This is a genomic window from Neobacillus sp. 114 (assembly GCF_030127045.1).
In the GTDB taxonomy this organism is placed as follows: Bacteria; Bacillota; Bacilli; order Bacillales; family Cytobacillaceae; genus Neobacillus; species Neobacillus rhizophilus.
The window spans coordinates 737,843-853,185 of record NZ_CP126144.1; the positions used below are offsets into that span (position 1 = coordinate 737,843).

Annotated in this window: 103 protein-coding genes and 7 pseudogenes (1 of these 110 cut by a window edge); 76 read left to right on the forward strand and 34 right to left on the reverse strand. The window is 38.8% G+C overall.

The features are described from left to right. Positions 1-36 precede the first annotated feature (36 nt). From QNN06_RS03570 to QNN06_RS03590, 5 genes and pseudogenes are all read left to right on the forward strand, one after another. A complete protein-coding gene (locus QNN06_RS03570) occupies positions 37-543 on the forward strand; it encodes a hypothetical protein (RefSeq protein WP_284036989.1) in 507 nt (168 codons plus the stop codon). Between the two features lie 134 nt (positions 544-677). Continuing rightward, a pseudogene (locus QNN06_RS03575) lies at positions 678-863 on the forward strand (IS3 family transposase); the annotation flags it as partial. A 289-nt stretch (positions 864-1,152) separates the two neighbouring features. After that, positions 1,153-1,890, forward strand: a complete 738-nt coding sequence (locus QNN06_RS03580) for a DUF4230 domain-containing protein (protein ID WP_284036990.1) — start codon at positions 1,153-1,155, stop codon at positions 1,888-1,890. Positions 1,891-2,406: 516 nt separating this feature from the next. Then, positions 2,407-3,072, forward strand: coding sequence for a DNA-binding response regulator (locus QNN06_RS03585; RefSeq protein ID WP_284036991.1), 666 nt, complete (start codon positions 2,407-2,409; stop codon positions 3,070-3,072). 588 nt (positions 3,073-3,660) lie between these two features. Beyond that, positions 3,661-4,077, forward strand: a complete 417-nt coding sequence (locus QNN06_RS03590) for a DUF1259 domain-containing protein (RefSeq protein ID WP_284036992.1) — start codon at positions 3,661-3,663, stop codon at positions 4,075-4,077. Positions 4,078-4,199: 122 nt separating this feature from the next. Here QNN06_RS03590 and QNN06_RS03595 read toward each other — a convergent pair whose 3' ends face one another. From QNN06_RS03595 to QNN06_RS03610, 4 genes are all read right to left on the reverse strand, one after another. Beyond that, positions 4,200-4,514, reverse strand: coding sequence for a heme oxygenase (locus QNN06_RS03595; protein ID WP_284036993.1), 315 nt, complete (start codon positions 4,512-4,514; stop codon positions 4,200-4,202). A gap of 27 nt (positions 4,515-4,541) precedes the next feature. Then, positions 4,542-5,252, reverse strand: a complete 711-nt coding sequence (locus QNN06_RS03600) for an ABC transporter ATP-binding protein (RefSeq protein WP_284036994.1) — start codon at positions 5,250-5,252, stop codon at positions 4,542-4,544. After that, complete coding sequence (locus QNN06_RS03605; RefSeq protein ID WP_284036995.1) at positions 5,252-6,373, reverse strand: ABC transporter permease; 1,122 nt, start codon at positions 6,371-6,373, stop codon at positions 5,252-5,254. Before QNN06_RS03605 ends, QNN06_RS03600 begins: the two co-directional genes overlap by 1 nt. A gap of 173 nt (positions 6,374-6,546) precedes the next feature. Beyond that, positions 6,547-7,065: a PadR family transcriptional regulator gene (locus QNN06_RS03610; RefSeq protein WP_217033263.1), complete on the reverse strand. Its 519-nt coding sequence runs from the start codon at positions 7,063-7,065 to the stop codon at positions 6,547-6,549. 386 nt (positions 7,066-7,451) lie between these two features. On the opposite strand from QNN06_RS03610, the gene QNN06_RS03615 reads away from it, so the two are divergent. Together QNN06_RS03615 and QNN06_RS03620 are read left to right on the forward strand one after the other, a co-directional pair. Further along, positions 7,452-7,808 (forward strand): nucleotide excision repair endonuclease, encoded by a 357-nt coding sequence (locus QNN06_RS03615; RefSeq protein ID WP_213118751.1) that lies wholly within the window; start codon positions 7,452-7,454, stop codon positions 7,806-7,808. 86 nt (positions 7,809-7,894) lie between these two features. After that, positions 7,895-8,851, forward strand: a complete 957-nt coding sequence (locus tag QNN06_RS03620; protein WP_254124447.1) for a TRM11 family SAM-dependent methyltransferase — start codon at positions 7,895-7,897, stop codon at positions 8,849-8,851. Between the two features lie 135 nt (positions 8,852-8,986). Here the strand turns inward: QNN06_RS03620 and QNN06_RS03625 are convergent, their stop codons facing one another. Next, on the reverse strand, positions 8,987-9,505 hold the full coding sequence (locus QNN06_RS03625) for a DeoR/GlpR family DNA-binding transcription regulator (RefSeq protein ID WP_349654939.1): 519 nt from the start codon (positions 9,503-9,505) through the stop codon (positions 8,987-8,989). 4 nt (positions 9,506-9,509) lie between these two features. After that, the gene (locus QNN06_RS03630; RefSeq protein ID WP_284036996.1) at positions 9,510-9,776 is read right to left on the reverse strand and encodes a DeoR family transcriptional regulator; all 267 of its coding nucleotides are present in this window, start codon (positions 9,774-9,776) and stop codon (positions 9,510-9,512) included. A 273-nt stretch (positions 9,777-10,049) separates the two neighbouring features. Between QNN06_RS03630 and QNN06_RS03635 the strand changes: the two genes are divergently transcribed. The 7 genes and pseudogenes from QNN06_RS03635 to phnX all read left to right on the forward strand — a co-directional run bounded on the left by QNN06_RS03635 (position 10,050) and on the right by phnX (position 16,777). After that, a complete protein-coding gene (locus QNN06_RS03635) occupies positions 10,050-11,183 on the forward strand; it encodes a phosphonoacetaldehyde reductase (protein ID WP_284036997.1) in 1,134 nt (377 codons plus the stop codon). A gap of 15 nt (positions 11,184-11,198) precedes the next feature. Then, positions 11,199-12,254, forward strand: a complete 1,056-nt coding sequence (locus QNN06_RS03640) for a PhnD/SsuA/transferrin family substrate-binding protein (protein ID WP_217033267.1) — start codon at positions 11,199-11,201, stop codon at positions 12,252-12,254. A gap of 88 nt (positions 12,255-12,342) precedes the next feature. Further along, complete coding sequence (gene phnC / locus QNN06_RS03645) at positions 12,343-13,107, forward strand: phosphonate ABC transporter ATP-binding protein (protein WP_213118747.1); 765 nt, start codon at positions 12,343-12,345, stop codon at positions 13,105-13,107. A gap of 12 nt (positions 13,108-13,119) precedes the next feature. Continuing rightward, positions 13,120-13,904 (forward strand): annotated as a pseudogene (phnE, locus tag QNN06_RS03650) (phosphonate ABC transporter, permease protein PhnE). Beyond that, positions 13,904-14,746, forward strand: coding sequence for an ABC transporter permease subunit (locus QNN06_RS03655; protein WP_213118745.1), 843 nt, complete (start codon positions 13,904-13,906; stop codon positions 14,744-14,746). Before phnE ends, QNN06_RS03655 begins: the two are co-directional and overlap by 1 nt. A gap of 124 nt (positions 14,747-14,870) precedes the next feature. After that, a complete protein-coding gene (gene phnW, locus QNN06_RS03660) occupies positions 14,871-15,965 on the forward strand; it encodes a 2-aminoethylphosphonate--pyruvate transaminase (RefSeq protein ID WP_213118744.1) in 1,095 nt (364 codons plus the stop codon). Further along, on the forward strand, positions 15,962-16,777 hold the full coding sequence (gene phnX / locus QNN06_RS03665; protein WP_217033273.1) for a phosphonoacetaldehyde hydrolase: 816 nt from the start codon (positions 15,962-15,964) through the stop codon (positions 16,775-16,777). Before phnW ends, phnX begins: the two co-directional genes overlap by 4 nt. Before the next feature lie 129 nt (positions 16,778-16,906). On the opposite strand, the gene QNN06_RS03670 is transcribed toward phnX, so the two are convergent. Genes QNN06_RS03670 through QNN06_RS03690 form a run of 5 tightly spaced genes read right to left on the reverse strand, consistent with a single transcriptional unit; the run spans position 16,907 to position 20,365 of the window. Further along, positions 16,907-17,686: an ABC transporter permease gene (locus QNN06_RS03670; protein WP_217033275.1), complete on the reverse strand. Its 780-nt coding sequence runs from the start codon at positions 17,684-17,686 to the stop codon at positions 16,907-16,909. Continuing rightward, on the reverse strand, positions 17,683-18,588 hold the full coding sequence (locus QNN06_RS03675) for an ABC transporter ATP-binding protein (protein WP_284036998.1): 906 nt from the start codon (positions 18,586-18,588) through the stop codon (positions 17,683-17,685). The genes QNN06_RS03670 and QNN06_RS03675 overlap by 4 nt, the downstream gene beginning before the upstream one ends. 28 nt (positions 18,589-18,616) lie before the next feature. After that, the gene (locus QNN06_RS03680; RefSeq protein ID WP_284037885.1) at positions 18,617-18,808 is read right to left on the reverse strand and encodes a PLD nuclease N-terminal domain-containing protein; all 192 of its coding nucleotides are present in this window, start codon (positions 18,806-18,808) and stop codon (positions 18,617-18,619) included. Between the two features lie 59 nt (positions 18,809-18,867). Next, positions 18,868-19,980 (reverse strand): DUF1648 domain-containing protein, encoded by a 1,113-nt coding sequence (locus tag QNN06_RS03685; RefSeq protein WP_284036999.1) that lies wholly within the window; start codon positions 19,978-19,980, stop codon positions 18,868-18,870. 4 nt (positions 19,981-19,984) lie between these two features. Then, positions 19,985-20,365, reverse strand: coding sequence for a GntR family transcriptional regulator (locus QNN06_RS03690; RefSeq protein WP_284037000.1), 381 nt, complete (start codon positions 20,363-20,365; stop codon positions 19,985-19,987). 385 nt (positions 20,366-20,750) lie between these two features. On the opposite strand from QNN06_RS03690, the gene QNN06_RS03695 reads away from it, so the two are divergent. Then, a complete protein-coding gene (locus tag QNN06_RS03695; RefSeq protein WP_213118737.1) occupies positions 20,751-21,956 on the forward strand; it encodes a quaternary amine ABC transporter ATP-binding protein in 1,206 nt (401 codons plus the stop codon). A gap of 1 nt (position 21,957) precedes the next feature. After that, entirely contained in the window at positions 21,958-23,685 is a 1,728-nt protein-coding gene (locus QNN06_RS03700; RefSeq protein ID WP_284037001.1) for a glycine betaine ABC transporter substrate-binding protein, read from the forward strand. A gap of 787 nt (positions 23,686-24,472) precedes the next feature. Here QNN06_RS03700 and QNN06_RS03710 read toward each other — a convergent pair. The 4 genes from QNN06_RS03710 to QNN06_RS03720 form a co-directional block, all read right to left on the reverse strand. Then, positions 24,473-24,898 (reverse strand): ASCH domain-containing protein, encoded by a 426-nt coding sequence (locus QNN06_RS03710; RefSeq protein ID WP_213118735.1) that lies wholly within the window; start codon positions 24,896-24,898, stop codon positions 24,473-24,475. A gap of 292 nt (positions 24,899-25,190) precedes the next feature. Then, on the reverse strand, positions 25,191-25,535 hold the full coding sequence (locus tag QNN06_RS03715) for an OsmC family protein (RefSeq protein WP_349654940.1): 345 nt from the start codon (positions 25,533-25,535) through the stop codon (positions 25,191-25,193). A 746-nt stretch (positions 25,536-26,281) separates the two neighbouring features. Then, positions 26,282-26,482, reverse strand: coding sequence for a DUF1835 domain-containing protein (locus QNN06_RS31325; RefSeq protein WP_481819255.1), 201 nt, complete (start codon positions 26,480-26,482; stop codon positions 26,282-26,284). A 302-nt stretch (positions 26,483-26,784) separates the two neighbouring features. Beyond that, the gene (locus QNN06_RS03720) at positions 26,785-27,765 is read right to left on the reverse strand and encodes an SDR family oxidoreductase (protein WP_284037002.1); all 981 of its coding nucleotides are present in this window, start codon (positions 27,763-27,765) and stop codon (positions 26,785-26,787) included. Positions 27,766-28,123: 358 nt separating this feature from the next. Here QNN06_RS03720 and QNN06_RS03725 point away from each other — a divergent pair, with 358 nt between their 5' ends. Together QNN06_RS03725 and QNN06_RS03730 are read left to right on the forward strand one after the other, a co-directional pair. Then, positions 28,124-28,903 carry an SDR family NAD(P)-dependent oxidoreductase gene (locus QNN06_RS03725; RefSeq protein ID WP_284037003.1) on the forward strand — a complete coding sequence of 260 codons (780 nt, stop codon included), beginning with the start codon at positions 28,124-28,126 and terminating at the stop codon, positions 28,901-28,903. Positions 28,904-29,439: 536 nt separating this feature from the next. Continuing rightward, a complete protein-coding gene (locus QNN06_RS03730; protein ID WP_213118731.1) occupies positions 29,440-30,177 on the forward strand; it encodes an HAD family hydrolase in 738 nt (245 codons plus the stop codon). Positions 30,178-30,378: 201 nt separating this feature from the next. Here QNN06_RS03730 and QNN06_RS03735 read toward each other — a convergent pair whose 3' ends face one another. Further along, positions 30,379-30,795 (reverse strand): flavoprotein, encoded by a 417-nt coding sequence (locus tag QNN06_RS03735; RefSeq protein ID WP_217033282.1) that lies wholly within the window; start codon positions 30,793-30,795, stop codon positions 30,379-30,381. A 322-nt stretch (positions 30,796-31,117) separates the two neighbouring features. Between QNN06_RS03735 and QNN06_RS03740 the strand changes: the two genes are divergently transcribed. After that, positions 31,118-31,345 carry a hypothetical protein gene (locus QNN06_RS03740; RefSeq protein WP_284037004.1) on the forward strand — a complete coding sequence of 76 codons (228 nt, stop codon included), beginning with the start codon at positions 31,118-31,120 and terminating at the stop codon, positions 31,343-31,345. A gap of 47 nt (positions 31,346-31,392) precedes the next feature. On the opposite strand, the gene QNN06_RS03745 is transcribed toward QNN06_RS03740, so the two are convergent. Further along, positions 31,393-31,911 (reverse strand): SDR family NAD(P)-dependent oxidoreductase, encoded by a 519-nt coding sequence (locus QNN06_RS03745; protein ID WP_284037005.1) that lies wholly within the window; start codon positions 31,909-31,911, stop codon positions 31,393-31,395. Between the two features lie 65 nt (positions 31,912-31,976). Here QNN06_RS03745 and QNN06_RS03750 point away from each other — a divergent pair, with 65 nt between their 5' ends. After that, on the forward strand, positions 31,977-32,357 hold the full coding sequence (locus QNN06_RS03750; RefSeq protein ID WP_481819239.1) for a type 2 periplasmic-binding domain-containing protein: 381 nt from the start codon (positions 31,977-31,979) through the stop codon (positions 32,355-32,357). Positions 32,358-32,882: 525 nt separating this feature from the next. Here the strand turns inward: QNN06_RS03750 and QNN06_RS03760 are convergent. From QNN06_RS03760 to QNN06_RS03775, 4 genes are all read right to left on the reverse strand, one after another. After that, on the reverse strand, positions 32,883-33,788 hold the full coding sequence (locus QNN06_RS03760; RefSeq protein ID WP_284037006.1) for a TIGR01777 family oxidoreductase: 906 nt from the start codon (positions 33,786-33,788) through the stop codon (positions 32,883-32,885). 120 nt (positions 33,789-33,908) lie between these two features. Beyond that, on the reverse strand, positions 33,909-34,454 hold the full coding sequence (locus QNN06_RS03765) for an HXXEE domain-containing protein (protein ID WP_284037007.1): 546 nt from the start codon (positions 34,452-34,454) through the stop codon (positions 33,909-33,911). 154 nt (positions 34,455-34,608) lie between these two features. Beyond that, entirely contained in the window at positions 34,609-36,480 is a 1,872-nt protein-coding gene (gene shc, locus QNN06_RS03770; RefSeq protein ID WP_213118726.1) for a squalene--hopene cyclase, read from the reverse strand. A 179-nt stretch (positions 36,481-36,659) separates the two neighbouring features. Beyond that, positions 36,660-37,235: an NAD(P)H-dependent oxidoreductase gene (locus QNN06_RS03775; protein ID WP_213118725.1), complete on the reverse strand. Its 576-nt coding sequence runs from the start codon at positions 37,233-37,235 to the stop codon at positions 36,660-36,662. A gap of 351 nt (positions 37,236-37,586) precedes the next feature. On the opposite strand from QNN06_RS03775, the gene QNN06_RS03780 reads away from it, so the two are divergent. Continuing rightward, on the forward strand, positions 37,587-37,892 hold the full coding sequence (locus tag QNN06_RS03780) for a hypothetical protein (protein WP_217033291.1): 306 nt from the start codon (positions 37,587-37,589) through the stop codon (positions 37,890-37,892). A gap of 42 nt (positions 37,893-37,934) precedes the next feature. Here the strand turns inward: QNN06_RS03780 and QNN06_RS03785 are convergent. Both QNN06_RS03785 and QNN06_RS03790 read right to left on the reverse strand, forming a co-directional pair. Continuing rightward, positions 37,935-38,246: pseudogene (locus QNN06_RS03785) on the reverse strand (tyrosine-type recombinase/integrase); the annotation flags it as partial. Positions 38,247-38,392: 146 nt separating this feature from the next. Next, a pseudogene (locus QNN06_RS03790) lies at positions 38,393-38,726 on the reverse strand (purine-cytosine permease family protein); the annotation flags it as partial. 852 nt (positions 38,727-39,578) lie between these two features. Here QNN06_RS03790 and QNN06_RS03795 point away from each other — a divergent pair. Genes QNN06_RS03795 through QNN06_RS03830 form a run of 8 tightly spaced genes read left to right on the forward strand, consistent with a single transcriptional unit; the run spans position 39,579 to position 47,500 of the window. After that, positions 39,579-40,367: an enoyl-CoA hydratase/isomerase family protein gene (locus tag QNN06_RS03795; RefSeq protein ID WP_284037008.1), complete on the forward strand. Its 789-nt coding sequence runs from the start codon at positions 39,579-39,581 to the stop codon at positions 40,365-40,367. 12 nt (positions 40,368-40,379) lie between these two features. Beyond that, a complete protein-coding gene (locus QNN06_RS03800) occupies positions 40,380-41,534 on the forward strand; it encodes an acyl-CoA dehydrogenase family protein (RefSeq protein WP_284037009.1) in 1,155 nt (384 codons plus the stop codon). Further along, a complete protein-coding gene (locus QNN06_RS03805) occupies positions 41,527-42,576 on the forward strand; it encodes an acyl-CoA dehydrogenase family protein (protein WP_284037010.1) in 1,050 nt (349 codons plus the stop codon). The genes QNN06_RS03800 and QNN06_RS03805 overlap by 8 nt, the downstream gene beginning before the upstream one ends. 13 nt (positions 42,577-42,589) lie before the next feature. Further along, positions 42,590-43,753: a CaiB/BaiF CoA transferase family protein gene (locus tag QNN06_RS03810; protein ID WP_284037011.1), complete on the forward strand. Its 1,164-nt coding sequence runs from the start codon at positions 42,590-42,592 to the stop codon at positions 43,751-43,753. Next, on the forward strand, positions 43,750-44,601 hold the full coding sequence (locus tag QNN06_RS03815) for an alpha/beta fold hydrolase (RefSeq protein WP_217033299.1): 852 nt from the start codon (positions 43,750-43,752) through the stop codon (positions 44,599-44,601). Before QNN06_RS03810 ends, QNN06_RS03815 begins: the two co-directional genes overlap by 4 nt. A 16-nt stretch (positions 44,602-44,617) precedes the next feature. After that, positions 44,618-45,655 carry a TRAP transporter substrate-binding protein gene (locus QNN06_RS03820; RefSeq protein WP_213118716.1) on the forward strand — a complete coding sequence of 346 codons (1,038 nt, stop codon included), beginning with the start codon at positions 44,618-44,620 and terminating at the stop codon, positions 45,653-45,655. A 12-nt stretch (positions 45,656-45,667) separates the two neighbouring features. Next, positions 45,668-46,192 (forward strand): TRAP transporter small permease, encoded by a 525-nt coding sequence (locus QNN06_RS03825; RefSeq protein ID WP_284037012.1) that lies wholly within the window; start codon positions 45,668-45,670, stop codon positions 46,190-46,192. Between the two features lie 12 nt (positions 46,193-46,204). Further along, the gene (locus tag QNN06_RS03830) at positions 46,205-47,500 is read left to right on the forward strand and encodes a TRAP transporter large permease (RefSeq protein WP_284037013.1); all 1,296 of its coding nucleotides are present in this window, start codon (positions 46,205-46,207) and stop codon (positions 47,498-47,500) included. 107 nt (positions 47,501-47,607) lie between these two features. On the opposite strand, the gene QNN06_RS03835 is transcribed toward QNN06_RS03830, so the two are convergent. Beyond that, entirely contained in the window at positions 47,608-49,431 is a 1,824-nt protein-coding gene (locus QNN06_RS03835) for a V4R domain-containing protein (protein ID WP_284037014.1), read from the reverse strand. A gap of 312 nt (positions 49,432-49,743) precedes the next feature. On the opposite strand from QNN06_RS03835, the gene QNN06_RS03840 reads away from it, so the two are divergent. The 5 genes from QNN06_RS03840 (at position 49,744) to QNN06_RS03860 (ending at position 55,946) form a co-directional block, all read left to right on the forward strand. Further along, positions 49,744-50,907, forward strand: a complete 1,164-nt coding sequence (locus QNN06_RS03840; protein WP_284037015.1) for an acyl-CoA dehydrogenase family protein — start codon at positions 49,744-49,746, stop codon at positions 50,905-50,907. A gap of 15 nt (positions 50,908-50,922) precedes the next feature. Continuing rightward, a complete protein-coding gene (locus QNN06_RS03845; RefSeq protein ID WP_284037888.1) occupies positions 50,923-51,879 on the forward strand; it encodes a VOC family protein in 957 nt (318 codons plus the stop codon). A 76-nt stretch (positions 51,880-51,955) separates the two neighbouring features. Beyond that, positions 51,956-52,369 (forward strand): acyl-CoA thioesterase, encoded by a 414-nt coding sequence (locus tag QNN06_RS03850; protein WP_481819256.1) that lies wholly within the window; start codon positions 51,956-51,958, stop codon positions 52,367-52,369. Between the two features lie 560 nt (positions 52,370-52,929). Then, positions 52,930-54,336 carry a C40 family peptidase gene (locus tag QNN06_RS03855; RefSeq protein ID WP_284037017.1) on the forward strand — a complete coding sequence of 469 codons (1,407 nt, stop codon included), beginning with the start codon at positions 52,930-52,932 and terminating at the stop codon, positions 54,334-54,336. Between the two features lie 461 nt (positions 54,337-54,797). Further along, positions 54,798-55,946 carry an ArgE/DapE family deacylase gene (locus QNN06_RS03860; protein ID WP_284037018.1) on the forward strand — a complete coding sequence of 383 codons (1,149 nt, stop codon included), beginning with the start codon at positions 54,798-54,800 and terminating at the stop codon, positions 55,944-55,946. Between the two features lie 95 nt (positions 55,947-56,041). Here QNN06_RS03860 and QNN06_RS03865 read toward each other — a convergent pair whose 3' ends face one another. Further along, positions 56,042-56,452, reverse strand: a complete 411-nt coding sequence (locus QNN06_RS03865) for a VOC family protein (RefSeq protein ID WP_213118708.1) — start codon at positions 56,450-56,452, stop codon at positions 56,042-56,044. 248 nt (positions 56,453-56,700) lie between these two features. Here QNN06_RS03865 and QNN06_RS03870 point away from each other — a divergent pair, with 248 nt between their 5' ends. After that, positions 56,701-57,291: a TetR/AcrR family transcriptional regulator gene (locus QNN06_RS03870; RefSeq protein WP_284037019.1), complete on the forward strand. Its 591-nt coding sequence runs from the start codon at positions 56,701-56,703 to the stop codon at positions 57,289-57,291. 141 nt (positions 57,292-57,432) lie between these two features. On the opposite strand, the gene QNN06_RS03875 is transcribed toward QNN06_RS03870, so the two are convergent. Both QNN06_RS03875 and QNN06_RS03880 read right to left on the reverse strand, forming a co-directional pair. Continuing rightward, the gene (locus QNN06_RS03875; RefSeq protein WP_213118706.1) at positions 57,433-57,588 is read right to left on the reverse strand and encodes a hypothetical protein; all 156 of its coding nucleotides are present in this window, start codon (positions 57,586-57,588) and stop codon (positions 57,433-57,435) included. A 316-nt stretch (positions 57,589-57,904) separates the two neighbouring features. Then, positions 57,905-58,948, reverse strand: a complete 1,044-nt coding sequence (locus QNN06_RS03880; protein ID WP_284037020.1) for a CdaR family transcriptional regulator — start codon at positions 58,946-58,948, stop codon at positions 57,905-57,907. Positions 58,949-59,221: 273 nt separating this feature from the next. Here QNN06_RS03880 and QNN06_RS03885 point away from each other — a divergent pair, with 273 nt between their 5' ends. The 6 genes from QNN06_RS03885 (at position 59,222) to QNN06_RS03910 (ending at position 66,058) form a co-directional block, all read left to right on the forward strand. Beyond that, positions 59,222-60,544, forward strand: a complete 1,323-nt coding sequence (locus QNN06_RS03885; RefSeq protein WP_284037021.1) for a gluconate:H+ symporter — start codon at positions 59,222-59,224, stop codon at positions 60,542-60,544. Between the two features lie 132 nt (positions 60,545-60,676). After that, positions 60,677-62,029: a glucarate dehydratase gene (gene gudD, locus QNN06_RS03890; protein ID WP_213118703.1), complete on the forward strand. Its 1,353-nt coding sequence runs from the start codon at positions 60,677-60,679 to the stop codon at positions 62,027-62,029. A gap of 70 nt (positions 62,030-62,099) precedes the next feature. Further along, positions 62,100-63,275: a glycerate kinase family protein gene (locus QNN06_RS03895; protein WP_284037889.1), complete on the forward strand. Its 1,176-nt coding sequence runs from the start codon at positions 62,100-62,102 to the stop codon at positions 63,273-63,275. 146 nt (positions 63,276-63,421) lie between these two features. After that, positions 63,422-64,327, forward strand: coding sequence for a dihydrodipicolinate synthase family protein (locus QNN06_RS03900; RefSeq protein WP_217033317.1), 906 nt, complete (start codon positions 63,422-63,424; stop codon positions 64,325-64,327). A gap of 23 nt (positions 64,328-64,350) precedes the next feature. Next, positions 64,351-65,238 (forward strand): 2-hydroxy-3-oxopropionate reductase, encoded by an 888-nt coding sequence (gene garR, locus QNN06_RS03905; RefSeq protein WP_284037022.1) that lies wholly within the window; start codon positions 64,351-64,353, stop codon positions 65,236-65,238. A 118-nt stretch (positions 65,239-65,356) separates the two neighbouring features. Then, complete coding sequence (locus QNN06_RS03910; RefSeq protein WP_217033320.1) at positions 65,357-66,058, forward strand: FadR/GntR family transcriptional regulator; 702 nt, start codon at positions 65,357-65,359, stop codon at positions 66,056-66,058. A gap of 348 nt (positions 66,059-66,406) precedes the next feature. On the opposite strand, the pseudogene QNN06_RS03915 reads toward QNN06_RS03910, so the two are convergent. Further along, positions 66,407-66,841, reverse strand: a pseudogene (locus QNN06_RS03915) (DUF4230 domain-containing protein). Between the two features lie 276 nt (positions 66,842-67,117). On the opposite strand from QNN06_RS03915, the gene QNN06_RS03920 reads away from it, so the two are divergent. Next, positions 67,118-72,763: a metallophosphoesterase gene (locus tag QNN06_RS03920; protein WP_284037023.1), complete on the forward strand. Its 5,646-nt coding sequence runs from the start codon at positions 67,118-67,120 to the stop codon at positions 72,761-72,763. Between the two features lie 272 nt (positions 72,764-73,035). On the opposite strand, the gene QNN06_RS03925 is transcribed toward QNN06_RS03920, so the two are convergent. Further along, positions 73,036-73,203 carry a hypothetical protein gene (locus QNN06_RS03925; RefSeq protein WP_284037024.1) on the reverse strand — a complete coding sequence of 56 codons (168 nt, stop codon included), beginning with the start codon at positions 73,201-73,203 and terminating at the stop codon, positions 73,036-73,038. Between the two features lie 113 nt (positions 73,204-73,316). On the opposite strand from QNN06_RS03925, the gene QNN06_RS03930 reads away from it, so the two are divergent. From QNN06_RS03930 to QNN06_RS03945, 4 genes and pseudogenes are all read left to right on the forward strand, one after another. Next, positions 73,317-73,508 carry a hypothetical protein gene (locus tag QNN06_RS03930; protein WP_481819240.1) on the forward strand — a complete coding sequence of 64 codons (192 nt, stop codon included), beginning with the start codon at positions 73,317-73,319 and terminating at the stop codon, positions 73,506-73,508. A gap of 177 nt (positions 73,509-73,685) precedes the next feature. Beyond that, positions 73,686-75,980, forward strand: coding sequence for an ATP-binding cassette domain-containing protein (locus tag QNN06_RS03935; protein WP_284037025.1), 2,295 nt, complete (start codon positions 73,686-73,688; stop codon positions 75,978-75,980). Positions 75,981-76,717: 737 nt separating this feature from the next. Beyond that, positions 76,718-77,086: an SET domain-containing protein gene (locus tag QNN06_RS03940; protein ID WP_213118694.1), complete on the forward strand. Its 369-nt coding sequence runs from the start codon at positions 76,718-76,720 to the stop codon at positions 77,084-77,086. Between the two features lie 243 nt (positions 77,087-77,329). After that, positions 77,330-77,440, forward strand: a pseudogene (locus QNN06_RS03945) (DNA replication protein DnaD); the annotation flags it as partial. Between the two features lie 387 nt (positions 77,441-77,827). Here QNN06_RS03945 and QNN06_RS03950 read toward each other — a convergent pair. After that, positions 77,828-78,745: a LysR family transcriptional regulator gene (locus tag QNN06_RS03950; protein WP_284037026.1), complete on the reverse strand. Its 918-nt coding sequence runs from the start codon at positions 78,743-78,745 to the stop codon at positions 77,828-77,830. 136 nt (positions 78,746-78,881) lie between these two features. On the opposite strand from QNN06_RS03950, the gene QNN06_RS03955 reads away from it, so the two are divergent. The 7 genes from QNN06_RS03955 to QNN06_RS03985 are packed head-to-tail and all read left to right on the forward strand — an operon-like array spanning position 78,882 to position 85,517. After that, positions 78,882-79,988, forward strand: coding sequence for an extracellular solute-binding protein (locus tag QNN06_RS03955; RefSeq protein WP_284037027.1), 1,107 nt, complete (start codon positions 78,882-78,884; stop codon positions 79,986-79,988). Between the two features lie 47 nt (positions 79,989-80,035). Then, on the forward strand, positions 80,036-81,298 hold the full coding sequence (locus QNN06_RS03960) for a 3-isopropylmalate dehydratase large subunit (RefSeq protein WP_284037028.1): 1,263 nt from the start codon (positions 80,036-80,038) through the stop codon (positions 81,296-81,298). A 15-nt stretch (positions 81,299-81,313) separates the two neighbouring features. Next, complete coding sequence (locus tag QNN06_RS03965; RefSeq protein ID WP_284037029.1) at positions 81,314-81,850, forward strand: LeuD/DmdB family oxidoreductase small subunit; 537 nt, start codon at positions 81,314-81,316, stop codon at positions 81,848-81,850. Positions 81,851-81,879: 29 nt separating this feature from the next. Further along, complete coding sequence (locus QNN06_RS03970; protein WP_284037030.1) at positions 81,880-82,671, forward strand: HpcH/HpaI aldolase family protein; 792 nt, start codon at positions 81,880-81,882, stop codon at positions 82,669-82,671. Positions 82,672-82,699: 28 nt separating this feature from the next. Beyond that, the gene (locus QNN06_RS03975; RefSeq protein WP_284037031.1) at positions 82,700-83,818 is read left to right on the forward strand and encodes an ABC transporter ATP-binding protein; all 1,119 of its coding nucleotides are present in this window, start codon (positions 82,700-82,702) and stop codon (positions 83,816-83,818) included. Then, positions 83,782-84,723, forward strand: coding sequence for an ABC transporter permease (locus tag QNN06_RS03980; RefSeq protein ID WP_284037032.1), 942 nt, complete (start codon positions 83,782-83,784; stop codon positions 84,721-84,723). The genes QNN06_RS03975 and QNN06_RS03980 overlap by 37 nt, the downstream gene beginning before the upstream one ends. Next, on the forward strand, positions 84,723-85,517 hold the full coding sequence (locus QNN06_RS03985; RefSeq protein WP_284037033.1) for an ABC transporter permease: 795 nt from the start codon (positions 84,723-84,725) through the stop codon (positions 85,515-85,517). Before QNN06_RS03980 ends, QNN06_RS03985 begins: the two co-directional genes overlap by 1 nt. Positions 85,518-85,896: 379 nt before the next feature. Here QNN06_RS03985 and QNN06_RS03990 read toward each other — a convergent pair whose 3' ends face one another. The 3 genes from QNN06_RS03990 to QNN06_RS04000 all read right to left on the reverse strand — a co-directional run bounded on the left by QNN06_RS03990 (position 85,897) and on the right by QNN06_RS04000 (position 89,308). Next, complete coding sequence (locus QNN06_RS03990) at positions 85,897-87,261, reverse strand: FAD-binding oxidoreductase (RefSeq protein WP_284037034.1); 1,365 nt, start codon at positions 87,259-87,261, stop codon at positions 85,897-85,899. Between the two features lie 55 nt (positions 87,262-87,316). Continuing rightward, positions 87,317-88,489: an aminotransferase class I/II-fold pyridoxal phosphate-dependent enzyme gene (locus QNN06_RS03995; RefSeq protein WP_284037035.1), complete on the reverse strand. Its 1,173-nt coding sequence runs from the start codon at positions 88,487-88,489 to the stop codon at positions 87,317-87,319. Between the two features lie 87 nt (positions 88,490-88,576). Continuing rightward, complete coding sequence (locus QNN06_RS04000; RefSeq protein ID WP_284037036.1) at positions 88,577-89,308, reverse strand: IclR family transcriptional regulator; 732 nt, start codon at positions 89,306-89,308, stop codon at positions 88,577-88,579. Between the two features lie 203 nt (positions 89,309-89,511). On the opposite strand from QNN06_RS04000, the gene QNN06_RS04005 reads away from it, so the two are divergent. From QNN06_RS04005 to QNN06_RS04065, 13 genes are all read left to right on the forward strand, one after another. Further along, positions 89,512-90,384: a dimethylarginine dimethylaminohydrolase family protein gene (locus QNN06_RS04005; RefSeq protein WP_284037891.1), complete on the forward strand. Its 873-nt coding sequence runs from the start codon at positions 89,512-89,514 to the stop codon at positions 90,382-90,384. 87 nt (positions 90,385-90,471) lie between these two features. Next, complete coding sequence (locus QNN06_RS04010) at positions 90,472-91,572, forward strand: ABC transporter ATP-binding protein (RefSeq protein ID WP_284037037.1); 1,101 nt, start codon at positions 90,472-90,474, stop codon at positions 91,570-91,572. Positions 91,573-91,603: 31 nt separating this feature from the next. Further along, positions 91,604-92,665 carry an ABC transporter substrate-binding protein gene (locus QNN06_RS04015; RefSeq protein WP_284037038.1) on the forward strand — a complete coding sequence of 354 codons (1,062 nt, stop codon included), beginning with the start codon at positions 91,604-91,606 and terminating at the stop codon, positions 92,663-92,665. 15 nt (positions 92,666-92,680) lie between these two features. Next, complete coding sequence (locus tag QNN06_RS04020; protein ID WP_284037039.1) at positions 92,681-93,583, forward strand: ABC transporter permease; 903 nt, start codon at positions 92,681-92,683, stop codon at positions 93,581-93,583. A 1-nt stretch (position 93,584) separates the two neighbouring features. Beyond that, the gene (locus QNN06_RS04025; protein ID WP_284037040.1) at positions 93,585-94,364 is read left to right on the forward strand and encodes an ABC transporter permease; all 780 of its coding nucleotides are present in this window, start codon (positions 93,585-93,587) and stop codon (positions 94,362-94,364) included. Between the two features lie 46 nt (positions 94,365-94,410). Further along, complete coding sequence (locus QNN06_RS04030) at positions 94,411-95,373, forward strand: L-lactate dehydrogenase (RefSeq protein WP_284037041.1); 963 nt, start codon at positions 94,411-94,413, stop codon at positions 95,371-95,373. 86 nt (positions 95,374-95,459) lie between these two features. Continuing rightward, positions 95,460-96,221, forward strand: coding sequence for a dimethylarginine dimethylaminohydrolase family protein (locus QNN06_RS04035; protein ID WP_284037042.1), 762 nt, complete (start codon positions 95,460-95,462; stop codon positions 96,219-96,221). A 54-nt stretch (positions 96,222-96,275) separates the two neighbouring features. Beyond that, positions 96,276-97,910 (forward strand): M20/M25/M40 family metallo-hydrolase, encoded by a 1,635-nt coding sequence (locus QNN06_RS04040; RefSeq protein ID WP_284037043.1) that lies wholly within the window; start codon positions 96,276-96,278, stop codon positions 97,908-97,910. Positions 97,911-98,140: 230 nt separating this feature from the next. Then, on the forward strand, positions 98,141-99,142 hold the full coding sequence (locus tag QNN06_RS04045; RefSeq protein WP_249366713.1) for a DnaD domain protein: 1,002 nt from the start codon (positions 98,141-98,143) through the stop codon (positions 99,140-99,142). Positions 99,143-99,144: 2 nt separating this feature from the next. Beyond that, positions 99,145-99,591 (forward strand): DnaB-like helicase N-terminal domain-containing protein, encoded by a 447-nt coding sequence (locus QNN06_RS04050; RefSeq protein ID WP_284037044.1) that lies wholly within the window; start codon positions 99,145-99,147, stop codon positions 99,589-99,591. 374 nt (positions 99,592-99,965) lie between these two features. Further along, entirely contained in the window at positions 99,966-100,658 is a 693-nt protein-coding gene (locus QNN06_RS04055) for a FadR/GntR family transcriptional regulator (protein ID WP_284037045.1), read from the forward strand. 49 nt (positions 100,659-100,707) lie between these two features. Further along, entirely contained in the window at positions 100,708-102,111 is a 1,404-nt protein-coding gene (locus QNN06_RS04060) for an FAD-binding oxidoreductase (RefSeq protein WP_284037892.1), read from the forward strand. Next, entirely contained in the window at positions 102,108-103,409 is a 1,302-nt protein-coding gene (locus tag QNN06_RS04065) for a (Fe-S)-binding protein (RefSeq protein ID WP_284037046.1), read from the forward strand. Before QNN06_RS04060 ends, QNN06_RS04065 begins: the two co-directional genes overlap by 4 nt. Positions 103,410-103,544: 135 nt before the next feature. Here the strand turns inward: QNN06_RS04065 and QNN06_RS31330 are convergent. Next, a pseudogene (locus tag QNN06_RS31330) lies at positions 103,545-103,799 on the reverse strand (recombinase family protein); the annotation flags it as partial. Positions 103,800-103,958: 159 nt separating this feature from the next. Here QNN06_RS31330 and QNN06_RS04075 point away from each other — a divergent pair. From QNN06_RS04075 to QNN06_RS04120, 10 genes are all read left to right on the forward strand, one after another. Further along, complete coding sequence (locus tag QNN06_RS04075) at positions 103,959-104,669, forward strand: FadR/GntR family transcriptional regulator (protein ID WP_213118681.1); 711 nt, start codon at positions 103,959-103,961, stop codon at positions 104,667-104,669. 440 nt (positions 104,670-105,109) lie between these two features. Further along, a complete protein-coding gene (locus tag QNN06_RS04080; protein ID WP_213118680.1) occupies positions 105,110-106,768 on the forward strand; it encodes a flavin-containing monooxygenase in 1,659 nt (552 codons plus the stop codon). Between the two features lie 23 nt (positions 106,769-106,791). Further along, positions 106,792-107,754 (forward strand): alpha/beta hydrolase, encoded by a 963-nt coding sequence (locus tag QNN06_RS04085; RefSeq protein WP_213118679.1) that lies wholly within the window; start codon positions 106,792-106,794, stop codon positions 107,752-107,754. Between the two features lie 87 nt (positions 107,755-107,841). Continuing rightward, positions 107,842-108,612 (forward strand): SDR family NAD(P)-dependent oxidoreductase, encoded by a 771-nt coding sequence (locus QNN06_RS04090; RefSeq protein ID WP_284037047.1) that lies wholly within the window; start codon positions 107,842-107,844, stop codon positions 108,610-108,612. A 237-nt stretch (positions 108,613-108,849) separates the two neighbouring features. Continuing rightward, a complete protein-coding gene (locus QNN06_RS04095; RefSeq protein ID WP_284037048.1) occupies positions 108,850-110,283 on the forward strand; it encodes an NAD-dependent succinate-semialdehyde dehydrogenase in 1,434 nt (477 codons plus the stop codon). A gap of 147 nt (positions 110,284-110,430) precedes the next feature. Next, positions 110,431-111,999, forward strand: a complete 1,569-nt coding sequence (locus QNN06_RS04100; RefSeq protein WP_284037893.1) for an ABC transporter substrate-binding protein — start codon at positions 110,431-110,433, stop codon at positions 111,997-111,999. A 162-nt stretch (positions 112,000-112,161) separates the two neighbouring features. Then, positions 112,162-113,106 (forward strand): ABC transporter permease, encoded by a 945-nt coding sequence (locus QNN06_RS04105; RefSeq protein WP_284037049.1) that lies wholly within the window; start codon positions 112,162-112,164, stop codon positions 113,104-113,106. 15 nt (positions 113,107-113,121) lie between these two features. Further along, positions 113,122-113,961 (forward strand): ABC transporter permease, encoded by an 840-nt coding sequence (locus QNN06_RS04110; RefSeq protein WP_284037050.1) that lies wholly within the window; start codon positions 113,122-113,124, stop codon positions 113,959-113,961. Positions 113,962-113,978: 17 nt separating this feature from the next. Next, entirely contained in the window at positions 113,979-115,010 is a 1,032-nt protein-coding gene (locus tag QNN06_RS04115) for an ABC transporter ATP-binding protein (RefSeq protein ID WP_284037051.1), read from the forward strand. Continuing rightward, positions 114,982-115,343: the 5' end (the start) of an ABC transporter ATP-binding protein gene (locus QNN06_RS04120; protein ID WP_284037052.1), read on the forward strand. It continues 622 nt past the right edge of the window; 362 of the gene's 984 nt are visible here — the first part of the coding sequence; its start codon is at positions 114,982-114,984; its stop codon lies beyond the right edge, outside the window. Before QNN06_RS04115 ends, QNN06_RS04120 begins: the two co-directional genes overlap by 29 nt.

The following is a 115,343-nucleotide window of genomic DNA, read 5'->3' on the forward strand; positions in this document are numbered from 1 at the left end:
GTATTATTTAATACACTAACTTGAAGGAGGGATAGTATGTTAAGGAATACTTGGTTAATATTTTGTTTGTTATATATTGTTCCTCTAAGCACCGCATGTTCAAAAACGGAATCACCTGTAACCAAGGAGCTAAATCTACAAAAGCCGCCACAAACGTTTGCCATTCCGAGCGAATACACCCACGCTAAAGATATGCTTGATTCACTGACTAAAGAAGGAATTGAGATCAAAGAAATAAGAAGTTCCAATCATTCGGCCCTTTTTCAAACAAAACTAAATTACTCCATGTTAATAAAGAGTGAATCGGGGGATTTTACACTGATTCATCTTGGTAATAAAAATGGTAAGGACTACACCATTGTAAAAATGGAAGAGAATGGCAGGAGATTCATTTATTCAATCCGCAAAAACGGCGAACCAGAACAAATTTATGATACGAACGCAGAAACATATTTTAATATAAATGAAGAATACATTACGATAACACAATCAAAAGATTTAAATAAGAAACTAAAGAAAGTTTTAAATACGGGTAAATCATGAGAACCGTCCCCATGTGTCTTTTGTTCTATTTTATTTGTGTAATGGCGAAAACATTGCGTATACCGTCATGAACCGTCCTGTTTATAAATTAGTGGGAGATATGTTAGACCAAGCGATAAAACGACTTCAGCCAGGATAACGCAGTCAAGGAAAATTTCTTTGGCCTATTAAAGTCTGAACTCCTTTATCTACAAGAATTTGACAGTATGGAGCATTTTGAACAAGAATTAGCTGACTATATTTACTATTACAATCACAAACGAATGAAGACAAAATTAAAAGACTTAAGTCCAGTGGAATACCGTGCCATAAGTAAATGATATTTTTTTAGGGAAACAGAACAACACCAATCCATAATAGGACTGGTGTTTTGTTTTTAATTTGTAAATTACATGTGGGGCTCAATTTCAATTACTAAATCATTTTCATCTTAAATTATGTTTATGGATGGAATTTTTTTAAAACCTTGTGAATAATTAGCAAAATTAAAAATAGACTCAACGAAAAATGTCGAATTAAAGTATAATAGATTTATGAAAAAATCGTTATTTCGTGTGGGTACAGAATCTCATTTTACTAAAATGAAGGTTGAGTATGGGGGAGAAACGTATGAGAGAAGAAAGCAAAATATCCAAAAGTGATCTAGATTATATTATGAATCAGCTGAAACAAGCTCAAAAGGAAACAGCTGCCACTTTAGCAGTACAACCAGCTCGACCTACTCATCTGCTTCAAAAATTACAATCGGTTAAATCTTGGCTTTTGGCAATTGTAATAGGGGTTATCGCTAGTCTAGTCATTTTATTTGCAGGGTATATTTATTTACAAAAAGGAGAAGAAACATTAAAAAGTGCATCAGTCATTGAGAGCATCCAAAAATTAGCTACATTGGCAACGGCACAAGCACATACCAAAACTATTTTATCTGAAGAAGATAATAAATTATTTGGCAAAAGCATCCCATGGGATATTCCTGGGTCAAAAAGGACGTTATTTATGGTCGTTCCTGGAGAAGTGACTGCAGGTGTTGACTTGAAAAATTTGACTAAAAAGGACATCAATTTGGATACCGACAAGAAGGCGATTCATGTCACTTTGCCGCATGCCACCATTGTCCAAGCACCATCTATCGACTCAAAGAACATTCAAACCTTTTCAAGTGAAGGCATATTTCGTAGTGAGGTCAATAGGGAAGAAGGGTTCCAACTAGAAGATCGTGCTAAACAAAAGATAAAAGATGAAGCCATACAGTCTGGTCTTTTAAAAACTGCCGAAGATAATGCCCGCCTTGCCCTACAAGATTTTTTTAAAAATCTAAATTATACCGTAACTGTTACTTTCAAATAATCGGTTGCAGCGGCACCTGTGTTAATAAGCGGTTCATAAGATATTCCCTCGAACAAATGGTTTGGGGGAATTTTTTTGGGTGAATCCAACATATGGGCAACAACAAAAAATTTTTGCGTTTTGGATTGTGCATACAGAATGCTGCTGCTTATAACCTTTCCAAAAATGTAATAGATACTAAAGAGTTACTGGTCTATACATCCATTTAAATTCAAGTGAAAATAACCTCAATTAGAAATAGAAATGATAAGAATGGTATTGTCGAAATATAAAAAAACAGATTGACAAATTTAGGAATTCTATTAAACTAAAAATAGTTCTATCCTCAAATTCTTCTCTAAATATTCTTTTTATATTAGCTACTCCGCAAGTCCTTATTTGCCTTATACTTTCTCTAATAATTGAAGTCACATTATACCTCTTTTTTTCACTCACATTAAAAATCATTAATTTTAAAAATCAGTCCGAAGTTCAAATAAATAAAAGATTTGACCATTGGATAAAAGGAGGATTGCTATGGGATTTGAAGAAGAATACCAGGCCTTTTTGAATGCTCACTTGCAGGCAAGAACCGGTGAACGGTTGCGGCGCTTACAAGAAGGTCACAACCAGGCTGAAATGCTGTTTTTGAAGCAAGTGTGGTGGCCATTATTTTACCATTTCCGGTATCTCCATCCAGAATATGAAGTCAATGATTTCAAGGATGGCAAAAGGTATTTGGATTTTGCTTATATTCGTCCCGCCATTCGTATTTGCCTTGAGGTCGACGGCTATGGCCCTCACCTAAAGAACATAAGCAGATGGCAATTTTCCGACAACCTTGAACGTCAAAACCAGTTAGTGATTGACGGTTGGACCGTGATCCGATTTTCTTATGATCAAGTTAAAGAAAAGCCTCGTCGATGTCAACAGATAATTCAGCAAGTGATTGGCCAATGGCTGGGTGATGAACTGGACCAGACATCTCTGTCCTTTGTCGAAAAGGAAGTGCTTCGGCTAGCGATTCGAAAAGGAGAAGCCGTATCCCCAAAAGAAGTCGAGGAGTATTTGAAGCTTTGTGATAAGACGGTAAAAAAAGTACTTACTCAACTAGTCGATAAAAAGATGTTGATTCCTGCATCTGGGATCAAGAGGATCCGCTCATATCGGTTGGGGAATCATGTTAAGTACCCGATCAGATAAATAGACGGAAAAATTTCGCTTAATTAGTAAATAAAATTAAAAATAGCTTAAATAGACGGAGAAATTTCGCTTATTGACTCGAAAATCCTGAAAATGGAGGATTTTGCTTTGCATAATCGGAAAAACTTCCCTTAATTACTCCGAAACGAGCTCCATTCTGCATCTAACCGAAAAATCTCCGCTTATTTTACTTTCGCTGGTTACTTAATTAAGGACAAAAATTCTTATTTAAAGAGAAGTGGATGGACGGGTTTTTGAAATCCAAGAGAACCTCATTTAGATGCGTTACGGTGAACCGTACCATAAATAGAAGTTTATTAATTATGTCTTTTATGATGAAGGTTCCTCTCTAGGTTTTCAAGAAAAGTAATGGGCTAAATGAGAGATACGTCCTGTGGAAGTGTCTTTTTAGCTAATAGGAAAACTTCGTGAGCATTAGCAGCGCAGCCTAAAACTGAGGCTTTAGGCAGGCTGCTCATCCGCCTTCCCCTAAGGGGCTCGCCAATCGAGTAGTCTTAATATATTTTTCACTCGTGAATATAATCTAAATAGGCTTATTTTCGGAGAATGCGAAAAGGGGGCTAGTAAATGAATAACTTGAAGCAGTTGGGAGACCAATTTGCCCAAATATTAAATGGAAAAGCTACAATGGAGAAAAATGGCTGTTCGGTTAGCTTAAAGCGCAGTTTTAATGTTCATGTCCAAGGGCGGCCAAGTCATTCTGTTTTACCAGTAGGAATTTCTTTTGAGTCATTGGATGTAAATGGTAATGCACTAAACCTTGGGGAGATAACATTACTTGAACAGGAAATCCCAAATTTCACAAGATCTGTTTTGGGTCAAGGCTTAATTGTAAGTGCCTTGCATAATCACTGGATATTTGTCCAACCAAATCTGATGTATATTCATATTCAATCGGTTGAACCGCCTCTCTCCTTTGCGAGAAAAGTGGCAAACGCATTTAAAACATTAACAAGCCTCCCCATACAGGAAAAAAATGAATAAATACAACTTAAAAAAATACACAAATCCACAGTTCTTCATTAATAGTGCCTGTCACTACCCGCAATTTGTCGTATTCTCATCGACAAGCTTCAGGTGGTGCCAGGCACTCTTTTTACTGCTTCCTACGATTCTAAAGTGGAAGCAACTTCAGAAATAATGATTTCACTTCCCAAGATAGGTGATTCCTGTTCCGAGTTTGTTGGGCCTGAATGGGCTTCTTTGAATGCATCGCTGTACTTCCAAGCTGTAAAGTCTTCCATTGTGTTCCAATACATATTGACATTCAGTTCATCATAGTCTGAAAGATTTTTTGTAATGAGTACTTCGACTTTTACGAAACCATTCATTGTTTGTAAGGCACCTGGTCGTGTGAACATTGGCGCCATTTTTGCCGCAAAACCTAATTTCGTTTTAATCCTATTGGTCACGATAATCATTGTTATTCCTCCTTGGTTATCCTATACTCATGCTCTAGAAGAAACAGTCTCCAATTTAAAAGATTGGTCTAGTTTAAGCCGGCCATCTTCCATTCGATAGACTTGATCACAATATTCCAGCAATCGTTCATCATGGGTTACCATAATTGCTGCTTTGTTTCTGGCTTTTGTTTCTCTGGCAATAAGTTGAACTACTTCATGTGCCCTTTTCGAATCCAGACTTGCTGTTGGTTCATCCGCTAGAATGATGGAGGGATTGTTTATAAAAGCGCGGGCAATGGCCGTACGCTGGCGTTCGCCTCCAGACAACTGATCAGGTAATTTTTTTAATTTTGCTGCTAAACCGAGATTTTCTAATAATTCTTTTGCATATTCCTTATCTTCTTTTGTCACTTTACCTGCCATTTTTTTCACTACTAGTAATTGTTCCAGTACATTTAAATAGGGTACTAGATTACTTGTTTGCAAAATAAATCCTATTTCCTCCAACCGCAATTGCGCTAGATCCTTAGGGTTTAACTGATTAAGGCTCTTTCCGTTAAGAATAACCTCGCCTTGTGATGATGGGAGTAAGGCGCCTGCAATTGCGAGAAAGGTACTCTTCCCCGAACCTGATGGGCCAATGACAGCAATAAACTCACCTTGTTCCACCGTTAGCGAAACATCATCAAGGGCTAGAACTTGATTTTCACCCTGTTGGTAAAGTTTAGAGACGTTTTTAAATTGTATTCCTGACATTACTCCAGCCTCCCAATCGCTTGAAGCGGGTCTATTTTTGTGATTTTTCGAACCGATACCACAGAACTTAAAATGGAAATGACAAGCAATATAAGAGAGTATATGATCACTAGTTTAAAATCCAGTGAAAATGGCATTCCATCCGGAAGAATAAGGGCTGTCCCATAGGTTAACAGGATTCCCGCTACAATACTAACAAATGATAAGAGAAATACCTGGGCTACAATGGCTTTTCCAAGGAACCGATTACTGGCGCCAATCGCTTTTAAGATCCCGAATTGATTTGATTTTTGCAGGGTAAGGACATAAAAGAAAACACCAAGTACAAATGTTGAGATGGCCAAAAGGAATGCGAGCATCATCATAATTGTGCCATTTTCTTCTTTATAACCAGGCATTCCCTGGACGGCAGAGCTTTTGGTTACGGTTTCTGTATTCTTGAATAGCTTATTTAGTTTTTCAGAATCGATATTTTCACCTTGCAGCATAATCGCATTTACAGGATTCTTAATTCCTTTATCAGAACCTGGCGCTGCAAATTGAATCGTGCGCCATTTATCCAAGGTAGTAAAAATGGCAGGTAAATGATTGTAGGTTTCGTTTTCAACAAACCCGACAATTTTCATTTTTTCTAAAGATCCTTCTATCTTAAGGGTATCACCGATTTTAAAGCCTTTTTTCTTTAACGTATCATTGGCGATAACCTCTAATGGATCATTTGCTTGAAGAGGCTTTCCCTCTATCACAGCTGGTTCTAGAAAATTACCAGGCGTTATTCCTAGAATGGCGACATCTACTTTTTCTTTATCAGCAGAAAAAGATTCATTTAGTACGGTTCCCATCGTTGCACCCATTCCGGTTGCCGCAGAAACATCATCTGCTTTTTCCAGTTCGGCTGCCAATGATTCATTTAATAGTGACCGGCTCATGGAGGCTCTCGAGCCTTCTTCAAATGTCACATAATGGGCATCCATATTTTTAAAGGTTGCTGCGCTTAGCGTTGATAGGCCATTGCCTAGCCCAGATAGGATAAAGACCAGCCAAGCAATCAGGACAGTTATAACCCCAATCATTAGAAACCGTAATTTACCATGCTTTAACTCTTTTAAAGCAAGAAACAATGTATGACACTCCTTTATTGTGATAGTATTAGTCACGCGTGACTAATAAAAGTATATTAGTTATATGCTGAATAGTCAATCGTGATTATATGGTTAAAATATGGTCATTTTTTTGAAATTTAAATAAAAAAGGAACCCTCGGTGGGTTCCTTTGAATCGTCTGATTAAAAAATTTAATCCGAATGAAGAAGATGATGAATGGTTTTTTCAAGAAAGGTAACTTCTGCTTCTAACATTGTAATTTTATGTTCGACTGCAAGATTAACACCGGTTCGTGTTCCATGTGTCGGGGTTTGGTTAAATAGGTCTATTAATTTCTTGTTTTTCATTAATCGTTCTTTCAAGGCCGGTATTGCTTTATCCATCGGGAGAAAATCAATAAACATTAACCCAATATCTCCTTGGTAATTAACACTTTCTGCGGAAGACAGATTATCCAATAATAATTTATAAAAATAGTTTCGGCCATTTTCATTTATAGAGTACACTTTTCGGGTGGGTCTATTTCCTTCTTGCTCTAACTGAATATCTATAAGCCCCTTTTGATTAAGTTTATCCAGAGTTGCATATGCAGTTGGCTTTTTCATATCCGTAACTGTACTTAAGTTTCTTTCGATAAATTCATTAATTTGATATCCGTGTTGACTTTGCCCCATGAGTAATCCAAGCAGAATTAGTGAGCGATGTTCCACTGAAATCCTCCTTTCTTTTTAGGCATTTTATATATATTTTCTCGTAAATTTTCTTTGTAGTCAATTAAGGCTTATCATCGACTATGGAGGAGGCAGTTAAACACCACGCACTTACATATACAATAGATGAAGCCGACTCCTTGAAACTTCTGAAATGGGTGCATGAGCTATTTTCGCAGCTTCAGACGTGCTACAACTATTAGTTAAGATGATTTGAGTAATAGGCAACGGTAATCTCTCAAAAATATCTTTTTAATTAACTCCTAAAGGATTTGTGAAAAACTGCAGGTTAAACCGGTGCGATGAACCGTACCATAAGTAAATGAAGTAATTTAATTCCGGTTATGATAACATCATAAGAGATATTAAAAGAGGAAGTGAACGTAGTGATAAATATAACAATTCCAAAACCCAGTGTTACCATTACCAAACAGAATAATCCTGAGTTAAGTAATATTTATGGGTTTACAGAATTTCATCTTATCCCTAGAGATAAGGGTGGTATTTTTATGTTCTATAACAATAAACAAGAACTATTATTCGTTGGTAAAGCAAGGAAGTTGAGACCAAGAATTAAAAAGCATTTTGAGGATACTGTATCTCCAATCAAAATGCATAGAGATGAAGTCACTAAAATTGAAGTTTGTGTGATTGAAGACCCTGTCCATAGAGAAATATACGAAACGTATATTACTAATGAACTCAAGTCGAAGTACAATATAGACAAGGTGTTTTTTAGGTAAAACTTTATCATGAGAGGCGATAGGTGCGGTTAAATAAGAGCATGCCTATTGCCTTTTATTATTTATAGAGAGAAGGATGTGGACTATTGGATTGTAAACACGAAAAACTAACGACCTATATATATACTTACGCCTGTTACGAGGATGAACGTTCATTGTGTGCTTTGGAAATGCGCTCATTATTTGGGAAGGAGTCACAAACAAACATCTTAGAAAGCCACGTGAAAATTGACCCAAGTCGGAGTCCGTTTATTAAGGAAAGACTTGCTGTCATTTATGAGGGGCAAAGTCTTCAAAATCTCATCGAACAAGTAGCGGCCCTACAAGTAACTGGGGAAACGTTTAAAGTGTATTATGTAAAAAATGGTGGACATGTAAAAAATGAAGAGAAGGGCATTGAATACCGACGGGCCATTGAGAAGGAAATCGGATTACATATTAATGGTGAGGCTGATATTCATAATCCAAAGCGAGTGTTTGGTGTCATGAATGTAAATGGAAGATGGGTATTCGGTGATTATCTAAAAAGTGAGTCTGTTTGGTTTCGGCATCAACAGAAACCGCATAGTTATTCCACCGCGCTTAATACACGAGTGGCAAGAGCGATAGTCAATATTGCCATTCCAGTTCCAAGTGGAATAAAGGCCATTGACCCTTGCTGTGGGATTGGGACCGTACTGGTAGAGGCATTATCTATGGGGATTGATATAGTTGGGAGCGATAGAAATCCTCTTATTCTTGGTGGAGCTAGAGAGAATATCGCACATTTTGGGCTTTCTGGAGAAGTGAAATTGGCAGACATCCGCAATATCACAAATCAATATGATGTAGCGATTATCGATTTACCCTACAATTTGTGTTCTGTCATATCGCCTGAAGAACAACTCGAGATACTCCAATGTGCACGCAGGATTGCAAAGAAAGTCGTAGTAGTTACGGTTGAATTAATCGATGAACTCCTCATAAATGCGGGATTTTACATGATTGACCGCGCTGTTGTTAAAAAAGGGTCATTTACCCGTGAAGTAATTGTCTGTAAATAAGTCTTTAATAATTTAAAAAATAAAACCTCATTTAGATACATCACAGTGAACCCTACCATAAGAAATGAAATGAGTGCCTGTCACCGCCCTCAATTTGTCGAAAACTTTGCGGGGAGTGACAGACACTGTTGAAAATTACTCATTAGATAAATCTGAGTGAGGTGTAAGAATTTGAATATGATGTTCACTATATTCCTTTTCTATAATTGAAGGAAGGGCACTGTCTGTTACGATTAAATCAATATTTTCTAATGGACAAATATTAATATAAGCATTAGTTTCGAATTTTGACGAATCAGCCACGACAACTTTATATTTTGAACGTGATAGAATGGACTGAATCACCCCAACTTCATGGATTCTAAAATCTGTTAAACCATGTTCAAATGATAAGGCATTAACCGTAATAAAGGCGATATCAATATTAAAATTAGAGAGAATATCCTCACACTGTTTTCCATATAACGTGGATTCTTCTGGATTATAAAAACCACCTGATAGAATAATGTTAAAATGTTTATTCTTTCCAAGAATACTTACAATTCTCAAATCATTGGTGATAATGGTTAATCTTTCGAATTTGTCTGCCAAGACTTTTGCGAGTTCAATGGTAGTGGTACCACCGTTTAAAGCGATAGCTTGCCCCTCTTCAATTAATTCAACTGCTACTAAGGCAAGTTGTTTTTTTCTCTAAATGTTTGACTTCTCTTTCGTTAAAAAGTTTATTAAGTGCAGTATCCTCTTTTTGTTTTAAGATCGCTCCTCCGTGAACCCGTTTTACAATACCCTTTTTCTCCAAGACCTCTAAATCTCTTCTAATTGTATCGATGGAGACATCTAATAATGAAGCTAGTTCTGCAGCCTTTACAGCTTTTTGCCGCTTTAAGAAGGTTTCAATTTCATGATGTCTTTGTTCTTGTAACAAAATACCGCCCTCCAATCACATGATAAAAGTCTATAAGTAAATAATATACTAATGATTATACCCTTAAAATAAAGAAAAATGTGGCAATATTACGCAAAAAATAGACATAATTCATATAAAATTATGTGAACAACACGTAAAATATGTTGAAATTGTGTAATAAAACTGTAAAACCTATTGTGAAACGGCATAAAACGGATTAATCTTGCGTTGTAAGGTACATGAAACAATCTGACTACAGAAGAAAAGAGCTCGATAGAAAGGACATGAACAATGGGTAGTTACTATAATCCGGTAAAAATCAAAATAGATTCTCTAGAGGTAATTGAGAATGTATTGAATAATTTAGGTTTTCAACCAAACAAGGTTTTACTTTTAACTCGAGGAGGTGATTTTTCAAAATCACAAGCTGGACAAAACTTGGAAAAATATCTTGCAAGATATGAATTCAAACAGCTTGATGTACAAATATCCAATCCTGATGTCGAGGACTTATTTCGATATACACAACTGATTAAAGAGTTTGATTACGAATGTATAGTAGGCATTGGGGGGGGGAGCGTTCTTGATCTTGCTAAATCCTTAGCTGCTTTAAAGAAGATGGAAGTAGATTCTATTTCTAGTTTACGAAGTGTGATTAAAGAAAAACTTTATGCAGAAAATCCAAACATAGTTCCGTGGGTTGCCGTACCTACTACATCTGGAACTGGTTCTGAGGTGACTTGTTGGGCAACGATTTGGGACAATGCGAACGGAGTAAAATTGTCCATTGACTCTGAAAACTTATATTCCCATACAGCAATCATTGATCCGGCACTAACGGCTTCATTACCAATGAGTCTTACCGCCTCAACCGCTTTGGATGCCTTGTGTCATGCCACGGAAGCTTACTGGTCAAAAAACTCAAATGAAATTTCAAGGGTTTATTCATTAGAAGCAATCAGTCGTATTGTTCATAACTTTGAAGCTGTATTAACACACCCACAAGAAGTGTCACTAAGAAAAGAATTGGCTTTGGGCAGCTTGTATGCAGGATTGGCATTCAGCAATACAAGAACGACCGCATGTCATTCCATTTCATATCCTCTCACGTTGGAACTTGGAATGGTGCACGGCATTGCAGCTAGTATCACTTTGGCTAAAGTAATGGAATTAAATTTTGCTTCAATTTTGGAGAGTGATAAATTACTAAAAGCATTTGGAGCGAGAAGCTGTCAGGAAATACAAGAGCAAATCGATTACTTCTTTAAATTAGCTGGTTTTTCAAGCAGATTAAGAGATTATCATGCGAATGAAGAGATAATTGAGAAAATCGCAGGAAATGCTTTTACTAAAGGACGAATGGACAACAACCCGGTTGAAATGACCAAAGATGATGTCAAACAAATTTTAATGTCAATTTATTAATAAGGGGATAAGAACATGAAAACAAAATTATTGCTACCTGTAATTTTACTATTTTCTATTTTCTTAACGGCATGCAGCGGAGGTAATACCAATAATGCCAGCGGTAATAATGGCAGTAAGGCCAAAACAGACGATGTGATTAAAATGGTTTGGTATCCGAACGAATCCGGGGAAAATTTAAAAGCATCTCGTGATGAAATTGGACGCTTGATTTCAGAAGCAACTGGTAAAAAAGTAGAGCATCAATTAACAACCGATTATGCAATTGCCATTGAAACTTTGGTAAATAATAAAGCTGATCTTGCCTTCACGGGTGCGCAAAGTTATGTGGAAGCGAATAAACGTAATAAAGCAGTTCAACCAATTGCGGTAAAAACAGGAGAATCAGGCACTTTAGATGATGCTAAATATCACAGCTGGTTAGCTGTTAATGTAGACAAGCAGGATAAGTTTAAAGAGAACGGAAAATTTTCACTGGATACATTAGCGAATACAAAATTCTCTTTTGTGTCAAACAGCTCAACTTCTGGATTTAAAGTACCATCCCAAAATATTATTGCCCATTTTTCAAAACAACAAAAGTATGCAAATTTAACACAAGAAGATTTAATGCAAGGCGGTCCACTTTTCTCACAAGTATTATTTGGAAACTCTCACCAAGGTTCTGCCGTTAATTTATTATCAGGTAAGGCAGATGTTGCAGCATTCTGTGATACATGTGTAAAAGATTATGTAGAGGTTTCAAAAGGTGAGGCAAATAAAGTAGGTTCTGTTTATCGTGTGAAAGATGGAGCGGCTGAACCATTTAACACGGTTGTAGGCAAAGAATTTACTTTGATGAGCGTAACACCGGTATTAAATGAACCATTTGTTGCGAACAAGGATTCACTTGGCCAGGAGGACTTTGATAAAATCCAAGCTCTCTTCACTTCTGATGATTTTGCAAACAATGAAAAAATCTTTGCCCCTGAAGGTTCAGGAAAGACTGCTCTTTACGCTAAAAAAGGTAAGGAAAGACTTGTTGCTGTTGAAGACAAATGGTACGATCCCATCCGCGAACTTTCAAAATAATTTTCTTTTTTAAAGAAGAAAGTAAACTGCAGGAGAGTGTTGAACAGCACTCTCTTACAATGAAGCTTATAAAAAGGAGTCAATTCAAATGGCATTATTAAAGGTTGAAGGACTTGGAAAATCATATACCTCTGACAAGAAAATTTTGAAGAATATCAATCTTGAAATAAATCCTGGTGAATTTGTATCCATTATTGGTCCGTCGGGGGCAGGTAAATCAACTTTTTTACGCTGTATCAATCGAATGGTTGAATTTAATGAAGGCAAGATTACGTTTAATCAACAAGATGTTGGCAGTTTAAATAAAAGAGAGCTGCGTAGAATGCGAACCAACATTGGAATGGTATTTCAACATTATAATTTGGTTCCCCGTTTGACAGTGATAGAAAATGTCCTGCATGGCAGGTTTGGCTATAAAACAACGATGCAGGGGATTTTAGGCAGATATACAGAGGAAGAAAAAGAACGCGCCTTTGAACTGCTTGAGAAATTGGGAATTCAAGAGCATGCCTATAAACGCTGTGACCAGTTAAGCGGCGGCCAACAGCAGCGTGTCGGAATCTGTCGAGCACTTATTCAAGAACCGAAATTAGTTCTTTGTGATGAGCCGATTGCTTCACTTGATCCAAATTCCTCCAAGATTATTATGGATCATTTAAAAGCCATTACAACTGAGCTCGGAATCACTTGTTTAGTTAATCTACATCAAGTTGATGTGGCGCAAAATTATTCGGATCGTATCATTGGTCTGAATCAAGGCGAAATTGTCTTTGAAGGTGCAAGCCATCAGCTTTCCGAAGAACAAATTCACAAGATTTATGGGACGAAAACGAAGGAACTAATTATAGCCTAAGGAGAAATGACACTGAACGAAAAAGCGATGCGTAAAAACAGATGGCAGTCAGTCATTTTTCTGCTCATCATCATCGTTCTTACCTACTGGTCCTCATTTATCACACAATTTAATTTTTGGGATGGACTAGTGACCATTCCTGAAGCAGCAGGCTGGATGTTATCAAACCTTTCGATTACTCAAGATTCATTGGAAAGATTGCCTAAGATTATGGAAACATTGGTAGAAACGATTTTTATGTCCATTGCTGCAACAACGTTAGCAGCAGCTGTTTCTCTCTTTTTAGGGTTATTTGGATCTAATACCACTAAGGTTAACAGCTTTTTAAGTGTGTTTGCCCGGTTTGTTGCTTCTGTTTCAAGAAATATTCCCGTGGTTGCCTGGTCATTGATCCTACTCATATCTTTTGGACAAAATTCAGTAACTGGTTTTTTAGCGCTGTTTGTAGGGACGGTAGGATTTTTAACGAGGGCATTCATGGAGAGCATGGATGAGGTTGGCCAAAGTTCTGTTGAAGCACTAACGGCAACAGGAGCGACTTATTTCCAAATTGTAAGCAAGCCGTTATTCCTCAATGTCTGCCGCAGATGCTGAGCTGGATCTTGTTTATGATCGAAACGAATATTCGAAGTGCTACTTTGGTTGGCATATTAACGGGGACAGGAATCGGTTATACCTTTGATATGTACTACAAAACCTTGAATTATAATGCTGTCGGACTCGTTACCTTATGTATTGTCATTGCCGTTATTCTGGTTGACCTGATTTCAAATTATATTCGGAAGGTGATTCTATAATGGAAGCGGTGCAGATCAGGAGAAAAAAAGACGGCAGAATTAATATTAAGGTGGGGAACAAAGTCGATCAGGTCGTAACCTGGACTTTGATCATCCTGAGTATTTTGACCATCGTTGCTTTTGCATTTTTTAACTATGCAGGGCTCGAAATCAAATCAGCCATGACGGAAACAGCCTATAACTTGAAAGTGATGTTTCTGCAGCCGGCAATCAGCCATTTCAGTATGGAAGAAGCCATCTATCAAATGGTTATAACTCTTGGTTTAGCCTTCCTTGCAACAGTGATTGGCGCTGTCATTGCCTTCTTCCTCTCATTGATGGCGGCCGCAAACTTATCAAATAAATGGACAGTAAGAATAGTCCGTGTATTTGTCGCCATTATCCGGGCTGTTCCAACGGTCTTATGGGTGTTAATTTTTGCGATTGCAGCCGGATTAGGAAGCGAAGCAGCTATTTTGGGAATGTTATTTCATTCCGTTGCCTATTTAGTCAAAGCCTTCTCTGAGGCATTTGAAGAAGTTGATAAAGGAATCATTGAAGCCTTGCAAGCAACAGGAGCTAATTGGTGGCATATTGTGACAAGAGGTGTAATGCCGTCGACTTTTACTTACTTATTGTCATGGGTTTTCTTGCGATTTGAAATCAACTTCGGCGTTGCTGTCGCAATGGGAGCTGCAGCAGGAGCAGGTGGTATCGGGTTTGAACTTTTTATGGCCTCCGGTTTCTATTTCGATCTGAAGGAAGTTGGATTTATTACCTATGGAATTTTAATTATTGCTATTGTATTAGAAGTGATTTCAACTCGTTTGAAAAAGCGTTATTTTCCTGCAAATTCTAATTAACATAGGAAACTCTGGATTGATGGATAGTTCCTCACTAAATATAGAAAAGGAGATTCTATGTTTAGCAGGAATTTCTCAGATTTTTTCCTCTAAAAAATTATGGTTCTTAAGGAGGCATGTGAACATGGTTCACTATAAATTGTTAACACCCGGACCTTTGACGACGTCAGCCACAGTAAAAGAAGAGATGCTTTTTGACCGCTGTACATGGGACAATGAATATAAAGAGATTACGCAAAAAATAAGAACAAAGCTGCTTGAATTAGCTGAGACCTCTAAAGATGACTATACAACTGTTCTGATGCAGGGAAGCGGCTCGTTTGCGGTTGAATCCGTGATGACGTCTGCCATTTCCAATCAAGATAAGCTACTCATTATTTCGAACGGCGCATATGGGGAGAGAATGGTTAAAACGGCTCGATATATCGGGCTAAACTATCGGGTATACGATGTTGCTTACAACGAACAGCCAAAAGTGGAAGAAATCACAGAAATTTTAAAGGTAGATCAGGATATTACCCATATCATGATGGTTCATTGTGAAACAACAACAGGAATTTTAAATCCTATTGAAATGATGGCAAAACTTTCGAGCGAATTTGGGAAAACGTTCATTGTTGATGCGATGAGCAGTTTTGGCGGATTGGAAATTAATATATCAGAACTTGGCATTGATTTTTTAATCAGCAGCGCCAATAAATGTATCCAAGGAGTTCCTGGATTTGCGTTTGTCATTGCCAAAAAAGAGAAACTAGTAACTTGTAAAGGAAATTCACGCAGTTTATCTTTAGATTTGTATGATCAATGGAAAGAAATGGACAAGGATGGAAAATGGCGTTTTACCTCGCCGACACATGTGGTAGCTGCATTTGCCCGAGCGATTGATGAACTCGAAGAAGAGGGAGGAGTACCCGCAAGATTTACCCGATATCAGCAGAATAATAGGATTTTAAGAGAGAGAATGGAACGATTGGGGTTTAAGACATATCTTTCGGAAGAAAAGCAATCTCCTATTATTACAGCTTTTCTATTTCCAAATGAACGCTTTAACTTTGCCGAATTTTATTCATTTGTGAAAGAAAGAGGGTATGTGCTCTACCCTGGTAAATTAACAGACGAGAACACTTTCCGAATTGGAAACATTGGTGAAATCTATCAAGAAGATATCGAAGAATTATGCGGAATTATTGAAGAATATATGGGGGTGGTGACAAAATGAATAGAGTAGAAGGAGTTATTCTTGATTGGGCTGGGACAGCAGTTGATTTTGGCTGCTTTGCACCAGTAAATGTATTTATTGATATTTTTAAAAATGCGGGCATTGAAGTGACGATGGAAGAAGCGCGAGAGCCAATGGGGATGTTGAAAATTGACCATATTCGCGCGATGCTGTCGATGCCTAGACTAGCTGCATTATGGGAAGGAAAATTTGGAAGAGTCTTTAATGAACAAGATGTCGAGACCTTGTATGCTGAATTTGAACCTGCACTGCTTGTCTCATTATCAGAGTATACAGATCCAATTCCTGGGGTGATTGAGACTGTCCAAGAAATAAGAAACCAAGGGTTGAAAATTGGTTCGACAACAGGATATACCCAAACGATGATGGATGTTGTTGTTCCTAATGCAATGAAAAAAGGCTATTGTCCGGATTTTTACATCACGCCTGATGGAACGAATTCGCTTGGAAGACCGTATCCTTATATGATTTATCGAAACATGGAAGTATTAAAATTATCAGCTTCATGGAAGGTAGTAAAAGTAGGTGATACGACCTCAGATATCAAAGAGGCGATTAATGCTGGTGTTTGGTCAGTAGGTGTCATCATTGGCAGTTCGGAAATGGGACTAAGCTTAGCAGAATTTAATGCCCTTTCTGAAGCGGATCAAGAGAAAGCCATTGCTAAAACGGAACAGTCCTTTTTACGAAATGGAGCAGATTTTACGATTCAAACGATGAGTGAACTGCCTCAAATAATTGAAAGAATCAATCATCTTATTTCAGAGGGTAAGAGACCTTCTGCAAGATAAGTTTTCGCTGGTATATCTGTTACGGTGAACCGTATCAAAGTAAATGAGAAGCGAAAGGTTGCCCATGTGAGGACAACCTATTTTTTTATCTTTCATTTCCTAGAGAAACCGTTTATTTTTTGAAAAAGGTTATCCGAGCCGTGATAGACTTGATTTACGGGTGGCCGCAAGATATAGGAAAAGGGCCGTAAGAATGACGGTCGTAATAAGCGGGATTAAGAATGGTCCCTCTATTTTCCCTGCTGTAAATAGGGAAGCAGCGGCATTTGTCAGCTGGGCTGGGCTCCATTCCATCCATTTCTTGAGAAGCGGTGTTAAAAGTGTTAAAAGAATACTCAATAACAGTGTAAATGCTGCTACAAGCCCGCTGCTTTTCAAAAAGCTGCTAAGAAAAACAGTGAATGTTATTAAAAACAAGATCCATATGAAATAGAGACTGATTCCCTTAACGATATCCATAAAAGGGAAGTCACCAATTAATAGTATTGTATAATACCATGAAGCTAGCATGCCAAGGAAGATGGCTCCGCCGCTAAGCAGTACCGCGCTCATCCATTTAGCGGTGATATAAGACGAATAGCCGACAGGTTTTACCAGGATCGCTTTCATCATCCCGCTTCTCTGTTCAGAGGAAACAATGCCCATAAAAGCAAGAACAAGAACGAGAATCCCCATCTGGTTAAACTGCCCTAAAGTTTGTGCAAGGACCTCTCCGCTAGAAGGTATGGGAATTTTGATGACGGCCCCTTTCGGCAGGTTACTTGCATTTTTCAAGATTTCCGGCATATAGTAGCTTGTTACCGGCTGCAGGAGTCCAAACAACACAAAAACGAGTGGAATCCAGATCACTTTATAATTGCGGCTCATCTCTAGCCATTCTTTTCGAAAAAGAACGAACCACTTCTTCATTTTCCCACCACCTTCATGAACAGATCCTCAAGGCTGGTTTGCCCCACTGTGAAGCTCGAGATTGGCAGCTGCCTTTCGGCTATTTCAACTAATAGCTGGTTTCTTGCCACTTCGGCATTTTTAACATAAATTTTAATAGTATCATTATTTGCGATCACTTTAGAGACCACATTCCATTTCTCGATGCTTCGGGCCCATTCATCCAGATTTCCATCCGCTGAAATGATAATGACATCCTCCTGATGCCTTCGGCGCAGTTCTGAAAGAGAACCCGTGATGGCTAGCTCACCTTTATGAATCATAATGACATCATCACAAACCTCCTCAGCATCATGAAGGATATGTGTCGAAAACAGAATCGTCGTTGTTTCTTTCAGCATTTTCATCAATTCAAGCATTTCCCTGCGTCCGACCGGGTCAAGTGCTGAAACCGGTTCATCCAGCATTAGCAATTTTGGCTCATGAATCAGTGCCTGTGCAATTCCAAGACGCTGCTTCATCCCCCCTGAATACCCCCCGATCTTGCGCTTTCTAGCATCGGCAATTCCTAATAGTTCAAGTAACTCATCAGCACGCATCGAGGCCTTGGCCTTAGACAGTCCGGAAAGTTCACCCATAAACACGAGGTACTCCATTGCATTCATCCAAGGGAAAAAAACAGGCTGCTGTGGCAGGTAGCCGATAGATTCCCGATAATCCCCATTTTCAACGCCTAAAAACGAGACCGATCCGTTTGTTGGTTTTTGCAGGCCTGCGAGCATTTCCAGTGTTGTCGTCTTTCCTGCGCCATTTGGGCCGAGCAGTGCTACACAGTGTCCTTCCTTGATTGAAAAAGACAAATCGTTAACCGCCACATGCTTTCCAAATGACTTAGTTAATGAACTTACTTCCATCAGCTTCATCTTTCTCACACCTTTTTAGGAGCATAGTTTATGCGTGCTTTTTTCCTATGACAAAATACAAAATTGGACCAAGAATATTGATAAAAAGAATGATAAGTACCCACATCCATTTTGGTCCATTCGTCTTCTCTGTTTTAAAGAGATCGACCAACGCAATAATCATTAAGATAACTTGAATGGCAATGATTGGAGCAACCAAGGCCCAGTTTATTTGTGAGATCAATTTCTTTGCCTCCTTACTAATTTCCTTTTTTACACTACAAAATGGGGGTGAGAGTTTCATTTATTGAAAAAGAACGGAAGAATGCAAATCAAAACAATTGGAAGAATGATAATTAAATATCCGATTGGATTAGCGAAATTTAATGTATAGCCAATGCCAAAACGTTTCTCTACAAATACAGAAGGGTCGTTGCGGTTATAATAGAATAACCCGCCTTTCCAATATTTATCTTCATCCATCGCTTCAACATTATTAGTGTTTTCCATTATTGGCTTTCCTTCAAAGTCTGAGTCCACGCTGCCCACTTTCACGGCTAACCAAATTGTCCCTGCCAGGGTGATGACCATGAAACCTAAAGGTAAAATCATCATAAAGGTTTCATTAATTACGTTTTCATAGATAAGATTTAGATGTAAAATGGCAAATAACAGAGAGAGTAATATATTAACAACAAATAAGAACCAGCTTGTGTATTTACGAAGACGAAGCTGACGCAATTTTGATGACGTTACATTACCGGGATTGATTTTAATGCCGGATTTCTTTGTAAAAAGGTTTATGGCAAAGAACATTAGTTGCATAATGATTAAAATGATTGGCAGGCCAAGCACAGTCATCCAGCTTTTATTACTAAACGCATCTGCTTGACCAGTAGGTCCCCAATGTGTTGGAATTTGGCTAGGCAAACGGTCATATACATTTACGGTTAAAATGACCAAACCAGCTGAAATGATGATGGGCATGAGATGAGCAAAGGGTGCCAGCATCTCATCCTTTGAACGAATTGCCAGGTCAGCATAATAAACCTGTTTCACTTCCCGGTACCAATTTTGGGACTTTTTTAATTTTGATATTGTAAAGTGAAAATATAAATATAATGCTAAACCAACAAGCAGCACAATAAATGGGAGCATCATACCTGCCAAAGCCAGCTGCGTCTCATTCACGTTCTGTCCCTGATTCCAAAAGAAAAATCCCCCCAAAACAATGAGTGCCATAATCGAAGTAATAATGGCATAGATCTTCTTGTACTTCATCACTTTAGGATTATTTATTTGTTCATAAGGGATTGAAACCCCAAAAACAACTGTCCGTTTTGCGAAAAATGGAATAAAAATTTGAAACACACTTACGAAAATTATGGTGATAAATAATATCGTAAATTCCATTTGATTACACCTCCTTCACTTTTAAAATAATATCTGAAATTAACTGATGGAGATCTTCTTCCTTCATGCCATGAACGAGCGCTTCAGCTACGGCGGGTCTTAACTCCTCAGTAATGTCCTCACGCTGTTTTTTTGAAGGTCCTTTTTCTGTATCTGCAATAATGACCGCTCCTTTTTTTGGAACGATTTCAATGATTCCCTTGGCCTCGAGTTCGTGATAGCTTTTATTGACTGTGTGCATGTTAATGCCTAAATCACCAGCTAACCCACGAACAGAAGGTAATGTATCACCCTTCGATAAATTTCCACGTACAATAGATTCAATTATTTGAGTTCGAAGCTGCATATATAACGGAATATTGGATTCGGGATCTAGGATCACCATTCAAACATCTCCATCCTTGTTTGTTCTATACTTAGTATAACAGACCTGTTCTATATTTACTATAACAATCGCATCCTGACAAAAGAATTGTTTCTCAGGAATAAACACGCTCGTATCATAAGTAAATGAGATTACCTGATAAAAAGAAGGGCCTATTCAAGATAACTAATTCTTGCATAGGCTCTTTTTTCAGGAAGTAAATTCTGAGCTGAACTATAGGATGAAATTATTTACCGCCATCGGAACTTTCCTTAAAAGTTGATTTGTAGTCACTCGAATAGGACCTTTTTTAGCTAAATCTAAAATTATGACGGAAGTAACATAGAATGGGGATATTCGGCAAAAATGTATATGATACGGTTAATTAATTAGATGAGGTGACTGCATGAATCCCTACGTCGAGGTCAGAAGGGTCTCTAAGATTTTTGGCAATAATCCAAAGGCTGCAATCGACTTATTGAAACAAGGAAAGACCAAGAAGGAAATTTTGAAAGCCACCGGACAGACCCTTGGGGTAAAAAATGTTTCCTTTGAAATTTACCCTGGTGAGATTTTTGTCATTATGGGTTTATCTGGAAGCGGAAAATCCACGTTAATCCGTATGTTTAACCGCCTGATAAAGCCAACAATCGGAGAAATCCTGATTGAAAATGAAGATATCGTGAAGATGAGTGATGCACGCTTAAGGGAGGTCAGGCAGAAAAAGATTAGTATGGTGTTTCAGAATTTTGCCTTATTTCCTCATAAAACGATAGTGGAAAATACGGAATATGGGCTGGAGATTCAGAAGGTCCCCGCTGAACAGCGAAGGAAAAGGGCACTTAGTGCATTGGAGATTGTCGGGTTAAAAGGTTACGAAAATCAGCTGCCAAAACAATTAAGCGGGGGAATGCAACAACGGGTGGGACTAGCTAGGGCACTTGCCAGTGACACAGATGTAATCTTGATGGACGAGGCATTCAGTGCGCTCGACCCGTTAATTCGGAAAGATATGCAGGATGAATTGTTGGAGATCCAAGAGAAATACAAGAAAACGATCATCTTTATTACCCATGATTTGGATGAAGCATTGCGAATCGGTGATCGGATTGCGTTGATGAAGGATGGCAGTATCATTCAGCTGGGAACACCCGAGCAAATTTTAATGAATCCTGCGAATGAATTTGTCGAGAAATTCGTGGAAGATGTAGATTTATCAAAAATATTAACGGCATCCCATGTAATGAAACCAGCAGAAAGAATTGGTATAGACCGGGGGCCGCGGGTGGCATTGGAAATCATGCGGAAGCAGGGATATTCCAGTATATTTGTTGTTGGACGCAATCGGAAATTATTGGGTGCCATCACCGCTGAAGAGGCACGACAGGCCATTGATCAGAATCAATCAATTGCAGATGTTATGACAACGGATATTCCAACCGTTTCCGGAGATACCATACTCGCTGAACTAATGGATGTGATCGCGACATCGAGTCTGCCAATCTCTGTTATCGATGAAGAGAACCGACTTAAAGGTGTGGTCGTTCGCGGTGCCGTCATCGGTGCGTTGGCAGGAATTAAAGATTCCTTGAACGATTTGGAGAGTGAATGAGATGAATGTGCCAAAAATCCCTTTAGGAGATTGGGTAGACGTTCTGGTCAAGTGGGTCACCGTTGCATTTGCCGGATTTTTCACCTTTTTAACTACCGTCATCGAGGGCCTGCTAAATATCGTAGTGGATGTATTAAGTGCTGGTCCGCCTATCGTTTTAATCATCGTCTTAACTCTGTTGGTTATTTATACAAGCAGATGGCCGTTAGGAATTTTTGCGCTTGTCAGCTTGCTCTTGATTGATAATCTCGGCTATTGGGATTCCAGCATTCAAACCATAGCTATTGTGTTATTATCAGGATTATTTACCATCATCATTGGGATCCCTGTTGGAATCTGGTGTGCCCAAAGAAAAACAGTGCATCGAATTGTAACGCCGACTTTAGATTTTATGCAAACCATGCCGGCATTTGTCTATTTAATTCCTTCGATATTGTTTTTTGGTATTGGAGTGGTGCCAGGAATTATTGCCTCGATTATTTTTGCCATTGCGCCAACAATCCGAATGACCAATCTGGGCATTAAGGAAGTTCCAAAGGATTTAATTGAAGCAGCGGATGCCTTTGGTTCCAGTAGCAGCCAAAAATTATTCAAGGTTCAATTACCGATTGCTACGCCAACAATTATGGCCGGGGTCAATCAAAGCATTATGCTAGCTTTATCAATGGTTGTGACAGCTTCCCTTGTAGGGGCGCCGGGGCTGGGCGCAGATGTTTACCGGGCTGTTAGCCAAATTGACGTGGGAAAGGGTTTTGAAGCAGGATTATCCATCGTGTTCATCGCCGTTATACTCGACCGGATTAGCCAAAACTTGCGGAAACCGGCCTATGAAAAGGTAATTAAGAAAAAAGTCGTCTTTTCCATTTTAGCTGTACTGGTCATTCTGACAGCGATCGTGACTGGAGTCACAAAAGAAACAGCTGTGAAAAAGGGTGGGAATCGTATTGGAACCCAAACTGGTTATAAAATAATTGGGATTGAACCTGGTGCAGGAATTATGGCCCAATCGAATAAAGCGATCAAAGATTATCAGCTGGATCAATGGCAGCTGCAAGAAGGGTCATCGGCTGCTATGGCTGCCGAATTAAAGAAGGCCTATAATCAGAAAAAACCAATTATTGTCACCGGATGGTCACCGCATTGGATGTTTTCCACTTATGACTTAAAATTTCTCGAGGATCCGAAGAAATCTTTTGGTGCAGTTGAGGATATTCATACGATTGTAAGAAAAGGCCTTGAACAGGATGCGCCGGGCGCGTATACCATCCTTGATCAATTTTCCTGGGAGCCTGCAGATATAGAAAAAGTGATGGTGGATATTAAAGACGGAACGGATCCAGAGAAAGCAGCCAAAAAATGGACGGATGCCAACAAGGATAAAGTGGGGCAATGGACAAATGGTGCCAAAGCAGGTAATGGGGAGACGATTAATCTTGTCTATGTGGCTTGGGATACAGAAATTGCCAGTACCAATGTCATCGCCAAGGTGCTAGAGCAGAATGGATTCCATGTGAAATTGAGTCAAGTGGAAGTCGGCCCGATGTTTGCTGGTGTGGCCAACAAAAGCGCCGACGGTATGGTTTCGGCCTGGCTGCCGAGCACCCACGCGGAATATTATAAGCAATATAAAAATGACTTCATTGACCTTGGAAGCAACCTTCATGGCACGAAGAATGGACTGGTTGTACCAAAGTATATGGATATTAATTCGATAGAAGATTTGAAGTAGAAACTGGGATTACAAACTGTATGACAATTTTTTAATAAGTGCCTGTCACCACCATAATTTGTCGAATTCTACTCGACAAGATTCGGGTGGTGACAGGCACACTCTTTCAGGAGAAATAGTAATGAAGAGAAATTTAGAAAAAGTTGCTATGGATTGTCTTTTAGATATCTAAAAACTTTTTTCTTCACTAATATTCAATTAACTACATGGCTGAGATAGGGCTGTATGCGGAGAACGGAGCTCAACTTTTAATAAAATATGGTTGGATGGAGCAACCACCTTTAGCTGAAGATCGTGAAAGTTTAAGAAATATAAAGTAAGTGTAGCTTATGAATAAAGAGAAGGTCATTGAAACTATTCTATGGAGCATAGCGTTACCAGGCTTTGCTCGCTTGTCTTTATTTCTTTCTATGTGGGACGCCTGTCATGATTCAGTTAGGAATGGTATTACTTATGCATATCTTCCATTTGTCTTCTCCGCGATTTTCGTTAAGGTGGTGCTAATATTATCTCCTGACTTTGTATTTCTGGGAAAGTTATGGGTCCAGTATGGCTACCAATGTTATTTGTGATACCGGGTGTAATAATTGGATTGAAAAAAATAATTAATCACTCCTAATAAAGAAAATACATTTTCTCATTCAGGAAAAATGGTATTTTTATGTTAACGAAATTTATGTAATCGTTCTATACGTGTTGTGGTGAAAAAAGGGTCTAAAAACTGAATGGCACCCAAACAATTAAGTCGGTGTCATAGATTCTGCGGATAAGTTTTATCTAAAAATTGTTATAAATTATATTCCCATAGTCCTAGTTTTCCTTTAGCTGGAATAAACTCATCCAGTAACTGCATGTCCTGAACTTCCCAAGCAAAACCTCCCACTTGAAAGTCACCTAAAAAATAGTCATTACCTGATACAATTCTTCCATCCTCCAGGATTGCACTCGTCTGGTTGTTTTCAGTCACCATCAAACAATTTTCCAGCCTGCATACCGCAATGATCATGCCAGTTGGAAGGTTCTCTTTTGTGTACCCATGCTTTCCAAGCAACGCCTGGATTGCTACATGGTTGCAGACAGCCTTATCTATTTTTTTACTTGTGTGAATCGCCAATGGCCCTCGATAATTCGTTCTCCATGTCCTTGTTTCATATTTGGCCTCACGAAGGACAAAAAGACTTGCCCAAGGCTGAATCATTGATAAAACCTTCATTCTAACGGCCTCCAACCGATAAAAGTTTACTTTGTTTATAGATAAACATTTTGTTTGAAGATCACCCAAACCACCTTACACTCACAACAATTTACAACTATTTAAATGTAATTTTTTGTAGAAGAACTTACTATTCAAGCGATATTTCTTACCCCTCTTATTCTTTCCATCGTTGTAATTTATATCCAACATTAGGTCTTCATTTAAATTATCATTAGCGTGCAAAAAGAAATAAAAAAGGATAGCAATTTGCTATCCTTTACGCTTACAAATCTACTTTTGGGTGAATACACTACTTAGTGGAAACTTTTCCTTGAACCTCGATTTTAACATCTGCTTTTTTTAATAAATTTCCCACTTCACATCCCTTATCTGCCGCTTCTGCAGCTCTATGTGCTGATTCTATCTGTTCTTGTGTTGCATCAGCAGATAAAACAATATGTGGATGATGGGTAATTTTAAACTCATTTTCAGAAATGTTTGCCCCAGAATCCACCGTAAGTTCCACTACAGGTAGCTTTCTACTTTCGAGCACAAACACAAGAGTCGCTGTATAACAAGTTGTCACAGACGAAACAAGTACCTCTTTTGGGTTTGCTCCATCCCCGCTTCCTCCTAAGGATGTAGGTATAGCGATTTTTGTTTCAAGGAAATCTGCTTTAAGCGTTCCTCAGCCATGTATAACACTCCTATGAAAAATTAAATAAATTCATATTTATTATTCTTCGGGTAATCGAAAATATTTAACGGAAAGTGATAGCACCTCCTTAAATATGACTTTGCAAACTTGCAGTAGGAAAATATTTTAGGTGGTGAAGATCTATGAAAGTTCAAGAGCTAGCGTCAAAAAGCCCGGTGTTTCAAACCGGTTTTTTTGCTAGGTGGCATGCGATTTTGTCATCGTTAGGAGATTGATCCATCTAGGACCGTAATAAATATATCATTGCTTGTTTTCAGTAAAGTTAATTGACAGGAACAATATGGTAACATTTTCATTAAAAAAGGAGATTGACCGTGAACAAAGAAAATTGGGAATTTTCTCATTAGTTTTCTAGGACCTCTACAACGTCCTTTTCTGGCATACCTAAAATATGATCCCATTGTTAAAATAAATTAATTCTTCTTTTACTAACGCACCCGTTAGTGTAAGTACATTTCTTCACAATAAATGTTTAAATGATTATGTGGTGGAATTTCTATGCTCCACAATTATTCCTAAAGCGATAGACCTGAATGGAAGACTGTTAATTACATTTGTTATCTTTCTTCATAAACAATACGGCTTTGTAGTTTTTTCTATTTTCTGTTTCTGCTTCTGTCGCTCTCGCCCATGTCTCTTACAGCAAAGCTTTAATGATATCCTTTATTTGTTCAATATGCCTTTTAAGCCCAAATTCCCTGTCGCCAAATTGATTTTGACTTAAATATTTCTTTATACAACTGTCCGGTATTTATGAAAAAGATGTTATTTTTTCGTTCCCTTAATAAGGACATCGAAAAGAGAAGCCCTGTTTGTTCATTCGTATTCTCTGATACCCATATAATAATTGGAATATTTTCTGGGATAGAAACTAATCGGGAAATTTAATAATCGTGAGGACGACTGCCTATTTTCTTATTAGTTAAAATTGATGAATTGAAAGTTAGTATAATTGCGAACCCTAAGCGAAATGTCGAATGGACTTCCACACTGTCTGTTGTTATTAGATTATTGGATAATTCAACTCGTAACTTGGGTAGCAATAGTATGGTGGTCTAAGTGCTATTATAGACATTGGCCAGGAATCCTCCATATAGACCATCTTTACTTTTTCATTTGAATGGTTTACTAGCAATAGCTTTACTTCTGGATTAAATTCATATCTCAAAATGGTAACCCCCTTCCATTAGGAATGTGTGGATTCTCCCCCATCAACATGAAGAACTTGACCAGTAACAAAACGAGAATCATCAGAAGCAAGATAGACAAAGGTTGGTGCGAGTTCAAATGGATGGGCAACTCGTTCCATTGGATTAAATGCTCCATATACAGCGACTTGGTCTGACGAGAAACTTGCTGAAATAAGTGGGGTCCAAATTCGGCCGGGGGCGACGGCATTGACTCGGATCCCTTGTTTCACGACATTTTTAGCCAAGGCACGTGTCCAACCAACTATTGCGCCTTTTGTGGCCGTATAATCAATCATTTGCTGCTCACCTACATACGTCACCACTGAAGAAGTGCCAATGATTGAGCTGCCTGGTTTTAAATGAGGAAGCGCTGCTCTTGTTGTGTAAAAATGAGAGTATATATTAACTTTGAAGGTGTCATCGAATTGCTCATCTGTAATGTCAAGCAGACTTAGTTGTTGGAATTGGATACCAACGTGGTTACAAAGAATATCGAGACGTCCAAACGTATTTACTGTTTGTTTTACAATGGAGATACAGTGTTGTTTGTCTCGCAAGTCACCAGGCATTAGAAAACAACGTTGTCCGAGTTGTTCAATCCTCGTTTTTGTTCTATTTGCATCCTCATGTTCATCTAAGTATGAAATAGCAACATCTGCGCCTTCTTTAGCAAACGCAATTGCTACTGCCGCACCAATACCACTGTCACCCCCTGTAATAAGTGCTACTTTTCCTGTTAACTTTCCACTCCCTTTATAGTTCGGGTTTTCGATAATTGGAAGGGGTACCATAAATTTTTCCACTCCGGGATGGCTCAGCTGGCGCTGTTCAGGTAAACTTATCGGAATTTCTTCGTAACGTGTGATTTTCCCATAGTTAGGGTACATGGGATAAGGTTGAGTTTTCATGTTCGCTTTAAACATTTGTTGCATTTGCTTTATTTGTTCTAATTGACGACTTTGATCCTTTTGATCCATGGATACCTCCTATAGAAATAATTTTCTTCTATAGAATGTTTATGTTGTTCAATACAAATATAGTAAAAAAAGTGTGAAAAAAGTTGTTTACTTTCAACACAGAAGCGTATTCTTCCTCAAAAGAGACACCTTTTTTCTTTATTGAACTGACCTTTAGGCGCCACCAGATAGTAAATTGTTCAGTGGTTGCTCAAAATCGTGATCCTCCTCGCTTAAAAATGGATTTTTCCCTATTCTGCCCCTTTTTTACTGCGTCCGAAAACCCTCTAGCTTACTTTTTTGGCAAAGTATAAAAGTGATGATTAGATAGAATACTGTATTAGTCAGTGGTCTAATAACATTTCGGAGGAAAATGCCAATGAATACAAAAGAGTTAAGAAATATCCATGCCCTCGTAACAGGTGCTTCAAGCGGCCTAGGATTTTCCATGGCTGAGGCTTTGCTTCACGCTGGAGCCACGGTGGCGTTAGCTTCTAGAGTTGGAACTAAATTGGATCAAGCAGTAGAGAAGTTAAAGCGCGAGGGTTATCCTGCTGTTGGAATTCCTTTGGATGTTCGATCAGAACAATCCGTCAATCAGGCGGTCGAATGGGTGAAAAGAGAGTGGGGGAAGCTGGATGTTCTCGTCAATAATGCGGGAATTGGGATGAGGACAGTAAACCCGCGTTTTTTAGTCGAGCCTCAGCCATTTTTCAAAGTAACACCAGAGGGTTTTCGAGATTTAATTGATACCAATCTCACAGGATATTTTTTAGTAGCTCGAGGGTTTGCTCCTTTAATGATGGAACAAGGTCATGGGCGAATCATTAATATTTCTATGAATCATGAGACTATGAAAAGAAAGGGCTTTGTACCTTATGGACCATCGAGGGCAGCCACTGAATCACTCTCATATATAATGGCAGAAGATTTAAAGGAATATGGAATTATGGTGAATATGCTTTTACCGGGTGGTGCGACTACTACCGGGATGATTCCGGACGAAGTTCGAAAAGAGATTGAATCAAAATTCCAGCTATTAGATCCACGGGTTATGGCCGAACCGATTGTTTTTTTAGCCTCAGCTGCTGCAGAGGGAATCACAGGTGAAAGAAAAGTTGCCACCGATTTTCAAGACTGGCTTCTCAAAAGAAAATAAGTTTTTAATCACAGGGAAGGATTCTTTTCTCTTTGAAGAAGTAGAGCTGTCCCTGTGCTTATTTTTTATATTTTATGAGATGTCCGGCTCCGGCGCGGTTATAAGCAAATCAGTCAAGAAGACTAAAGAGCAAACCTTCTCGCCAGCTTGTCTAGACTCACGCCTCTCATCTACGCGCTTCCGCGTCTATTTTTATTTGGTATGCACTTTCTTTTAATTTTTTCCTAATTTATTTTTTAATAAGGTACAATGCGATGAAAGCATTGAAGTATATATTAGCAGACTACGTTACCAGAGGTAACAATTCTAAAAAAATAGCCTTAATTACAGCAACGTCTTGTTTAGCATTTAGGTGTGATTAATCAATTACTTCTATAATTGTTTTGCCCTTACGTAATATGTAAGGGTTATTTTATTATTAAACTATCCTGCACATTAGTTGAATAACTCTGACATTCTGCTTACTTATCTTAGTAATATTAACTTAGTCAAAGTGGAACAATAGTCAAAGCTATATACTTGAAAAGGAGTTAAAAATGCAAAAACAAAACATCTTATTTAACCTTGATGATACATTATCATACTGTAATAGATATTTTAACCTAGTAATAGACGAGTTCGCTGACCAAATGATGGCGTGGTTTGAATCGATTACCGAGGAAGATATAAAACAGAAGCAGCTTCAACTTGATGTTGCAGCGATTAGTGAGCACGGACTAAAGTCAGATCGGTTTCCTGAGTCATTTGTTGGTACTTATAAATACTATTGTGACTTAACTGGGAGGGAAAAGAAAAAAGATGAAATCCAATATTTAAGAGAGTTGGGTTTTAAGGTATTCGAGATTCCTGTTGAACCTATTCCGTATATGAATGAAACTCTACAACGTTTAAAAGAAGAGGGACATGAATTATATTTGCATACAGGAGGAGATGAGGCTAATCAACACAGAAAAATTACCCAGTTAGAATTGACTACATATTTTGAACATCGCATTTTTATTTCGGAACATAAGGATACAACAGCTCTATCCGATATTTTAAAAACCATTAAGGCTGACCCTTATGTAACATGGATGGTTGGAAATTCATTAAGAACGGATATTGTCCCAGCTCTGGAAACGGGTATCCATGCAATATACATTCCAGCAGAAAGTGAATGGAAATATAACCTGGTTGAAGTTAACGTTGAGCATAGCAGTCTTTTTATAACAGTAGATTCACTTCAAGAAGTTCCTGATGTAATTTATAAACGTATCCAAGATCCAATAATGTAAGTGGATAGAAATAACCTTATTTTAAGAGCAAGGTTTAGTATACCCCACCTTTCTTGAAAGTGGAAAGGCTTCTTAACCCGCCGAGTTCCGTAGTTGGAAAATCGGCTTTTTCATTTAAATTTGTGAAGAAATATACTTAAACTAAACTGCCACGTTAGCGGAACAAGAAAAGCGACTGCTCTTATTGAACAATCGCACTCGTTAGTTGAATTGCATTCTCTTTATATTCTCTATTGGAATTCCTGCTTCTATATAACTTCTTATTAATTTCCAATCTTTAGAACTATCTTTTTTAAAGGTCTGGAAAAATAAATTTGCGGTATTTAAACCCTCACCTTGCATGAGAATAGTTGCAGATATTATAACCAACATCTCATCAGCTCTTAATGGAATAATAGAAATTTCATTCAATTCCCATTGGGCGTTATTTTCTTTAACAAACTTAAACCCTTGTTCCCAACCAAGTATTGATTCATCAAACTCAAAATCAACAATCTCTCCTCCGGTAATTTCTCTTCCCTTGTAATTATTTGATATTAAATCACTAATTTCTGTTAATGAGGAAGAACGCCAAGCATCTAAAAAAGTGTCAAGAAATTTTCTAAATTGATTATCCATAATATCCCCCTAAATCTTCTTTTATCATTAATTCTATATTACAAAGTAGTATTCCTTTATTGAACGATCCTGCCCGTTAGTTGGAATCGAGTAGAGGGAGCCTTCCTCCAGTTAAAGAGTTGGTTTGGTCGCTTACTCATTTCGATATTTTGGGGAGGTACTCCTTTCTTTAGTTTAGTCTTGAACCTGTAGGGCTCAGATTTATGAAATTAATTCGAATACTAAAAAATTTTGTATAAAATTTTTCAAACTAGCAAAATTTAATTATTGTTGAAGTTTTATTTCAATTCCAAACAAATTTCATCACCTAGGAGGTATTTTTATGACGCAACAAAACCAACAACAACAAATGCAACAAGCTGTTCAATCTGCTCAACAAGCGCAACAAGCTGCTCAGTCTGCACAACAAGCTGCTCAATCTGCTCAAGCAAGTGCTAACACACAACAACTTCAACAAGCTCAACAAGCTCAACAACAAGTCCAGCAAGCTCAACAAGAAGTCCAACAAGCCCAAGCTACAGCTAAATCGCAACAAAACAATTTGCAATAAACGGAAAAAGGATCTTCTACTCGAAGATCCTTTAATACTGCTCATAATCAAGAAAAACAATTCGTTTTTTTTGTGATTATTAGCGAGAAGTATATCCTGCGTCTACATATTGTAGTGCCTGTTATATAAGAGGATGCATCAGAGGCTAACCAAAGACTGGCTTGGGCGATTTCTCTTGGTTGTCCAAAACGATTGAGTAAACTTAATTGAGGGGCATATTCTTCTTCTGTGAAACCAAATTGTTCTAATGCACCACGAAGCATTGGCGTATCTATTGCACCTGGGGTCACCGAGTTAACACGAATGTTAAGTGGACCATTTTCCATTGCTGCCACTTTTGTCATCCCAACTACACCATGTTTTGCTGCAACATAGGCAATATTATTTGGCTGTGGACGGAATCCACTAACAGATGAAATGTTAATAATAGAGCCACCATGTCGTTGTTTTTGCATTTGTAGTAATTCATATTTCACACAAAGTGCAGTTCCTGTTAAATCAACTGATCTATTATACTCTATATGTCTAGCTATTTTATTTTTCAATATAAGTCTACTTGTAATCATTCATTGGTCCTTTATCCATTATCACTTCTACCATATTCGAAGACCTAGCTGGAAAGAAGGTTGTGGTGGTTAATGGATCACTAGGGGATTTATATTTAACAAAAAACATCCCAAGCGCTCAGTTAACTAAATTTGAGATGAACACGGAGGCTCTTCAAGCGTTAAAAGATGGGCGTGCAGACGCATACTTGCAAGATAACGTGGTGCTTTACTACTGGGCACGTCAAAATCCAGAGTTCCAAGTACTTCCTGAAAAAATTGAACCTACTCCGTGGGCACCTGCAGTGAAAGAAGGCAATAAGGAATTGAAGGACTGGGTTAACAGTGAATTATCAAAACTAGGTAAAGAACAATATCTACATCATAAATTGTATGAAGAATATCTAAGAAATGAGTTAGGACCTGAATTAGATCCAGACGACTTCGTTATAGAGAGCAGCAAATAAAGATAAATGAAAATTAAAGAAAGTGCCTGTCACTACCCATAATTTGTTGATATATGTCGACATTATCCGGGTGGTGCTAGGCACTTTTTTTGGAGCCCACTTTGTACTCTGTAAAGGAATTAATACAGAAACTACTAATCTTATGACTATTATTGAGCTATTATTTAAATAACATTTTCCAAATAATCTTTTAATTTTACTGACAATCCGCCATTGCCAAATTTTAATTTTTTCCCTTCTGAAAAATACGAACGAGTTTAATAAATCATTAGAGGGTTTTTTCTTAAAGAAACGAATTCTTTAAACAGTTTTTTTAAATTGAGAGTGGGAAATTATTATGTTGTTTCATAATCATAATGGGGAATTTAAAAGTTCGAATGTTAGAAGAAGATAATGTCCTGTTAGCAAAATGGCTCTCAGACCTATCGGTTCTTGAGTTCTATGAAGGTAGGGATAATCCATTTGATTTAGACAAAGTGAATGAAGTTTTTTATCCTCCTGAAGATGAAGAAGTTAGAAGCAACGTTAACCTAGAATATCAGAAAGTGCACTTTTTACATCTGTAAAATGAAAGGAGTAATTGTGGTAAAGTGCTTTTTGAGGAAGTACTCGCTGCCCTTTTAATACAACCTGACTCATTTCACCAAGTGCCACTTTTAATAAAAACTCAGGCACACGGACCCAATGTGGGCGGTGAAGGACGTCTGAAATTGCCCTTCCGAATGATGACATGCGAATTGGATTAGGAGAGGTCACATTCAACGGTCCATCTATTTCGGGTTTAATTATGGCAAAGTAAAGCATCTCAACTGCATCCTGAATGTGAACCCAGGAAATCCATTGCATTCCATTGCCGATTGTCCCCCCAATACCAAATTTATACGGCAGCACCATTAGCGGTAAGGCACCCTTTTGACCAAGAATTATACCGAACCGTGCGAAAACCGTTCGAATGCCAAATTCTTTGGCCGCAGCCCCTTCATTCTCCCAAAGCCTTACAACTTTTGCTAAAAAATCATTTGCATCAATTTTTGAAGTCTCATTAAACGTCTTGAAGTCTGACATCCCGTAGTAACTTAAACCTGAGGCGTTAACAAGAACTTTGGGCTTGGGATTAAGATGTCCTAGAATTCGAATTACCTCTTTTGTGGCTGTGAGACGGCTATTCAAAATAGCATCCTTTTTACTTTTGGTCCATCGCCCGCCATTGATTGATTCCCCGGCTAAATTGACCATTGCATCCACATCCTCAAGTTCGTTTTCAGGCTGATTATCTTCAGAAAGCCATTCAACATAATGAACGAACTCATCTGTTCTATTAGTATCAGGAAGACGTCGTGTTAATATGGTTACCCGATGGCCTTTTTGAGTCAACAGGTGTGTTAAGGCTTGACCCAGAAACCCGGTTCCTCCTGTTAAGACAACATGCAAATTACTCGCCTCCAGCAACTATCTTTTTATGATGGATTAACTTATCGGTTAAATGAGGAAAAGCAGCCATGTTATTCGAGAATGAAATGCTGACCAAGTAAATAAAAGAGTGAGGTCCAGTTAGTGAATAAAACAACGGCCTAAGAGATTGCCAACAAGAAAAATCGGGATCATTAATAGGCTGACGGGAATACTTGCGAAAATTAAATGCCCGTCAATCAGGCCGCGTTCGAAAAAACTGTAATAGGCAATAAGACAGTAAGGGATGAGGAGGAACAGCGCCGTTATGATACCAGGTGTATAGCCTTTAAAAAAGATGGACTGAACAATATGCATGGTCGCCTGCAGAATAAACAAATTGAGAATTGCTGTATATAGGAGAAAGCCCCCTCCGTTCAAGGAGAAATGGGCAGTCATCAATGTGGTGAATGAGATAATCAGCAAAATCCATGTAGCCGAAACAGAAAGTTGGGCAGCGGTCGAACCTAATTTTCGCCTCATTTTTAATGTTAGTTCGATGAAGGGAGATTTTTGAGAACTATATTTGTATTTACTCATGGAAGATTCAATGGTTATGATCTCTTCTAGGTCATGGAAAATAAAGATGATAGGGAACAACCAAATGACTGTATGAAGGTCGAAAAATTGGAGAAATGTTTCAAGCATCTTTTACCTCCTGCTTGTTGGAAAGAATTTGTATTTCACCAAGACTTTGTATGGTTGTAGTTTTGTTCAGTGTATGGGACAGGATGTAAAAATATGCCAGCCTATATGTTTTATTACTCTATCTAGCATCCCTAGCTGCCAACTCGCCCTGTTTTTAACTCCCTTCCGCTAAAGTTTTATAATGCGCCAGGGCCAGTAATGGAAAAACGTATTCATAACAATGATAATTGAGATAAAAGGATCCCGCCATTCCCCTTCCTTTTGGATAGGTCTTTGTCCAATCTTTTTCTTTTCTGTCCACTAAAAAAGCTGCACCGTGTTCAATTTCAGGTGTGACATCAGTCGCGGCCGAGATAAGTGTGTCAAGGGCCCATGCGGTATGAGTACGGGTACTTTCGCGGAGCGGCACATAACAATTATCGATATCACTCTTACAGGATTCTCCCCAACCTCCGTCTTGATTTTGAATGGCTTTTAACCAGTTTACAGCCTTCTGAATGGATGGATGATTAGGGGAAACCCCAACCGCAACCAATCCAGTCACAGCCGCCCATGTGCCATAAATATAGACGCCCCAGCGCCCCACCCAAGAACCATCCGAATTTTGATTCTTTAACAGCCAACGAATCCCACGTTTCACCCTAGGATGGTGAAAATCCAAATGGGTATAGTTCCCAAAAAACTCTAATGTCCTTCCTGTTAAATCAACCGTTGACGGATCAATCAACAAATCTTTTCCGCCCTCAATCGGTAACAGGTTTAATATTTTCTTGTTCACGTTCTTTTCGAATGCTGCCCAGCCACCGTCATTGTTTTGTATGGAAATGAGCCAGTTGATTCCGCGATCCCAAGCCTGCCGACGCTCTGCCTGTTCGATAGCCAAAGTTCGAATCGCTCTTAGTGCTGCCGTTGTGTCGTCAATATCAGGATGGATTGTATTCATGTCAGCAAAGCCCCAGCCTCCAGGCAACAGGTTCGGTTCATGAATGACCCAATCCCCGTATTTGATATGTTGACGGGAGAGGATATATTGGTTTGCCTTCTGGACGGTATCCGCTGAATAGAGGACACCGGATTCTTGCAGAGCATAACTAATTAACGTCGTGTTCCATACCGTAGCCGTCGTATATTGGCAGTGAAGTTCTCCGTCAATATGGCAGGTCATCGCTTTTAATCCTTGCACGGCACGAGTAATCACCGGATGTGTAGTTGGATACCCCCTCGCCAGTAAGGCATAAATCATGAGAGAAGTCGTGCTGAAATAATTTAAATAGGTGCCGTCCGGTTCTATTCGGTCTAGCATATATTTTTCTGCACGAGATAATGTCAATTCGCGAAGGTTTCCATGGAATTTCAGACTCTGTATCCCTTGTTTAATCAGATTGATCACTGAGCGGGCCTCTTCTGCCTGATCCTCTGAAAAAAAACGAATATTTTTTTTTTGAAATAAATCGGAGAGATTGGGCGATCGAGGCGTTCTCTTACGAAAATTCGTATTGGCGAGAATCAAAAAAGGGATAATGTTCGCTCTTCCGTACACGGAGAGGTCAAAAAGATTGATGGGAAAGGAGTCTGGTAAAAGCATCACTTCAATATTAATAGGGAAGTGCGGCCACTCACATTGTCCTGTTATGGCCAACATGATTTTCAAAAACATATGGACTTCCGTAGCCCCTCCATTGGCCATAATAAACCGTCTGGCTGCCTGGATTTCCTGGTCTTTTCGATCGCGGTAACCAGAATAAAGAAGGGCATAATAAGCTTCCACTGTGGCTGTCAGATTTCCTTTTTCTTCGTCATGAAACAGCTTCCATGACCCATCTTCCTGCTGTTTTCCTGCAATTCGTTTCACCAATTCTTTTATGAATTCCTCATCATCTATCTCCAATGTCCTTAATAGGATAATCATACTGCAGTCTGTTGCGATTCCGGTCTCGAAGGGATATTGCCAGGACCCGTCAGCTGATTGGTCCTTTATGAGCTGATCGGTGATTCGGTTGATTTCCGCATTTACCCGATCCATCATGATACCCACCCACTTTCAAAAACTCACTATGTATTCATATTCATCTAGCAATATGAATATTCATTTATTTAATGAGTAAAAAAATCAAAACAATTAGTCACAATTTTAATAAGAAAAGGAGCACAAATTTCGCGCTCCTTTTAAACTTTCTTTTTTTTTTGACGTGCAATCCCATATGTTCAAATTACTTTTGCGTGCTGGTAGATTTTTTGAAGCCATTTCTGCCGAGTTTTATAGGTAGAATGTTTAACAGACGTTAATCGAGTTCTTTTGATATTTTTAATGCCGCAGAACTTTAAAATGTAATCTCTTACTACAATCCATTCGACATTTTTTCTAAACAATCGAATAAATAAAGAGGGAGCATCGATGGTGTAAATAACCCATGCCGATTTATTCTTCAATAACCCTTTCGGAAATGCTCCTTTGTGTTGATACGCAAATCCGGAAACAAACACGCGATCAAAAAAGCCTTTTAAAATGGCTGGTACACCATACCACCAAATCGGGTAAATGAAAATTAACTGGTCAGCCTGCTCAATTTTTTTTCGATACTTTTCAGTATATGGATCATGGATTAAATCCCTTGGTTTATGCTGATTATCGATGACTAAAACAGGATCAAATTTCTCCGCGTATAAATCAATTAATTCAAATTTCCGTTTGGCTTCCTTTAACCCTTTCATAACGTTCTCTAATATTGCATGATTAAGGCTATCCTTATTTGAGTGGGCATAAATAATTAAGGTAGTCATATGGTCCCTCCATTAATAGATAATGAATTTCCCCTGGGCCAATACTGGCGGTTTTAGACATATCATATTCTAAGTAAATCGCTAAGTTTACATCCTTTGGCATTTTATGTTCAACTTGTTGACGACTGCATCTTACTTCTGACTCTCTTTCCGCGACTTTTAGAGCATGATTCTTATGATCTTGTTGAATCCGTTGAAATTCCCTTTTTAACTCTGTGTTGGTTAATTTTTGTACACATTTTCAGGGCTATTTATAGACTCTTTTTTTATTTTTGGGACAAACATCCACACTCGGAGACAAAACCATTCATAGTTTATCTAAATGAGTAGAAAAGAGAGGAGAAGAATTCATTGGTGGGGAATGATAATAAACAAAAACAAAAGCCAAATGAAGAAAAAATGGTGGAAGAACAAATCATCCCTTTAGAAAAATACAATTTAGTTCACAATTGGCAACTCATAATGCAATTCAATTTTGCTTTATTTAAAAACAATGATGAATTTGTAATTATTAATAATAATGATGAATATATAGCTCGTTTTAGTATTACCGATGTAGGGGTAATCGAACTAAAAAAAACCTCATCTGAATTACCTCCGAAGATTGATTTTAAGAATAAAATGATTAGGATACCTAATTATTACAGAGCACGGTGAGTAATAAGTATTTATAATATAAAGGTTATTTCGGGGGAATAAGCTGTTGCGTAGTTGGTGTGGATGAATTTCTTTGTTGATCACTGCCCGACTGGATATTCGTTTTATGATGTACCTCATCTGTCCAATACTCATTTTATTTGGATGCCGTTCAGTTACAAAAATAGCTATGTCCGTATCCTGGCGAAGGTCCAAGTAACGTATTAGCCAGATTTCACACCGTATATTAAAGTACACCTCCCTTTCCTTATCTCCCTTTCCAAGTACAATAGCTGAACGTTTAGACCAGTTGATACAATTTTTTTTATTAAGAGAAACAATTTCTCCTATTCAACAACCAGTTGAAAACATAAAAGGAACTTTGCTCAAACCTGTATCAATGACCTATTTGCATTAATCAACTGGTACTTCTTTTGTAAATGTTGACTGTTTTCACTGTTTTTCTTTTTTACGTTTTACCCTTACTGCCTCAGACTCTTTACTGTAATATCTCCCCTATAGACAGCTATTGCAATAGTGGGGAGTGAGGCTAGGATGGCTGCCAAGAAAGTGGCTGTATTTTGCAGGAACGTTCCCATGTACCCTAATGCAGCAATCGTTCCAAAAACACTTGAGATAATTAATGGTGCAACCCCAACTGGATTCCATTTATATAATTTTTCCTGTCTCGCTTCATATTCTTTCGGTCCCATTTTGAGCAGCTTCTTCACGACTAATGCATCTGTAACTAAAATAGCCGCCCATGCCATTAAGAGAACCCCTTGGAATGCCTAAATAATCCAGTATGCCTCGCGCAATCGACAAGACGCCAGAGATAACAACCCAGAAGCGCCGCACTTATCGGTTGGGGGATCATGTTAAGCACCCGATCAGATAAATAGACGGAAAAATTTCGCTTAATTAGTAAGTAAAATCAAAAATAGCTTAAATAGACGGAGAAATTCCGCCTATTGACTCGTAAAACGTGAAAATGGAGGATTTTGCTTTGAATAATCGGAAAACCTTCCCTTAATTACCCCGAAAAGAGCTCCATTCTGCATTTAACGGAAAAATCTCCGCTTATTTTACTTTCGATAGTTACTAGGTAAAACGGAGGGAAAAAATGTGTAAACATCCATTGATCGTGAATACAGAATGGTTAGCGGAGCGGTTGGAAGATCCAAATTTACCTGGAATGCGCTTTTTCTCAATATGCTTGGTCAAAAAAACGTAGCCGTATTGACGGATCGATGAATGAGTGGACAAGTAATCCTGACTGTCCGTTGATTACTGTCAGCTAAATCTGAAATGTTAGGATGAGAAAATATATAAAGTGCCAGTCACTACCCGTAATTTGTTGACTTTTGGTCGACATTATTCGGGTGGTGCCAGGCACTTTTTTAATGACCTTTTTTTGTTCCAATCAAGTCTTTATAGAAATTACGTTTTTGCTATATTTCAATAAATTTTATTGAGTACTACTCGTGAACTATAAAAAAATATTTTTCGAAAATTCTACCGATTTTAAAAAAAAGCTTATAACAACTGAAAATAAAGAGGATTTTCTTCTAATTATGGGAAAAAACACATTAAATTGGTGAGGGTAAAATTTTTCATAATAGTTTGACAATAATTCTTATTCTAATTTATGTTAAAAGTATCATAAAAAATATGAAAATAGTGAAAACAAAGTGAGGGATCAAAGCAATGGAGGAAAATAGCCCGATTTTGACGGAAATGCATGATGGAGTATATGTGATTATTCTGAATAGACCCAAACAAAAAAATGCATTTAATAAATTAATGATAGATCAATGGGTTGAAGCCTTAGAGAACGCTAAAAGGAATGAAGACATTAAAGTCATTTTAATTACCGGAAATGAAAGCGCCTTCTGTTCGGGCGGAGACCTAAATGACATGAAAGCCGACTTATCGCCTGCGGAAACGAAGGACTATTTATGGCGAAACGTTCATCGAGTGGCGCTAACGATACATGATATTGATAAGCCGATCATTTGTGCCATTAATGGGATAGCTGTTGGTGCTGGGCTTGATATGGCCCTTATGGCAGATATAAGAATCATGGCGGAGACGGCTAAAGTATCTGAGGGGTATATAAATGTCGGTTTAATACCAGGAGATGGCGGAGCCTATTATTTGCCAAGAATTGTAGGATACTCCAAAGCCCTGGAACTCTTATGGTCAGGTGACTTTATCTCTGCAAGTGAAGCAAAAGAGATAGGATTAGTGAACATGGTGTATCCATCTGAAGCATTTTTCGAAAAATCACTAGAATATGCTAAAAGAATAGCTGCTAAACCTCAAATTGCTGTACGGCTGATAAAAAGAACGGTGAAGCAATCCATTAAATCAGACTTATCCAGTTCCCTAGATTTAGTATCTTCCCATTTTGCTATTGTTAAGTCTTCGGAAGATCACAAAGAAGCCGTAAATGCATTTCTACAAAAAAGAAAACCTATTTTTACCGGAAAATAAAGGAGGATTCACTTGGTTAGCATCGCTGAATTTAATACCCAATCTGACATTAGAGAACTAAGATCAGCAGTGAGAGAATTTATAAAAGAAGAAAAATTGAATGGAACGTTTACTGTTAGGTGTGATGCAAGTATTTCTGGTTTTTCACCAGAGTTTAGCAAAAAGTTGGCTAAAAAAGGTTGGATTGGGATGACGATTCCCAAAAAATATGCTGGTCAGGAGAAAAGCAATTTAGAGAGATATGTTGTTTTAGAAGAAATTTTATCAAATGGTGCACCGGTTTCTGCCCACTGGGTAGCAGACAGACAAACAGCTCCCTTGTTGCTAAAGTTTGGAACGGAAGAACAAAAAATGAAATATTTACCATCTATTTGCAAGGGAGAATTATATTTTGCTATCGGTTTAAGTGAACCAAACTCAGGAAGTGATTTGGCATCAATATCCACAAGAGCCGAAGACAAAGGAGATTATTGGCTTTTAAATGGAAGTAAGATTTGGACAACAGGTGCACACCATGCACACTTTATTCTTGTACTCTGTAGGACTTCCCCCAAGAATGAAAAGAACAAATATGAAGGTATGAGTCAAATTATAGTGGATTTGAAGTCACCAGGCGTAACCATCAGACCTGTCCATCTAATGACGGGGGAGCATGAATTTAATGAAGTATTTTTTGAAGATGTAAAAGTGCCAAAAGAGAATTTAGTTGGGGTTGCGGGAAATGGCTGGCAACAAGGATTAACAGAATTAGCATTTGAAAGAAGTGGTCCCGAGAGATTCCTCAGTACGTATCCATTACTAGAAGAATTAATCGAGATCGTAAAATCTGAAGGGAATGTGCAGTCTGATTTACAAGACTTAGGCTCTTGTATTGCCAGTTTAGTAACTTTGCGAAAAATGTCCTTAGAGGTCGCGTCTTTATTGGAACAAAAAAAGACACCAAACACAGAAGCCGCAATGGTAAAAGATCTCGGAACCCAGCTAGAAAACCGAATTATTCACACAGCTAGAAATACTGCATCCATCTACCCTTCTTTAGATTCAGATAAAAGAATCGAGGTTTATGCAGCACAATCTATTTTACATTCGCCAGGATTTACCCTAAGAGGTGGAACGACAGAAATTTTAAGAACGATTATTTCTAAAGGGGTGATGAATAATGGATGAAATGGAATTAATATTGAAAGAGTCTTTTGAAAAAATCCTTGATGACTTTTGTGATAAAGATTTACTTGAGGAATCTGAATCCAAAGGAGTCCCGACTCAATTATTAGAGACGTTAGAGGAATTTGGAGTTTATTTGATTGGGATAGATGAAGCTGATGGGGGAAGTGGATTTGAGAAAAAGCATGCGCTGGAATTAGCTGTTATTGCTGGTAACTATGCGCTCCCCATCCCATTTACCGCTATCTTATTTCGTAATTGGATAGCTTATCAAGAAAAATTAGATTCAAAGAGCCACCTTTCATGTGGACCGTTTGACCAAAGAATAAAAATCAACTCGGAAGAGGAGTATTTGGCTAACGGTAAGATTGAAAATATATATGGATATACAAAAGGGAACGATGTTTTAGTAATAGGAACCAATGAACGCGGGGAAGAAAATCTAGTTTTGCTGGATGCTAGTCAATTAGATTTTAAAATAAAACACAATTTAGCTAATGAACCAGTCTATTCGTTTGAGCTAATCAATCATTCACCCAAACTAGTTAAATCAATTGATCCATCAGTGGTTAACTATTATTTTTCATTGCAACTGTTACTTAACTTAGCTGTAGCTACTGGTGCATTAAAGAAAATAGTTGAATTAACAATTGAACATGCAAATACAAGAATTCAATTTGGAAAGCCGATTAGCAGCTTTCAAATGAATAAAAATAATCTTTCTATTATGGCAGAATCGGTAAAACAGGCTGAAATCATGACACGTACTTGTATTGAATCTCTCAAGGATGAAATGGATCAACAATTTTATTTAGAGTTGATGGTTGCAAAATTAAAAGTTTGCGAGGCAATAAGCACAGCTACAGCAATCGCTCACCAGATTCATGCAGCTATGGGGTTTACACAGGAACACATACTCCACTACTACACAAGAAAATTATGGTCCCTAAGAGACGAGTATCAATCTGAATCGTACTGGTCGCAAGAAATCAGTCGTTTTGTCTTAGCTGAAGAAAAAGGCTTATGGGAGATTATAACTCAATAAAGGTGGTAAAAGCATGAAGGCATTAGAAGGGCTGGTTGTCTTAGACTTAAGCCAAGTATATCAGGGACCGTACTGTACACTACAACTAGCTTACCACGGGGCAAAAGTAATAAAAGTTGAGAGTCCAAAGGGGGATATTTTACGAGAAAGACATGAAAGCAAAGTTCCCCATGAATTTTTAATGTTCAACACAAATAAATACGGTGTCACCTTAGATTTGAAAAGTAAAGACGGAAAAAAGGCATTTTTGAAACTAGTGGAACAAGCAGATATTTTAGTAGAAAATTTTACCCCAGGAGTCATGAAGCGATTAGAGTTGGATTATGACGAAGTCTTAAAAAAGACAAACCCAAGGCTCATCTATGCGACAGCAACGGCTTATGGCCTAACAGGCCCTTATCAAAATTTCCCAGGAATGGATCTAACGGTGCAAGCCATTGGAGGAGTGATGAGCTCTACAGGTTATCCGGAAATGCCTCCGGTTAAAGCAGGACCTGCTATTGCTGATTTGTTAGGCGGAACGCATTTATTAGCAGGCATTGGTTTAGCTCTTTATCATAGAGAAAGGACTGGAGAAGGGCAAAAAGTAGAAGTATCAATGCATGACGCTCTTTATCCGACATTAGCTTCTCCTTTAGCTGCATTGTACGATGGCGATCCTGACAATTATTGCGAAAGAACAGGGAATAAGCATAGTGGGTTAAGGTCAGCACCATACAATGTCTATCCTTCCAAAGATGGATTTGTTGCTATTATATGTGCAACCGAGCGACATTGGCAGTTACTCGTTGACATATTAGAACAACAACATCTACTTGAAAAAGAAGAGTTTAAAAATACAATCAGCCGGGCAGCACATATGGATGAGGTTGACCAATTTGTCACTGAATGGACAAAGAATATCAATAAATGGGAAATTGTTGAAATATTAACTGAAAAAGGGGTACCGGCAGCACCGGTACTGACGATTAAAGAAGTTGCAAATGATCGCCACTTAATAGAGAGAAACATGATTGTAGAAATCAATCATCCTACAAAAGGTAAAGTGAAAGTTCCGGGTTCAACAATAAAACTTTCAAGATCTATCGTTGATAACTATCAACCAGCTCCATTCCTAGGGCAACACAACGAAGAAATCTTTGAAAATATGATAAAGAAAGAGGAGGAAAGAATATGAGTACAACCACTTCAACCATTTCAACTCGCCATGTTAATACAGAAAATTTTAAAACCTATGTGAATGAATCAGGGGCTGAAAATAAGAATAAAGTAATTTTTATTCACGGTTCTGGTCCAGGAGTCACAGCTCTTGCGAATTGGAGTTATGTTTTAGACAGTTGTCAAGAACAGTTCCATTGCATTGCTCCAGATCTATTTGGCTTTGCCAACAGCAGTCATCCGGTTGAGCCTCCGAAGACTAGGCAAGAATGGCTCGATTTATGGGTGAAGCAAATAATTGAATTAATGGATGAAATGAAAATTGAAAAAGCAAACATTGTCGGAAATTCTTTAGGTTGTTCGATTGCATTGGAATTATTAATGGAGCATCCTTATCGATTTGATCGAGTAATTTTGATGGGCCCCGGTGGAACTCCAGTAACAAAGATGAGCATTGAATTGGCAAGGGCTCGAAATTTCTATCAAGCTCCAACTCCCAAAAAATTAAGACAAATTATGGAATGGTTTGTCTTTGATGTAGAGAAAATGGCTCCAATTATTGATTCGTTTATTGATGAACGTTTTGAAATCGCTTTAAAAGAGGAAGTGAAAAGGTCAAATAATGCCTTTTTCAGTACAGCGCCCTTGCCTGTGCCACCTACGGCTTTAAAAAGAATCAATCATGAAATTCTCTTAATTCATGGCAAGGAGGACCATGTTTGTTCCATTGATTCAAGCTACTATCTGTTAGATCATTTACCTAATGCCCATTTATTTGTCTTAGGACAATGCGGTCACTGGGCACAGTTGGAACATAAAGAAACATTTAATAAGCTTGTGAAGGAGTACTTTAATAAAACAATTTAATAGGGGTGGAGTTTAAATGAAAAATAAATTGTTGATATTCATGATTGTGCTAGCACTAGTCACGATGGTTGGTTGTAGTTCATCCTCTTCAAATGGCACTACGAAGAAAGAAAGTGAAACGAACAAAAGCACAAAAGGTAACGTGGAAGAAGTATCCTTTAAATTTGCCCATGGATATCCAGTAGAACAGCATACCCATAAGGGTTTTGAGAAATTAAAAGAATTAGTGAGCAAAAAGAGCGGTGGGAAAATTAAGATCAGTATTTATCCCTCTGGACAACTTTACAATGATATAGGGATAGTAGATGCGATCTCTTCAGGACAAATCGAAGCTGGCGCAACAACGTTTGAAATGTTAACATCTTTAGTTCCAAGTGCCGAGCTTATTGTATTGCCTGTATTTGATGATTACGAACACCTTCACAGATCATTGGATAACGGTGTACGTAAAATTTTTGAAGATGAATTTGCTAAAGCCAACCTTTACCCCATTATTTGGGGAGACTTTGGAATGGCGTATTATGCATCGAAAGATACTCCACTGAAAACTCCTAATGATTTTAAGGGTAAAAAGGTGAGAACAACAAGTCCGCTTATGTCCAAATTTGTAGAAGCAGCTGGTGGTACCCCAATCACGATGCCAGGGGCAGAGGTCGTTCAGGCATTACAAAGAGGAACGATTGATGCAGGTTTGTCAGCGCCAGTTGCCTTCATTGCCCAACAATATTATGAAGTGACTAAATATTATACAGGACCGCAAAACGCCGGGATTTCCATTTCACTAGTGAATTTAGATTGGTGGAATTCTCTTCCTGAAGAAACACGAAACATCATATTAGAATCTTCTAAAGAGGTAGAAGGATGGATGTCCAAGGAAGTCCAAAAACAACAGGAGGCAAATGCAAAGACTCTAAGTGAAAAAGGAATGAAGTTTGTAGAAGTAGATAAGAAATCATTCAAACCAGTAGAGGACAAGGTTCTCGAAGATTTCTATCAAACTACGGGAGATGTAGGAAAGAAAATAATGGACATTATCAATTCTTCAAGAAATTAAAAGGGTGATGATATGAAAATAGTAAAAATGATTACCTATATAATAGGTAAAATATTGGAAGTTGCCGGTATTATTGCCGGCCTCCTTATTTTTTTAATCGCTGCTATGGTTTTAATAAGTGTAGCAGGTAGAAATATCATGATCCCCATTCATTGGGTTGAACCAATTTCTGTATACTTTTTTATTGCTGCTTCCTACATGGCAGCTGCCTTCGCGATGTATAATGTAGAACATATTAAAATCGATATTCTCACAAATTTGTTTTCTAGGAAAACCAATAAGGTATTAGAAACTTTCATGATGATCGTTTCATTAGTTTTCTTTATTTTTTTAACGAAGCACAGTTGGGTCATGATGCATAGTTCGTATGTGAAACATGCAAAGGACTTATCAATCATTCAAGTTCCGATTTGGATCCCTCAGAGTTCTTTAGTAATAGGCAGTGTCCTCCTATGTTTAGCTATTATTAGGCATTTGCTGCTTTTATTTCTTAAAGACCAACATGAGGCGGCAAATGAAACTCAAGTACTGGGTTAGGGGGGGTTGTGTTTGGATTACGTAATCATTTTAGGGATATTAATGATAATTATCCTTTTAGGAATGCCTGTTGCATTCGCATTAATCATGGTAAGTGCTGGAGTATTAATGGTTTACTTAGACCCTCTTGTAGCAAATTTACAAGTACCACAACTACTCTTTAATTCTCTTAATAATAGTATTTTAATAGCAATTCCATTATTTGTTCTAACTGGACAAATATTGTTAAAAAGTGGAATCGGAACAAGGGCCTTTGATGCGGCAAATAAATGGTTTGGACATTTGCCAGGAGGTTTGGCTATTGCAAGTGTATTGACGTGTGCATTTTTTGCCTCATTAACGGGGTCCAGTATTGCAACGGTAGTGACCATTGGATATATCGCATCTAGTGAAATGATAAAAAATGGGTATCCTAAAAGACTGGCATACGGGATTATTGCCGCAGCTGGTACATTGGGGATTTTAATCCCTCCAAGCGGCCCGATGATTTTATATGGGGCAATGACGAATGTATCCATAACAGATTTATTTATGGCTGGAATCATCCCAGGTATCATCTTGGTGATTATCTTTATCGTATATGTGATCGTTGTATATGGGAAAAAGCTGAATAGAGGAGAAAAAGCGAGCAAAAAGGAAAGGATGGCAGCTTTAAAAGAAGTCAGCTGGCTATTCCTATTACCGGTGATTATTATTTTGGGGATATATTCGGGGATCTTTACAGTTACAGAATCGGCAGCAGTTGCCTGTATTGTCTCCTTGCTGTTAGCCTTGTTTGTTTACAAAGGAATAAATCTAAAAGGATTATTTGAATCTCTTAAAGAGACAGCTTCAAATGTCGGGATGATTGCGTTAATATTAGCCGCAGCTTTACTATTTGGATTTGCCATTACGGCGATTGAATTACCGCAAGCGATTCAGCTAGGGCTAGAGTCACTAAATATGAATAAGTGGACATTATTATTATTGATTTTTGTCATCTTTGTTATTTTAGGAATGTTTATGGATGTAATATCGATCCTATTAATCATGGTTCCAATCCTACATCCAATTTTAGTCAGCTATGGCGTTGACTTACTGTGGTTCGGTATTTTTACGATTATCGCTTTAGAAATGTCGGCCATAACACCGCCAATAGGGCTGAACCTGTTTGTCATGATGCAAATTTCAGAGAAACAAGGAACTCCTTTGAACCTTATAAAGATGTCCTATGCAGCTGCTCCGTATTTGTGTTTAATGATATTATTGATTGCCATCATTACCCTTGTGCCACAATTTGTTTCTTATCTTCCTCATGCGATGAAATAGCTTTGTCAATCTAAAAAAGTGCCATCGAGATTTGGTATGGAATCCAGTCTTGATAGCACTTTTTTCAATATTGAAATCCTTTGGCACTAGCTTAATAAGGTTCTCACTTAAGGTTCTATTTTTATTTTATCAATAAGTATCATACTTTCAATTAATAATAGTAAGTAAGCCGAATTGCGAAAATCTTTTAAACTTTTACCTATTATTTCTTCAATTTTTCTGATCCGATACTGAATCCCTCCAATTGATAACGATAAATCATGCATGGTCTTTTCTAATTTCCCATTGTTTTTTAAATAGATATATAACGTATTTAATAATTCTTTATTTTTGTCATCATTGGAGGTATAAAGAATTTTTAGTTCTTTTTTGGCTAATTCGATTAGCTGTTCATAGTTATAAGTATTCACGATGGAACCAATAAAGCCTAAATCATCGTGAAGTATAATATTTTCATGAAATGGAGAACGAACAGAGTTTGTAGCTTGTAACAAGTACGTATCAATGTCGAGTAAATCTTCAAATTTATTGCTGACACCAATCTTAAAGGTGTAATCTGGAAGTGATTTTTGCACCTTTGTGATCATTCTTTTCATGATTTGTTTTAAATTAGAAGTTTTAATTGGAGATCCGATTAAAATCACACAATGATCGTTATACCTGGATACAACGACAATGAGGTCCTCACTTTCACACTGCTTAGCTAATTCAAGACAAATAGGATATAAATCGGTCGTATTCTCCTTGTATCCCTTCTGATTAACATTCACCAGAGCCACATAGAATGGACCTACTAGCGGTTGTTTCAGATACTTGAATTTCTGCTTTATATCGTCTATGGAGTCATATTGTTTTGTAATGAGGTCATCTAACACAGAAATCTTCATTCTTTCTTGTGCCTCAAACTGAATTTTCTCATTAATAAAGCATAAAGTAGAGATGGTAGAGATGCGTTCTAGAAAAGTATGGTCATTAGGCTCTTTCCGTATATGTTCATAGTATATAAAAGAACAATAGGCAAACACTTTATTTTCCAAATAAATAGGAGTTTTGAGTTCATTAAATTTTTCTGATTCAAAATACTGCGTTTGATTATACGATTCAACATAAAACATTTTTGCTTTTCTAACTGATTTTAATTCCTTAAGTTGGGCTTCCGTTAAGCCATACTGAACAATCATGTTTCCGTGTCGATCTTCGATTAAGATGGGTATTTTGATATTGTGGTAGGCCGTTTCAATTACAACGGGAATGCTTTGGTTTTTGGAAACGCTTTCGGTTAACTGGTTATGAAATACAGATATTTTATCTAGAAGGTTTTTTTGTTTCAGAAGTTTATCATACGTAAGTTCTAACTCATCATAAATGGTTTGCTCATTATATAGCAAAATTTCTTCGGGGTATTCCTCCTGCCAATCTTCTTCTAATTTTATGACGAATTCACAATTTTCATCTCCTCTTGCCTTGCATTTTGTCTCTCTTACCATAACAGCTGCATTAAATGCTTTAGAAAGATATCCAGTTGCAAAACCACTTAACGTATAACAAGAGCATTCGGTTGAAACTTCATGATGTTTCAAATGGAGTATGGCTTCATAGGAATCAAACCAGATTCCTTTCGTGTTTATATAAAGTAAATTTCCATTCTTATCATATTTTTGGTCTCTTTTTGTAATTACGTCTGATACATGGCCCATCTTTTTATGGATCATGATGGCTTGGTTGACTACATATTCTGGAGAATGAGTTTCTAATAATTCAGATGCCGTTTGAGCGCCTAATTCCTTGCCTAATCTTAATAAAAACCCTTTCGTCTTATGGGAACCTATATTATGAAATAATGCTTTTCGTAGTATTCCAAATGATTGACTAGAGAATAAGATATCAAAACTATTAATTTTTAGCTCACCGATATTACTGATCTTGGACATAGATTTTCTCCTTTAACCAAAAAATATAGTAAGTATTTACTATCATGATAGAACTTTCCAATATAAAAAACAATATATTTTGTCAATTTATTCAGATTTTTCAGTAAAAAAGAGTATTTTTTTTCACTTTAACATTTGATTGAATGGATATATAAGGATTAAAGCGTTTTCAACGTAAATAACTTATAAACCGTTTCGTAAATATTGCTAAAAAAAGGAGTGAAGTTGTACTTTCTTTTAACTATTTTATGGTTAGAAAGAGTTCCAACTAAAATATAGTTTGTAAGTTTTTATCAAAAAGGAGTGAAGGAATTGGCTGTTTCATCAGTACAAAATTACGTTTATGAAAGTTTAATGGAAAGTGCGAAAAAAATTGGGATGTTGGCAGAATTAGAAAAAATAACAGCAGATAAAGAGAATTCCATTTCCGAAAATGTTATTCGTTTAATTAAAAAAGAAGGGATCAATAAATTAATTATTCCAAAGGAATATGGCGGTGAACAAATTGATTTTACCACCTTTAGCGATATGGTAAAAACGGTTGGTTTCTATAATCTGTCAGCGGCATGGCTGACCTATTTTTATTCGCTTCATAATTGCTGGGTCGCCTATCTGCCGAAACACCGCAGGGATGAAATTTATCAGGATAGTGGTTTATTAGCCGATATTCTGGCTCCCATTGGATCGGCAAAAAGAGTTGATGGTGGATTTATCTTAAATGGAACTTACAATTATGTCAGTGGGATTAAACATAGTAAGTGGTGTGCTGTTGGTGCAGTGGTGAAAGACCAAGAAATGACAGAACAAATTGTTTTAGTGATTGATACGTCCGACGTAAAAATAGTTGAAAATTGGGAATCCCTTGGGTTAAGAGGGTCTGGAAGCCATACATTAGTAATTGAGGACTTATTTATACCTGAGGATTTAACATTCAAGATTCAAGATATACAAAAGAAAAGCCAACCATTAGAAGGTCCTTTTGATAACGACTATTTATATTATAATGTACATTTTTTGCCTGCCTTTTATATTGGATTCCCAGCAATGGCGATAGGTGGGGCCGAAAGAGCAATAGATGAATTTAAGAAAGGAACGGAAAAAAGAGTTCGAATCTCCGGGGAGTCAGAAAAAGCATCTCCAAGAAGCCAAAGAGTAATTGCGGAAATGATGATGAAACTTCAAGCAGCCAAAGGGTTAATGAGAACCTATATAGAGATGTTGGAAGAGGATACCGGCTATAAATATGACCCAAGTGAGTATAAAGCCATCCGAGCTAGTATCATTCAATCTTGTATCGATATCGCTCAAAAAGGGTTATTAACGCTTGGAGCTAGTGCGTTGATCAAAGGGCATCCTTTGGAAATGATTGTTAGAGACTTATTGGCCATTGGTACTCATGTAACTTCATTATATGAAGATGCGGTGGATGCTTTAGGGAAAAAATTATTTGGATACAATAGCGGTGTTCGAGGGTAAGGGAGGAGAAGTATGATGACTAACTTTATATATGCACCAGAAATTGCAAAACTGGGCCATGTTGCATTAGTTTCTGCGAATATAGAAAAATCATTGTGGTTTTTTAAAGAGATTCTTGGTTTGGAAGAAACTGCAGTAGAGGATGGGACCCATTATCTACGAGGCTGGGGAGATTTCGAACATCATAGTTTATCCATTCGCTCGGGTGACACTTCTTACATCGATCATATCGGTTGGAAAGCGAAAAGAAGAGATGATTTAGAACAATTTGCATCACTTTTAGAAGAAAAAGGGACGAATGTAGATTGGATTGAAAGTGGTGTCGAAAAAGGGCAAGGCAGAGCGATTCGTTTTCAGTTGCCATCGGGCCATAAATTTGAAATCTATTATGATATGGAGAAACCTAAAGGGGAAGGAAAAAACAAAACGATCTTAAAAAACCAGAGTCATAAAGCTTGGGCAAAAGGGATATCAGCGCGAAGAATTGACCATGTCAATATTGCTACCAATGCTGAGTTGGAGCCGGTATCAAATTTTATTACTAATACCCTAGGTTTTAAAATTCGGGAATATTTGGTTGATTCAGATGACAAGCAGATCGGTGCTTGGATGAGTGTGACGAATTTAGTCCATGACCTTGCCATTATGAAGGATCCAAATGCACCAACTACTCATCAGATGCATCATTTGGCCTTTTGGTTAGATAATGCTCAAGATATGCTGCGAGCGGCAGATATTTTATCAGAGCATGAAGTAGAATTTGTTGGTCCTGGTAAACACGGAATTTCTCAAGCCATTTACCTATATGTCATTGATCCTGGAAGCGGATTAAGAATAGAGTTATTTTCAAATGGTTATTTGATTTTCGAGCCAGATTGGGAACCAATTAAATGGACTTTAGAAGATAAAATCGCTCTTACTTATTGGGGAGAAAATACCTCACAGGCTAATAGATCAACCATAAAAGGGTAATGAGTAAAAAAGAAGTGAGCCAAGATGATGTAGAAAGTAGGAGTTAGTTTTTATGAATACAGCAGGTAAAGGTACGATATCAAGATATAAGTTAAAGGTAAGACTGGGTGACACCGATATGGGAGGAATTGTTTATTATCCCAATTATCATAAATGGATGGATGAAGCAACACATGAATATTTAGGAGCCATCGGGGTGCCTTCATCGAAACTTTTTTCGCAACAGAATATTGGTGTACCATTGCTTGAATCGAAATGTAACATACATTCTCCGCTCTTTTTTGAAGATTGTGTTGAGGTCGTTAGTTCAGTCCTAGAATTGTTTAATAAAGTCTTTAAAATTAGCCACCTTTTTTATAAAAATGATCATATAGTTGCGGAAGGTTATGAAATTAGAGCTTGGGCAACCTTTGAGGGGAAATTAAAGACCCATCCCATTCCTCAAGAAATACGGGAGAAGATGGTTGGGATTGAGAGCATACAAAAATAATAATAACCTTTGGTGAGAGTCATTTAATGGCTCTTCTTTTTGTTAATATTCACCATGTAAAACTGACAGAAAATGGTACTAAAAGATACGATGTAGTTCCTTTTGGTAGTGAATACGTCCAATCAAAGGAGGACCATTAGGCATCCAATCATAAATATAATAACGATGATTATTGCACGATGTCATGTTTATCAGAGGAATACAAAGGGTAAATTTGGTAAAAATCAGTGCATTCCAGACCGGTCATCCCTTCCTAGGAATAACAAGCTGACTTTGATGAAAACGGTTGTTGTCACACTTTGTCATAGAATTAAATATTACAAAGTGATTACAATTATATTACGTAAAGCAAGTAGTGAACATATAATTTCCTTGATTTCATTATTCTTCCTGCATAGTTATTAATATACTATTTGTAATAAAAAGTATAGATTCTACCAATTCTGTATTCATATTAGTAGATTAACAACGAACTACCACTTTTGGTGGATGTTTTTTTGTTGGTTATTTCATTATTATGTCTTATTGGAGCCAAATAATGAAAGGTAGGAAGTAAAAAAGTGAAGAAAAATCTAGTAACAGCAGCTGCAACAGCTGGGCTCGTCCTTACTGCTTTTGGAGCCACAGCAAGTGCACAAGAACCCGCATATACGGTTCGTCCTGGTGACAGCCTTTGGAAAATTGCCAATTCCAATCATGTATCTATTAACCAATTAAAAGAATGGAATTCTCTTTCAAGTGATACCATCTATGTCAATCAGAAACTATCACTTACATACACTGTCAAACGAGGAGATAGTCTTTGGAAAATTGCTAAGGACAATGGTACAACCGTGGATGAACTAAGACGGTTGAATGGCATGACATCAAGTTTTATTCGAATTGGACAGTCATTAAAAATTGTAGCAACAAATTCAAATGATTCTTCTTATAAAGTTCAAAAAGGTGACTCTCTTTCAGTCATCGGAGCCCGTTTTAATCTATCAGTGTCCCAGCTTAAAGCAATAAACCAGTTATCCTCTGACACGATTTATGCTGGACAGACGTTAAAGGTTAGCGGTGTGGAAAATCCCGCCATTGTGACGAAATCAGAATCAGTTACAACTGGAAATATAGCAGCAGCTTCAAGTGCTGTATCAACACCGAGCACTCAAGCCACTTCAAATGCAGAATCATCACAAAGCGTAGTGACAACATCAAGGGTACCGGCAACTGGTACTACAGAGGGTGCTTCTAATACAAAAGCTGATGATAATTCGGCAGTAACTTCTGGTGCAACAACTGGACAAGCACCGGTAGCATCCAGTATACCAACAACGCAGGAAAAAGCACCGGTAACACCAAGTGCACCAGCAACTACAGAAAAAGCACCAGTAACACCGAGTGCACCAGCAGCGACAGAAAAAGCACCAGTAACACCAAGTGCACCAGCAACGACAGAAAAAGCACCGGTAACACCAAGTGCACCAGCAACAACAGAAAAAGCGCCGGTAACATCCAGTTCAACAGCAACAACTGGAAACTCAACAACGAATTCAAATCCAGCAGCACCGGTTCAACAGCCAGCACCTTCTACTGAAGTAGCTCAAAAACCTGCAGCATCATCAGCTTCTCTCGTTCAGGGAGTGATAGAAGAGGCTAAGAAATATCTTGGTTCGCCGTATAAATGGGGAGGAAACACTCCAGCAGGTTTCGATTGCAGTGGCTATACTGTATATGTGTTTAATAAAGTCGGCATCTCCTTACCACGGACTGCTGCAACACAATGGGATGCAACAACACCAGTGGCTTCGCCAAGCGTAGGAGATCTTGTTTTCTTTCAAACCTATAAACTCGGACCATCCCATGTTGGCATCTATTTAGGAAACAACAAATTTATCAGCGCAGCCTCAACAGGTGTAACGATCTCAGATATGACATCTACCTATTGGAAGACTAGATATCTTGGTGCAAAAACTCCTTACTAAACTTTAAGAGTAATATGATTTTAATAATGTAGACAGTATGAAAAAATGGTAACTTAGCTGTTTTTCATACTGTCTTTTTTTCTTAATCAGTGGCAGTCGTACATTATGAGAGACTCATAACCGCTGAATCATAGGTGAAAGATAGCTTATAAAATATGGTATTCAAACTTTGTTTATTGATTTAGAGAAATTAGAAAAACTTCAAAGAAGGGCAAATAAAATTTTACAAAAACCCGTAATCACCCCATGTGTTGTCACCTACACACTGGACATGTGGAGTGAGCGAACTTTATAAATAATCAGAAACTGTAGATAAAAAATATCTACAGTATTTTTTTAGATTCTTGGGGTGTCAGTAGTTCCAGAAAGTCCTAAGAGGATAACTGAATAATGGACTTTTGGGTAAAATACAGTTGTATTCTTATTGACGATAGACGGATAAAATTTTGGAGGAATTTAGTATGAAACATTTTACAGAAGAAGAAAAGATAAAGATTTTATCTGACATTATAGCGATTAAATCTATTAATGAAAACGAAATTGAAGTGGCAAGTTACTTGAAAGATTTATTTGCTGAATATGGCATTGAATCTAAAATTGTTCCAGTTACAGACACTCGAGTTAACTTAGTGGCTGAAATTGGAAGCGGGAGTCCAGTCATTGGTGTTTCTGGTCATATGGATGTCGTTTCTCCTGGTGATGAAAGCGAGTGGACTTCAGATCCGTTCAGATTGACAGAAAGGGACGGAAAATTATACGGACGTGGAACAAATGACATGAAAGCAGGTTTAGTAAATCTTGCTTTAGTGATGGTTGAACTCAAAGAAAATAATGAATTAAAGAATGGTACTGTCCGTTTTATGGCAACGACTGGTGAAGAGGTCGGCGGCGCAGGATCTAAAAAATTATACGAAGAAGGGTATATGGATGATGTCGATTATCTATGGGTAGCTGAACCTTCTCATGACACAATTATTTACTCTCACAAAGGATCACTTAACTTGCGTGTAACGTCTATTGGTGAAGCAGCACACAGTTCTATGCCTGACCAAGGTTATAACGCGATTAATCCATTGATGGAATATCTATTAGAACTAGACGAAAAATTGAATGGCGATGATCGTAAAAATGAAGTTCTGGATAAATTGGTGATGAGTACAACGATTTTTAACGCAGGGAACCAAGTAAACTCAGTTCCAGAAAAAGCAGTAGCTGAAATAAACGTGCGGACGATTCCGGAATTTGATAACGATGAAGTGATTGACTTATTCAACACAACAGCGAGCATTTACAATAAAGAAGGCTCTAATATTGATGTTGAAGTGACAATGTCATTACCAAGTGTTTTCACTTCAGGACAGTCTAAAATGGTTGACCTGGCTATAGAACTCGGTAAAAAACATTTAAATTTGGAAATTGCTGTTAAAGGTTCGCCAGGGGTAACGGATGCATCAAACTTATTACGAGGTAAAGATGACAACTTCCCATTCATGATGTTTGGTCCAGGCGAAACAAAAATGGCACACAAAACAGATGAATATGTCTACAAGGATTACTACTTTGCATTCTTCGATATCTATAAAGAGTTAATTTTAGGATTATCGAAATAAAAATAGATATATAAATAAACAGCACAATTCTTGTTACGGAATTGTGCCTTTTGGTTTATAAGTATTGATATTTTTTGAGAGGTTAATTCAGAAAATCAACTATTTTCTACATGTGATGCTTCCATGAAAAATACTTCCCATAGATGGCCATCAAGGTCGGCGAAGCTTCGTGAGTACATAAAGCCGTGGTCCTGCGGATCGTTTGTAGGCGTTGCGCCGGCTGCCAATGCCTTTTCTGCTAACTCATCAACTTCCTGCCTGCTTTCAACAGACAAAGCGATAATAGCCTGTGAGCTTTTTTCTGTATTGGGAATTTCTTTTTTTGTAAAAGACTTAAAATACTCCTCTACTAAAAGCATGGCATATATATTTTGATTAATTACCATACAGGCAGCTGATTCATTGGTGAACTGGGGATTAAACTCAAAACCTACCTTTGAAAAAAACTCCATTGTTTTTTCCAGGTTTTTAACTGGCAAATTCACAAAAATGTTTTGAACTCCCATACAATCCAACTTCCTTCCTTTTTTTTTAATGGTTTTACTTTTTGTTGTAAATTGCCATGGATGTTGTCTAGTGTTCACAAATTCTCACCTGTAGCATTACCTGATTTTCCCAAAAACATTACAATTCCTATAATAAATTATAATTTTATATTTATCAAGTTAAACTTTAAATAAGGTAAATTAAGTTTGACTTCCAGTAAACGAATGAATACGATTAAAACGAATAGATAGGCAGAAAGGTGATAACAGTGGGAGAAATACGGAATGCGGAACGGACACGCAGAAAAATACTCGACGCTGCGAAAGAGGAATTTTTTGAAAAAGGTTATAACGGGGCGAGAATTGAGTCAATAGCGAAGCGTGCCAAGGTAAATAAACAATTAATTTATCATTATTTTAAAGGAAAAGAAGAGCTTATTAACGAAACAATCGCTGACTTTGCAGCATCTGTACCAACAGGCAACCTTATCCTGCCCGCAAATCCAGTGAACGTGGCAGAATTTCGATACAAGGTGAACATCGAGCATTTAATGGAATTCCTGAAATTCACAGCTTGGGAGGCAGTTGAGAGTATCCCGGAAAACAGCAACGGAACGGAAAGTAGAAGAAAAGTTCTGCAGTCATATGTAGAGGATATGAGGGCGAAGCAAGAGATGGGGCTGGTTCCGAAAGAGTTGGACCCCGCCTTCCTCACCTTGATGATTTCCAGTCTAACGATCTATCCTGTTCTCTACAGTAACGTTACGGAAATGATTACCGGACTGACGCCAGAAAGTCCCGAATTTCAGGAAAAGTGGGCTAGCTTCCTCCAAATGATCAGCGAGAGGATATTTAAGTAAAGCAGAGGGATGGTTCTTGCGCTTTTATTATTTCTCAACTATTCGGGTGGGGACAGGGCACACTTGTTAATAATCTCCATTACCATTCCCCCCTTTAAAGTACACGTATAACAATACTGAACAAACTATATGAAAAAGCCCTTATTCAGGGCTTTTATTGCTCTTTTTAAGTACGCTTTCTGCTGTATCTATTTCTCCCCAATCCATAATGTTTTTTCTTTTTGCTTCCTCATAAAGATCATTCACTGAAACTGTATTTTGGGTTTTCGAAGAAAAGCTTTTCTCATCCTGTTTCATTAGAAAGCACCTCCTATTAATTGTTAGTTATTCTGTTTCAAACAGAACAATTAATACTAGGATTAATGAATATTTCCTAATTTTGCTGACCTCGTGATATTATTTTCTTCCGCAATTTTAAGGATATATTTTATTTGTTTTAAGTCCATGTCTAAAAATGCTCCTCTTAACTCTTAATTATTTTAAGAGAAATCTAAATTTTATCACTTTTACTTTTTACTGATTTCAGATTGCGATTTTTTATAATAAAGAACAAGTATAAAGGCGGGAGAGGAAAAGAAATACAGCCTTCACGTTCGTACGTGAAGGCTGTATATCATGATGAGGAATGCTTCATTTTATATAGCACATATCCGGTAAAGAGCTGAAATAAATCAATGAATTTTTTTGGGTTTTTGTTAGTAAGGATTTCAATTCTTTGAAGCCGGTAGGCTAAGCTGTTCCGGTGAATATGGAGCTTACACGATATGGCATTCATATCGCCGCTGTTTTCGATAAAGCAAAGAAGGGTTTCTAATAACTCCTGTCCTTTTTGATTTTCGTCCAGCTGCACGTAAAAAGGGATGATTTCATCAAAAGCTACATTTTTATTTGTTAAATAATCAATAAATTTTAATTGTGGATAATCACAAATAATCTGTGCAAACCCCAAACTTTCAGATATCTCAATCGCTCTTTTGGCTTCCTGAACGGACTTCGCCAGAATTTCATGACGATCCCCGATTCCTACTTTTGAGTCTTGGGAAATAAGGGGCTCTAACCGATAGACAATATCACTGGTATCTGGAACGATAAAAAGTTGGCTTTCTTGATTAAGTTTGAAAGTAAATTCCTGAGCAAATAAAGATGGCTGTTTACGTAATTTCCCTTTTAAGATGACAGCTTTTCTAATCAATTTCAGGTTAACCCCAATCGCCTCTGCACTATTGAAAAAGGCTGTATCATATTCATTATTCCGAAACACCCAATGATACAGAAATTCCTCCATCATTTGTTCCTTTATTCTTTTTTCTTTGAATAAAAATTCCTGGTCGATTAATAGCTCTGCTGTTACACGGACCAGTTCTGCAAAAGGTGCGACAATCCGCGGATCACCGCTTATGCCAATGACCCCAATCGTTTTATTTTGAAAATGGATGGGGATGTTTACGCCCGGTTTTGAAGATCCTTCCGGTTTGTAGATGGTTACCATGGTTCCTTGTTCAATTGCAGAAACGGCTCCTTCATGAATGGTGTCCACCCGCTTTTTATCACCGCTTCCAATAATTAATCCATTTTCATCCATGATATTTACTTTATAGGGAATAACGCTCATTACCTTATCAGCAATCTCTTGGGCTAAAACTTTATTTATTTTCATATGTCCTCCCTGATAAAATGAAAGTATTACACTTTATTTGCACAAAAAAATAAATATATTTTTTATCCATTTGACTAATGATTTATTTGTAAGACAATTATACAATAGAAATGTAAACGTTTACTAGAGGAATTTTAAGAAGGTTTATAGGTTGTGATGATTGTAGAGTAGTCCCTTGGCCCATTTATTTTGTAAAAAAAAGAAGACTTACGCTTTGTTCAAATGCCCGAAAGGCGCCAAACAGTTTAATTTCTTACGGGAAGGAAGAGATACATGCCCTTATTGTATGTTGCTTTAGCAGTTGTCCTTTTGCTTATTTTGATGATTCCCTTAAAAATGAATGGATTTGTCTCTTTGTTATTGACTTCTTTATTTGTTGGTTTTTTAGTAGGCATCCCGCTCGACAAAATTTGGGGTTCGATCTCTAGTGGTCTCGGAGGCCAGCTCGGAGGAACGGCGATTATTGTCGGACTTGGAGCCATGATCGGCACGTTGATGGCAGATGCCGGTGCCGCTCAGAGGATTGCTACTAGACTAATGGAAAAAATGGGAATAAAACGTGTTCAAGTTGCTATCTTAATCGCATCTTTAATCCTTGGCGTTACGATGTTCTATGAAGTAGCATTCGTATTAATCATTCCACTTGTGTTTGTTATTGTTCGCCAAACAAAATTAAATCTACTTTATGTAGCTTTACCGATGTCAATCGCATTATCAACTGCCCATAGTTTCCTTCCGCCGCATCCGGGACCGGCTGCAGTTGCTGGAGTTTTTCACGCGAACATGTCATTAACACTTCTTTACGGTTTGATTATTGCCATACCTGCTGCAGCTTTTATTGGATTAACATGGACTCGAGTGCCTTTCTTCAAAAAAATTAGTCCGGAAATACCTGAAGGAATTGTTACAAACAAAACATTCAAAGAAGACGAAATGCCAAGCTTTGGAGTAAGTATGTTTGTTGCACTTGTCCCAGTCATATTAATGGCAATTGATGCAGTTTGTACATTATTTTTGCCGAAGGAAAATAGTTTCAGACATATAATGGACTTCATTGGATCTTCCAATATGGCCCTATTGATTGCCCTAATACTAGCAATGTGGCTTCTTGGACCAAGAGTGGGCCGTCCTCTCAAAGATGTGATGCAATCATGTTCTAATGCAGTTAAACCAATGGCCATGATTATCTTGGTTATTGGAGCGGGCGGTGCCTTTAAACAAGTATTGGTTGATGGAGGTATTGCCGACTACATTAAAGATTTGACAGGCGGTTGGAATATTTCTCCGATTATCCTTGCATGGTTAATCGCTGCTCTTTTACGTATTGCTCTTGGATCAGCAACCGTAGCTGTTATGACAGCTGCCGGTGTGGTTCTGCCCATCGCTCAGGCATCTGGTGTCAGCATGGAATTGATGACATTAGCCGTCACTTGCGGAAGTATCTCTTTCTCACACGTTACAGATCCAGGATTCTGGATGTTTAAAGAATACTTAAATTTATCTGTAGGCGAAGCTATAAAGATCAGAACAACTTACACCACGGCTCTCGGTTTGATAGGCTTAGCCGGTGTATTAATACTAAATCTATTTTTCTAAAAAGATTTATAGCGGGCAGTAACGGATAAGAGGATTACTGCCCGATAGATTTTGGATATAAGAGATTCAATTACTCTTTAAATAAATAGGAAAACTTGAAAGTAAAAAAAGATTTAGATTGGAGATAATATCATGTCAACAGTGCAAAACACAGTAAAAACCACTCCCGTCGTAACCGAAATGAACGTTTATCCTGTCGCTGGTCGTGACAGCATGCTTCTTAATCTAAGTGGTGCCCATGGTGCTTATTTTACAAGGAATATTGTTGTCCTTAAGGATGATAGCGGAAATATTGGTGTCGGGGAAGTTCCCGGCGGTGAGGGAATTCGTAAAACACTTGAAGATGCAAAGGAATTGGTAGTTGGTTCATCAATCGGCTATTATCATAACATCTTGAATAAAGTACGAGAAACATTTGCTTCTCGTGATGTAGCAGGACGCGGTCTGCAGACCTTTGATCTCCGAATCACCATCCATGCTGTAACGGCGATTGAAGCAGCATTACTAGATTTGCTGGGAAAATATTTAAATGTACCGGTTGCAGCGCTATTAGGGGAAGGGCAGCAGCGAGAAAAAGTAAAGACATTGGGTTATTTGTTCTACATTGGAGATCGAAATAAGACGGATATACCGTATTACAGCAATCCGGATGCAGAAGAAGAATGGTATCGGATCCGCCATGAAGAAGCTTTAACACCAGAAGCGGTGGTCAGGCTTGCCGAGGCATCTCACAAGCTTTATGGATTTACAGACTTTAAATTAAAAGGCGGCGTTTTAGAAGGCAAGGAAGAAATTAAAGCGATTAAGGCTCTTAAAGAAAGATTCCCGGATGCTAGAATCACATTGGATCCAAACGGAGCTTGGTCATTAAATGAAGCGGTGGAGTTATGTAAAGAAATGCATGGAATCTTGACCTATGCAGAAGATCCATGCGGAGCAGAAAACGGGTATTCAGGTCGTGAAATCATGGCGGAGTTTAGAAAACAAACTGGGCTTCCGACCGCAACCAATATGATTGCAACAGACTGGAGACAAATGTCGCATGCCATCGCACTAAATTCTGTGAGCATCCCACTTGCTGATCCGCATTTCTGGACGATGCAGGGGTCTGTGCGAGTAGCCCAAATGTGTAATGAATTTGGTTTAACGTGGGGTTCACACTCTAATAACCACTTTGATATTTCACTTGCCATGTTCACACATGTAGCAGCGGCTGCTCCCGGTAATATTACTGCTATTGATACACACTGGATTTGGCAGGAAGGTATAGAGCATTTAACCAAAGACCCGTATAAGATTGTGGATGGTTATCTCACGATTCCTAATAAGCCAGGATTGGGGATTGAAGTGGATATGGATCAAATTTTAATAGCGAACGAGCGATATAACAACATGGGATTAGGTTCCCGTGATGATGCCGCCGGAATGCAATATTTAATTCCAGGCTGGAAATTTGATAACAAGCGTCCATGTCTTGTTCGATAAAAAAATTGGGATGACTAAAACGTCATCCTCCTTTGTTTAATCAAGAAATCGAGGAAAAGGACAGATTATGATGAAATTTGTGCTAGCGCCAGATTCATTTAAAGAAAGTATGACGGCGAAGAATGCTGCCCTAGAAATGGAAAAAGGTATCAAAAAGGTTTTTCCCCATGCAGAATGCGTGATTGTTCCCATGGCAGATGGAGGGGAAGGTACGGTTGAATCGCTCGTGAGTTTCTCAAACGGAGAAATCCACAATACAAAAGTTATCGGACCATTAGGAAAAGAAGTCATAGCCGAATACGGGCTTTTGGATGAAGGAAAAACCGCTGTGATTGAAATGGCAAGCGCAAGCGGGTTAGGTCTTATTAAACTCGAAGATCGCAATCCACTGCTAACGACCACCTATGGAACGGGTCAATTAATTAAGCATGCCCTCGATAAGGGTGTGAGTCGTTTTTTAATTGGTATTGGGGGAAGTGCTACCAATGATGGCGGGATGGGAATGCTGCAGGCACTTGGGGTTTCATTTAAAAATCAAAATGGAGATGAACTCCCATTTGGCGGCGGCGCCTTGGATCAATTGCATTCCATTGACATAAGCGGATTAGATGAGCGGATTAAAACGGTAAAGATCGATGTAGCGTGTGATGTCACCAATCCTTTAATTGGTGAAAATGGGTGCTCAGCCATTTTTGGCCCGCAAAAAGGGGCAACCCCAGAAATGGTGAAACTCCTTGACCAAAATTTAGCTCATTTTGGAGAAGTGATTAAGATGCAGCTGCAGCTAGATATTACCCAAATTGAAGGTTCAGGAGCGGCTGGCGGACTCGGTGCAGGATTAATGGCGTTCTTAAATGCCCGGCTAAAAAAGGGAATTGAACTTGTCATCGAGTATACTGGACTTGAGGAGAAAATCATCGGAGCGGACTTTTGTTTTACAGGGGAAGGCAGCATTGATGGTCAGACCTTGTTCGGTAAAACACCCTACGGAGTGGCTGCGATTGCCAAGAAACATTCAGTCCCTGTAATTGCTTTTGCCGGAAGAATTGGCAAGGGTGTTGACGTTTTACATCATCATGGATTTAATGCAATTATTGGCATTTTAAAAGGGGTTACCTCACTCGAGGAAGCTCTTGAATCCGGTCATGATAATTTAGCTTTCGCGTCAGAAAATATTTGCAGGGTATTGAAGATACAAAGGCAACACACTGCTCTTAAACCAGCGGCGGTTTGTGCCCGAAGTTAGTGCAATTTGTTTGATATGTACAAAAACAGACTTTGATTTGTGAAAAATGACAGGATTTATTGTGAATTTGCCTAATGAATTATTTGTAAGACAAATATACAATTAAATTATACATTACTAGCAAAATTTATGGGAGAGATCCGATTATGATGAATATCGACCTAATTAAAGGGATTATTGTTCCCATCATCACTCCAATCGACAAAGATGAAAATATCGATGAAGCAAAGCTGCGTTTTATGGTGGATCATGTGATTGAAGATGGAGTCCACGGGATCTTAGCTTTCGGAAGTAACGGCGAATTTTATGCGTTTGATGAGCAAGAAATGCTTACTGCTTTTGAAGCCATCATCGACCAGGCAAAAGGCCGGGTTCCCGTTTATTTCGGGATTGGGGCGATTCGAACGAAACAGGCCGTTCGTTTGGCTAAAAAGGCGGAGGCGATGGGAGCAGATGGGATTTCGATTCTCCAGCCGATGTTTTTGAAGCCGACCTTTGATGAATTGTATAATCATTTTAAGGCAGTAGCAGACAGCATTCCAAACACAGCAGTATTGCTTTACAATAACCCAGGCCGGGTGGGCTACAACATTTCTGTGAACTTGGCTGAGAAATTGGCCAGGGATGTTGACAATATTGTGGGTATCAAGGATTCCAGCGGAGATTTTACGATGCTTAGTGAATTGGTCCGCTGTACAAGGGATCTGAATTTTAAAGTAATGGCCGGTAAAGATACCCTTGTTTTTCCGGGATTGTGCATTGGGACAGTCGGCAGTGTTTGTTCAACGGCCAATATGTTTGGCCCGCTGGTTACGTCGATTTACAACAAATATATGGAAGGCGATTTGAAGGGAGCATTAGAGGCACAATTCGCGTTAAATCCCGTTCGTCTTGCCCAGGATAAAGCGACCTTCCCTGTCGCCACAAAGGATATGGCGAATTTACTCGGATTAGAGGTTGGCGACTGTGTCAAACCTGTCCAGAGCAGTAAAGGGGAAGTATTAGAGACACTAAGAAGCTCAATGGCAGAAGCTGGATTACTAGAAAAATAGAAATATAAAGGAGTAGAAATAATATGAAGAAAATCGGATTTATCGGACTTGGAATTATGGGTAAGCCTATGAGCAAAAACCTAATCAAAGCCGGCTATCAACTGATTGTCAGCGATTTTAATCAAGATGCAGCGAACGAACTTCGGGAATTGGGTGCAGAAGTAGAATATACTCCTAAGGCCATTGCAGAAAAGTCAGATATTGTCATTACGATGCTGCCTAATTCTCCGAACGTGAAGGAAGTCGCTTTAGGTGAAAATGGACTGATTGAAGGTGCACATGAAGGATTAATTTATGTGGACATGAGTTCGATTGCACCAGGTGCTTCTCAGGAAGTGTATAAGGCATTGGTGGAAAAAGGAGTCGAAATGCTTGACGCTCCTGTCAGCGGCGGGGAGCCTAAGGCCATTGATGGAACCATCTCCGTAATGGTCGGCGGCAAGAAAGAAGTTTTTGACGAAGTGAAAGATGTACTGGATGCTATGGCCGGATCGGTTGTCCACGTTGGGGAAATCGGCGCAGGTAACGTTACCAAGCTTGCCAATCAAGTGATTGTTGCCTTAAATATCGCAGCGGTCTCTGAAGCATTTGTGTTAGCGCAAAAAGCGGGCGTGAACCCTGAAGCAGTTTACCAGGCAATCCGCGGCGGTTTGGCAGGAAGCACCGTATTAGACGCAAAAGCACCGATGATGCTCGATCGTAATTTTAAACCGGGCTTCCGTATAAATTTGCACATGAAGGATTTAACGAATGCACTAGAGACTAGCCATGAAGTTGGGGCTCCAACACCATTAACAGCGGCGGTTCTTGAAATGATGTATGCATTAAAAACCGATGGCCACGAGTTTGAAGATCATAGCAGTCTTTTAAAATACTATGAAAAATTAGCGAATGCTGAGGTTAGCCGTTAACTTAAAATGCATAGAAACGAAACGTTGCAGTCGCTCTGCAGCGTTTTTTTTATAATGATACAATAGTCACAGGATATATTATAATAAAGCTGTCAAATTAAATCCAAGGAGGTCAATAATGGATCATTCTCCTAAAAAAATTACATTTGGGACCGTGACTCGAAATACATTGTCCAAGCAGGTAGAGGAAAATATTACCCAACTATTGATCAGCGGCCAAATGAAACCGGGAGATAAGCTTCCTACGGAAATGGAATTGATGGAAATACTAAATGTCAGCCGTCCTGTCTTACGTGAAGCACTTAGCTCTCTTGAATCATTGGGCATTATTACACGGAAAACCCGTGAAGGAACTTTTTTTAACAATAAAGTCAGCAGTCATCCTTTTTCAGTCATGTTAGCACTGGCTTCCGATAACTTACAAGCCATGATTGAAGCACGGATGGCTTTAGAATTAGGGTTAATTACCATTGCTGCTGAAAAAATATGTGATGAAGACCTAGAGAGGTTAAAACAAACCATCGATGTCATTGAGAGCAGCAAGGACAATAATTACTGGGAAGCAGATCTTGAATTTCACCGCATTATTGCGTTAAGTGCGAATAATCCAGTGGTGGAAGGATTGATTGATTCTTTAATTGTCACTTTAATCAAAACAAACAGTATAGTAAAAGTCCGTGAACGAGAGCGAACCCTTAACCACCATATTGCTATTTACAATGCTTTGGCGAAAAGGGATCCCTTTGAGGCATTTCATCAAATGTTTTTACATCTTGATTATGTCCGGCAAAAAGTATTGAAAACCGACAGATCTGAGTGAAATAGCAAAAATATAAGGATGTTTACTATGAACGATATGCAAAGAATTATTATATAGGTTCAAATCTTACTTTTCTTTTTGGGCCAACAACAAGCAATGACTACTAGTATTTAATAATACATAATTTCAGCAATATTAGTCTTTAAAATAGTAGATCATGCACAAAGCCATGCTCACGACTTAGGAGTGGCTGCGATACAAATGCTTTAATGGTTTACATGTGGGTATAATTCAATTTTGGTTAATGATTGTCGATTTCTACAATAAGTAGAATTCGAGAAACCTCTATGGTTCCCCCAGTAAATTACAGAACAGGCCTGTCCCAAGTAGCATGGGCAGGCCGTCCTATTAGTTAAACGTGACATTTACCTTATAACTAATATTCTTAATAAATTCCTTTAACACTTTTTCAGCATTTTTCTCTGCAGTATCTAGTAAACCAGCAGAGATGGCTTCTTGACGAATTTGCTCTTTTGCCTCAGAGGCATTCTTCAACCCCTCATCCATTTTAATATCAGCACGGAAAAGCCCACCATTTTCAAAGGTTTGCATTTTATCCATCAGTAATGATGGTTCCTAAATGAGCTTTGCATGAGGAAGGGTAATATCTATATCTTTTGTTTCTTCATTAATAACTATGTCCTCAGAAGTAATCCCTTTCAAATCAAAACCAGCAATAACCGTCCCAGGTACAATTAATAGTAGTTCTCGCTTTGGTTCTGGCAGATTCTTAGAGATGTCTTTCCCTAGGTTTATTGAGTAATTTTTCATTTTTGTCAACATAATTCCAAGTTTACATCATATTAACAATTTTTGAATAAACGTTTTACATTAATATTATAAGATTAATAGGATATTCAGATTTTGTTTAGCGAGGTGATTACCTTTTTTGTCGAAAAAAGATGAACGATCTGCTTGCTTTATTCATTCTTGGTAGAGCAACTCAGGAGATGGGAAACCGGTTTTAAAGGAATAAAATCATGTTTGGTATGCGAAAACGATTCAATTTCAACCATTTATTGCTACAGAAAATACCTATGTGAAGGGGCAAACTTTTTTATGAAAGCAAGAGGAAAAAGACTATTATCCATCCTGTTGGTAATAGTTGTGATCATGAGTAGTTGGGGTGGGGGGGTCTCTGTATATGCAGACAATTCTGCTAATCTAGAAACTGTTGCAGCATGGAATATGACTACTGCAACAGAAATGTCCGCATCCATTCCTGCGACAAGCGGTAAAAATAAAGACAACGCTCTATTTTCTAACTCTCAGGGAGCCGTTCCTACCATTGGCAGCTACGCTGATACAGATTCTGTATACCTTGGTAAGTGGGCTGGGGGTATGGATGGTAAATATTGGCAAGTTGAACTTTCTACCAAAGGTTACGAACAATTGACAGTAACGGGGAAGGTTTCGTCATCTCCACAAGGGCCAAGAGATTTTAAGGTCATTTACAGCACTGATGGAGACAACTGGAAAGACATAGAGAACAGCAGTTACAGTACAACAACAAGTTATTCTCCTTTAAATACATTAGCTTTACCAGAAGAAATACAAGATAAGGATAAAGTATTCCTTCGCTGGATTATGACTTCTAACTATAAAGTAAATGGCGATGATGGTACAACTGCTATGGCAGGTAATACACGTATCAATGATATCGTTATTCAAGGTGTTAAAATTTCTCCAGAGGGTGTTATTCCTCCGGTGGATGATACTCCGCCAGTGGATGAAAACCCTCCGGCGGATGATACTCCGCCAGTGGATGAAATTCCCGAAGTGGATGACAGTAGCTATTCATGGAACATTAACAATGGAGATCTATTTAACGGCCAATTGTATGTAACAGGTGCATCAAAAAAAGGTAACGACAACCTGTCTTTAACGTTAGATGGAAATCCTATTGCCGGGATGACTACAGACGGCAATGCTTACCTGGATTTTCGTTCCTCTGGAATACAATCTGAAAGTAACAAATTTAAAAATTCTACATACATTAACGATCAATTCAATTCTTATATTCCTAAGGATGATGTGCAGCAAAGATTGCCGCTTAACCTAAGCCTCCTGACTCCAGGACAGGTTAATAGCATCAGTATTGTCATAGGGAATTCAGCTGGGGACTATAATGTTAATGCTGCACCGAATACGACAAATTATGATGACTTTAGTGTGTTTGATTTTTCTATTTCTTTACCAAACGGCGGAAAAATTGTACCTACAGGTGTAAAGTTGTATTATGCAGTGGATCCTGCCATACCTGCATCTCAAAGTAATCAGATGTCGGAAGAAGTTTATTTGGACACAAATAGGTATAGCATGGGTGACGGATTCCCCGGCGGCAGTAATTTATCCCTAGCATACAAGATTGATATTCTGTTCGATCTGACAGCATGGGATAACAAGGTGAAATTATTCTCAGTGGATACAACGTCGCTAGCGGATGGGAATCATACCATTGTGCTATTGGATAACGGTACTCCAGTCAAAACAGCGACCATTACTACGGACAATACAGCTCCGGTGGTCGAGCCTTCTGTCACGGACGGTGCCATGATCCGGTCAACAGATGGTTTAAAAGCATCCATTACAGATGAAACCTCTGGTATTGCATCTACACTAGTTAAACTGGATGGGACAACCATCTCTTTGCCATATGACTCTGTTTTAACGTCAGGCACTCACACTCTCCTTATTACAGTTACGGATAAGGCAGGCAATACGACAACTAAAACGGTAAGTTTTGAAGTGGACAGTGCCGAATTAAGTGTGACAAATCCCCAGACTATAAGGGGTGAAAATCATGCAGATCTATTGATTACTCCTAATGTACCTGGTGGTGGAAAGGCGGATGTAACTTTTTATAAGGCTGTAAATATTAGCGACATCCACGGTTATTCCAATGTGATGGACAGTACAAATTTTCAAAATAAGAGCTATCCTGGGGAAACTGTTCTCGAAGAAAAAGTTGGCGGTTATGTTACGACTACTTCGGAATCAGGCATGCCATATCAGGCCTATGATGTGAATGTAGGGGAATCTACCGGGAAAGTTGTTCTGTCGTTTACAGGACATACGCAAGGCAGTGAAAAGTTAGCATTGGCAGTTTGGAATCATAAATTTGAAAAATGGGTAAAGGTAACTTCTGGACACGGTTCGAAGGGTTCTGATTTTACATTGACTGCAAAAGTAGATACTGCAGATTTTGTATCGGAAGGTAAGCTTCGGGCAATGATTGTTCCTGATCTTGTATCGAATGGCAGCGACACCATAGGATGGTTCACAGATACACAATATTATACAGATACAAATTTTTATGCTGCTGATGATACGTACAAAAAAATGACACAATGGTTGGCGAATCAATATAACCAAAATAAAATCGGTTATGTAGCCCATACTGGTGATCTCATTCAATCCGTTGGCAATATGGCACAATGGAAGATTTCAGATGCTGCACATAAAATATTAGATGATGCAAAAGTTCCTAATGGTGTTGTTACTGGAAATCATGACGTGGGGGACTTTACTAATCTAAGGTATGAATCTAGCGGGTATTTCTCCTATTTCGGCGAGGGCCGCTATGCAGGGCAACCATGGTATGGCGGAAGCTACAACAATAATACCCATCATTATGACCTCGTGACCATCGGAGGAAAAGACTTAATCATGCTTTACCTAGGGATGGGAGTTGAGGTAACGCCTGATACGGTTACATGGGCAAATTCAGTTCTTAAAGAATACAGCAATCGCAGTGCGATTCTATTAGTGCACGAGTACCTTGCAACAAATGGCGACTTTGACAAAGCTCAACGTGGTCAGCAGATATTTGAAAAAATTATTGTGCCAAATAATAATGTAGCTCTAGTATTAAGCGGACATAATCCTGGAGTGTCCAGAAATACAAGAACAGTCCCGGGCGCATCACGTTTCGTACAGGAAATTATGAGTGATTACCAGGATTATAACCGTGGTGGAGATGGCTTTCTTCGCACACTTCAATTGAAAGACGGAAAGTTGATTAATAAAACTTACTCGCCTGTAATGGATAAATATAATGCATTTTCGCCAGAAGTCGATGATTTTACTGTCGATCTTCCATTACAAAATCCAAACAGAATAATATCTACCGCTTCCTTTACTGCTGGTGTCACAGAAGATGTGAAAATCGGAAATACAGTTTCAGTTGAAAGCGGAAATATAGCCGCTACTGTATGGGAGCCATTGGCAAGCAGTGATACGGGTTGGTTTGCAGAAGTTACTGCAAATGGAAAAACCCTGATAACACAAGTGCATCCTGTATCGGACAGCCCTATTCGGGTAGATGCTAATAAGGTGCCGCAACAACTGACGATGCATGTAGGGACAGATGCATCAACAAGTGTCAATTTCGCTTGGACAACCAATGAGAAAGTTCAAACGTTATTGAAAGTGAATAAAAAAGGCGGAAGTCCATCAACTATATTTAGTGGAACGAATGCGGTAGGTGCAGGAAACAGATTCTTCCACAAGGTGGAAGTGACGGGATTAACACCTGGTACAGAGTATGAATATACAGCGGGAGCAGGCGCAAACACGCTCACAGGAACATTTAAAACAGCACCTGAAGCAGGGAACAAAGATAGCTTTACTTTCAACTATATAGTGGACCCGCAAATCAGCAACGCTGTAAATTCAATCGCGGCAGGAGCCACTTTTAATGAATTGAGCAAGTTAACAGATTCTGCCTTTACTTATATTGGCGGGGACTTGACTGATTCATCTTCAAATGAGACACAATGGAACTTGTTCTTTAATAACGGCGGGGCCTATCCAACTGCAGGGGCAGATTTCTTGAAAAACAACCTCATTTCTGTCGTTCAAGGGAACCATGACAACGCTACCTTTAACGGTCATATTAACGTACCAAATCAATCAGGCGGAGCTTATGCCTTTGATTATGGTCCAGTAAAATACGTGATGCTTAACACCCAAAATGATACACAACCAGAATTAGAAGCACAGGAGGTTTTATTGCGATCAGAGGCAGGGAAAGCAAAAGAAAATGGACAGTGGATTTTTGTTGGTATGCACAAGGCTATCTACACCGGGGCCAGCCACATAACAGATAACGATATTATCGAATTAAGAAAGTATTGGTCACCAATATTTGCAGAATTGGATATTGATGTAGTCATGCAAGGGCATGATCATGTGTTTTCAAGAGGTTTTATTAACGAACAGGGTGTCAATGCAAAACCAGAAATGCTTGATGAAACAACGGCACTACAGCCAGACAATGTACCATTCTATATGGTGGCTCTTACAGCTGGCGGGTTGAAATGGTATGGTGAAAAGAATTATACGGTTACGGCTAATGATCCGCTAGCAACGAATTATCAATTCCTTGATAAAAACTCTGCTAAACCAGTCGGCGATCCGTTAAACCCTCAAGGGCCGCAGAGTGATATCGAAAAAGAGACGGCTTATGTGACAGTAACGGTAGCACAAGATTCTGTAACCTTTAACACGTATGCGTTTAAGTATGACCAAACGAAAAATGAAATCACAAAATTGCCATACTTGTACGATACTTACACGATAAAGAAAAAAGCAACAGCAGAGAATCCAGTGAATAACGCACCAACTGCGGATGATGCTTCGTTTACCATTGATGAGAAGACTGCAAATGGAACAGTAGTCGGCGCTGTTAAGGCAAGTGATGCCGATGGTGATGCATTGACATACAAAATCTCTTCCGGAAACAATGAAGGAACGTTTGCCATTAATGAAAAGACCGGAGAAATAACAGTTGCCGATGCAACGAAGTTACATGCAGCAGCCATAGCGGTTTACACACTTTCCATTCTGGTAAGTGATGGACAGCATGAGAAAATGATCACGATCACCATAAATGTTCTCTTTAGTGACGTGCCTCATCTTCAAAAGGAAGTACTGGTCACTCCTGTAAAGGCTGGAGACAGAGCAACCGTTTCTGATGACCAAATCAATCAACTGGCTGAAGATGGAACTCTTGTGGTTGAATTAAAAAAGAGTCTGGACGAAGTCACTACGATTCAATTTACACCTGGCCAGCTGGAAACGCTCATCAATCGCCAGGCGAAAATTAAAATAGTTAAAGATGATGTGGAGCTTCTAGTAGATGCCGCAAACTTCGCAAAAGGGGAAAACCTTGTGATTAGCATCGAAAGAGTGGGCAAAAACCCTGAAAAGCTTCCTTCATCCAATTTGGCAGCAGGGGCTGTGTATGACTTCACAATCAAACAGGGTGATAAAATTATTAGTAATTTTGCCCATGAGATACAGCTTGCTTTCCCTGTAAGTGGAGTCGACCATCCTGAAGAATTAAAGGTATTTTATTGGAATCCAGATAAAAAAGTCTGGGAATTAGTTGGGGGCACATTCGAAAATGGCCAAATTAAAGCCATGACGAAGCACTTAAGTACGTATGGCGTCTTCCGTCCAAATGATCTGGTAAAAGCAAATCCATCAACAGATGGACAAGTACAAGGTACAGAAACAGAAAATTCATCAACAGAAAAACAACTGCCAAACACAGCAATAAACAAAAAAGTTCATCCATCAACAGAAGTGCAACTGCCAGAAACAGCAACAAACATGTATAACTGGCTGTTTGCAGGAATCATTCTCCTGCTCATGGGGGGAACGATCTTGTTTAAACAAAGATTAAAACAGAAACAATAGGTGTCAAATAAATGCCTGTCACCACCCGTATTTTGTTGAATTCTTCGGCATTATTCGGGTGGTGCTAGGCACTTTTTTTGGAGCCCACTTTGTACTCTGTAAAGGAATTAATACAGAAACTACTAATCTTCTGACTATTATCGATAAATTATTTAAATAACATTTTCCAAATAATCTTTTAATTTTACTGACAATCCGCCATTGCCAAATTTTAATTTTTTCCCTTCTGAATACATACTGTCATGTAGATTACATAGAAAATTTATGATTGTTTATCTTCTGATCAATAAGTTATGGAGCCCATTCTTGTAAAAACACAAATCGATCGTGTTATAGACACCTTTATTGACCTCATACTCCTCCTCAACAAATGTCGAAAACAAACGATCAGGCAGGTTGATATATTGTTCTAATGATTTTCGCCCATTTTCATTATCCATCTTAAAATAGGCCCCCGCAAAATCTGCATGTTACGCAATCAGGGATAAGCAGGGCCATTGCTTCGCTGGAAGATGAGCTTGGAATCTATCTTTTTAACCGGACACGATTAGGAGTGGAACCAACGGTTGATGGAAAAGAATTAATTCAAGATGCTGAAGAGATTGTTTTAAAGGTTCAAGAATTTGAGGAGAAAGCTCGAAAGAAACTTTTATGTAGGAAAAAGCCAAGTGGTAAGTTCGGTCATTCCTATGTTTGGCAGCGCCCCTTCGTAGAAATAAAAATAAATAAAGAATTTTACTATTAAAAATTTCTGTATACAAACGCTTATAAAAAAGTGCTGCGGCCTTAAGGGGAAGGATTTATTTTTTAGCTAGGGTTTAAAATTGGAGAATTAAAAGATTATTAAATTATCTATCTGATTATAATTATAGTAAAGGGACTCAGGAACTTTCTAAGTAGAAAAATCTGAAAGGATGACAAAATGTCGGAAATGAAAGATGAAATCATTTTAAGAGGGCTTAAAGAACATAATTTAAAAAATGTTGATTTAAACATACCAAAAGAAAAAATAATCGTATTTACTGGTCTTTCAGGCTCAGGAAAGAGCTCAGTCGTCTTTGATACATTAGCAACAGAAAGTAGAAGACAAATGACTTTGAACTATCCTCTCTATGTCAGGAATCAAATGCCAAGGTACGAGCGACCCCACGCAGATCTTATGCAAAACTTAAGCCCGGTTATAGTAGTAGAACAAAGACAAATAGGAGGCAATTCTCGCTCAACAGTAGGCACCTATATGGATATAAATCCATTAATTAGACTGTTGTTCTCGAGAATAGGAAATCCGCCAATAGGTTCTGCCAACGATTTTTCGAGCCAAAGTTCCTTTGGCAGATGTCCTGAATGTGGCGGATTTGGGGAGGTAATTGCGCCCGACCTAATTAAGATCATTGATTTCGATAAGTCACTTCGAGAGTATGCAGTGAAATTTAAGCCATTATCGCCTTCAGGCTGGCAAGGTCATTGGATGATGACCTGCGGATTATTCGATCCGGATAAACCATTAAAGGACTACTCAGAAGAAGATCTCCATCTATTTTTATATGGTCCCCGAGAAGGTGAAAGAGCCTATGCGCCGTTTCATACAAAAAATGGACCTCATAACGCAGAATGGGATGGGTTATTGCCTAGATTTACGCGGGTCTATATCAATAGAGACATCTCAAAACTAAAACAAGTATCCCAAGATGATGTTTTAGCCGTATCAACACATTCATTATGCCCAACCTGCCAAGGTTCAGGTTTAAACCCAAAGGTATTAGAGTGTAGAATAAATGGCCTAAATATCGCAGAATACGATCAATTAGAGCTTCCGGAAATACTGGAAGAACTAAAGAACATAAAAGATCCTATGGGAGAATCAATAGCCCGACAAGCAATCCCGCATGTAAAACAACTAGTCGACATGGGACTAGGATATTTGAGTCTTTCAAGAAAAATGGGCACCCTGTCCGCTGGCGAAGCTCAAAGGGTAAAAATCGCCCGTCATTTGGGGAGCAGTCTCAACAATATTACCTACATTTTCGACGAACCAAGTGCAGGACTCCATCCAGAAGAAGTGGATATGTTAATTATGATGCTAAAAAGGCTAAAAGACCAACATAATACTGTCATCGTGATCGAACACAATCTATCAGTCATAAAAGTAGCGGATGAAATAATAGAGATGGGACCGGGGGCAGGTGTAAATGGAGGAAAAGTGGTCTATCAAGGAAAAGTAGAAGGACTAAAAAACTCTCCAACCGCTGCAGCCCTTAACCACCAGCTAAAAATAAATAAAAATCCAAGGGATATAAAAAGTTATTTTACAATAAAAAGGGCAAGTAACAATAACTTAAAAAATATAAGCGTAGATATACCTAAAAATGTCTTAGTCTGTATAAGTGGTGTATCTGGTTCAGGTAAAAGCTCTTTAATGTTGGAAGCCTTCACGCAAAAGTATCCGGGGACCATAATGGTAGAACAAGGCGGCATAGGAATCTCCAACCGTTCGACCCTAGCTACATATATGGGAATAATGGACGATATTCGCACCATATTTTCAAAAGAAACCGGACAAGCAGCAGGTTTGTTCAGCTTTAACTCGCGAGGAGCATGTCCGATTTGCAAAGGAAAAGGAGTCCTAACGCCAGAAGTAGCATTTGCAGACCCTGTGACAATTCCTTGTGAAGCATGCGGCGGTACGAGATATTCAGACGAAGCATTGTCATATCGATATCGAGATAAAAATATAGTGGAGATTTTAGATTTAACAATAGACGAGGCTATTCAATATGTTGAAATACCAAAGATCATAAAAAGAGTGCAAACGCTAAAAGACGTAGGATTAGGTTATCTGACCTTAGGACAGACTACAAGTTCCCTAAGCGGAGGAGAAATCCAACGTCTAAAACTCGCAAGCCACTTGCAAAAAGAAGGACAAATCTACTTATTAGATGAGCCATCCTTAGGACTACACACTGAAGATAATGAAAAACTCCTAGACGTATTTCAAAAACTCGTAAACAGAGGAAATTCTGTCATCATCATCGAACACAATCAAAACTTTATAGCGGCGAGCGACTGGGTAATCGAATTGGGTCCAGGTGGAGGAAAACAAGGCGGACAAATTATATTCGAAGGCACACCGGAAGAGATGTTACATGCAGAAACATTGACAGCGAAATGGTTAAAGGATGGAGTTAGAAAACATTCAGGACAGGCGGTATGTAATTAATTTACTCACAAACACCCCAGTGTTACCGGTTACACCCGGCATATGTGGAGTTTATCTCCCAACAAAATTTAAAGAAAGGCAACTAACCCAAATGGGCGTTGCCTTCTGAAAATTGTGTACCTCAGTCACAATATCTGGAAGGATCTCAGCATAAAATAGACCCTTACCCCACTTAGTTGGTATTAACTCCATTACCTATTGTTTACGATTCTTAGAAACTGGGAAAATGAATCTTTACTGACCGTAGCAGATGTTGATGCCCAACAGGCAGTACCAATGTCTAGGCAATCAACCGAAATCTTTCGTACCGGAAGAGATATGCCAAATGGATTCCAACTCGATCTGCCGGCCAGGGGAAAAAGGGGGAATTCTGAGTGGCCAACTACCGGAGGATTTGGGGGCATTAGGCATTGGCATCGCCGCAAGCTGCGTCCCCTTTTTTGATTTTCCTTTTACTAAGTTGGTGTCGCCTATCGGCTCTTTGGAGGAGAAGAAGTGTGTTCCCCCTCACCCTTAATGAAATTTTTCTAGGCTGTCCAAATGGGCAGCTTTTTTTTTATTTTCAGGGTGTCAATGCAGTCGATTTATTTCGCTCAGCAGTTTATAAGTAACCTAGAAGGAAGAAGTCGTATCGTTTCTAGGCAGCACTGTCCAGAAGGAATATTTATCACATAGGAAAGTGGTGGCATAAATTAATAAAATAATATTCATTTATTAAAAAATGGCGGTGAGAGAAAATGATTGAAGTAAAGAAATCAAAATATGGCAGAGGGGTATTTGCAACCCGCGACATTCAGAGTGGTGAACTGATACATGAAGCTCCAGTTATTGTATCTCCGAAGAGGGATTACAAATATTTGAAAAAGACGATTATGATGGAATACGTGTTCTGGTGGGATCAAGCTAATGATGAGTGTGCACTTGCGTTAGGGTACGGTTCTTTATTTAACCACTCCTATACGCCCAATGCCTTGCATGAACACAATTTTGCTAATAGAACCATTGACTTTTATGCACATACCGATATAAAAGCTGGAGAGGAAATTCTAATCAACTATAATGGAGAACCTGACGACGATGAGCCCTTATGGTTTGACGTCATCTGATCTAAATAGTCCCCCAAGGAGATTAAAACAGTTATATAATCGAAAAAACACTCACTGTTGTTGTTAAATCAACATTTATGAGTGTTTTTTTTTTTGTTTAGGGAAACTGTTTCCTTATATCGATAACAGTGGAATATCATAAAATATTCACTTTTTTATCAAAACCACCCTATCCGTTTTCCTCATCAAACCATAAATAGAGAATGGATAGAGTTTTTCAATAAACAAGGATGGTGGTTAAGGATGGCAAAGTATCGAATGGTGCGAACTGAATTTTGGGAAAATCCCGTTGTGGAAGAGATGACCCCGGAGGAGAAGTATTTTTACCTCTATCTGCTGACAAATTCGAAAACAATAAAAAGTGCCAAGCACCACCCAATTTTCTGGATGGTGCCTGGCACTTTTTACTGTAGTTAGCATGTTTAAGAAGCGGGCGCATGAACGGAATAAGAAAAGCGCCTGTCTTGCTTATAATGGCCAAATTGTTTAAGAATTCAAAGGGTCAGGATTTTGCAAAAAACAGGAACCCTCCCACGAATGACATGCTTAATCATAATGTCATCGATTTTAGACACCAATTTTGTACTCCTACTCACTGTCACTCAATTTTAAATTTGTTTCACAGAAGCCATTGATTAATTCCAATTTCACAGAGTTTAATTCCTTGTAAAGAAAGTGCTGCCACTACCGGTAATTTGTCGATTCTCTCGAAATTATTCGAGTGGTGCATTTTTTTTAAAATCACTCCGTAAGGTTATAAATCATTTTAAAGTTAATCGCCTGTGTTCTTAATTCCTTAATAAATTCCTCAGCAGCGGCATTTATTTGCTTTTTATGCAAAACGCCAAAAAAAGTTTTCATATTATGTTCTGTAATATGTAGCGGAATAATGTCCCCATTATGTACATAAGGGTCAATTTTTAGAGCGAAATCCGCATAAAAACCAGCTGCAAGCCCTTCAGCAATAACCTTTTTTAATGATTCTGGATTACTTGCAGTAAACAATATATTTGGATCTCCGTATTGTGCTAATAGACCAAGGATGTAGGGGTTCATCCAATATTCCTGGTTAAAAATAACAATAGGATATTTAATCATCTCCTGTAGAGTAATCTTCCTTTTTTCGGGCAAGGGAAATTGCTTGCCTACACAGACCATGGTTTCGCCGGTAATTAACCGCTCAAAAGTTAATTTTTCGTCATAATCCATTGATTGAGTACAAATCAAGCCAAGATCCACATGACCGTTTAAAACATCATCATGAGCTTTTCGAGAACCGCTCTCAATAATCTCGACATGAACATTCTGAAACTTACTCTTAAATACCGCTAAAGTTTTAGGTAGGAGTGTCACGCACATGCTGGGAATGGTTGTTATGTAAATAGTACCTGTTAATTGGGAATTTTGGTTTTCAGCTATCTTTCTGATATCTCCGACCTGATTTAAGATATTTCTAGCCTTTTCAATAATTAATTTGCCTGTTTCAGTAGGCCGTGTTCCTAATCTTGAACGGACAAAAATGGTGGTTTGCAATTCCTCTTCCAAACTTGTAATGGATTGACTTACGCTTGGCTGCGATATATGCAGCCTTTCCGCTGCAATAGTTATTGAGCCACAGTCAGCAGTTTCTACGAGATATTGCAATTGCTCAATTCGCACGAAATCACCTTCTTTCTTACATAGGGAATGGTTATGTTACCATAGGAAATCCATATTTTACATTATAAATGGCTATATGCTTAAATAATACTACAGAAGGAAAGCGCTATCAATAATTCTTGAGAGGAAGTGGAACATGAGAAAGTGGTTGAGTATGATTCTTGTTTCGAGCCTAGTGACATTAGCGGGGTGTGGGGTACCAAATCCTAAGGCACCAGCAGAAAGTAAATCTTCAAGCGCAACGCCATCCTCTGAGGTAAAAGAAATTAACATTGCCGGGGGAACGGGAGTAATCGAAAACTTCATACGGGAAGAGATTATTCCCAAGTATCAGCAAAAAACGGGAATAAAGGTCAATTACACATCAGGTCAATCCAATGAAACAATTTCCAAGGTTGAAATTCAAAAAAATGCGCCGGAACTGGACCTAGTATTTGTGACGCCGACTGAAGCGCAAAATGCTGTAAATAAAGGCCTGATTGAACAGGTGGATGAAAAACAGATTCCCAATTTATCTAAGCTTGACGACCAATACGTATTGCTAGGGAAGAATGGCACCCCATTTATGGGATTTGTAGTAACACCGGTATATAACAAGAAGTCATTTGAGGAAAATCATTGGAAGCCAATCGAATCATGGAATGACCTGATTCGAGCCGAATATAAAGGAAAAACGGGCTTTGCAGATGTGACGAACGACTATGGATTTACTATTCTATATAATCTTGCCCGAGCAAACGGCGGTTCTGAGGACAATTTAGAACCTGGGTTAAATAAAGCCAAAGACTTAGCAGGTTATTCAGACACATTCTATAAAGGATCAACGCAAATTATGGCAGCTCTTCAACAAGGGGCAGCAGATCTAGCGGTCTTGCCGAGTTACTCGATTTACGAATTAGTTTCCTCCGGCTTACCGCTAAAGATGGCCATTCCAAAGGAAGGGGCTCCATTGCAAGGGTTTCATGCCTTACTTGTAAAAAATTCTAAACACCAAAATGCAGCCCAGGAATTTATCAATCTATGTATTAGTGAGGATATACAAAAGGTTCTTGCTGATTCTTCTTTCTATCCAGTGATAAAAGGAACAAAAGTATCGGACAAGGTTGAACAAATTATAGGGTTAAAGGAAAGCGATAAAATTTATAAACCAGATGTAGAGATTCTAGCAAAAGCTCGCCCTGAGATGGTTGATAGATTTTCGAAAGAAGTTTCACCGTTACTTGGGAAAAAGGTTAATAAGTAAATAGATTATGTAAGAAACACATTTGGAAAAAGGGAGAGAAGCGAAAAATGGGTATGACTGTTACCGAAAAGATTCTTGCTAGAGCTTCGGGTCGCGATAAGGTATCCCCGGGAGAGTTTCTAGATTGTAAAGTAGATCTGATATCCACAATGGACCTTCAGGGGAACCTAGTCCTTAATACATTAAAAAAATTAGGTGTATCAAAGGTGAGAAGCCCTGAAAAGGTCGCTATCATTTTAGATCATCAAAGTCCGTCACATTCCGTTGCAATGGCAGATATTCATAAAAACATTCGCACTACGGCCCACGAATTAGGTATTACCAATCTGTATGATGTGGGTACAGGTATCATGCACGTGATTCTTCCAGAAAAAGGACATATTCTACCTGGCGAACTAGTGGTAATGAATGAATCTCATACTCCAACGGCCGGAGCAATGGGGGCGGCCGTTATGGGGGTAGGTCAGACTGATGCTGCTGCAGTCATGGCACTGGGAGAAATATGGATGATGGTACCCGAAACAATCCGCATTAATCTAGTAGGAGAATTGCAAAAAGGGGTTACGACCAAAGACGTTGCATTAAAATTGATGTCCATTTTCCGCTATGAAGAAAAAGCAGTTTATAAAACAATCGAAATTGGGGGACCTGGATTGAGAACCATTTCAATGGACGGAAGGTTTACATTGACGAACTTCTGTTCAGATATGGGGGCGAAATCAGCTATAATCGAACCGGATGAAATTACTTTGGAATATCTTCAAGGCCGTGCCTTAAGGGATTATACTCCTTATTACAGCGATCCGGATTGCACTTACTCCGAAACCTATGAAATCAATTTAAACGAACTCGAGCCATTGGTTGCATGTCCACACGCTTTAGATAACGTACATCCAGTAACAAGCGTAGCGGGAACAAAAATTAACCAAGCCCATCTGGGAACGTGTACGAATGGTCGGCTGGAAGACATTAAGGCGGCAGCAGAGATTATGAAAAATCAACGTGTAGCTCTGGGAGTCCGGTTCCTCGTTGTACCTGGCTCCAAGGAAGTGTACAAAAAAGCGATGAAGCTTGGATATCTGGAAATCCTATCCGATGCTGGAGCAGTGATTATGTCACCCGGATGCGGCCCTTGCGCAGGTGATCATAGTGGGGTGTTGGCAGCTGACGAGATATGTATAAGTTCGGGCAATCGAAATTGGAAGGGAAGAATGGGAAGCAAAGATTCCTTTGTTTACCTAGGTTCTCCCGAAACAGTAGCTGCTTCAGCCATTCATGGTGTCATTACAGACCCGCGGGATTTTTACTAGAAGGGGTGGATATAGTTGGAAAAAGTAATCACAAGCAAGGTTTATTGCGTTGGAGATAACGTCACTGCTTTTGATATTATGCCTGCACGATTTAAAAGATCGGATAGGTTAGACTCAAATTCACTTGCAATGGCTGCTTTTGCGGATCTTGATCCGAACTTTGCAACTAAAGCTTTAGAAGGAGTTTACAAAATTGTTGTTGCTGGCAAAAATTTCGGGGGTGGAGGAAAAACAATAGAGGGGCCAGTATTTGCATTGAAAGGGGCCGGTATTCAGATTGTGGTTGCCGACTCTTTCGCTCGAATTTTCCTTCGCAATGCTATTAACAATGCTCTTCCAATCGTTGTTTGTCCAGGTATTACGGCAAAAGTAAAAACAAATGATGAATTAAAGATCGACCTTAATTTATCACGGATTGTGAATCTGACAACGGGAGAAGAGTATTCGAGTCAACCACTATCCGAGACTGCATTGAAAATTATTGCCGAAGGCGGATTAGTTGCATACACGAAAAAGAAATTAGCTGAAATGACATCGGAAATATCAAATTGACAAAATTATTTGAAAGTGGGAGGATAAAAATGGAATACGCTTTGAAGAAAAATTCGGTTAAAGCGATTATTCAACAGGGGAAAACTGCATTTGGTATGTATGTGGCAATTCCATCGCCGGTCATCGTCGAAATTGCCGGCCAGTCAGGTATGGATTTTATTCGCCTTGACTGCTGCCATTCCCCATTGGATCAATTTACGATTGAGCATATGATAAGAGCGGCGGAAGCACGCGGGATTCTTCCTTTTGTAAGAATAAACCATGATCCTCAAAAAATTGTAAGCGTATTAGAGATGGGGGCAGCGGGTATTGTCGTTCCTGATTTGTCCACAGCAGAGGAAGTACAGGACGTGGTTAATACAGCGCGATTTCTGCCTCTAGGGGCACGCGGAATGTACTCTGCTCCTAGAGCGGCGGGATACGGTTCTGTTCATGCTGTCGAATATGCGAACTGGTCCAATGAAGAAGTGCTTATTGGAATCCAGATTGAAAATGCAAGGGCTGTAGAAAATGTGGAAGAAATCCTTAGCGTACCAGGGATTAATATGGTGTTAAGTGGACGGGGCGATTTGGCTCAATCCCTGGGTGTTACCGGACAGAAAAATCACCCTCTTGTGCTTGAAGCCGAGGAGAAAATATTTAATGTTGCAAAATCCAAGGGGATCGCTATTTCTGTTAATCTGGATCCTACGAGTGCCGATTTTGCCGAGAATGTAGATCAATGGGTTCGCAAAGGCGCGCAAGTCATAACTTTTGGAGTCGATACTGCGTTGATCAGAAAGACGTTTGAGAATATGATGAGTATCGCACGTAACCAATAAACATCAATTCGGTTGGGAGGTAATCAAGTTGGTCAAAGCATATCAAGAGATTGATTTACACGATGTGAAAATTTGCGGAGCCTTTAAGAAATTTGGCTCAAATACGGTTCTCAATGGCATAGATTTGGATGTCAAGCAGGGTGAATTGCTCACCCTGCTAGGCCCTTCTGGCTGCGGGAAAACCACAACATTGAATGTGATTGCGGGTTTTATCGAAATTGATCAGGGGGAAGTATATATTAAAGGGAAGAAAATGAACGGAGTTCCGACCTATAAACGTGATCTAGGGATGGTTTTTCAGAGCTACTCCTTATTTCCCCATATGACAATATACGAGAATTTAAATTTCGGTCTTTCTTTACACAAAGTGAAAGGGGAAGAAAGTAAACGGCGAATCAACAGTGTTCTTGAGTTGGTCAAAATGACCGGACTGGAGAATCGTTATCCGCGCGAATTGTCTGGTGGCCAACGGCAGCGAGTCGCCATTGCCCGTGCGCTTGTAGTCCAGCCTCAATTGTTGCTCCTTGACGAACCATTAAGCAATTTGGATGCCAAATTGCGGCATGAATTACGTGCAGAGATCAAACGCTTGCAAAAAGAGCTTGGGGTTACAACAATCTTTGTCACCCACGACCAGGAAGAGGCGCTTTCCATGTCGGATAGGATTGTGGTGATGAATAAAGGCAGCATTGACCAAATTGGCTCTCCTACAGAAATTTATCAAAATCCAAAAACGGAATTCGTCTTTCAATTTATAGGGAAATCAAATTGTTTGCATGGAAGAGTATTCGCTATCGAGGATGGTAAAATCTGCGTGGAATTGAAAGAAAATTGGAAATTATTTGTTGATTTAGAGAATATATTGGGAGCCAATCGGACTTGTCAAGTAGGTGACGAAATCAAGCTATATATCCGACCGGAGAAGTTAGAAGTTATTCGAGCTGATCAGGATATGTATCAATGCAATAACAGATTTGCCGCAAAACTCACCCAGATGAATTATATGGGCTCTTATTGGGAACTGGATATTTCTTTCTTCGGAGAATCTTTACAAATAACTACCCCAACTTTTGACCCGAAATGGTCTATTGGAAACGAGGTGATTGTGGGATGGAAGTCATCAGACATGATTCTAGTACGGAAATAGATCTTCCAAACAAGACACCACACCATCGTCACTTGAAATGGAGGAAATTGCAAAGATATATTCCGGCAGTTCTCTTGTTATCCCCTTTGACGTTATTAATATTAGGATTTTTTATCGTGCCAATGCTTTACATACTTTATTTAAGTTTTATCGTTACGGATGACCTTTACGCTACAAATGCAACATATAGTATTCAAAATTATATCGCGTTTTTTACCGACCCATATTATTTAAGCTCACTTTGGACGACCATTAAAATAAGTTCCTACTCCACGATTATTTGCCTCCTGTTGGGATATCCAGTTGCTTTAACCATGTCCAGATGTACTCCTCGTGTAAGAGGTTATTTGACACTGTTGGTTGCTTCGCCATTGCTGATAAGTGTTATTGTGCGAAACTTCGGGTGGTATATCTTGCTGCTGCCGAACGGAACCATTAATCAAATACTGATGAGCCTTGGCATCATTGACAGCCCCTTAAAGCTTTTATTTTCCGAGATAGGCGTTGTGATTGGGTTATCTAGTGCCTATTTGCCTTATATGATTTTGTCGATTGCGACCTGTCTTTATAATTTAGATCCTTCCTTAGGGAAAGCCGGTGCCATTCTTGGGGCGAGTCCAAGGCGGACATTTATCTCAATTACGCTGCCGCTTAGTTTACCGGGTGTCGTTTCTGGCGTTGTGCTTGTATTTAGTCTATCGATGAGCTCTTATGTGACTCCCGCTTTAATGGGAGGGCCGAACATTAAGGTACTGCCTGTTGTTGCTTACGACCAAATTATGCATTTGTTCCGTTGGACTTACGGTTCCGCCATTTCTTATGTTTTGCTTGGTATCACTTTGGCAGCTATCACGATATTCACGCGGATGTTTGAGAAGGGCCGTTTTAAGGAGGTATTCCGTTAATGACAAAGAGAGGAAAACTTATGCCGTTCATAACGGGAGTTTCGATTATTTATATTCTGCTTCCCATGTTGGTTATCATACCCGCTTCGTTCACCCAGGCAAGCTTTCCCAGCTTTCCCCCGCAAGGATTTTCGATTCAGTGGTATACAAAATTGCTCCAACGTCCGGAATATATTGAAGGCTTTTATATCAGCATTAAATTTGCGCTTCTTACCGCCTTATTTTCTATCGTTCTTGGAACGTTAGGTGCGCTTGCACTTGCAAAATATAACCTTCCTGGTAAAGCTTTTATTGTTTCTTTCTTGACCGCTCCATTATCGGTACCACAATTGGTTCTTGGAGTATCATTGTTAATTTATTTTACTCCATTAGCCTTGTCGGGAACTTCTTTAGGCCTTTTTTTGGGGCATTTGATCATTAGTGTACCCTATGTCATTCGGCTCGCCTTAACGGGATTAAGCGGATTTGATTATACGTTGGAACGGGCGGCAATGATCCTTGGGGCCAATCCATTTCATGTATTTCGGAAGATTACATTGCCATTGATAACACCAGCGATCTTATCCGGAGGGATGTTTTCCTTTTTGACTTCATTTGATAATGTTACGGTTTCACTATTTTTGACATCTGGCGAAGTGACAACGCTGCCTATCATGGTGTTTCAACATATGCAGGATACGTACGATCCATTAACTGCTTCTATTTCTACCGTGGTGGTTCTTATATCCGTTATCCTCATTGTAATATTGGAAAAGATCCATGGCGTGGGACGATTTTTTGGAAGCGCCCATTAATAATTCTTACAGATATATTCTGTTAGAAGGTAAAAGAAAGGTACTGAGCTGTTTCCCATTAACCCCAGTTACCCGCCAGCTCTCACCAATGAATCCGCCTTTTGGGCTGCCTGATAATTACAAAGGAAACTGATTTAAAAACTGGGGGAATATAACCTGCATAAAGGGGGGGGTGTCCATTTATTTGCAAAAAAATGGAGGGAAAGCAAGAAAACGTCGAGTAGATATTGTTATAAATCCAAGATTATAGAGATGAATAAACTCTTTACGATTTCGACTTTTATTTATTTAAGAAAAATCGCTAATAATTTGCAAAAAAACCAGTCATCGACTGGTTTTTTAATATCTTATCCAACTGAGCAATAGGACTTAAATGAATTTACGAATAAAATATTTTCCCTGGATTCAAGATGCCATTCGGATCTAATAATTGCTTTATACTTTTCATGACATCCAATGCTTCTCCATGTTGAAGGGGCTGATACTTCATTTTGCCTAAGCCAACGCCATGTTCCCCGGTACAAGTTCCCCCGCAAGATAAAGCAAAGTTAACAATTTTTTCGTTAAATAGATTGGCTCGGTCCATATCATATGGGTTATTTGGGTCAATTAATACACCAGCATGGAAGTTTCCGTCGCCGATGTGGCCAATAATGTCGCCCTGTAACTCTGATTCCTTCATACATTTCCGTGTAAATTCAATCGCATCAGCCAGCTTGGATAATGGAACGCAAACATCTGTATTCATGACCTGCTTCCCGGGATTATTATGAATTAGCGCATATAAAGAATTATGCCTTGCTTCCCATAATTGGGTTCTCCCTAAGGAATCAATTTCAAATTCAAATTTATAACATCCAAACTCAGTAAATAATTCTTTCGTTACCTGTACCTCCGTTTCGACACTTCCTTTGATTCCATGAAATTCGAGAAACAGAGAGTCACCTTCTGCGTAATTGGTCCCAATTACATGATTTACATATTTAATTGTTTCACCTTCGACTAATTCAATACGTGCAATTGGAACGCCAAGAGTAATTAATGCGTGGGCTGCCTGGACTGCATGGTTTACCGATGGGAAAACTGCACGAGCAGCCATAATGACTTCTGAAATACCATACACCTGTAGCGTTAATTCAGTAAAAATGCCTAAGGTACCTTCTGAGCCAACAAAAAGTTCAGTTAAATTGTATCCAGATGATGATTTTTTTGCCTTTCCTCCAGTACGAATAACCCGTCCGTCTGCCAATACCACTTCTAAATCTCTTACATTGTCCTTCATGGCTCCGTATCGAACAGTGGTGGTGCCACTTGCATTAGTAGCGGCCATTCCACCTATTGTAGCATCAGCACCAGGATCGACGGAAAAAAATAAACCATACTTACCAAGTTCCTTGTTTAATTGCTTCCTTGTCACGCCAGGTTGGACTCGAACTAAAAAATCTTCTGGATTTATTTCCAATATTTTATTCATTTCTTGCAGATCAAGCGAGATTCCTCCTCTCATAGGAATCGCAGCTCCTTCAAGACCTGAACCAACGCCAAATGCGGTAACAGGAATGTTGTTTTGATTAGCAAATTTCATAACTTCAACAATCTCTTGGGTATCCTTCGGAAAAACCACAGCATCTGGAAGTCTTCCGGAATGAAAGGATTCATCTTTACTGTGATTTAAGAGAACGGTTTCATTTGTACTAAGGCGATCACCAGATATTTTTTGCTTTAAACTTTCTAGTAGATTCATTTTATCTCCTCGCTTTTAGCCTAAAAAGGGAAATTTGTTTCAAATGAATGAAAAATTAGTTTGCCATTTTTATAGTTTGTAAGAATCGCTCTATGCCATCGAGACCTTTTATCAGGTCTTCCCTCGATTGGGCGTAAGAAATTCTAATATATCCTTCTCCAAAATCAGAAAAAGAACTGCCTGGTATCACAGCAACCTTTTCCTGATCTAGCAGCTTCATCGAAAAATCTAAGGATGTTAACCCTGTTTTTTTAATAGAGGGAAATATATAAAAGGCACCTTTTGGTTCAACTACTTCCAAATCCATCTCTACTATTCTTCGATAAGCCAGTTCTTTCCGTAGTTTGTATTCGTTCTTCATAGCCAATATTTCCTCCGTATAAGTACCTTGAGTTAATGCGGGAATGGAGGCATACTGGCTGATGATACTTGGACAAATCGAATTAAAGGAATGGATTTTGTAAAACTGGTCAATCAAATAGGAAGGAGCAAAGGCAAACCCAATACGCCATCCAGTCATGGAATGAGACTTTGAAAGTCCATTAATGATAATGGTTCGGTCTTTTAAATTAGAAATACGGCCAATCGAAAAGTGCTCTTCATCATAAATTAACTCGCTATAAATCTCATCTGAAATAATAAATATTTTTTTATCTTCTAAAACTTTACTAATCTCCAATACTTCTTCTTGTGTCAAGATTGAACCTAGCGGATTACTAGGATAGGGGAGTACGACACATCGGGTTCTCTCGGTTATATGTGCCTCTAGTTGGGCAGCAGTTAACTTGAAATTACTTTCAGTTGTATCAATGAGAACGGGAACTGCGTTGCATAATTTAATGAGAGGTTCATACCCCGGATAGATCGGTACAGGCAGGATAACTTCAGAACCTTCTTCTAGAATGGTACGAAAAGCAAGGTCAAGAGCCTCGCTGGCTCCAGTGGTGACAATTACTTCGTCTTCGGGATGATAAGATAAATGATAAAGATCACGAACATAATCACATGCTGCCTGCCGCAGTTCAAATAATCCGGCGGTCTCAGAATAGGCATTTTGATTTTCTTCAATTGCAGTTATGCCTGCCTTTTTGACGTATTCAGGGGTAGAAAAATTCGGTTGTCCCCAAGTTAAGTTAATAATGTCAGTTGATCGCTCTATTTTATTTGCAATTTTGCGAATACCAGACATCTCTATTCCTAGTACGTTTTTATTTAGAAGATTTTTCATTTGATCATGTCCTTCCTTATCATTTTTTAAAGAACTGGGACAGGCATTATGAATTACTTGCTAAAATGTTTAAAAGCATCCACCACCTTATGAATAACCCATTTTCCATGAGATTTTATTCCCTGTATTGACCACTTCGCTAATCGTCCTCTTCAATTGATCCTCTGTTAAGCTAGATATATTTAATTTGATGCTTACAGCACCGATCACTCCTCCGTAATGATTAAGAATAGGAGATGCTATCGAAGAAATACCCCCTTTTTGCTCTTCTTGGACTAATTCAAAACTATCTATTTTTATTTTGTTTAAACGATGGTGGATGGAAGGCCTCTCGCTTTCTGGGAAGTCAGAAATTACTTTTTCCACAAAAATGGCTGGCATATGGGCAAGCATCGTTAAATTGGCAGCACCTGTGTATAAAGGGGTTCGAAGCCCTAATTTGTCATGGACACGGATCGTTTGATTAATGCAGTCAATTCTTTCAACAATGATGGATTCACTTCCGATTGGCTTGCTCAAGTAGACCGTTGCTTGGACCGTTTTCATCAGGTTCTCCAGCTCCGGCCTGATTAAGCTGACATAATCAAGCGTATCGTAAACGATTAAACCGTATTCAAGCCAAATGGTGCCAAGTCCATATAACTTACTTTGTGGATCCTGTTTGATCATTTCATGTTTCATCATTGCAGTTAAGATGCGATGCATCGAGCTATTGGGGAGTTCGCATTCTTTTGCTAGTTCTGTAATGGAAAACATTCGATTTGGATCATGTTTTATTAAGGCCTTTATTATGTGCATCGCACGATCAAGAGATTGCATATATGTCATCCTTTCTTACAGGTACTATTAAATAAAAGCAAATTTTTAAATGGCTGCTTGCTAAACTAGTGTCTTTAAAAGTTCGCATTATACTGAAAATTCATAATTGACAATAATCTCAACTTTCATTATATTTGAATTAAATCCCATTAGCAAGAATTAAATTCCACTATACGGAAAGGTTGGTAACGATGAATATAACAATGGACTATTGCTGTTCCATGTTTAAGAAATTAGAGCATGTGATTGTAAAACATCCACGAGATGCTTTTATCAGCCAAGAGTATCTAAATAGAAACTGGAAAACATTTAATTATATTTCGGAACCGGATTATAAGGAGGCAATAAGGGAGTACGAAGAATTTTTATCAATATTGAAAAGGCACGTTGGGAAAGTGAGCTTTTTGCCGCCATCTGATCAAACGGGACTTGACTCTTTATACGCACACGACCCTGTTAAGTTCACCAAGCATGGAGCGATCATTCTTAAGTCAGGCAAAAAAGTAAGGCAAACTGAAGCTGAAGTATATAAGCAGTTTTTAAAAGAAAATGATATTCCGATTGTTGGTGAACTTTCCGGAGATGCAGTGGCCGATGGCGGGGATCTTGTCTGGCTGGATGAACGGACATTGGCAGTAGGGCGTGGATTCCGGACAAACGATGAAGCGATAAACCAATTAAAAGAAATAACCAAACCTTTCATCGATGATTTCATTGTTGTTCAGCTCCCCTATCATCAAGGGGAAGAAGAATGCTTGCACTTGATGTCGTTTATCAGTATGGTGGACCATAATTTGGCGGTCGTTTATTCGCCGTTGATGCCCGTATTTTTCCGACAGTTATTAGAGAAAAGAAACGTTCAGATGATTGAAGTTCCTGAAGACGAATATCACAATCTTGGCTGCAATGTTTTAGCACTTGCCCCAAGGATTTGTGTGATTCCTAATGGAAACGATTACACAAAGAGGGAGCTTGAAAAGGCAGGAGCCACCGTATACGAATACAAAGGGACAGAAATCTCTTATAAGGGAACTGGAGGTCCAACCTGCCTTACTGCACCTGTTGTTAGAAAGTAGGTAATGAAGACGAAGAAATTCCTTAATGGAATCAGATTCATTGATTGATAGAAATAGATTGCAGTTTATCGAGCAGGAGGTTAAAGCATGGTAATAGGCAACAGTTTGTCGATTGTTAATGCTACAAAATATTATAAGAAATTTAAAGCCGTTGACGATGTAAATTTAACGGTAAATCAAGGCGAATTCCTAACAATATTGGGACCAAGCGGCTCCGGGAAAACTTCCTTACTAAAATTAATTGCCGGCTTTGAACAATTAAGTAATGGTTCTATTGTTTTAAATGATGTAGATATCTCAAAGAAGAAGCCTTATGAAAGAGAGATTGGTATGTTGTTTCAAAACTACGCCCTTTTTCCTCATATGACTGTCTTTGATAATATCGCTTATCCACTGCGTCTTCGTAAATTTCCAAAAGAAGTAATAAAACAAAAGGTAGAAACGATCCTTAAACTTATTCATCTTGAGCAATTTGGGTCTAGATACCCGGAACAGCTAAGCGGAGGACAACAACAACGCGTAGCCTTGGCAAGAGCAATTGTCTTCAATCCACCACTTCTTCTATTAGATGAACCTCTAGGCGCCCTTGATAAACAATTACGTAAACAAATGCAATTGGAAATAAAACATATTCAAAAACAAGTAGGGATCACAACTGTAAGCGTAACCCATGATCAGGAAGAAGCATTAACGATGTCTGACAAAATTTGTGTCATGAATAATGGGAAAGTCGAGCAAATTGATACACCTGAAAATATTTATAAACATCCTAAAAATCGCTTTGTTGCGGAATTCATCGGGGAAATCAATTTGATAAAAGGCAATGTGGTAAATGTTTCTGAAGAAAATGTTAAGGTTAAGGTCCATGATTCGTTTATTGCTGATGTCGAACGAATAAAAGATTTTGGGATAGAAGTGAAGAATCAATCCATGCTGATTGCACTACGACCAGAAAATATTCAGATTGCCAGAGATCTATCCCAGTTTCAAAACACGATTCAAGCCAAAATTATAGAAACCATTTATGTAGGGGAAGCAGTCAATATCAAGACCGTAACGGAAACGGGGGAAGAAATCACGGCAAAAATTCCAGCGCATATGTCTGACCTGTCTGGCAGCGGAAGGGATATCCTCTTAGGATGGAACTCTAAAGATGCGTGTTTAATTCAAGATGAAAAAACTGCTTAATTTATAAAAAATAGGGAGAGGGGAATTCGAAATGAAAAAAAGATTATCGTCTGTTTTGACAACTGCTGTTGCAGCCCTGCTTATTGCTGGGTGTAGCAGCGGGGCAACTGGAGGCGAGGCTAAAAAAGATAAGGAGCTTGTAGTGGTGGATTGGGGTGGTCCATATACAGATATCCACAAAGAAACAGTCTTTAAGCCTTTTGAGAAAAAATATGGTGTTAAAGTTACTGTTGTAACCCCTCCAGATGTGGGCAAATTGAAGTCTATGGTAAAAAGCGGAAATGTTGAATGGGATGTAGTCAGCGTAGGTAATGATTTTGCCATTCGAGGAGGGAAAGAAGGCCTGCTAGAAAAGTTGGATTTTAATGTGATTAAAACAGATGGCCTCCCAAAGGAACTTGTTCATGATTATGCCGTACCTGAAAATGTCTTCTCAACAGTGATCGCTTATAACTCAGAAACTTTCCCTAAGGGGAAACATCCTAAAAGTTGGGCAGATGTATGGGATACTAAAAAATTCCCAGGTGCACGCGGATTATATAAGGACCCAATGTGGACGCTCGAAGCAGCTCTTTTAGCAGATGGTGTAGAGCCGGATAAATTATACCCTCTTGATGTAGACCGCGCCTTTAAAAAATTGGATGAGATAAAGGAGCATGTAAAAGTTTGGTGGACTGCCGGGGCACAGCCGCCAGAAATACTAGCTACGAATGAAGTTCCGATCACAAGTGCCTGGGGTGGCCGGATAACATCAGCCAGAGACGATGGGGCAAAGGAAGATGTTGAATTTAACCAAGGCTTAATTCTATCTAACTCTTGGTCCGTACCTAAAGGAGCACCACACAAGGATTTAGCTATGAAGTTTATTGCATTCTCACTTGAGCCTGAGCAGCAAGCAGCTTTATCGATGAAATATGATAATGCTCCAGCCAATTCTAATGCCGTTTCACTTTTATCTGACGAAAGAAAAGAACGTTTAGGCTTGGGCGCTTCCACTGAACAATTAGATAATCAAATTTATATTGATACTGCTTGGTGGGTAGATAACTATGATAAGGTTAATGAACGTTTCCAGAAGTGGCTTTTAGAATAATAGGAGGATAAAGATATGATTGAAATAAAGTCTGATTCCTGGATACCTGCCAAGCAGGTATCCTTCTCCCAAAGGTTGGCACGATTATCAGGATTGCAATGGCTTCTTCTGCTTATTCCATTTGGCTATATTTTTATATTAATGTTTTTTTCCATGGTAGATTTCTTTAAGCTTAGTTTTTTTGATGAAACTGGATTTACCTTGGGATATATTAGCCGCATTTTCTCTACGGATATATACTTGAAGGTTTTGTGGCTGACACTAAAAATAGCATTCCTTGTTACCTTGTTTTCATTAATTTTCGCCTACCCGTTGGCTTATATGCTGGTAAGTACAAAATCGAATCTATGGAAAAAAATAATTTTTTCAGCAGTGTTAATTCCTTTTTGGATTAGTTTATTAGTACGGACATTTTCATGGACCATTTTATTACGAAAAAATGGTGTCATTAATACGATTTTAATAGATTTAGGAATTATCAATCAGCCGCTTGAGCTGATTTACAATACGACTGGTGTCGTTATTGCGATGACTCATATTCTTTTACCATATATGGTATTAAGCCTTTATTCCGTTATGGCCGGGATTGATCAAAAATTACTTCAGGCTGCGCAAGGTATGGGGGCGCGTCCATGGAAAGCCTTTCTGCAAGTCTTTTTTCCGTTGTCCGTCCCAGGGATTTTATCTGGTTCATTGTTAGTTTTTGTAATGGGAATTGGTTACTTTATTACCCCTGCTTTATTAGGGGGAACCAATACAACGATGATTTCGATGTTAATAGAAAGTAATATTAATACTACGTTAAATTGGCATTTGGCTTCCGCATTATCTCTCGTTTTATTCATAACAACGATTATTTTGCTATTTGCTGCCCTCTTGCTAACAGGGAAAAATCCTGTATTGAAGGAGTTGGAATAGGATGTGGCTTAGAATCATTGTAGGGCTCATTATCGTTGCCTTACTCTCACCTATATTAGTCGTGATCCCTATGTCCTTTTCATCGTCCAGTTTCTTTGAGTATCCCATTCCAGGTTACTCTTTCAAATGGTATTTGAGCTTTTTTAATAATGAAGAATGGGTCATTGGTTTGATTAGAAGTCTTTTTATAGCCATTTTCACTGCCGTGTTATCTACCATTCTAGGAGTAATGGCTTCGCTTGCCGTAACTCGTTTGAACTTTTGGGGGAAAAAGCTTTTTATGTCGTTAATGGTAGCCCCGATGATTATCCCGGTGATTATTACCGGAGTGGCCCTTTACCATTCGTTTGCTCCCCTAAAGCTAACGAATAGTTTTCTAGGATTGATTTTGGCCCATACGGTTTTAGCGCTTCCAATTGTCTTTGTAACCGTAACAGCTAGTTTAAAGGGGATGGACCGAAACCTGGAATTGGCAGCGATGGGTTTAGGATCAACCCCGATTGGTACATTTTTTAAAGTAACCCTGCCGCTTATACGTCCTGGCGTTCTGTCTGGTGCTTTATTTGCCTTTATTATTTCCTTCGATGAAGTGGTTGTTACGATCTTTTTAGGTGGACCTAATACAAAAACATTACCGATTGCGATGTGGGAAAATTTGCGGATGCAGGTTGATCCAACGATGGCAGCGGTTTCCTCCATTCTTATTGTCATCACGATAGTTGTGTTCCTATCACAGGAACTAGTGGCAGTTCGGAAAGCACGCTTAAAAAAAGTGAAGTAACGATTAATGGCAGGCTGGCCAAAAAATGACTCGCAGGAGGGGAAAAATGGGTAAACACGTTAATAGGGTAGCGATTGTCGGTTCTGGCTTTGTTGGTTCCACATATGCATATGCTTTAATGAATCAAGGAATTGCTGAAGAAATAGTATTAATAGATATAAATAAGGCTAAGGCGGAAGGGGACGCTATGGACTTAAACCATGGGAAGCTATTTACCCCTTCACCGGCAAAGGTTTGGCACGGTGATTATAGCGATTGTAAAGATGCCGACATTGTGTGCATTAGTGCAAGTGTAAGTCAAAGTGAAGAGGAAACACGATTAACGGTCGTAGAAAAAAATACAGCCATCGTTAAAGATGTAGTTGAAAAGGTGATGGCTTCCGGATTCGATGGAATCTTTTTGGTTGTGTCAAACCCAGTGGATATTATTACCTATGCAACATGGGAATTTTCAGGACTACCGAAAGAAAGGGTCATAGGGTCGGGAACAACTTTAGATACAGCCCGATTATTATTCTTGCTGGGCGAGTATTTTCGTATCGATCCTCGCAGTATTAATGGTTACATTATTGGAGAGCACGGAGATTCCCAGATTGCTAGTTTTAGTACGGCAACCATCTGCGGAAAGCCATTATTGGACATTGTAACGTCAGATAGTCAAAACCGTTTAACAGACCTTGAAAAAATCGCTAATGATGTACGGGATGCAGCCTACCATGTTTGGGATCGAAAGGGAGCCACTTATTTTGGAATTGGGATGGCATTAGCTAGAATTACAAAAGCGATTTTAAGAAATGAAAACATAATTCTGCCGGTTTCTGCCTATTTAGATGGGGAATATGGTTTTCATGATGTTTATGTTGGAGTACCAGCGGTTATAAACAGGCAGGGAATAAGCAAGATTATTGAATTGGATTTGAACCAGGCTGAGCAAGAAAAATTAACTTCTTCCATTAATATTCTAAAAAGTACGATGGAACCGTTATTCAAAAATAAGGCACGGCTTTAATATTGAGATTTATGTTTCCTAGATGATAAGTAGTATTTTCCTAGCTACTTAAGAGGGAACGAATATATACATTGGAGGTATTTTTCATGTTTAAGAATGTAATTGTTAAGACTCCCGGAGAGTCATACGTAAATGGGTTAACAACATCAAACCTTGGGACACCTGTTTTGGATAAAGCCATCGAGCAGCACCATTCTTATATTGAGGCCCTAAAAACATGTGGCGTTGAGGTTACCCTATTACCAGGAAATGCAGATTTCCCTGACTCAACATTTGTCGAGGATACAGCCGTTCTTACCGCTAATTTTGCCGTAGTAACCAACCCAGGTGCAGTTTCACGTAATGGTGAAATTATAGAAATGGAACCAGTTTTGAGGAAGTTCTACGATAATATTTATCATATTGAGGCACCTGGCACCCTTGATGGCGGCGATATATTACAAATCGAAGATTATTTTTATATTGGTATATCTGTTCGAACAAACTATGAAGGTGCGGTTCAATTAAAGCAAATTCTTGAGGGGGAAAACTTCAAGGCAACCATCGTGGAACTAAAAGAGTTTTTCCATTTAAAGACAGGTATTACCTATTTAGGTGAAGGTACGATTGTTGTTGCGGGGGAATTTGTTGATCATCCTGTTTTTAATTCGTATAAGAAAATTGTTGTTCCACCTGAAGAGGAGTATGCTGCTAACTGTATTCGCGTAAACGATTATGTTATTGTCCCAGCCGGCTTCCCGCTTACTAAACAAAAAATTGAAGATGCAGGCTACAAAACGATTGAGGTAGATACATCAGAATTCCGTAAATTAGATGGCGGGTTAAGTTGCTTGTCCTTACGGTTTTAATTATAAATGAAGTTCTTGTAATTTTCCGTAGTACGAAGGTTGGAGGGCAGAGTCATGGCTGAATTTCAATGGGCGACAAAGGAAGGGCTATCTAGTCTGTTATGCGAAGTAGTTAGTTGGGATAGTCGAACACGAACTCCAGGTGAAATTGAGTTTCCTAAAAAGGTTCAGGCAAAACTGCAGCATTTATCATATTTTCAACAGAACCCTAGTCATTTAGGGCTTTACGATGCAGATTTAGGCAGGAGTTTTCTAACAGCTTTATATAAAAGCCCAAAGGTCAAGGAGACCGTTGTTCTTATCAGTCATTTTGATACGGTTTTTACTGAAGAATATGGAGATCTTGAGGAGTATGCATTTCGCCCGAAGGAACTTACTAAGTTGCTCTATAACCGAATGGAAAGCCTTCCTTTGGATGCACGGGATGACCTCCTGTCTGGTGATTACTTGTTTGGCAGAGGTACCATGGACATGAAAATGGGACTTGTCATGCATATGGGATTAATTGAAAAGGCCACGGTTGAAAAATGGCCCATTAATTTATTGCTTTTAACGGTTCCAGATGAAGAGGTGAATTCGTCTGGCATGCGCGCGGCCGTGCTGAAATTGCTTGAACTGAAGAAAGAGTATGAACTCGATTACAAACTTTTCCTGAATGGTGAGCCGGTCTTCACTCAACAGCCAGGTGACCCGAATTATTATGTTTACTCTGGTTCAATTGGAAAAATTATGCCATCTGTACTGTTTTACGGGCGGGAAACACACGTAGGGGAACCGTTGAGCGGTATTACAGCGAACTATATAGCTTCTTTTATGACACAGAAGATGGAGTGGAATGAACAACTTCAAGAGACGGTCATGGGAGAGAAAACGCCTCTTCCGGTTAACCTGCAGCAAAAGGATTTAAAAGTAGAGTATTCGGCCCAAACACCATTTCGTGCTGCAGCCTTGTACAATGTGTTTTTAATGAAACGCAATGCTGCGGAAATTATGGATAACTTTGAAGAAATTGCTTTGGATGCGGCAAAGGTGTGCAATGAGGCCTATCAAAAATCTTGTACATCACAGAATGTGAAGCCGATAGGAACCGTTCGTGTGTTTCGGTATGAAGAATTGTTGAAATATGCGGTAAAAAAGCTTGGCAGTGAGTATGTAAATTCTATTAAACGAGTGATTCACGGAAAGAATAACTTGGATGACCGTGAAAAATCATTCCATATTGTTGAATCATTAATGATTGAGTGTCAAGAGTTAGCACCGGCAATGATTTTACTTTTTGCTCCTCCGTATTATCCCGCAGTGAATTCTTCTGATTGCGAGTTTATTAGTGAATGTGTGGATTATATTAGGCAACAGGGAATGGAGAAGTTTGGGCTGTCCGTTCAACAAAAACACTTTTTCAATGGAATTAGCGATTTAAGCTATGTGAATTATAAAGATTCTGGCAGCGGTTGGACGTCATTCATCGACAATACACCAGTTTGGGGACACAGTTACAGTATTCCGTTTCAAGAAATGAAAGAACTTCGAGCACCCGTTTTGAACATTGGACCATTTGGTAAAGACGCACATAAACGCACCGAACGACTTCACAAAAGGAGTGCATTTGTAGAGGTACCTGCACTTGTGGAGGCTTTGATCAAAAAGATTAGTACCCAAACGAGCCCTATTAAGCCTCTTAATTGCTGATTAAATTTATGACTTTCCTGCCATTTGCTGGACCAAAAAAGGTGATCAGGCTCTACCCAAATTTCTGGGTGGTGCCTGGTCACTTTTTTTGGTCCAATTTTGTAATCCATAAAAAAGCCATTGCCATAAAATATTCACTTTTTTATAAAAACCACCCTATCCGTTTTCTTCACCAAACCATAAATAGAGAATGGATAGAGTTTTCCAATAAATAAGGATGGTGGTTAAGGATGGCAAAGTATCGAATGGTGCGAACTGAATTTTGGGACAATCCCATTGTGGAAGAGATGACCCCGGAGGAGAAGTATTTTTACCTCTATCTGCTGACAAATTCGAAAACAACTCAAATTGGCATCTATCGAATAACGAAGAAGCAAATGGCTTTTCATTTGGGCTATTCTATGGAGACCGTTCATTCGTTAATGGAACGATTTGCCGAGCATCATCAGTTGATTCGCTATAATCCGGAAACAAGAGAACTGGCGATTAAATACTGGGGGGAATATAACCTGCATAAAGGCGGGAAACCGATTATGGACTGTATAACCGCCGAGCTAAAAGAGGTCAAGGATCGCTCGCTTATTTCGTATGTTTCGGAAGGCATTAGCAATCCCGGGATTAGCAGCCTTTACGAATCTTTTAGTAGACAAGAAGAAATGCTTTTTAGCAACGAGGGCAGTGAACGAGAGGAACAGACTACATATACCGATAGTGAAGCAGAAGAGTTGTACGATACGTCAACGAACCGTGAGACGATACGTGGGCAAAAAGAAAAAGAAAAAGAAAAAGAAAATAAAAAAGAAAAACAAAAACAAAAAATAGCTTCTCGTCCAGATGTTGAGGACGCTCCAGATTTAAAGAATCTTACAAAACCAGAAGATGTGAATGAAATTATCGAGTTTTGGGACGCGAATGGTTTTGGTTTTACAAACGTGATGGCGAAGCAGCAGCTGTTAGCATGGTTAGAGGATTCTAGCTTTTTACAGCCGAAAGAGATGATCCTAAAAGCCATGGAGATTGCCTGTGCGAATAACAAGCGAAGGCTCAACTATATTGTTGCGATTCTTAGAAACTGGGAAAATGAATCGTTACTGACCGCAGCAGATGTTGATGCCCATCAGGCACCCCAACAGGCAGTACCAATATCCAAGCAATCAACTGAAAACTTTCGTAACGGAAGAGATATTCCACGTGGATTCCAACTTGATCTAACGGCAGGTGAAGAGGAATGAGTATGGCTGAAAAAGCGTTCTTGGGCAGTTTGATGAAGGCGGAGTACTTACTAACGGATACCGTGATTCAGCCTGAACAGCTAGAAAGTGCACGGCATAAAGAAATCATGCGAAAAATGGTGGAATTCAAACGTGCCGGTAAGAATCTTGATTTAATTACTTTTTCAACCCTGTCCGATCTCGAATCAGTAGGGGGAATGTCCTATCTTTCTGAGCTGTTGTCCTATGCAGACATCGAGAAATTTGATGGAACGGAAAAGCTCATACTTAAGTCGTGGAAGGTTTCGGGAATGAGGAAGGATTTTGAGAGTTTTCCAGCTATAAAAGCGATGAAAAAGGCAAATGACTGTCACTACCCGCAATTTGTCGAATTCTCCTCGACAAGATTCGGGTGGTGCCAGTCACTCTTTTTTATGAGGAAGACGGATAGGATGGTTTTCATAAAATGAATATTACTTAACAACTTTTGTTTTAAGGACGGGAATTATCCATGTGCTACTTTTAATGGATAAATTTACAAAAAAGGGGATCAAATCTTATTTGTTGGAGGAATGGCTTTATTTTTTCCAGTTTCTGCTTTTCTATTATGAGCTCTAACATGTTTTCAAAAATAAAAAAAAGATATCGAATATTCAATAGCTAAAACTAATTTTGTATTACAAATTTCACAATTAGTATTGTTTCTTCATTTTTATTTGGTGGAATTTAGCGATTTCAACGTAGTTTATGGCATTTCTTTTAATGATCATTGACTTGCATTATTCATTATCATAAAATTTGTATTACAGGTATCGGTAAATTAGAATGATTAGGGGCATTGGTTATGGCTGAAAAAGAAAAAATATCGCAAACGATTTCTCGTGAATTGTTAAATATGATTGAAGTTGGAAAGTTTCCTCCAGGTTCAAAATTGCCAACAGAAATGGAACTAGCTGCACACTTTGGCGTAAGTAGAATCCCGATTCGAGAGGCACTCAGTGTCTTAAGGGCTGCGGGTGTGATTAGCTCGCGTCAAGGTGGAGGCAGTTACGTTGAAGAAAGAGCTGCGACTTTTCTGCTGCATCAAATTCGTATTGAAAATGATGATAAAGAAATCATCAAACATCTATTTGAGATGAGAAAAATTCTAGAGCCTGAGGCGGCCTATTTAGCTGCACTTAGGCGTACTCCAGAACAATTGGAACAAATGGAACAGGCTTTGAAATGGCTGGAGAGAGAATTTACTGATGAGGAGAAAATGGGCACAGAGGCTGACATCGAATTCCATCGATCCATTATTTTAGCAACGCAGAATCCGATCATGATTCATATGATCGAAAGTTTATCTGCCCTTTATGAGAGAGCATTAAAGATTACACTCGAGCCTAATTTGGTGTTAAAACAAAGACGAAAAGCGGCTCTTAAAGAACACCAGGATATTCTATTAGCCATTAAAATGGAAGAACCTGAGCTGGCAAAAATCCAGTCTGTTATTCATTTGAAAAATGCAGAGAAAAAACTAAGTTTACTTTTTTAAGCTTATTATTACTTAGAAAAAAAGGAAGTGAAAAACTCCATTGAAAGCGATAACATCAGCACATGTTAAAGAAATTATATCCATCGTAAAAACAGGGAGAGTATTGACAAATGAATCCGATCGCTACAGTTATTCCTTTGATGGTTCGTTTGGTACCTATCTGCCCGATGTGGTCATTCAGACAAAAAGTGTGGAGGAATTGGCCGCACTTGTGAAATTGGCCAACCGAGAAAAGATTCCGGTCTATCCACGCGGCCAAGCGACCAGTTTAAGTGGAGGTCCGCTTCCCGTTAAAGGTGGAATGGTTTTCGATCTGTCCGTTATGGATGACTTACTTGAAATTCATGAAGAAGACTTGGTTGCCATTGTGTCTCCTGGTGTATTAACATCTAATATTCATCATGCAGCCGAACAGAAAGGTTTGATGTACCCTCCTGATCCCAGCAGTTCTCATGTATCCACTATTGGTGGAAATTTGGCGGAGAATTCGGGCGGCCCGCGAGGATTGAAATATGGGGTAACGAAGGATTATGTCATTGGGTTGGAAATGATCACGCCGCAAGGGGAAATTATCCGGACAGGTGGCCGGACAGTGAAAAACGTAACCGGCTACGATTTGACCAAACTCATTGTAGGCTCCGAAGGTACTCTAGGAATAATTACAAAAGCCATCTTGCGCTTGATTCCAAAGCCGCAAGCTTCAGAAACGGTGATGGCTATTTTTAATAGCCTTGTGGATGCAGGAAGAGCCATATCGAAAATTCTTTCCTCCGGAATTCTCCCGTCTAAAATGGAATTGATGGATCAAGCCTCGATTATAGCTGTAGAAAATTATCAGCCTTCTGGGCTTCCTAGGGACGCCGAAGCGTTGATTCTCATCGAACTTGATGGGCACCCCTCTGCGGTTACAGATGAAGCCGAACAGGTCTCGAAGGTATGTAAAGAAGCGGGAGCAATAAAAGTGCGAGTTCCCAAAACTAAGGCTGAAACAGAAGAGGTATGGAAGGCACGAAAGTTGGTTTCTCCCGCCATTGTCAGGATTAAGCCAACCAAAATTTCGGAGGATGCCACCGTTCCACGGAGTAAAATACCAGAAATGTGTCGTCGGCTCCAAGAAATCAAGAAAAAGTATAATGTACACCTTGTGGTTTTTGGTCATGCCGGGGATGGCAACCTTCATCCTAATATTATTGCAGACAAATCGGATAAGGAAGAAATGCGGCGGGTCGAGCTGGCAGTTACGGAGATTTTTGAAGCCGCTGTACAATTGGGTGGAACTTTGTCTGGGGAACATGGCATAGGAACCATGAAAGCTCCATTTATGGAAATGGAATTGGGGGCCGAAGGATTAGATATGATGAAGAAAATTAAGCAGGCTTGGGATCCGAATAATATTATGAATCCTGGAAAGATTTTCCCTGAGCCGGGGCAAAAGTTGGTGTTAAGCGAATGAACCATGACCTAGAACAATTGAAAGAAGAAATTAAATATGAAAAAACCAATAGCTGTGTTCAATGCGGCTACTGTTTGCCAGTATGTCCTACCTACGCCACGATGGGTAAGGAAACTCACTCCCCGAGAGGGAGAATTAATTTGGTCAAGATGGTAGGGGAAGGAAAGATTACAGATTTATCCGTTCTGGAGGAACCGATGGATTTGTGCCTTGGCTGCCGCGCGTGTGAGACCGCTTGTCCTACCGGGGTTGAATACGGTGGCATTCTGGAAGCAGCCAGAGCGGCAATCACACGACGTAAAAAGTTTTCGGTTCCGGTTCAAACTTTGCGCAACACCTTATTCAAAGAGGTCTTCCCTAGCCGTAAAGCAATGAATTTCATCGGGAATTCCATGTGGCTATATGAAAAAAGCGGTATTCAAAAACTGGCGAGAAAAAGCGGGCTGGTGAAAAAATTACCTTCTCATTTAGGTGAATTCGAAGCGATCACCCCGCCTGCGGTATCCCCATGGGAACGTTCAAGTCTCCTCCGTGTTACTCCAGCTAAAGGGGACAAAAAGTATACGGTCGCATTCTTTGTGGGTTGTGTGATGGATGCAATGTTCAGAAAGATCAACCACCTTTCCGTCAAGCTGCTTTCCGAGGCAGGTTGTGACGTGATTGTCATAGAGAATCAGACTTGCTGTGGAGCTCTACACGCTCACTCCGGAGAGTTAGAAGAAAGTAAAGGTTTAGCAAAAAGGAATATTGCGGCTTTCGAGAAGGAAGAAGTAGATTTTATTGTCAATAATGCCGGCGGTTGCGGGGCAATGCTTATCGAATATGATCACCTATTAGCGGATGAACCACTATGGGTCGAACGCGCGAAACGTTTTTCGGAAAAAACGAAAGATATCTCCCAAATCCTTGTTTTATGCGGAGGCATTAAATCGAAAGACTGCTTACCTCAAAGGGTAACGTATCAGAGATCTTGTCATATGACAAATGTTCTAAAAGTAACAAAAGAGCCGCTTCGATTAATCCAAAGCGTACCAAATGTAGAATTCATAGAAATGAACGATGCGAATATGTGCTGCGGCTCGGCAGGGATATACAACATTGTGAATTATGATGCCTCAATGGAGATCTTGGATCAAAAAATGGAGAATGTAAAAGATACAAAAGCAACGACCATTATTACGACCAACCCTGGATGCCTGATTCAAATGAAGCTGGGAATTGAACGTGAAAATTTAAATGGAAGCATGCGAGCTGTTCATTTAGTAGAATTCTTGGCAGAAGCAACCGGGATTTTGTAAATCATATAGGTAATATAAGAAATACCAGCTAAAATATACTCTTTACTTCCCAGCCTTTTTGTCTAATTCTGTTTAATGGAAGCTTAAAATAATCTCCATCTGTTTGATCAGTTGGGGATTATTTTACGTTTACTTTAATTCTATTTTTGGCTTTCCCAAATGATTTCCTTTCACCTTACCCATCACGATCCCTCCAGAATTCCTATCAATTTTCTTCCTCTCCTGGTCAGCAACATAGGACAACAGGCAAAGGAATTGATCCTCCATTAGTATCCCCATATCTCTCAAACTCTAGAATTTCCAGCTGAGAAATAAATAAATAAATAAATAAATTTCGGTCTCTAAGACCACGATAACGGAGCATAGTTTGTGCGAGATCTCTTTCCATTCCATTTACAAAAATTGTATTGACTAAGAGAAATGATGATTGTAAGCTTGTAATACAACTATCAAATTAACATAATTAAGTGAAAAAGAATAGATTTCTATTAAAAATGAAATAGTGGTAAGGTTTTTCCTGTAAAAAAATATCTTTTTAAGGAGGATTTTATGGTTCATACAGTAAAGCGAATGAAAATAGTTGACCAAGTACTTGAACAATTAAAACAGAAAATACGAGATGGGGATTTTCCAGAAGGTTCAAAACTCCCATCTGAAAATAAGCTTGCTGAAATGTTTGGTGTTAGTAGGCAACCTATTCGTGAAACAATTAGTGTGCTCGTTGCGAGTGGACTTGTAGAATCGATTCAAGGTGGTGGAAACTTTGTAAAAAAAATCCCCACAGAGGATCTACTAGATACGGTTGCATTTGAAATGATAACAGAAGAAGAAATTTATAACTTGCTTGAATTGCGAACAGTAATTGAGACAGAGGCAGCAGCATTTGCAGCAGAACGGCATACCGAGGAAGATCTTAAGAAGATATATGAAGCCTTTCAGCAAGTATCAGATACGATTAATGATGATTCCGTTGTTGGAGATCAAGCAGATTATGATTTCCACATGTCCATCGTAAAAGCTGCAAAAAACTCTTTTCTCACACAAGCGGTTGAAAATGTAAGAGAACTTTATCGAAAAGCCCTTACCTATTCGTTAAAGAAAAACGTAGGAAGAAGAGAGAAGCGTGAACAAGTACACCAAGAACACCAAAATATTTATGAAGCAATTAAAAGAAGAAATAAAGAAGCTGCAGCATTTTATATGAAAGAACATTTAACAAATGCACGATTGAAACTCGGGGACCCTCGGGTGAAGAAGTAGTCAACAACCTTACCAGTTTTTTGTTCGCATTTTAAATATTGCCTATTAACAATCGAATTCCCATCTGATTGACAGGTGGGGATTTATTTATATCCAAACATTTAAACCTTCTACGGGAATGAAGTGCAAAGGGTAGAAGGTAGAAAATTTGGAAAATTTTAAAATGTATATTGAAATTGGAAATCCTATCTTGTATGATTGTATTACAAGTTTAATAAAGCGATTACAAAGGATGTGAAATAATTATAGTTTTATTGGGAAAGAATAATTAGAAAATACAGAATTATTAAAATTTTTTGTTAGTACTATAAACTTTATTAACTGAATTTTCAGGAATAATTAATGGGAATTATGGGAACTATCACTGCTTTAGTACGGATCAATCCGTAAAATCAGTGCTAGGGGTTTCAAAAAATATTTTTAGGAAGGAAGAAAATAATATGAATTTTGCTCAACAAGGATCTAAAACGAGTCAAGCAGCCGATTTCGATGTGGTTGCTATTGGTGGGGGTTTTTCGGGACTGTACATGATTCATAGTTTACGAGAGGCTGGTTACTCTGTCAGAGTATATGAGGCAGGCGGGGATGTCGGCGGAGTATGGTATTGGCATCGCTATCCTGGATTACGTTGCGATGTGGAGAGTTTTGCTTATTGCTATTATTTCTCTGAAGAGCTATATAACGAATGGACATGGACTAGTAGGTATCCTAGTCAGCCGGAGATTCTCCGTTATATCAATTTCGTAGCAGATAAATTTGATTTACGTAGAGATATTCAATTCAACACGCGCATTAATGCTGCTCATTATGACGAGGTAAACGAACGTTGGCAGATTTACTTAAATGACGGTACTAGTGTAACGGCTAAGTTTTTCATCCCTACGGTAGGCGGGCTCACCTCTGCACCCAACGTTCCCAATTTTAAAGGTTTACATAGCTTCGAAGGGGAATGGTATCATACCGGAAATTGGCCAAAAGAAAAGGTTAATTTCAAAGGTAAACGTGTTGGTGTCATCGGCACTGGGTCAAGTGGTATGCAGGTAATACCGGAAATTGCAAAAGAAGCTGATCATTTAACTGTTTTCCAACGGACGCCTCAATATTCCATTCCGGCGGGGAATCATGAGCTTGATCCTGAATATGTACGACAAAGAAAAGCAAATTTTAAAGAATTAAAGCAACAGATTCGAAATAGCCGTACTGGTGATTTTAAGAGACTCATTGATAAATCAGCTTTAGCTGTAACAGAAGAAGAACGGTTGCAAGAATTTGAAAGCGCTTGGGAAAAAGGCGGAGGTCTGCCAAGATATAATGATCTGTTTACCAACGAAGAAGCTAATCAAACATATGGTGATTTTGTCCGTTCCAAGATCTCTGAAATTGTACGTGATCCTGAGGTTGCCCAAAAATTAATGCCAAATTATCATTTTGGAACAAAACGCATAGCTTTAAGTACCAATTATTACGAAACATATAATCGTGATAATGTCACCTTGATCGATATTAAAAAGGCGCCTATTGAGGAGATCACTCCAATGGGTGTACGCACAACAGAAAAGGAATATAAGTTGGATGCTCTTGTATTTGCTACAGGTTACGACGCTATTACCGGTCCTCTGTTTAAAATAGATATTAGGGGAAGAAATGGAGTTGCATTAAAGGAAAAATGGAATCATGGGGGTGAGATAAGTACGTATCTTGGACTTGCAATAGATGGATTCCCAAATTTATTCATGGTTGCAGGAGCCGAGGGTCCAGGCGCGGTGGTCAACAATCTCGTAGTGATTGAGTCAAACGTTGAGTGGATTATTGACTGTCTCAATCATCTCCGTGAGCAGGGTATAAATACTATCGAGGCAAGACCGGAAGCAGCCGCTGATTGGAGTAAATCAGTTGCGGAGGCGGCTAATGCTACACTTTTTGTTAAAACGGAGTCATGGTGGACAGGTGCGAATATTCCAGATAAACCAAGAGGATTTCCTATTTATTTAGGAGGGTTTGATAAATACAATCAGATTTGCAAAGAGGTTGCAGATAAGGGGTATGCGGGCTTTTCCTTATCTGTAAATAAAAAAGAAGAAGTAAATTCATTAAATTAGTTTTTAGAAAGGGAGAAATAGATTTGGCTGAACTATCCCCAGAATCAAAAGTATATATTAAAGGTTTTGACCAAGTATTGGAAAACCTATCGTTAGGGCATCAAGCCGTGAGAGAGTTATTTAAGAAGCCTTCAGGTGTAAAAGCAGAACTTGGACGGCTTGCTAAAGTCGAAGACCGTTTTATTCCTGTCGATCAGGATGCAAATGTGAAAATTAGAATTTATACGCCCAAAGAAGAAGGCCCTTTTCCTATTTTTATTTATTACCACGGCGGTGGGTGGGTTCTAGGTGATCTTGAAACTTGCGATGCAACTTGCAGATTGATTGCCGAACTAACTGAAAGTGTTGTGGTTTCAGTAGACTATAGGCTCTCCCCGGAGTATAAGTTTCCTATTCCAGTGAATGACTGCTATGCAGCACTACAATGGGTCAGTGAAAATGCAGCGTTAATCAATGGAGATGCTTCTACTATTGTAGTTGCCGGTGATAGTGCTGGAGGAAACATGGCTGCTGTTGTTTCTATGATGGCCCGGGATCAAAAGGGGCCTGATATTTCAGCACAAGTACTCATTTATCCAAGTACTAGTTTTAATGTAAACACAAAGTCTTTTAAAGAATTTGAAAACGGATTCGGTCTGACTAAAGATCTAGCGATTTGGTTTTCTAATCATTACATTATAGATGATCAGGATAAAATTCAAAAATATGCGGCCCCATTAATGGCCGAAGATTTAAGTCATTTGCCACCAGCACTTGTGATTGTCGCAGAAAATGATGTACTTCGCGACGATGGATTAGCTTACGCAAAACGCTTAAAAGATGCGAATGTAAAAGTTGAATCTATTTGCAAAAAAGGTTTGGTTCATGGATATTTCACGTATATTGATATTTTCCCTGAACAAATAAAAAATACAATTTCTAACATTGCTCGTTTTCTTCTTGAAAAAAATCAAGATAGGGTAGAGCATTCTAGAAATTTAAAATAATGGAATTCCAACAAGCTGCTTTTTATTAGTGACCTATTCGATTTTAGGTTTTTTATCTTAAATAACATTAACATGGAGGGAACTATTTTGGATATTTTTACTTTGGACGGAAAAACAGCTATTGTAACTGGTGCTAATGGAGGTATGGGAAAAAGCATTGCAAGGGGATTTGCGAATTACGAATGTAATCTCGTTCTATGTGACCTCATATTAACGGATATTGAAGGGTTTGCAGAAGAACTTAGAGAGAAGGGAGCGAAAGTATTAGTCATTCAATGTGATGTTACAAACCCTAATGATATTAAAAATGTAGTAAACACAACACTTGGAAAGTTTTCCACTATTGACATATTAGTTAATAACGCAGGAATAACATCCAAAAGAACACCGGCAGAGGACTTTCCATTAGAGGTTTGGCAAAAGATTATCGATGTAAACTTAACGGGTGTTTTCATGTTTACACAGGAAGTGGGCAAAGTCATGCTAGAACAGGGCAGCGGTTCTATCATTAATATTTCTTCAGGTGCATCCCAGCAAGCCGTAACTGGTTCTCTTGCTTATAGTGTTAGTAAAAGTGGAGTAAATATGGTTACGAAGGCATTTGCTTCTGAATGGGCCGAAAGAGGGGTAAGGGTAAATGGTGTCGCCCCTTACTATACAGAAACTCCTATTCTAGCTTCTATAAAAGAAACTGATAAACAATTTATGGAAAAAGTTTTAAGTAAGTCTCCAATGAAACGTATGGGAAAACCTGAGGAAATTGCAGCAGGAGTAATGTTTTTAGCTTCTGATGCTTCTTCCTATGTGACAGGCGAAACAATATTAATAGATGGTGGAGCGCACGCAAGGGGTTTTTAAATATAGAGTCTTAATTAAATCATGATGGGATGAGGAATCCCTTGTCCCATCTATCTTGGAAATACCATGAACCTATATACCCGCAATCAAGGTAAAAATTTTCCCCAATTATTCTAATACTATTATCTTGAATCATCACGAAACTCCCAACATATTCAACATTTTCACAAGGCAATTAGTTAGAAAATAATAGGATGAAAATGAACGCCTAAGCATATTAAACGAGGAGGCATCTAGATGCTTTATATTAATGGTGAATGGACCCCATCTGTTTCGAACAAAAGTTTCACTATTTATAATCCAGCAACCAAAGAAAAGGTTGGAGAGATGGCATATGGGAACAAAGAAGATACAGAAATGGCCATTTCTTCTGCTGAACAAGCTTTTAAGATATGGAAAAGAAAAACGGCTGGAGAAAGAAGTTCGTTTTTAAAAACATTTGCTGATCAATTAAGGGATAGAGCAGAGGAAATTGCAACAACAATAACTCTTGAAATGGGGAAACCATTACGAGAGTCTATTGGAGAAGTTAATCTAGCAATATCTTATGTTGACTGGTATGCAGAGGAAGCAAAACGTATTTATGGTGATACGATTCCAGCTTCAAGTATGGATAAAAGAATATTTGTTTTTCAGGAGCCTGTTGGGGTTACTGCGGCGATTACACCTTGGAATTTTCCAGCAGCAATGATTACTAGAAAGATAGCTCCAGCACTTGCGGCAGGTTGTACTGTGATCGTTAAACCAGCATCAGCAACCCCTCTTACAGCAAAATTAATTTTTGAGGCACTGGATGCTGCAAGACTGCCAAAAGGAGTGGCGAATCTAGTAACAGGAGCATCTCAGGAGATAGCTTCTACTTTTAATGGGAGTTTTGCGGTCCGTAAATTAACTTTTACTGGGTCAACTGAAGTAGGAATTGAATTGATGCGCGGTGCAGCTGATACAGTAAAAAAAGTATCGATGGAGCTAGGCGGTCATGCACCATATATCGTTTTTGAAGATGCAGATCTAGAAACTGCAGTAGATGGTGCAATCGCAAGTAAATTTAGAAATGCAGGCCAAACCTGTGTTTGTACAAATCGGATTTATGTTCAGGAATCGATAGCAGATGAGTTTGGCACATTATTTGCGAAAAAAGTAAGTGAACTGGTCATAGGAAATGGGCTGAATGACAACACAGACATAGGTCCACTAATCAATCGCGAGTCTTTATCTAAAGTTACATCACAAATTGATGATGCAATAAAACATGGTGGCAAAGTGATCGCCGGAGGAAAAGAAGCAAAATTTGAACAAATGGATGGGTGCTTTTTTGAACCTACAGTGATCAATTATGCTACGGATGAAATGATTATTTCAAAAGAGGAAACGTTTGGACCAGTTGCACCGATCTTTACATTTCAATCAGAAGAGGAAGTAGTTGAAAGAGCCAATCATTTTCAATATGGTCTAGCAGCATATTGTTATACCAATGATTTTAGTCGTGCCATACGAATGATGGAAAATCTTGAATATGGAATTGTTGGTATAAATGATGAAATGCCGACAACGGCACAGGCTCCTTTCGGCGGGGTAAAAGCAAGTGGTGTTGGCCGCGAAGGTGGAAAGTACGGTTTACAAGAATATTTAGTTGAAAAATATGTATCAATGAAAATTAAACAAAATTGAACTAGTAGCTGATCTTACAGTACTCAACAATATAGCAGATTTTGTGCATTTTGAAAAATTCACTAAAAAAATGACATCTAGGTAAGAACAAAAAAAGGTTTACCAATTAATTTTCTTACGAGACGGGAGATGATTTTATTGAAAAGAATGAATTTCACTTTTATTGCCAAGTTAGTGCCAGTGCTAATTCTTGCCGTTATGATCGTGGGATGTTCTTCTGATACGAGCTCAGGAAAGAATCCAACAAATTCCGGTCAAGCATCGAAGTCTGAAGAAGGCAAACCTAAAAAAGGTGGGGAAGTGACATTAGCGTATCAATCGGATTCCACGAATTATGATCCAATTTTAGGAAGCAGTGGTAGTGATCATCCTTTACTATGGCCCATCTATGATACACTTATCTCATTTACGAAAGAGCTTGAGCCAAAGCCCGGATTGGCTGAATCATGGGAATTTACAGACGATAAGAAGACATTGATTCTTCATCTTAGGGAAGGTGTAACTTTTCATGACGGCACCGCATTTGATGCGGAAGCGGTGAAATTTAATATCGAACGAGTTAACTCCGATAAGTCAGTGGTATCCGATCTCAAAAATATTGATAGTGTAGAAGTTACTGATAATAAGACTGTTAAACTCAATTTAAAACAACCAGATTCGTCTCTTTTGTTAGCGCTATCAGACCGAGGTGGGATGATGGTTTCCCCTGCTGCTGTTAAAGAATATGGTGATGACTTTCCTCTACATCCGACTGGTGCAGGACCTTTTAAACGAGTAAAGCATATTCCTAATGGAGAGGTTGTTTTTGAAGCCTATGAAGATTACTGGCAGGAGGGAAAGCCTTATCTTGACAAAATGACAATTAAAGTCATGCCGGATGAAAATACAAGAATTAATGCACTTAAATCAGGTGAAATAGATTATGCTGACAATATTTCCCCTGGGAATGTTCAAAATCTAAAAACTGATTCCAATATTGTCTTAAAAGATGTTTTGCCACTTCGATTTAAGATGATGTTTTTAAATCAGACGATGCCGCCGTTTGATAATAAAAATGTACGATTAGCCATCCAATATGGGATTAACCGTGAGGGGATTAATAAAGGGATTAATTTTGGACAAGGTGAACCGGCTAATAACATCTTTCCAAAGGAATATTGGGCGGGTAATCCTGATATGAAAATAGAATATAACCCTGAAAAAGCAAAACAATTAGTAAAAGACTCCGGGCTTAAGGATATCTCATTCACAATGATTAACTTTCCGATTGCGGACTATGCAAAGGGTGCCGAAGCCGTAAAGAGCCAGTTAAAAGAAATAGGAATTAATGTGGACCTTCAGCCAATGGAAGTTACAAAGGGGACTACAAGTTATTTTGCCGAAAAGACAGCACCAGCATTTTTTACCTCTTGGACAGGGCGTCCAGATCCGCAAATGACGACCCGACTTATATTTTCAGCAAATAGCTATCTTAATCCTGGTAAATACTCTACTCCGGAAATTGAGTCACTTATATCAGAAGCAGCTTCAAGTTATGATCAAAAGGAACGTGCTAAATTATACAAAGAAATTAGTAAAAAAGCACTTTTGGAAGAAGCAATTGCAATCCCGGTTGTATACGATCGGATGACATCTGCTATGAATAAAAAGGTAAAAGGATTTGAACCAAATATGATGGGCAAACCAGTTTTCTCAACGATCTGGATGGGGGAGTAATGAAAAGTATCTAATTGAGTCGATTGAGAAAACGATCACAAAAATAATAAAAGTACATGTTCAACAACATTTTAATAGTGGAGCAGCAACTCATCATGCCTGCTCCACTTATTTCAATGAGTTTGTGGATGCTTTCAAACTAAACGGAAGGAGGGCGTAAGAATGTTTTTAAAATTTCTAGTACGTCGCCTGTTATATGTTATCCCAATGCTGTTCATTACAACCCTCATCGTGTTTTCTTTTATTTTACTTATCCCAGGTGACCCTGTCTTGGCGTTGCTAGGCGAAAATGCGACTCCTGAAAAAATAGCACAATTACGGCAGCAGTTGGGACTTGATCAACCGATTATTATACAGTATTTAGATTGGTTGGAACATGCCCTTCAAGGGGATTTGGGCCGTTCCATTTTCACGGGACAATTCGTTCATGAGGCGGTGATCAGCCGTTTCGCTGTTACATTTCAATTGGTTGTCACTGCGATGATCATTTCCGTTTTGGGTGGCATGTTTTTCGCCATTATGTCTATCTATTATCCGAATAGCTGGATCGACTATGTATCGCGCTTTTTTGGAACGATTGGCATGTCGATGCCTAACTTTTGGCTTGCGATGCTGCTCGTTTTATTCTTTAGCTTGAAGCTTGAATGGGTACCGGCGACTGGATTTACGAGTATTAATGAAAACCCAGTATACTTTATAAAAGGAATTTTGCTGCCGGCTCTTTCACTTGGGGCGGTTGGAACTGCACAGATTACAAGACACTTACGCTCATCTTTAGTGGAAGTAATGAGTGCGGATTATTTGCGGACTGCATACTCCAAGGGTGTTGAGCGCTGGAGAGCGATTTTCAAACACGGGCTGCAAAATGCAATGCTGCCAGTTGTGACGACAATTGGTATTTTATTCGGAAACTTATTAGGTGCAACCGTTGTGATCGAAACGATATTTGCCATACCCGGTATGGGTCAGCTCGCAGTCAACTCTATATTGCAGCGTGACTTCACAATGCTTCAGGGGGTTGTTCTCGTCATGATTATCATGGTTATTATTATCAATTTTATTACTGATCTTGTGTACGCTATCTTAGATCCTCGGATTGAATATTAGGGAAGGAGCAGGGAAATGAGTTTTAAAACAGTTTTCAAGCGTTTAATGGCAGAACGGCTAGCATTTTTCAGCTTCATTTTTTTAATGATTCTTGTCATTATTTCCATGATTGCTCCGTTCATCGTGCCTCATGATCCGTTAAAACAGGACTTGATGAAAGTCATGCTTAGCCCAAGTTCCCAACACTGGTTAGGTACAGATGAACTCGGTCGTGATATTTTCAGCCGATTGTTAATGGGAACGAAGGCGGCAATCCAAGCTGGGTTGGTTGCGATATTGATTCCGCTCTGTATCGGTGTTCCGATGGGAATTTTGTCAGGCTATTTAGGCGGGGTCGTTGATGATATTTTGATGCGGATTGTTGACGGTATTATTGCCATTCCTGCTATTTTACTCGCGCTTGGTATTACAGGTGCTCTGGGTATTAGTTTATGGAACGCGATGATTGCCATCGGCATCGTTTTCACACCGCAATTCGCAAGGCTTGCAAGGGGACAAACATTGCAAATCCGTGCAGAGCCTTATGTGGAAGCAGCAAAAATCTCAGGTGCTGGCGCAGGCTGGATCATGCTGAAACATATTATCCCGAACATCACTCCTCCCATCGTTGTACAAGCCTCATTTAATTTAAGCTATGCGATTTTAGTTGAAGCCTCTCTTAGTTTCCTTGGAATGGGAGCAAAGTCTCCGCAGATTAGTTGGGGAAATATGATTCAACAAGCCTACAGCATGATCAACATGAATGCGTGGATGATTATTTACCCTGGTCTAGCTATTATGCTGACGGTACTGGCTGGTAATTTCCTCGGAGATGGGCTTCGTGCAGCGCTTGATCCAAAGTATAAAAAAGCTTAATAAAGGAGGTCGGAAGCATGAGTTCGAAAGAAGCGCCATTACTTGAGGTGAGAAATCTACAAACCTTCATTTCAACACCGAAAGGCGAAATCAAACCTGTTAACGATATTTCATTCTCTATCAATAAGGGTGAAATTGTCGCATTAGTAGGCGAGTCGGGAAGCGGAAAAAGCGTTTCCTCCCTCTCGATCATGGGACTCAACGCTAGTGCGATTCAATATAAACCAGAAAGCAGCATTTACTTCAAAGATAAAGATTTATTGAGATTAAAAGAAAAGGAAATGAGGAAAATTCGTGGCAACGAAATAGCCATGATTTTCCAGGATCCGATGTTTTCACTTAATCCTGTCCATACCATTGGCAAACAAATTGCCGAGTCAATCGTTTTGCATAAAAAAGTGAAATATAAAGAAGCCCTAGAAACAGCACTCGATTTATTGAATAAAGTCGGCATTCCCGATGCAAAGCGGCGCCTCAATGACTATCCTCATCAATTGTCCGGTGGAATGAGGCAAAGAGTAATGATTGCAATGGCACTTGCTTGTGATCCACAGCTCCTTATTGCCGATGAACCGACAACGGCACTTGATGTGACGATTCAGGCGCAAATTTTGAACCTTTTGCGCCAGCTGCAGAAGGAAACCGGCATTTCCATTCTCCTAATAACGCATGATCTCGGTGTTGTAGCCGAAATGGCTGATCGTGTCTTAGTTATGTATTGCGGAAAGATTGTCGAAGAAGGAACGGTAGCGGATATCTTTGAAAATCCACTTCACCCGTATACAAAAGGATTAATGGCCAGCATACCTGAGTTATATGGCCCTTCTAAAGAAAAATTAGACACCATTCCTGGTATTGTGCCGAACCCGCTCGAGTTGCCAACAGGTTGTAATTTCGTGACACGATGCAGCTACGCAACGAAAAAGTGCAGTCAAACAGCACCAACATTGCTTCCACATCCGTCAGGGAACCGGGTTTCTTGTTGGAATCCGTTTGGAAAGGAAGGGGAGATTGCAAAATATGAATCAGCAGCCACTAGTATCACTTAAAGACATTAAAAAGTACTATCCTGTTGGAAGCGGACTTTTTGGGCAAAAGAATCAATTTGTGAAAGCCGTTGATGGTGTAAGCCTTGACATTTATCCCGGAGAGACCGTCGGTTTGGTTGGTGAATCAGGATGCGGGAAATCGACCACAGGTAGAATGGTCGTCGGACTGACAGATCCGACAGGTGGAGAAATCTACTTTGAAGGAAAAAAATTAAGTGAGTACAAAGCTAAAAAATCTTTAGGAAAGAACTTACAGATGATCTTTCAAGATCCGTACTCGTCGCTCAATCCGAGAATGACGGTTGCAGATATTATTGCTGAACCGTTAGTCCT

Bases quoted from the DNA above. Each gene is read 5' to 3' on its own strand.
- QNN06_RS03570 (WP_284036989.1), top strand. From the start codon at position 37: ATGTTAAGGAATACTTGGTTAATATTTTGTTTGTTATATATTGTTCCT.
- QNN06_RS03580 (WP_284036990.1), top strand. From the start codon at position 1,153: ATGAGAGAAGAAAGCAAAATATCCAAAAGTGATCTAGATTATATTATG.
- QNN06_RS03585 (WP_284036991.1), top strand. From the start codon at position 2,407: ATGGGATTTGAAGAAGAATACCAGGCCTTTTTGAATGCTCACTTGCAG.
- QNN06_RS03590 (WP_284036992.1), top strand. From the start codon at position 3,661: ATGAATAACTTGAAGCAGTTGGGAGACCAATTTGCCCAAATATTAAAT.
- QNN06_RS03595 (WP_284036993.1), bottom strand. From the start codon at position 4,514: ATGATTATCGTGACCAATAGGATTAAAACGAAATTAGGTTTTGCGGCA.
- QNN06_RS03600 (WP_284036994.1), bottom strand. From the start codon at position 5,252: ATGTCAGGAATACAATTTAAAAACGTCTCTAAACTTTACCAACAGGGT.
- QNN06_RS03635 (WP_284036997.1), top strand. From the start codon at position 10,050: ATGGGTAGTTACTATAATCCGGTAAAAATCAAAATAGATTCTCTAGAG.
- QNN06_RS03640 (WP_217033267.1), top strand. From the start codon at position 11,199: ATGAAAACAAAATTATTGCTACCTGTAATTTTACTATTTTCTATTTTC.
- phnC (WP_213118747.1), top strand. From the start codon at position 12,343: ATGGCATTATTAAAGGTTGAAGGACTTGGAAAATCATATACCTCTGAC.
- QNN06_RS03655 (WP_213118745.1), top strand. From the start codon at position 13,904: ATGGAAGCGGTGCAGATCAGGAGAAAAAAAGACGGCAGAATTAATATT.
- phnW (WP_213118744.1), top strand. From the start codon at position 14,871: ATGGTTCACTATAAATTGTTAACACCCGGACCTTTGACGACGTCAGCC.
- phnX (WP_217033273.1), top strand. From the start codon at position 15,962: ATGAATAGAGTAGAAGGAGTTATTCTTGATTGGGCTGGGACAGCAGTT.
- QNN06_RS03670 (WP_217033275.1), bottom strand. From the start codon at position 17,686: ATGAAGAAGTGGTTCGTTCTTTTTCGAAAAGAATGGCTAGAGATGAGC.
- QNN06_RS03675 (WP_284036998.1), bottom strand. From the start codon at position 18,588: ATGAAGCTGATGGAAGTAAGTTCATTAACTAAGTCATTTGGAAAGCAT.
- QNN06_RS03685 (WP_284036999.1), bottom strand. From the start codon at position 19,980: ATGGAATTTACGATATTATTTATCACCATAATTTTCGTAAGTGTGTTT.
- QNN06_RS03690 (WP_284037000.1), bottom strand. From the start codon at position 20,365: ATGGTGATCCTAGATCCCGAATCCAATATTCCGTTATATATGCAGCTT.
- QNN06_RS03695 (WP_213118737.1), top strand. From the start codon at position 20,751: ATGAATCCCTACGTCGAGGTCAGAAGGGTCTCTAAGATTTTTGGCAAT.
- QNN06_RS03700 (WP_284037001.1), top strand. From the start codon at position 21,958: ATGAATGTGCCAAAAATCCCTTTAGGAGATTGGGTAGACGTTCTGGTC.
- QNN06_RS03710 (WP_213118735.1), bottom strand. From the start codon at position 24,898: ATGAAGGTTTTATCAATGATTCAGCCTTGGGCAAGTCTTTTTGTCCTT.
- QNN06_RS03720 (WP_284037002.1), bottom strand. From the start codon at position 27,765: ATGGATCAAAAGGATCAAAGTCGTCAATTAGAACAAATAAAGCAAATG.
- QNN06_RS03725 (WP_284037003.1), top strand. From the start codon at position 28,124: ATGAATACAAAAGAGTTAAGAAATATCCATGCCCTCGTAACAGGTGCT.
- QNN06_RS03730 (WP_213118731.1), top strand. From the start codon at position 29,440: ATGCAAAAACAAAACATCTTATTTAACCTTGATGATACATTATCATAC.
- QNN06_RS03735 (WP_217033282.1), bottom strand. From the start codon at position 30,795: ATGGATAATCAATTTAGAAAATTTCTTGACACTTTTTTAGATGCTTGG.
- QNN06_RS03740 (WP_284037004.1), top strand. From the start codon at position 31,118: ATGACGCAACAAAACCAACAACAACAAATGCAACAAGCTGTTCAATCT.
- QNN06_RS03745 (WP_284037005.1), bottom strand. From the start codon at position 31,911: ATGATTACAAGTAGACTTATATTGAAAAATAAAATAGCTAGACATATA.
- QNN06_RS03765 (WP_284037007.1), bottom strand. From the start codon at position 34,454: ATGCTTGAAACATTTCTCCAATTTTTCGACCTTCATACAGTCATTTGG.
- shc (WP_213118726.1), bottom strand. From the start codon at position 36,480: ATGATGGATCGGGTAAATGCGGAAATCAACCGAATCACCGATCAGCTC.
- QNN06_RS03775 (WP_213118725.1), bottom strand. From the start codon at position 37,235: ATGACTACCTTAATTATTTATGCCCACTCAAATAAGGATAGCCTTAAT.
- QNN06_RS03795 (WP_284037008.1), top strand. From the start codon at position 39,579: ATGGAGGAAAATAGCCCGATTTTGACGGAAATGCATGATGGAGTATAT.
- QNN06_RS03805 (WP_284037010.1), top strand. From the start codon at position 41,527: ATGGATGAAATGGAATTAATATTGAAAGAGTCTTTTGAAAAAATCCTT.
- QNN06_RS03810 (WP_284037011.1), top strand. From the start codon at position 42,590: ATGAAGGCATTAGAAGGGCTGGTTGTCTTAGACTTAAGCCAAGTATAT.
- QNN06_RS03815 (WP_217033299.1), top strand. From the start codon at position 43,750: ATGAGTACAACCACTTCAACCATTTCAACTCGCCATGTTAATACAGAA.
- QNN06_RS03820 (WP_213118716.1), top strand. From the start codon at position 44,618: ATGAAAAATAAATTGTTGATATTCATGATTGTGCTAGCACTAGTCACG.
- QNN06_RS03825 (WP_284037012.1), top strand. From the start codon at position 45,668: ATGAAAATAGTAAAAATGATTACCTATATAATAGGTAAAATATTGGAA.
- QNN06_RS03835 (WP_284037014.1), bottom strand. From the start codon at position 49,431: ATGTCCAAGATCAGTAATATCGGTGAGCTAAAAATTAATAGTTTTGAT.
- QNN06_RS03845 (WP_284037888.1), top strand. From the start codon at position 50,923: ATGACTAACTTTATATATGCACCAGAAATTGCAAAACTGGGCCATGTT.
- QNN06_RS03860 (WP_284037018.1), top strand. From the start codon at position 54,798: ATGAAACATTTTACAGAAGAAGAAAAGATAAAGATTTTATCTGACATT.
- QNN06_RS03865 (WP_213118708.1), bottom strand. From the start codon at position 56,452: ATGGGAGTTCAAAACATTTTTGTGAATTTGCCAGTTAAAAACCTGGAA.
- QNN06_RS03875 (WP_213118706.1), bottom strand. From the start codon at position 57,588: ATGAAACAGGATGAGAAAAGCTTTTCTTCGAAAACCCAAAATACAGTT.
- QNN06_RS03880 (WP_284037020.1), bottom strand. From the start codon at position 58,948: ATGAAAATAAATAAAGTTTTAGCCCAAGAGATTGCTGATAAGGTAATG.
- QNN06_RS03885 (WP_284037021.1), top strand. From the start codon at position 59,222: ATGCCCTTATTGTATGTTGCTTTAGCAGTTGTCCTTTTGCTTATTTTG.
- gudD (WP_213118703.1), top strand. From the start codon at position 60,677: ATGTCAACAGTGCAAAACACAGTAAAAACCACTCCCGTCGTAACCGAA.
- QNN06_RS03895 (WP_284037889.1), top strand. From the start codon at position 62,100: ATGAAATTTGTGCTAGCGCCAGATTCATTTAAAGAAAGTATGACGGCG.
- QNN06_RS03900 (WP_217033317.1), top strand. From the start codon at position 63,422: ATGATGAATATCGACCTAATTAAAGGGATTATTGTTCCCATCATCACT.
- garR (WP_284037022.1), top strand. From the start codon at position 64,351: ATGAAGAAAATCGGATTTATCGGACTTGGAATTATGGGTAAGCCTATG.
- QNN06_RS03910 (WP_217033320.1), top strand. From the start codon at position 65,357: ATGGATCATTCTCCTAAAAAAATTACATTTGGGACCGTGACTCGAAAT.
- QNN06_RS03920 (WP_284037023.1), top strand. From the start codon at position 67,118: ATGAAAGCAAGAGGAAAAAGACTATTATCCATCCTGTTGGTAATAGTT.
- QNN06_RS03925 (WP_284037024.1), bottom strand. From the start codon at position 73,203: ATGGATAATGAAAATGGGCGAAAATCATTAGAACAATATATCAACCTG.
- QNN06_RS03935 (WP_284037025.1), top strand. From the start codon at position 73,686: ATGTCGGAAATGAAAGATGAAATCATTTTAAGAGGGCTTAAAGAACAT.
- QNN06_RS03940 (WP_213118694.1), top strand. From the start codon at position 76,718: ATGATTGAAGTAAAGAAATCAAAATATGGCAGAGGGGTATTTGCAACC.
- QNN06_RS03955 (WP_284037027.1), top strand. From the start codon at position 78,882: ATGAGAAAGTGGTTGAGTATGATTCTTGTTTCGAGCCTAGTGACATTA.
- QNN06_RS03960 (WP_284037028.1), top strand. From the start codon at position 80,036: ATGGGTATGACTGTTACCGAAAAGATTCTTGCTAGAGCTTCGGGTCGC.
- QNN06_RS03970 (WP_284037030.1), top strand. From the start codon at position 81,880: ATGGAATACGCTTTGAAGAAAAATTCGGTTAAAGCGATTATTCAACAG.
- QNN06_RS03980 (WP_284037032.1), top strand. From the start codon at position 83,782: ATGGAAGTCATCAGACATGATTCTAGTACGGAAATAGATCTTCCAAAC.
- QNN06_RS03985 (WP_284037033.1), top strand. From the start codon at position 84,723: ATGACAAAGAGAGGAAAACTTATGCCGTTCATAACGGGAGTTTCGATT.
- QNN06_RS03990 (WP_284037034.1), bottom strand. From the start codon at position 87,261: ATGAATCTACTAGAAAGTTTAAAGCAAAAAATATCTGGTGATCGCCTT.
- QNN06_RS03995 (WP_284037035.1), bottom strand. From the start codon at position 88,489: ATGAAAAATCTTCTAAATAAAAACGTACTAGGAATAGAGATGTCTGGT.
- QNN06_RS04000 (WP_284037036.1), bottom strand. From the start codon at position 89,308: ATGCAATCTCTTGATCGTGCGATGCACATAATAAAGGCCTTAATAAAA.
- QNN06_RS04005 (WP_284037891.1), top strand. From the start codon at position 89,512: ATGGACTATTGCTGTTCCATGTTTAAGAAATTAGAGCATGTGATTGTA.
- QNN06_RS04010 (WP_284037037.1), top strand. From the start codon at position 90,472: ATGGTAATAGGCAACAGTTTGTCGATTGTTAATGCTACAAAATATTAT.
- QNN06_RS04015 (WP_284037038.1), top strand. From the start codon at position 91,604: ATGAAAAAAAGATTATCGTCTGTTTTGACAACTGCTGTTGCAGCCCTG.
- QNN06_RS04020 (WP_284037039.1), top strand. From the start codon at position 92,681: ATGATTGAAATAAAGTCTGATTCCTGGATACCTGCCAAGCAGGTATCC.
- QNN06_RS04025 (WP_284037040.1), top strand. From the start codon at position 93,585: ATGTGGCTTAGAATCATTGTAGGGCTCATTATCGTTGCCTTACTCTCA.
- QNN06_RS04030 (WP_284037041.1), top strand. From the start codon at position 94,411: ATGGGTAAACACGTTAATAGGGTAGCGATTGTCGGTTCTGGCTTTGTT.
- QNN06_RS04035 (WP_284037042.1), top strand. From the start codon at position 95,460: ATGTTTAAGAATGTAATTGTTAAGACTCCCGGAGAGTCATACGTAAAT.
- QNN06_RS04040 (WP_284037043.1), top strand. From the start codon at position 96,276: ATGGCTGAATTTCAATGGGCGACAAAGGAAGGGCTATCTAGTCTGTTA.
- QNN06_RS04045 (WP_249366713.1), top strand. From the start codon at position 98,141: ATGGCAAAGTATCGAATGGTGCGAACTGAATTTTGGGACAATCCCATT.
- QNN06_RS04050 (WP_284037044.1), top strand. From the start codon at position 99,145: ATGGCTGAAAAAGCGTTCTTGGGCAGTTTGATGAAGGCGGAGTACTTA.
- QNN06_RS04055 (WP_284037045.1), top strand. From the start codon at position 99,966: ATGGCTGAAAAAGAAAAAATATCGCAAACGATTTCTCGTGAATTGTTA.
- QNN06_RS04065 (WP_284037046.1), top strand. From the start codon at position 102,108: ATGAACCATGACCTAGAACAATTGAAAGAAGAAATTAAATATGAAAAA.
- QNN06_RS04075 (WP_213118681.1), top strand. From the start codon at position 103,959: ATGGTTCATACAGTAAAGCGAATGAAAATAGTTGACCAAGTACTTGAA.
- QNN06_RS04080 (WP_213118680.1), top strand. From the start codon at position 105,110: ATGAATTTTGCTCAACAAGGATCTAAAACGAGTCAAGCAGCCGATTTC.
- QNN06_RS04095 (WP_284037048.1), top strand. From the start codon at position 108,850: ATGCTTTATATTAATGGTGAATGGACCCCATCTGTTTCGAACAAAAGT.
- QNN06_RS04100 (WP_284037893.1), top strand. From the start codon at position 110,431: ATGAATTTCACTTTTATTGCCAAGTTAGTGCCAGTGCTAATTCTTGCC.
- QNN06_RS04105 (WP_284037049.1), top strand. From the start codon at position 112,162: ATGTTTTTAAAATTTCTAGTACGTCGCCTGTTATATGTTATCCCAATG.
- QNN06_RS04110 (WP_284037050.1), top strand. From the start codon at position 113,122: ATGAGTTTTAAAACAGTTTTCAAGCGTTTAATGGCAGAACGGCTAGCA.
- QNN06_RS04115 (WP_284037051.1), top strand. From the start codon at position 113,979: ATGAGTTCGAAAGAAGCGCCATTACTTGAGGTGAGAAATCTACAAACC.